The organism is uncultured Lacinutrix sp. (assembly GCF_947500605.1).
Lineage (GTDB): Bacteria > Bacteroidota > Bacteroidia > Flavobacteriales > Flavobacteriaceae > Lacinutrix.
In genome coordinates this window covers 57,672-170,094 of record NZ_CANMSJ010000009.1, presented here as the reverse complement: position 1 = coordinate 170,094, position 112,423 = coordinate 57,672, and the positions used below count along the sequence as shown (strand labels likewise).

At 31.4% G+C, this 112,423-nt stretch carries 95 protein-coding genes, 2 tRNA genes and 1 other RNA gene (1 of these 98 running past the window's edge); 63 read left to right on the top strand and 35 right to left on the bottom strand.

Annotation, left to right across the window (positions count from 1 at the left end):
• Positions 1-340: 340 nt before the first annotated feature.
• The 4 genes from Q0935_RS13095 to Q0935_RS13080 all read left to right on the top strand — a co-directional run bounded on the left by Q0935_RS13095 (position 341) and on the right by Q0935_RS13080 (position 9,479).
• The gene (locus tag Q0935_RS13095; protein ID WP_299386958.1) at positions 341-3,400 is read left to right on the top strand and encodes a hypothetical protein; all 3,060 of its coding nucleotides are present in this window, start codon (positions 341-343) and stop codon (positions 3,398-3,400) included.
• Positions 3,401-3,404: 4 nt separating this feature from the next.
• Positions 3,405-5,033, top strand: coding sequence for an SWIM zinc finger family protein (locus Q0935_RS13090; RefSeq protein ID WP_299386956.1), 1,629 nt, complete (start codon positions 3,405-3,407; stop codon positions 5,031-5,033).
• Between the two features lie 261 nt (positions 5,034-5,294).
• Positions 5,295-6,797, top strand: a complete 1,503-nt coding sequence (locus Q0935_RS13085) for a reverse transcriptase family protein (RefSeq protein ID WP_299386951.1) — start codon at positions 5,295-5,297, stop codon at positions 6,795-6,797.
• Positions 6,798-7,040: 243 nt separating this feature from the next.
• Positions 7,041-9,479, top strand: a complete 2,439-nt coding sequence (locus tag Q0935_RS13080) for a helix-turn-helix domain-containing protein (RefSeq protein ID WP_299386947.1) — start codon at positions 7,041-7,043, stop codon at positions 9,477-9,479.
• Between the two features lie 55 nt (positions 9,480-9,534).
• Here the strand turns inward: Q0935_RS13080 and Q0935_RS13075 are convergent, their stop codons facing one another.
• The gene (locus Q0935_RS13075) at positions 9,535-10,677 is read right to left on the bottom strand and encodes an acyl-CoA dehydrogenase (protein WP_299386942.1); all 1,143 of its coding nucleotides are present in this window, start codon (positions 10,675-10,677) and stop codon (positions 9,535-9,537) included.
• Positions 10,678-10,766: 89 nt separating this feature from the next.
• On the opposite strand from Q0935_RS13075, the gene Q0935_RS13070 reads away from it, so the two are divergent.
• From Q0935_RS13070 to Q0935_RS13020, 11 genes are all read left to right on the top strand, one after another.
• Positions 10,767-11,831: an anhydro-N-acetylmuramic acid kinase gene (locus Q0935_RS13070; RefSeq protein WP_299253092.1), complete on the top strand. Its 1,065-nt coding sequence runs from the start codon at positions 10,767-10,769 to the stop codon at positions 11,829-11,831.
• 149 nt (positions 11,832-11,980) lie between these two features.
• Positions 11,981-13,207: a Glu/Leu/Phe/Val dehydrogenase dimerization domain-containing protein gene (locus Q0935_RS13065; RefSeq protein ID WP_299253089.1), complete on the top strand. Its 1,227-nt coding sequence runs from the start codon at positions 11,981-11,983 to the stop codon at positions 13,205-13,207.
• Positions 13,208-13,223: 16 nt separating this feature from the next.
• Complete coding sequence (nhaD, locus tag Q0935_RS13060; RefSeq protein ID WP_299386937.1) at positions 13,224-14,627, top strand: sodium:proton antiporter NhaD; 1,404 nt, start codon at positions 13,224-13,226, stop codon at positions 14,625-14,627.
• 60 nt (positions 14,628-14,687) lie between these two features.
• Positions 14,688-15,389: a MotA/TolQ/ExbB proton channel family protein gene (locus tag Q0935_RS13055; RefSeq protein ID WP_299253083.1), complete on the top strand. Its 702-nt coding sequence runs from the start codon at positions 14,688-14,690 to the stop codon at positions 15,387-15,389.
• Positions 15,390-15,399: 10 nt separating this feature from the next.
• The gene (locus Q0935_RS13050) at positions 15,400-15,792 is read left to right on the top strand and encodes a biopolymer transporter ExbD (RefSeq protein ID WP_055435280.1); all 393 of its coding nucleotides are present in this window, start codon (positions 15,400-15,402) and stop codon (positions 15,790-15,792) included.
• Position 15,793: 1 nt separating this feature from the next.
• Entirely contained in the window at positions 15,794-16,978 is a 1,185-nt protein-coding gene (locus tag Q0935_RS13045) for an energy transducer TonB (protein ID WP_299386932.1), read from the top strand.
• A 7-nt stretch (positions 16,979-16,985) separates the two neighbouring features.
• On the top strand, positions 16,986-17,882 hold the full coding sequence (locus tag Q0935_RS13040; RefSeq protein WP_299386929.1) for an energy transducer TonB: 897 nt from the start codon (positions 16,986-16,988) through the stop codon (positions 17,880-17,882).
• Between the two features lie 3 nt (positions 17,883-17,885).
• Positions 17,886-19,103, top strand: a complete 1,218-nt coding sequence (locus Q0935_RS13035) for a folylpolyglutamate synthase/dihydrofolate synthase family protein (RefSeq protein WP_299386925.1) — start codon at positions 17,886-17,888, stop codon at positions 19,101-19,103.
• Between the two features lie 64 nt (positions 19,104-19,167).
• Positions 19,168-19,242, top strand: a tRNA-Val gene (locus Q0935_RS13030).
• Between the two features lie 102 nt (positions 19,243-19,344).
• Positions 19,345-19,419: transfer RNA gene (locus tag Q0935_RS13025), tRNA-Val, on the top strand.
• Between the two features lie 105 nt (positions 19,420-19,524).
• Positions 19,525-20,328, top strand: a complete 804-nt coding sequence (locus tag Q0935_RS13020) for an alpha/beta hydrolase (RefSeq protein ID WP_299253072.1) — start codon at positions 19,525-19,527, stop codon at positions 20,326-20,328.
• An 8-nt stretch (positions 20,329-20,336) separates the two neighbouring features.
• Here the strand turns inward: Q0935_RS13020 and murF are convergent, their stop codons facing one another.
• Together murF and gldJ are read right to left on the bottom strand one after the other, a co-directional pair.
• A complete protein-coding gene (gene murF, locus Q0935_RS13015; RefSeq protein ID WP_299386921.1) occupies positions 20,337-21,620 on the bottom strand; it encodes a UDP-N-acetylmuramoyl-tripeptide--D-alanyl-D-alanine ligase in 1,284 nt (427 codons plus the stop codon).
• A gap of 65 nt (positions 21,621-21,685) precedes the next feature.
• A complete protein-coding gene (gldJ, locus tag Q0935_RS13010; RefSeq protein WP_299253066.1) occupies positions 21,686-23,356 on the bottom strand; it encodes a gliding motility lipoprotein GldJ in 1,671 nt (556 codons plus the stop codon).
• Positions 23,357-23,628: 272 nt separating this feature from the next.
• Here gldJ and porU point away from each other — a divergent pair, with 272 nt between their 5' ends.
• From porU to Q0935_RS12965, 9 genes are all read left to right on the top strand, one after another.
• Positions 23,629-27,501 carry a type IX secretion system sortase PorU gene (porU, locus tag Q0935_RS13005; protein WP_299386918.1) on the top strand — a complete coding sequence of 1,291 codons (3,873 nt, stop codon included), beginning with the start codon at positions 23,629-23,631 and terminating at the stop codon, positions 27,499-27,501.
• Between the two features lie 33 nt (positions 27,502-27,534).
• A complete protein-coding gene (porV, locus tag Q0935_RS13000; protein WP_299253060.1) occupies positions 27,535-28,779 on the top strand; it encodes a type IX secretion system outer membrane channel protein PorV in 1,245 nt (414 codons plus the stop codon).
• An 88-nt stretch (positions 28,780-28,867) separates the two neighbouring features.
• The gene (gene cdd / locus Q0935_RS12995) at positions 28,868-29,350 is read left to right on the top strand and encodes a cytidine deaminase (RefSeq protein WP_299253057.1); all 483 of its coding nucleotides are present in this window, start codon (positions 28,868-28,870) and stop codon (positions 29,348-29,350) included.
• A gap of 167 nt (positions 29,351-29,517) precedes the next feature.
• Positions 29,518-30,519, top strand: coding sequence for a pyruvate dehydrogenase (acetyl-transferring) E1 component subunit alpha (gene pdhA, locus Q0935_RS12990; RefSeq protein ID WP_055435269.1), 1,002 nt, complete (start codon positions 29,518-29,520; stop codon positions 30,517-30,519).
• A gap of 3 nt (positions 30,520-30,522) precedes the next feature.
• A complete protein-coding gene (locus Q0935_RS12985; protein WP_299386914.1) occupies positions 30,523-32,151 on the top strand; it encodes a pyruvate dehydrogenase complex dihydrolipoamide acetyltransferase in 1,629 nt (542 codons plus the stop codon).
• A gap of 47 nt (positions 32,152-32,198) precedes the next feature.
• Positions 32,199-32,939 carry a hypothetical protein gene (locus Q0935_RS12980; RefSeq protein ID WP_299386910.1) on the top strand — a complete coding sequence of 247 codons (741 nt, stop codon included), beginning with the start codon at positions 32,199-32,201 and terminating at the stop codon, positions 32,937-32,939.
• Between the two features lie 91 nt (positions 32,940-33,030).
• Complete coding sequence (locus Q0935_RS12975) at positions 33,031-34,026, top strand: M28 family peptidase (RefSeq protein WP_299386908.1); 996 nt, start codon at positions 33,031-33,033, stop codon at positions 34,024-34,026.
• Positions 34,019-34,702 (top strand): SDR family oxidoreductase, encoded by a 684-nt coding sequence (locus Q0935_RS12970; RefSeq protein ID WP_299253043.1) that lies wholly within the window; start codon positions 34,019-34,021, stop codon positions 34,700-34,702. Before Q0935_RS12975 ends, Q0935_RS12970 begins: the two co-directional genes overlap by 8 nt.
• A 198-nt stretch (positions 34,703-34,900) precedes the next feature.
• Complete coding sequence (locus Q0935_RS12965) at positions 34,901-35,647, top strand: T9SS type A sorting domain-containing protein (RefSeq protein ID WP_299386905.1); 747 nt, start codon at positions 34,901-34,903, stop codon at positions 35,645-35,647.
• 276 nt (positions 35,648-35,923) lie between these two features.
• On the opposite strand, the gene Q0935_RS12960 is transcribed toward Q0935_RS12965, so the two are convergent.
• Positions 35,924-36,559, bottom strand: coding sequence for a transglutaminase family protein (locus tag Q0935_RS12960; RefSeq protein WP_299253037.1), 636 nt, complete (start codon positions 36,557-36,559; stop codon positions 35,924-35,926).
• A gap of 192 nt (positions 36,560-36,751) precedes the next feature.
• Complete coding sequence (locus tag Q0935_RS12955) at positions 36,752-37,438, bottom strand: GNAT family N-acetyltransferase (RefSeq protein ID WP_299386901.1); 687 nt, start codon at positions 37,436-37,438, stop codon at positions 36,752-36,754.
• A gap of 217 nt (positions 37,439-37,655) precedes the next feature.
• Between Q0935_RS12955 and Q0935_RS12950 the strand changes: the two genes are divergently transcribed.
• The 4 genes from Q0935_RS12950 to Q0935_RS12935 all read left to right on the top strand — a co-directional run bounded on the left by Q0935_RS12950 (position 37,656) and on the right by Q0935_RS12935 (position 42,666).
• On the top strand, positions 37,656-38,975 hold the full coding sequence (locus Q0935_RS12950) for a DEAD/DEAH box helicase (protein WP_299386899.1): 1,320 nt from the start codon (positions 37,656-37,658) through the stop codon (positions 38,973-38,975).
• Position 38,976: 1 nt separating this feature from the next.
• Positions 38,977-39,186, top strand: coding sequence for a DUF6500 family protein (locus Q0935_RS12945; protein WP_299386896.1), 210 nt, complete (start codon positions 38,977-38,979; stop codon positions 39,184-39,186).
• An 80-nt stretch (positions 39,187-39,266) separates the two neighbouring features.
• A complete protein-coding gene (locus tag Q0935_RS12940) occupies positions 39,267-39,494 on the top strand; it encodes a VF530 family DNA-binding protein (protein WP_055435260.1) in 228 nt (75 codons plus the stop codon).
• A 166-nt stretch (positions 39,495-39,660) separates the two neighbouring features.
• The gene (locus Q0935_RS12935) at positions 39,661-42,666 is read left to right on the top strand and encodes a T9SS type A sorting domain-containing protein (protein ID WP_299386892.1); all 3,006 of its coding nucleotides are present in this window, start codon (positions 39,661-39,663) and stop codon (positions 42,664-42,666) included.
• Between the two features lie 93 nt (positions 42,667-42,759).
• Here the strand turns inward: Q0935_RS12935 and Q0935_RS12930 are convergent, their stop codons facing one another.
• The 11 genes from Q0935_RS12930 to Q0935_RS12875 form a co-directional block, all read right to left on the bottom strand.
• Positions 42,760-43,062: an EF-hand domain-containing protein gene (locus Q0935_RS12930; protein ID WP_299253020.1), complete on the bottom strand. Its 303-nt coding sequence runs from the start codon at positions 43,060-43,062 to the stop codon at positions 42,760-42,762.
• Between the two features lie 86 nt (positions 43,063-43,148).
• The gene (locus tag Q0935_RS12925) at positions 43,149-43,814 is read right to left on the bottom strand and encodes a hypothetical protein (protein WP_299386888.1); all 666 of its coding nucleotides are present in this window, start codon (positions 43,812-43,814) and stop codon (positions 43,149-43,151) included.
• 106 nt (positions 43,815-43,920) lie between these two features.
• Positions 43,921-44,382: a tRNA (cytidine(34)-2'-O)-methyltransferase gene (locus tag Q0935_RS12920; RefSeq protein ID WP_299386884.1), complete on the bottom strand. Its 462-nt coding sequence runs from the start codon at positions 44,380-44,382 to the stop codon at positions 43,921-43,923.
• A 219-nt stretch (positions 44,383-44,601) separates the two neighbouring features.
• Positions 44,602-45,066: a GNAT family N-acetyltransferase gene (locus tag Q0935_RS12910; RefSeq protein WP_299386876.1), complete on the bottom strand. Its 465-nt coding sequence runs from the start codon at positions 45,064-45,066 to the stop codon at positions 44,602-44,604.
• 8 nt (positions 45,067-45,074) lie between these two features.
• Positions 45,075-45,839, bottom strand: a complete 765-nt coding sequence (gene trpA / locus Q0935_RS12905; RefSeq protein WP_299386872.1) for a tryptophan synthase subunit alpha — start codon at positions 45,837-45,839, stop codon at positions 45,075-45,077.
• A 140-nt stretch (positions 45,840-45,979) separates the two neighbouring features.
• On the bottom strand, positions 45,980-47,161 hold the full coding sequence (trpB, locus tag Q0935_RS12900; protein WP_299253002.1) for a tryptophan synthase subunit beta: 1,182 nt from the start codon (positions 47,159-47,161) through the stop codon (positions 45,980-45,982).
• A 70-nt stretch (positions 47,162-47,231) separates the two neighbouring features.
• Positions 47,232-47,876 carry a phosphoribosylanthranilate isomerase gene (locus Q0935_RS12895; RefSeq protein WP_299252999.1) on the bottom strand — a complete coding sequence of 215 codons (645 nt, stop codon included), beginning with the start codon at positions 47,874-47,876 and terminating at the stop codon, positions 47,232-47,234.
• On the bottom strand, positions 47,873-48,658 hold the full coding sequence (gene trpC, locus Q0935_RS12890) for an indole-3-glycerol phosphate synthase TrpC (RefSeq protein ID WP_299386868.1): 786 nt from the start codon (positions 48,656-48,658) through the stop codon (positions 47,873-47,875). The genes Q0935_RS12895 and trpC overlap by 4 nt, the downstream gene beginning before the upstream one ends.
• Positions 48,659-48,772: 114 nt before the next feature.
• Positions 48,773-49,765, bottom strand: coding sequence for an anthranilate phosphoribosyltransferase (trpD, locus tag Q0935_RS12885; protein WP_299253119.1), 993 nt, complete (start codon positions 49,763-49,765; stop codon positions 48,773-48,775).
• Positions 49,766-49,837: 72 nt separating this feature from the next.
• The gene (locus tag Q0935_RS12880; RefSeq protein WP_299386864.1) at positions 49,838-50,404 is read right to left on the bottom strand and encodes an aminodeoxychorismate/anthranilate synthase component II; all 567 of its coding nucleotides are present in this window, start codon (positions 50,402-50,404) and stop codon (positions 49,838-49,840) included.
• Between the two features lies 1 nt (position 50,405).
• Positions 50,406-51,803, bottom strand: a complete 1,398-nt coding sequence (locus Q0935_RS12875; protein WP_299386860.1) for an anthranilate synthase component I family protein — start codon at positions 51,801-51,803, stop codon at positions 50,406-50,408.
• A 313-nt stretch (positions 51,804-52,116) separates the two neighbouring features.
• Between Q0935_RS12875 and Q0935_RS12870 the strand changes: the two genes are divergently transcribed.
• From Q0935_RS12870 to Q0935_RS12855, 4 genes are all read left to right on the top strand, one after another.
• Entirely contained in the window at positions 52,117-52,650 is a 534-nt protein-coding gene (locus tag Q0935_RS12870) for a TlpA disulfide reductase family protein (protein WP_299386857.1), read from the top strand.
• A gap of 6 nt (positions 52,651-52,656) precedes the next feature.
• Positions 52,657-53,277, top strand: coding sequence for a thioredoxin family protein (locus Q0935_RS12865; RefSeq protein ID WP_299386852.1), 621 nt, complete (start codon positions 52,657-52,659; stop codon positions 53,275-53,277).
• Positions 53,278-53,390: 113 nt separating this feature from the next.
• A complete protein-coding gene (locus tag Q0935_RS12860) occupies positions 53,391-53,702 on the top strand; it encodes a rhodanese-like domain-containing protein (protein ID WP_299386848.1) in 312 nt (103 codons plus the stop codon).
• A gap of 54 nt (positions 53,703-53,756) precedes the next feature.
• Entirely contained in the window at positions 53,757-54,149 is a 393-nt protein-coding gene (locus Q0935_RS12855) for a rhodanese-like domain-containing protein (RefSeq protein ID WP_299386845.1), read from the top strand.
• A gap of 72 nt (positions 54,150-54,221) precedes the next feature.
• On the opposite strand, the gene Q0935_RS12850 is transcribed toward Q0935_RS12855, so the two are convergent.
• From Q0935_RS12850 to Q0935_RS12835, 4 genes are all read right to left on the bottom strand, one after another.
• Complete coding sequence (locus Q0935_RS12850; protein ID WP_299386841.1) at positions 54,222-56,627, bottom strand: glycoside hydrolase family 31 protein; 2,406 nt, start codon at positions 56,625-56,627, stop codon at positions 54,222-54,224.
• 118 nt (positions 56,628-56,745) lie between these two features.
• On the bottom strand, positions 56,746-58,653 hold the full coding sequence (gene glgB, locus Q0935_RS12845; protein WP_299386838.1) for a 1,4-alpha-glucan branching protein GlgB: 1,908 nt from the start codon (positions 58,651-58,653) through the stop codon (positions 56,746-56,748).
• Between the two features lie 3 nt (positions 58,654-58,656).
• Entirely contained in the window at positions 58,657-59,922 is a 1,266-nt protein-coding gene (locus Q0935_RS12840) for a glucose-1-phosphate adenylyltransferase (RefSeq protein ID WP_299386834.1), read from the bottom strand.
• A gap of 3 nt (positions 59,923-59,925) precedes the next feature.
• Positions 59,926-61,332 (bottom strand): glycogen synthase, encoded by a 1,407-nt coding sequence (locus Q0935_RS12835; protein ID WP_299386831.1) that lies wholly within the window; start codon positions 61,330-61,332, stop codon positions 59,926-59,928.
• 591 nt (positions 61,333-61,923) lie between these two features.
• Here Q0935_RS12835 and Q0935_RS12830 point away from each other — a divergent pair.
• The 17 genes from Q0935_RS12830 (at position 61,924) to Q0935_RS12750 (ending at position 87,504) form a co-directional block, all read left to right on the top strand.
• Positions 61,924-64,230 (top strand): chondroitinase-B domain-containing protein, encoded by a 2,307-nt coding sequence (locus Q0935_RS12830; RefSeq protein WP_299386828.1) that lies wholly within the window; start codon positions 61,924-61,926, stop codon positions 64,228-64,230.
• Positions 64,231-64,301: 71 nt separating this feature from the next.
• Positions 64,302-66,563, top strand: coding sequence for an alginate lyase family protein (locus Q0935_RS12825; RefSeq protein WP_299386823.1), 2,262 nt, complete (start codon positions 64,302-64,304; stop codon positions 66,561-66,563).
• 20 nt (positions 66,564-66,583) lie between these two features.
• Positions 66,584-66,958, top strand: coding sequence for a cupin domain-containing protein (locus Q0935_RS12820; RefSeq protein WP_299252953.1), 375 nt, complete (start codon positions 66,584-66,586; stop codon positions 66,956-66,958).
• Between the two features lie 376 nt (positions 66,959-67,334).
• Complete coding sequence (locus Q0935_RS12815) at positions 67,335-70,550, top strand: SusC/RagA family TonB-linked outer membrane protein (RefSeq protein WP_299386819.1); 3,216 nt, start codon at positions 67,335-67,337, stop codon at positions 70,548-70,550.
• Between the two features lie 6 nt (positions 70,551-70,556).
• Positions 70,557-72,149 (top strand): RagB/SusD family nutrient uptake outer membrane protein, encoded by a 1,593-nt coding sequence (locus Q0935_RS12810; RefSeq protein WP_299386815.1) that lies wholly within the window; start codon positions 70,557-70,559, stop codon positions 72,147-72,149.
• A 12-nt stretch (positions 72,150-72,161) separates the two neighbouring features.
• A complete protein-coding gene (locus Q0935_RS12805) occupies positions 72,162-73,364 on the top strand; it encodes a hypothetical protein (RefSeq protein ID WP_299386811.1) in 1,203 nt (400 codons plus the stop codon).
• Between the two features lie 21 nt (positions 73,365-73,385).
• Entirely contained in the window at positions 73,386-74,915 is a 1,530-nt protein-coding gene (locus Q0935_RS12800; RefSeq protein ID WP_299386807.1) for a PKD domain-containing protein, read from the top strand.
• A gap of 51 nt (positions 74,916-74,966) precedes the next feature.
• Positions 74,967-75,884, top strand: a complete 918-nt coding sequence (locus Q0935_RS12795) for a polysaccharide lyase family 7 protein (RefSeq protein WP_299386962.1) — start codon at positions 74,967-74,969, stop codon at positions 75,882-75,884.
• Between the two features lie 401 nt (positions 75,885-76,285).
• On the top strand, positions 76,286-79,339 hold the full coding sequence (locus tag Q0935_RS12790) for a TonB-dependent receptor (RefSeq protein WP_299386803.1): 3,054 nt from the start codon (positions 76,286-76,288) through the stop codon (positions 79,337-79,339).
• A gap of 24 nt (positions 79,340-79,363) precedes the next feature.
• Positions 79,364-80,923 (top strand): RagB/SusD family nutrient uptake outer membrane protein, encoded by a 1,560-nt coding sequence (locus Q0935_RS12785; RefSeq protein WP_299252938.1) that lies wholly within the window; start codon positions 79,364-79,366, stop codon positions 80,921-80,923.
• Positions 80,924-81,267: 344 nt separating this feature from the next.
• Positions 81,268-81,969 (top strand): FadR/GntR family transcriptional regulator, encoded by a 702-nt coding sequence (locus tag Q0935_RS12780; protein ID WP_299252936.1) that lies wholly within the window; start codon positions 81,268-81,270, stop codon positions 81,967-81,969.
• A 213-nt stretch (positions 81,970-82,182) separates the two neighbouring features.
• Entirely contained in the window at positions 82,183-83,484 is a 1,302-nt protein-coding gene (locus Q0935_RS12775) for an MFS transporter (protein WP_299252934.1), read from the top strand.
• 82 nt (positions 83,485-83,566) lie between these two features.
• A complete protein-coding gene (locus tag Q0935_RS12770) occupies positions 83,567-84,331 on the top strand; it encodes an SDR family NAD(P)-dependent oxidoreductase (protein WP_299252932.1) in 765 nt (254 codons plus the stop codon).
• An 87-nt stretch (positions 84,332-84,418) separates the two neighbouring features.
• The gene (locus tag Q0935_RS12765; protein ID WP_299252929.1) at positions 84,419-85,441 is read left to right on the top strand and encodes a sugar kinase; all 1,023 of its coding nucleotides are present in this window, start codon (positions 84,419-84,421) and stop codon (positions 85,439-85,441) included.
• An 11-nt stretch (positions 85,442-85,452) separates the two neighbouring features.
• Complete coding sequence (locus tag Q0935_RS12760) at positions 85,453-86,121, top strand: bifunctional 4-hydroxy-2-oxoglutarate aldolase/2-dehydro-3-deoxy-phosphogluconate aldolase (RefSeq protein WP_299252926.1); 669 nt, start codon at positions 85,453-85,455, stop codon at positions 86,119-86,121.
• Complete coding sequence (locus Q0935_RS12755; protein WP_299252923.1) at positions 86,118-86,636, top strand: LacI family DNA-binding transcriptional regulator; 519 nt, start codon at positions 86,118-86,120, stop codon at positions 86,634-86,636. The genes Q0935_RS12760 and Q0935_RS12755 overlap by 4 nt, the downstream gene beginning before the upstream one ends.
• A gap of 28 nt (positions 86,637-86,664) precedes the next feature.
• Entirely contained in the window at positions 86,665-87,504 is an 840-nt protein-coding gene (locus Q0935_RS12750) for a DMT family transporter (protein ID WP_299386797.1), read from the top strand.
• Between the two features lie 40 nt (positions 87,505-87,544).
• Here Q0935_RS12750 and Q0935_RS12745 read toward each other — a convergent pair whose 3' ends face one another.
• Together Q0935_RS12745 and Q0935_RS12740 are read right to left on the bottom strand one after the other, a co-directional pair.
• Positions 87,545-87,871 carry a phosphotyrosine protein phosphatase gene (locus tag Q0935_RS12745; protein ID WP_299386795.1) on the bottom strand — a complete coding sequence of 109 codons (327 nt, stop codon included), beginning with the start codon at positions 87,869-87,871 and terminating at the stop codon, positions 87,545-87,547.
• A 2-nt stretch (positions 87,872-87,873) separates the two neighbouring features.
• The gene (locus Q0935_RS12740; RefSeq protein WP_299386792.1) at positions 87,874-88,560 is read right to left on the bottom strand and encodes a hypothetical protein; all 687 of its coding nucleotides are present in this window, start codon (positions 88,558-88,560) and stop codon (positions 87,874-87,876) included.
• 341 nt (positions 88,561-88,901) lie between these two features.
• Here Q0935_RS12740 and Q0935_RS12735 point away from each other — a divergent pair, with 341 nt between their 5' ends.
• From Q0935_RS12735 to Q0935_RS12695, 9 genes are all read left to right on the top strand, one after another.
• Positions 88,902-89,072, top strand: coding sequence for a hypothetical protein (locus Q0935_RS12735; protein ID WP_299252911.1), 171 nt, complete (start codon positions 88,902-88,904; stop codon positions 89,070-89,072).
• Between the two features lie 53 nt (positions 89,073-89,125).
• Positions 89,126-91,009 carry a tetratricopeptide repeat protein gene (locus tag Q0935_RS12730; protein ID WP_299386788.1) on the top strand — a complete coding sequence of 628 codons (1,884 nt, stop codon included), beginning with the start codon at positions 89,126-89,128 and terminating at the stop codon, positions 91,007-91,009.
• 2 nt (positions 91,010-91,011) lie between these two features.
• Entirely contained in the window at positions 91,012-91,677 is a 666-nt protein-coding gene (locus Q0935_RS12725; RefSeq protein WP_299252905.1) for a response regulator, read from the top strand.
• A 216-nt stretch (positions 91,678-91,893) separates the two neighbouring features.
• On the top strand, positions 91,894-92,613 hold the full coding sequence (locus tag Q0935_RS12720; protein ID WP_299252901.1) for a hypothetical protein: 720 nt from the start codon (positions 91,894-91,896) through the stop codon (positions 92,611-92,613).
• Positions 92,614-92,755: 142 nt separating this feature from the next.
• Positions 92,756-93,151, top strand: coding sequence for a hypothetical protein (locus Q0935_RS12715; protein ID WP_367181460.1), 396 nt, complete (start codon positions 92,756-92,758; stop codon positions 93,149-93,151).
• A 3-nt stretch (positions 93,152-93,154) separates the two neighbouring features.
• Entirely contained in the window at positions 93,155-94,417 is a 1,263-nt protein-coding gene (locus tag Q0935_RS12710) for an ABC transporter permease (RefSeq protein WP_299252898.1), read from the top strand.
• A gap of 4 nt (positions 94,418-94,421) precedes the next feature.
• Positions 94,422-95,336, top strand: a complete 915-nt coding sequence (locus Q0935_RS12705) for a hypothetical protein (protein WP_299386784.1) — start codon at positions 94,422-94,424, stop codon at positions 95,334-95,336.
• A 16-nt stretch (positions 95,337-95,352) separates the two neighbouring features.
• The gene (locus Q0935_RS12700) at positions 95,353-95,883 is read left to right on the top strand and encodes a thermonuclease family protein (RefSeq protein ID WP_299386780.1); all 531 of its coding nucleotides are present in this window, start codon (positions 95,353-95,355) and stop codon (positions 95,881-95,883) included.
• Between the two features lie 15 nt (positions 95,884-95,898).
• Complete coding sequence (locus Q0935_RS12695; protein ID WP_299386777.1) at positions 95,899-96,252, top strand: hypothetical protein; 354 nt, start codon at positions 95,899-95,901, stop codon at positions 96,250-96,252.
• 477 nt (positions 96,253-96,729) lie between these two features.
• On the opposite strand, the gene ssrA is transcribed toward Q0935_RS12695, so the two are convergent.
• Positions 96,730-97,124, bottom strand: a transfer-messenger RNA (tmRNA) gene (ssrA, locus tag Q0935_RS12690).
• Positions 97,125-97,349: 225 nt separating this feature from the next.
• Here ssrA and Q0935_RS12685 point away from each other — a divergent pair.
• The 3 genes from Q0935_RS12685 to Q0935_RS12675 all read left to right on the top strand — a co-directional run bounded on the left by Q0935_RS12685 (position 97,350) and on the right by Q0935_RS12675 (position 101,583).
• Positions 97,350-98,558 (top strand): NAD(P)-dependent oxidoreductase, encoded by a 1,209-nt coding sequence (locus Q0935_RS12685; protein WP_299386773.1) that lies wholly within the window; start codon positions 97,350-97,352, stop codon positions 98,556-98,558.
• A 19-nt stretch (positions 98,559-98,577) separates the two neighbouring features.
• Complete coding sequence (locus Q0935_RS12680; protein WP_299252884.1) at positions 98,578-99,414, top strand: SDR family oxidoreductase; 837 nt, start codon at positions 98,578-98,580, stop codon at positions 99,412-99,414.
• A gap of 93 nt (positions 99,415-99,507) precedes the next feature.
• Entirely contained in the window at positions 99,508-101,583 is a 2,076-nt protein-coding gene (locus Q0935_RS12675) for a hypothetical protein (RefSeq protein WP_299386769.1), read from the top strand.
• Between the two features lie 70 nt (positions 101,584-101,653).
• On the opposite strand, the gene Q0935_RS12670 is transcribed toward Q0935_RS12675, so the two are convergent.
• The 10 genes from Q0935_RS12670 to Q0935_RS12625 all read right to left on the bottom strand — a co-directional run bounded on the left by Q0935_RS12670 (position 101,654) and on the right by Q0935_RS12625 (position 109,065).
• On the bottom strand, positions 101,654-103,549 hold the full coding sequence (locus Q0935_RS12670; RefSeq protein WP_299386766.1) for a TlpA disulfide reductase family protein: 1,896 nt from the start codon (positions 103,547-103,549) through the stop codon (positions 101,654-101,656).
• Between the two features lie 143 nt (positions 103,550-103,692).
• Complete coding sequence (locus Q0935_RS12665; protein WP_299386762.1) at positions 103,693-104,394, bottom strand: DUF1361 domain-containing protein; 702 nt, start codon at positions 104,392-104,394, stop codon at positions 103,693-103,695.
• The gene (locus tag Q0935_RS12660; protein WP_299386759.1) at positions 104,384-104,776 is read right to left on the bottom strand and encodes a DUF2809 domain-containing protein; all 393 of its coding nucleotides are present in this window, start codon (positions 104,774-104,776) and stop codon (positions 104,384-104,386) included. The genes Q0935_RS12665 and Q0935_RS12660 overlap by 11 nt, the downstream gene beginning before the upstream one ends.
• 39 nt (positions 104,777-104,815) lie before the next feature.
• The gene (locus Q0935_RS12655; protein WP_299386755.1) at positions 104,816-105,469 is read right to left on the bottom strand and encodes an ElyC/SanA/YdcF family protein; all 654 of its coding nucleotides are present in this window, start codon (positions 105,467-105,469) and stop codon (positions 104,816-104,818) included.
• The gene (locus Q0935_RS12650; protein ID WP_299386751.1) at positions 105,456-105,962 is read right to left on the bottom strand and encodes a Coq4 family protein; all 507 of its coding nucleotides are present in this window, start codon (positions 105,960-105,962) and stop codon (positions 105,456-105,458) included. The genes Q0935_RS12655 and Q0935_RS12650 overlap by 14 nt, the downstream gene beginning before the upstream one ends.
• Positions 105,959-106,333: a hypothetical protein gene (locus Q0935_RS12645; RefSeq protein WP_299386747.1), complete on the bottom strand. Its 375-nt coding sequence runs from the start codon at positions 106,331-106,333 to the stop codon at positions 105,959-105,961. The genes Q0935_RS12650 and Q0935_RS12645 overlap by 4 nt, the downstream gene beginning before the upstream one ends.
• Positions 106,333-107,736: a DUF4173 domain-containing protein gene (locus Q0935_RS12640; protein WP_299386743.1), complete on the bottom strand. Its 1,404-nt coding sequence runs from the start codon at positions 107,734-107,736 to the stop codon at positions 106,333-106,335. Before Q0935_RS12640 ends, Q0935_RS12645 begins: the two co-directional genes overlap by 1 nt.
• A gap of 61 nt (positions 107,737-107,797) precedes the next feature.
• On the bottom strand, positions 107,798-108,091 hold the full coding sequence (locus tag Q0935_RS12635; RefSeq protein WP_299386739.1) for a transcriptional regulator: 294 nt from the start codon (positions 108,089-108,091) through the stop codon (positions 107,798-107,800).
• 39 nt (positions 108,092-108,130) lie between these two features.
• A complete protein-coding gene (locus tag Q0935_RS12630) occupies positions 108,131-108,460 on the bottom strand; it encodes a hypothetical protein (RefSeq protein WP_299386736.1) in 330 nt (109 codons plus the stop codon).
• A complete protein-coding gene (locus tag Q0935_RS12625) occupies positions 108,457-109,065 on the bottom strand; it encodes a hypothetical protein (protein WP_299386733.1) in 609 nt (202 codons plus the stop codon). Before Q0935_RS12625 ends, Q0935_RS12630 begins: the two co-directional genes overlap by 4 nt.
• Before the next feature lie 166 nt (positions 109,066-109,231).
• Here Q0935_RS12625 and Q0935_RS12620 point away from each other — a divergent pair, with 166 nt between their 5' ends.
• On the top strand, positions 109,232-109,600 hold the full coding sequence (locus Q0935_RS12620) for a DUF1801 domain-containing protein (RefSeq protein WP_299386728.1): 369 nt from the start codon (positions 109,232-109,234) through the stop codon (positions 109,598-109,600).
• A 36-nt stretch (positions 109,601-109,636) separates the two neighbouring features.
• Here Q0935_RS12620 and Q0935_RS12615 read toward each other — a convergent pair whose 3' ends face one another.
• Together Q0935_RS12615 and kdsA are read right to left on the bottom strand one after the other, a co-directional pair.
• Positions 109,637-109,840 carry a hypothetical protein gene (locus Q0935_RS12615; RefSeq protein ID WP_299386723.1) on the bottom strand — a complete coding sequence of 68 codons (204 nt, stop codon included), beginning with the start codon at positions 109,838-109,840 and terminating at the stop codon, positions 109,637-109,639.
• 27 nt (positions 109,841-109,867) lie between these two features.
• On the bottom strand, positions 109,868-110,686 hold the full coding sequence (gene kdsA, locus Q0935_RS12610; RefSeq protein WP_299386718.1) for a 3-deoxy-8-phosphooctulonate synthase: 819 nt from the start codon (positions 110,684-110,686) through the stop codon (positions 109,868-109,870).
• Positions 110,687-111,231: 545 nt separating this feature from the next.
• Between kdsA and typA the strand changes: the two genes are divergently transcribed.
• Positions 111,232-112,423: the 5' portion of a translational GTPase TypA gene (gene typA, locus Q0935_RS12605; RefSeq protein WP_299386714.1), read on the top strand. 608 nt of this gene lie beyond the right edge of the window; only the first 1,192 of its 1,800 coding nucleotides appear in the window; the start codon lies at positions 111,232-111,234; its stop codon lies off the right edge, out of view.

Below are 112,423 nucleotides of genomic sequence, written 5' to 3'. Positions count from 1 at the left end.
ATTCGTGGGAGAGTAGGTCGTCGCCTTTTTTAGAGAATCCTCAACATTTATTTGTTGAGGATTTTTTTTGTTTAAACCTTTTTGAACAAAGTTTGAACCATATAAAAAAATAATGTATAAGAGTACAGACTTAAGCTGGTATGCCTTGCGCGAGTGATAGCAGCGGCATCCTTTTTTTTGTTGCACTTATGCAAAAAAAAGATATAGTGGATAGCATGGTTTTTATTTTTATAAAAACGCGCCATTAATAATTACATGAAGTTTTATGGGTATTTAAATTCTGGTTATTATTTAATTACACTTTAGTTTTTGTTTATATTTACTTATAAAATCTTTATAGTTGAAAATAATTAAGCAAAAAACATTATACTTTTCAGAAGGTAAATCGGATAAAGTTTATGAAGTGGACCTTTGTGAATCGGGTTCAGATTTATTTATAGTCAATTTTAGATACGGTAGAAGAGGCGCTAGTTTGAGAGAAGGTACTAAAACGATATTCCCAATAGCTTATGATGAAGCACTTTTAATATTTAATAGTTTGGTTTCTTCTAAAGAGAAGAAAGGTTATAGTGAGGAATTATCTTTGATTGCTAACGAAACTCCTGAGATTAATATTGAATTAAATTTAGGAAGAGAGGATACCATAATAAAATATTTAAAGGATGCTGTTATAGGAGTATATGTTAGAGATTGGAAGGTTTCTAGAATTATAATTAGAGCTTCTTTTTTTAATATAGTTAAAGCTATACCATATATAAACCACTTTATTGATTCTAAAGATACTTTTGAACAATATGCTTCTATTTACTCATTATCCAAATTCAACGATGTTTCTAGCGTAAATAAGATTTTTGATGTATTTGAATCTAAAGGTTTTATTGATAAAGTTGGTCGTGTTAGTGCTTCTTATATTTTAAAACTGGGTGATGAGAGTTCTAAATCTAAAGTTAGAGATCAAGCTTTAGTTAATTTGCCAGAAGAACTTAAAGTTCATATTGGAAACACCGATGCTTTTTTTAATGCATTAGCAGTTTACTTTTTAAAAGATAAGGATATTGATGGATCGGTATTATATTACTGTTATTTGTTTTCTATTAATGATATTTCATTTAAAAAAAAATTATATACTTTTATAGATAAAGCTCCTTTAAAGGTGAACTTTTTTAAATCTATAAGATATATTTATAGGGCTTCACATATTTTAAACGATGTTATTTTTTTTGCGTTAACATCTAAAAGAATAGCTATTAGTAAACCAGGTTATACTTCTAATTATTTGTATGTAAATAATGAATGGACTAATGCAGATACAGAGAAACAAAAAACAAATCCTTCTATTGCGTTTTCTAAAAAGACAAAGCATTATTTTAATAAGACTACTTATCAGTTTATATACGATATAAGTAAAACTAATAAAACGTTATATGTTGAGTATGCTAAATCTCTTTTAGTGTCACTTGATGATGCATTAGATAATGCTAAAGAAGATGTTCAGTATCATTATAGTTACAATAATGAAACGAGGAAATATAATACAGAGAAACGCGTTTTTCCAAAATATCATGAGTTTTTAGCATTGATGTATATTGTTTACGGAAGTTCTACTCGATTACAACACCAGAGTAATAAATGGTTTTATTTAGAAAGTGATACAAATAATTTACCAAGAGAAGAAGCTCTTACTAAGCTATGGGATTCTAAACCGGATGAAGTTGTTTATATATTAGCAAATGCTAATAGTGAAATAGCTGTTGAATTTGCTTTAAGAATTATTAAAGACAATAGTCATTTTTTAGAAAATATTGATGATGAGTTATTAGAGCAGTTAGTATCTCATTATCATCCAAGAGTATTAGATGTCATTTTAGATATTGTAGAACAAAAATTTCGATTAATTAAACCAGAAAGTTCTTTATTAATAGGATTAATTAAAGCCAATAATGACAGAGCAAATACTTTAGGGTTTAATTGGTTGAAAAAATATGAGTCTGATTTTTTTGTTGAAACTAGTTTTATAGAACGACTATTACTAATAGGTAAAGAAAATGTTGTAGATTATTTAAAGGAAGTATTTGATAAATCTATTAAATACAATGAACCTTTAAATATAGAAAACTTAAATAGTTTATTTAATTCGCCTTCAATATTTACATTAGAATATCTTATTGAAGTAAATAACTTAATAGGAAACACCAACTTTGGGAAATTACTAAGCTCTGTTTCTGAAGAAAAGATAAAAGTATTAGCAAACTCAAACATAGATATAAATAAATTATACGCTGCAAATTTAGCTAAGCAAAATGTTTTACCAACTTATCAATTGTTTAAAGATACTGTTGATGGTTATATAAATTCGGAAAGTCCACAATTACGACAAGTAGGAATCGAATTATTATCTCATTTCCCAGATGAATTTCTTTTAGAAAACCATTATAGAATAAGTTCTTTTTGTTTTTCAGAATATGATGAAGTTAGAGAGGCTATTCAACCGACAGTTGAAAAACTAATTAGGTTAGATGAAAAATTTAAAAACAATCTTTTTAAATCTTTAATTCGAGCGGTTGAAACTGCTGAAAGTTATGAAGGATTACATAAAAACTGTTACACTCTTTTAACAACTAATTACAAACAGTATTTAAGTAGTATACCTCAAGAGAATATATTTGGATTGCTATTATCTAATTACGATTATGCCCAGAAGTTGGGAGAGCCTTTATTTAATGAGCATGTTGATATAGAAACGCTATCTGTAAACTCCATTGTACAATTAGCAAATAGTGACATTTTTACAATTAGAACTATTGTAAAGGATTATTTTAAAAATCATGTACCTAAAATTAATTACGAATTAGAAGCTGCATTGCTAATTTTTAATTCCGATTGGGAAGACATAATTACTTGGGCTTGTACTTATTTTAAAGAACACATAAAATCGGAAAACTGGACAATTAACATGCTACTTTATGCATGCGATCATACAAAAATGGAAGTTCAGTATTTTGGTCGTAAAATGATAACACAACATTTTAGTGATAAAAAAGGTTTGCCTTTATTATTGAAACTCCAAGAACATCCTACAAAAGCAATGCAGTTTTTTGTAACTAATTATTTAGATAATTATGCAAAAGATAATGAAGAAGTCATCCTAAAATTAGAAACCTATTTTAAAACAACCTTGTTTAATATTAATGAAAACAGAGTTGCAAAAACAAGAATTTATACATTTTTGGAACAAGAGTCTATAAAAAGTAAATCTGTTGCAATTATGACAACTCGATTAATAGAAGCTGTTTTAGGTACTAATACAATAACAGATACCAGTAATAATATAGACATACTGTTAACTATTGCCGAAGCACATCCAGATATAGAAATTCCATTATTAATAAAACGGAATTAATTGTATGCAGTTTAATTATAAATATGGAGGATCGAGTAGTGTAAACAATGGTGTGTCTGCAACAGATGTCAGTTTTGCACCAGACACTTTAAGAGAGCCAACATTTTTTGTTGGAACTTTAGATAAAAAAATCCCATTTAGGGAAGCTATTTCTGCATTACATCATGTTGTTGTTGCCGATTTTAATTTTCAGCCAAAAGATAATACAGAATATTTGGCTTGGTTAAAAAGCCAAGAAGAGATTTGGTTAGCCGAGGCGAGTTCAGATTTATCAAAATTACAAACAGAAATTCATAATGTGCGTTCGCAATTAGAAGGACTTCGTAAAGAACGCGATGTTATTATGAAACCTTACTATAAAGCACAACGTAACTATTTTAATTATTTATACAAACGCGATATGGATGCTTGGATGGTTTTGGACCCAGTAATTACAGTACATCCAGACCAAGTGTTTTTTGAATGTTTTAGTAAAGATGAATCCGTCTACGGAAAGTTATCTTGCGGTTACGATGTCTTTAATAATATAAGTGACTTTAAATGCGGTACAACCAATATTGATTATTCGAAGAAATTATATGAAGAGTTTCAGAAAATAAGAACCTATAAGGAAACAGATTTTAAAATTGATCCTAAAGGTTTTGATGTAAAAACAACAGGAGAAGAAAATTACAGAGAAGTAAAAATAGATTTACCCGATAGTTGGGTTCGTGGTTTTCTTCAAGTAAGTACAGCAATGACCTCTAAAAAAGTTTCTTTTGAGTTAGAAGCTATTGATATTGCTAATTTTATTTCAGTATTAAAAAGAAACAAAGAACGAAAAGGACCACGTTCTATAAAATATATATTAAATCCTGGCGAACCTATAGTTGCTGTTTTCGAACCTTGGAATATAGAAGTTGTTTGTAAGCAATCAATATATAAAGGAGACTCGGCTCAAGAAATTAGAGTTTGGGGAAGACGACGTATTTTACTTTTAGAACGTTTATTACCAATAACAGACAGGTTTACAGTACATCTTTTAGGTAATGGAATGCCTTCGTTTTATACAGCACATTTAACTTCAGAAATGTATTTTACTTTAGGGCTTTCTGGATGGACAGCTAATGATTGGACGCAATCTAGCCAATTAGATTTATTATCTCCAAGAGGTCAAGTACCTGCAACAACAATGCAAAGCGTGTATTTAGAATTACGAAAACATTGGTTTGCAAGCGAAGCTGAAATTGCAAAAACTATGAACTTAGATGTATCGGTTGTAAATAAATCTTTAGAAACATTTACTCAAGCAGGTAAAGTTATTTTCGATTTAAAGAATAAAGTATACCGTATTCGCGAACTTAAAAGAGAAGGAATAGATATAGAATCTTTACGTTTTTCTAGTGAAACTGATAAAGAAGCTTATAAATTAATGGAACAAAATGCGGTGTCCGATTTAAAAGTTGAAAATAGAAACGATAAAATAACGCTAAAAAGTATTGTAAGTAATAAATACAAAGTTATTGCAACAATAGACAACGATTTAAAAATTGTAGATGGTAGTTGCACATGCAGTTACTATTATGAGAATAAAATGACAAAAGGACCTTGTGAGCATATATTAGCAACAAGAATCACTTTTGATAAAAAATAATATTATATTTAAACCCATGGTAGTGATAAGATAAAAACCTTGCAATTTGATTGGTGTATCGCCAATCTTGCTTAAAGACACCGAACGCATCACTGACTCGAACTTAACTTGTGAAATAGGTACCATAGTACTATTTCCGGTTAGACTTCTGCGAAGTGAAATAATACTATGGTACCTATTTCACTGGAGTTGTTCAATTCAGTCTTGAGAATAGTACGAAGGGAATACAACATACATCTTATCGCTACCTTTTTTTATTATATGAAAAATTCTACAGAAAGAAGACAGGAAATTTATGATAAAATAAAAGAGTCTTCTAAACAAGAATACATACTTTCTGAAATGAAACGTTTGGGTTTTTGGAATCAAGAAGAGCTTGATTTTAAAAGTTTAAACGCATTTTTTAAAGAAGAATCTCAACTGTCTAAAGAATTACAAAAGCTTTTAAAGGAAAAACGAATTATTGAAGATCCTGAAGCTTTTTTAGCTAAAAAGCATCAAGAACGTAAATTTGCTTCTAAACAATCTCAAAAGGAAACTAAAGAAAAACGAGAAAAAGAACGTTTAGAAAAAGCTGCACAATGGAAAGCCTCTAAAGAAAAAGAGATTCTTTACATAGGTTCTGGTTATTCTAATAACCTAAATAAAAACGAATCTGATGTTGCACGTTTAAAAACACAAAACTTACCAGTTTTAAATACTGCTCAAGATTTAGCATTAGCTATTGGGATTACGGTTGGAGAACTTCGGTTTCTGTCTTTTACTAGAAAGAACTCAAAGATTAGTCATTACAAACGATTTCAAATGCCTAAAAAGTCGGGTGGTTATCGTTTAATTTCGGCACCAATGCCAAAGCTTAAAAATGCGCAGCATTGGATTTTAGAGCATATTTTAAACAATGTAAAAGTACACGATAATGCACATGGTTGTGTTATAGGTAAATCTATAAAAACCAATGCAGTGCCACATATTGGTAAAGCGGTTGTTGTGAATCAAGATTTTCAAAACTTTTTCCCATCGGTAACTTATAATAGAATAAAAGGTGTGTTTATGTCTTTAGGCTACTCTAATCAAGTAGCTACTATTTTAGCATTAATATGTTCCGAACCTAAAATATTAGATGTCTCTTTATTGGGCGAAGATTATTATGCGCAACGTGGAGAGCGTTTTTTACCACAAGGTTCGCCTTGCAGTCCAGCAATTACAAATATTTTATGCCGAAAATTAGATTTCAGATTATCTGGTTTGGCGAAGAAATATAATTTCGATTATACAAGATATGTAGACGATATTACATTTTCTGGTGCTAAGGAATGCTTACCTAAAATTACAGCACTGCTTAAATATTCTGGTAAAATTGTTAGAGATGAAAATTTTAAGTTACATCCTGAAAAATCACGTGTAATGAAACGCAATGCCAAGCAAGAAGTTACTGGTGTTGTAGTTAATGAGAAAGCTAATATTAGTAAAACGTCTTTAAAGCGATTTAGAGCTTTATTACATCAAATAGAAAAAGAAGGAATAGAAGGTAAGTACTGGAATAAAGGCGGAAATGTTTTGGCTCAAATAGATGGTTATGCTAATTTTATTTTTCAGATTGATGAAGTAAAAGGAGCTATTTACAAAGAACGTGTTAATGCTATTCTTGTAAAATATAATTATAAGGAAGCGCATAAAAAACAATATGCACCCAATGCTAAAAAAGGAGGTTCTGGTTTATTTAGTGGTTTTATTAAAAAGGTATCTTCATTTTTTAAGAAGTAAAGATCTTAGTTTTAATATTGACCATAGTAAGTAGGAGCGCGAACGATAGAAACGGCATCCTTTTTTTATTATTCCCAAAAAAAATAAATATATAATAAAGCGTTTGCTTGAAAGCATTGACGCTTAAAGAAGTCTAGACTAAAAAAAGATATAGTGGATAGCGTGGTTTTTATTTTTCTTAAAAACGCGCCATAAAAACTATTCATTTTATTTATCTTGAGATTCTGTATTGAAATACTAAAAATGACTACAAATAAGGAATTAGATTTAGCTTGGGATTTTATTAATAACACAAATAGAAATGTGTTTTTAACAGGAAAAGCGGGAACTGGAAAAACTACTTTTTTACATAAGCTAAAGATGAACTCTTTAAAGCGAATGGTAGTGGTGGCACCAACTGGTGTTGCGGCTATTAATGCTAAAGGTGTGACTATACATTCGTTTTTTCAGATGCCTTTTGGGCCTATTTTACCTAACGAAGATTTAAAAGGTTCGGGAGGTTTTAATAGAAAATTTGGGAAGACGAAGATCAATATTATTAAATCTATGGATTTATTGGTTATTGATGAAATTAGTATGGTTCGAGCAGATTTGCTTGACGGTATCGATAAAACGTTAAGAAGATTTAGAGATAGAACTAAAGTTTTTGGAGGTGTACAGTTATTAATGATTGGTGATTTACAGCAATTATCGCCTGTTGTTAAGGATAATGAATGGCAATTATTAAAGCCTTTTTATGATAATGCTTTCTTTTTTAGTAGCATTGCTTATAAGGAGTCGCTTGCTATTACTGTTGAGTTAAAACATATTTACAGACAGGATAATCCTAAGTTTATAGATATTTTAAATGAAATAAGAACGAATACTTTATCGCAGGAATCTGCCGATGAATTAAATAAAAGTTATGACCCTAATTTTCAAGCTACAGAAGAGGAAGGTTATATTTCGTTAACGACCCACAATTTTAAGGCAGAACAAACTAATAAGTCCGAATTAGAGAAACTAAAAGGAAAATCTGTTAATTATAAAGCTTCGGTAGAAGGCAAGTTTCCAGAATTTTCATATCCAACAAAAGAGGTTTTAAACCTAAAAGTTGGTTCTCAGGTTATGTTTATTAAAAACGATAGCTCTGTAGAGAAACGTTATTTTAATGGTAAAATTGGTAAAGTTATTTTACTAGATAAGGACGAAGTTGTTGTAAAATGTCCGGACGATGAGTTTAATATTATTACAAAACCAGAGGTTTGGGATAATATAAATTACGATGTAGATAAGGATACTAAGGCCATTACAGAAAACAAGATTGGCTCTTACACGCAGATGCCTTTACGTTTGGCTTGGTCTATTACAATTCATAAAAGTCAAGGTTTAACTTTCGATAAAGCGATTATAGATGCAGAAGGTGCTTTTGCTCATGGGCAAACGTATGTTGCGTTAAGTCGTTGTAAAAGTTTGGAAGGTTTAGTGTTAAAAAGTAAGATTAGTTCTAATCAGATAATTAGCGATATTAATGTTATTTCGTTTAATAAAAGAGCAGAAGAAAATCAACCAGACGATGCTGTTTTGGCAAAATCGAAGTCCGTTTTTCAATTAGATTTAATATCAGAGATTTTCAATTTTTATAAATTTTTATATCCTGTTAATCGCGTTTTAGATATCTATTATAAAAACAGAGGAAGTATAGAAGGTAATGTTGAAGCACCTTTAATTACAATTAAAGATTGTGCTGCTAGTTTACTTAAAGTAGCCAATGGTTTTAAAGCACAATTGAATGAGCTTTCTGAAATAACGCTAACACCAGAATCAAGTAAAGAAATACAAGCTCGTTTTATAAAAGCTTTAAATTATTATAAAAAAGAGGTAGAAGCAAAAATTCTTGAACCTTATAAAACATTTAGTTTTACAACAGATAATAAGACGGTAGAAAAAGATATTGCAAAAGCTTTAGATTTATTTGAAGAGTTGCTAGCAACAAAACAACTTTATTTTAAAGGCTTGGCAGATGGTTTTAAAGTGAAACATTTTTTAGAATTACGAGCAAAGTCTGTTTTCTTAGCAAAAGAAGCGCCAAAGAAACCTAGAAAAACCATTATCGATGGTACTACAAATGTTGAGTTATTCGAGTTACTTCGTGAGTTAAGAAATACAATTGCTAAGGAACATGATTTAGTGCATTTTCAAATTTTTACACAAAAATCGTTATATGAAATGTGTGAAACGCTGCCTACTAATTCTGCCGAATTACTAAATGTAAGTGGTTTCGGAAAAACCAGAGTAGAGAAATACGGTAAAGATATTTTAAAGGTAATACGAGAGTATTGCGATGAAAATGATATTGAAACAGCTAAGAAATCTGAAATTTTTGAAACAGTAAAGCCCAAACGAAAAGTAGGAGAAACTAAAAGAACGTCTTTAGATTTATTTAAATCTGGAAAAGCAATAGAACAAATAGCTATGGAGCGCGATTTAAATGTAGCTACTATTAGCGGACATTTATCAAGTTTTATAGACACTGGAGAGATTAAGATATTAGACTTAATTTCCGAAAGACATTATAAAGAATTAAAAGCGATTATCCCAAAGCATAAGTTCGAAAACCTCTCAGACTTAAAACACCAAATAGACAATAAGTACACTTTTGGAGAAATAAGATTAGTGTTAGAGGATTTAGCAAGGCAATAAAAAAAGCGTAACCAAATAAATGGTTACGCTTTTTTTATATAAATTGAAGATGTTATTATCCTTTAATAACGCCTCTTGAAATTACAATTTTCTGTATTTCAGAAGTCCCTTCATAAATTTGTGTAATCTTAGCATCACGCATTAAACGCTCTACGTGGTATTCTTTTACAAAACCATTCCCACCATGTATTTGTACAGCTTCTACAGTATGCGTCATAGCAACTTGAGAGGCATATAATTTTGCCATAGCACTAGACATATCGTAGTTGTTACCTTGGTCCTTATCCCAAGCAGCTTTCATTACTAGCATACGGGCAGCTTCAATTTCAGTATACATATCTGCTAATTTAAAAGCAATAGCCTGGTGGTTGCAAATTTCTGTTCCAAATGCTTTACGCTCTTTAGAGTATTTTAAGGCCAATTCATAAGCTCCAGCAGCAATACCTAAAGCTTGTGCAGCAATACCTATTCTTCCTCCAGATAAAGTTTTCATAGCAAATTTAAAACCAAAACCATCTTCACCAATTCTGTTTTCTTTTGGTACCTTAACATCGTTAAATTGTAACGTATGCGTATCACTACCACGTATTCCTAATTTATCTTCTTTAGGTCCAACATCAAAACCAGGAGTTCCTTTTTCAACTATAAAAGCATTAATACCTTTATGTCCTTTGTCTTTATCTGTTTGTGCAATTACTAAATAAACATCAGCTCTTCCTCCACTAGTAATCCAGTTTTTTGTTCCGTTAATTACATAGTGGTCTCCTTTATCTATAGCCGTTGTTTTTTGAGATGTAGCATCACTTCCTGCTTCTGGTTCACTTAAACAAAAAGCACCAACAAACTCACCAGTAGCAAGCTTAGTTAAGTATTTTTGTTTTTGCTCTTCGTTTGCATAAGCTTCTAATCCATAACAAACTAAAGAGTTGTTTACAGAAACAATTACAGAAGCCGAAGCATCTATTTTAGATAGCTCTTCCATTATTAAAACGTAAGAAATAGCGTCCATTCCGCTTCCTCCATATTTAGGATTTACCATAATACCCATAAAACCTAAATCACCCATTTTCTTAACTAATTCTTGTGGGAATTCCTGTTTATTATCACGTTCTATAACGCCTGGTAATAATTCGGTTTGTGCAAAATCGCGAGCTGCGTCGCGTATCATTAAATGCTCTTCGGTTAAGCTAAAATCCATCTTTTTATAATATTAATTTGATAAAATAAGAGTGCAAATATAGCTCTTTATTAGTTTTCTTTCAATAGATATTTCTATTTTTACAGAATATGATAAAAACGGAATATAATGTTATTGGAGTTATGTCTGGGACCTCTTTAGATGGAATAGATTTAGCATTCATTAATTTCTCTTTTAAAGAGCAATGGTCTTTTAAAATTATTAAAGCCGATACTATCGCTTACGCGGAAGAATGGCTTGGTAAATTGAAAACTTTAATAAAGTATTCAAAAGAAGAATTAGCCGAATTAGATCTGGATTATACATTATATTTATCTGAAGTTATTCAAAAATTTATAACAGAAAATAATATTTCGTCAATATATGCTATCTGTTCTCATGGACACACAGCATTACATAAACCCGAATACGGATTAACTTACCAAATAGGAAACCTTTCCGTTTTAGCAAAAAAACTAAACCAAACAATAGTTTGCGATTTTAGAGTTCAAGATGTCCAATTAGGAGGTCAAGGTGCGCCTTTAGTTCCAATTGGAGATCAATTGTTGTTTTCAGATTATAATTATTGTATAAATCTTGGTGGTTTTGCTAATGTTTCAACAGAAATTAAAGGAAAAAGAATCGCTTTCGATATCTGCCCGGTAAATATCGTCCTTAATAAGTATGTCTCAATATTAGGTTTTGCATATGATGATAAAGGAGCTTTAGCAAAAGAAGGAGTACTAAATACAGATTTATTAAAGGAGTTAAATAACCTTCCGTTTTATAAGGAAACCTATCCAAAATCATTAGGATTAGAATGGGTTAATGAAATTGTATTTCCAATAATTGATAGTTATAATCTTTCAGTAAAAGATATTTTAAGAACTGTTGTAGAGCACGTTGCTATTCAGATTTCTAATGTTTTAAATGTTCAACAAAATGCATCAATATTAGTAACTGGTGGAGGTGTTTTTAATTCGTTTTTAATGTCTAGAATAGAGGACTTATGTAATAATACAATTCAAATACCTTCAAAAGAAATTATAGAATTTAAAGAAGCTTTAATTTTTGGCTTTTTAGGAGTTTTAAAACTTCGAGCAGAAAACAACTGTCTGTCTAGTGTTACAGGTGCAAAAAAGGATCATTCTTCAGGTGTAATATTTCAATCGTAAAAAAAAATATTTTTTTACTTTATGCACCTTTAGTTTTTTATATTTGTTAAACCAATAAATCATTATTTAAATGAATCAACTTTAGCTACGTTTCAATTATATTTTCAGAAAAAAAATAAAATAAATTGATAACGTTACAATAGACTAAAATGAAAGAATTACTTAAAATATACGAAAATAAAGAACCAGAAATTGTTTTTAACTGGAAAGACGCAGAAACAGAAGCCGAAGGTTGGACAGTAATAAATTCTCTTAGAGGAGGTGCTGCAGGTGGGGGAACAAGAATGCGTAAAGGTTTAGATATGAACGAAGTTCTATCTCTAGCAAAAACAATGGAGGTTAAATTTACCGTTTCAGGACCAGCGATTGGTGGTGCAAAATCGGGTATTAATTTCGATCCTAAAGATCCAAGAAAAAAAGGCGTTTTAGAACGTTGGTATAAAGCAGTCTCTCCATTACTTAAAAGTTATTATGGAACTGGAGGAGATTTAAATGTCGATGAAATCCATGAGGTAATCCCAATTACAGAGCAATCTGGAGTTTGGCATCCACAAGAAGGTGTATTTAACGGACACTTTAAACCAACTGAAGCAGATAAAATTAATCGCATTGGCCAATTACGTCAAGGTGTTATTAAAGTTATCGAAAACCCAGGATTCTCACCAGATGTGGCAAGAAAATATACTGTAGCAGATATGATTACAGGTTATGGCGTTGCCGAAGCTGTAAAACATTATTACGAAATTTACGGAGGAAGTGTTGTTGGAAAACGCGCTGTAGTTCAAGGTTTTGGAAATGTAGGATCTGCAGCAGCTTATTATTTAGCACAAATGGGAGCTAAAGTGGTTGGTATTATAGATATTTCTGGAGGTGTTATTAAAGAAGAAGGTTTTTCTTTCGATGAAATAACAAACTTCTTTTTAACTAAAAACGGAAATACATTAGCGACAGAAAACATGATTCCGTTTGCAGAAATGAACGAACGTATTTGGTCTCTTGAAACTGAGATTTTTGCACCATGTGCAGCATCTCGTTTAATAACTCAAGATCAAATTAGTCAGATGATTAATACTGGACTAGAAGTTATTTCATGTGGAGCAAATGTACCTTTCGCAGATAAAGAAATTTTCTTTGGAAGCATTATGGAATCTACAGACGAGAAAGTAAGTCTTATTCCAGATTTTATTTCAAACTGTGGTATGGCAAGAGTATTCGCATACTTTATGGAACGTAAAGTACAAATGACGGATGAAGCCATCTTCAACGATACGTCTAGCATTATTAAAAAAGCTATTCAAAATACATACGATAAAAACCCTAGCAAAACCGAAATTAGCAAAACAGCTTTCGAAATTGCACTAACTCAACTTGTTTAATCCCTTTATATAAACTATGGAAACAGCAATTATTCTAGTATTTGTAATTGGTTATTTAGCCATTACATTAGAACACAGTATTAAAATAGATAAATTAATTCCTGCTTTGGTCATGATGGCTATAAGTTGGGCATTAATTTCATTAGGTATAGATTCGTTTCCAAATTGGTTCGATTCTGCAAATCATGCATTAGTAGAAAATTTTCCAGCTTTAGGTCATGAAGCCAAAATGCATTTAATGGAAGAAACATTATTGCATCATTTAGGTAAAACTGCCGAAATTTTAGTGTTCTTATTAGGAGCAATGACAATTGTTGAGATTATAGATTATTTCGACGGTTTTTCAACTATAAAAAACTTTATTAAAACAAAGAAGAAGTCTAAAATCCTTTGGATCTTCTGTGGTTTAGCATTCGTGCTTTCTGCAATTATAGATAACTTAACAGCCACTATTGTATTAATATCAATACTTCAAAAAATTGTAAAAGATAGAAGTGTACGTATTTGGTATGCAGGTTTAATAATTATTGCAGCAAATGCAGGTGGTGCTTTTTCTCCAATTGGAGATGTAACAACTACAATGCTTTGGATTGGTAAAAAAGTATCAACAGGTCACTTATTTGGTTACCTATTATTACCATCTTTAGTATGTATGTTAGTGCCTACATTTATAGCTTCATTTTTACCAGCGTTTAAAGGAAACTTAGATGTTGAAGAAAACACAGACGATAAACCAAAAAGTCGTTTTAGTGGTACAATGTTATATTTAGGTTTAGGAGCAATTGTTTTTGTACCTATCTTTAAAATGGTAACACATTTACCGCCTTATGTTGGGATGATGTTGTCTTTAGGAGTTGTAGCTATTTTTGCTGAAATCTATAGTTCTTCAAAATTCAGTTTAACGGAGTATGATGGAGTAGAAAGTGATGCTAATGCACACCACAGTCCAGTACACCACTCATTATCTAAAATCGAACTGCCAAGTATTTTGTTTTTCTTAGGTATTTTAATGGCTGTAGCAGCTTTAGAATCTTTAGGAACATTATTTAACTTCGCAGATTCTTTACAAACTTCTGTTCCAATGTTAGGAACTGAAATTCATCCAGGTGGTCACGCAGGTGTTTCAGATTTAGTAGTTATTCTTTTGGGTATTGGTTCTGCAGTAATAGACAATGTACCTTTAGTAGCAGCTAGTTTAGGTATGTTCCATGAGCCTATGGATAACGAACTTTGGCACTTTATTGCTTATGCAGCAGGAACAGGTGGAAGTATGTTAATTATCGGTTCGGCAGCAGGAGTGGTTGCAATGGGAATGGAAAAAATAGATTTTTTCTGGTATTTCAAAAAAATATCTTGGTTAGCATTAGTAGGGTTTTTAGCAGGAACATTAGTCTTCTTCTGGACTAGAACACTGTTTTAAATAAACTCATTAATACGAGATTAAAAAAAATAACGTTATACATTTATCTAAACAAACAATATGTTAAACACTTTATTACAAGACGCATCACAAGAAGCAGATTTATTAGTTGATGGTGAAACAACCGAAAAAACATTATCAATAATTGAGCTGATTACCACAGGAGGTACAGCTGGAATAATAATAATTGGTTTACTATTCGTTTTATTTGTTGCAGCACTTTATATTTATTTTGAAAGAATAATGGCTATAAAGGAAGCTTCAAAGGTAGATGCTAATTTTATGAATCAAATTAAAGACTACGTAAGTAGTGGTAAAATAGATTCTGCTCAAAATTTATGTTCACAAACTAATTCACCGGTATCTAGATTAATTAGTAAAGGAATTTCTAGAATAGGAAAACCGTTAGACGATATTAATACAGCTATAGAAAATGCAGGGCGTTTAGAGATTTATAGTCTTGAAAAAAACGTAAGTGTTTTAGCTACAATTTCTGGTGCAGCTCCAATGATTGGATTTTTAGGAACAGTTATTGGAATGATTCTTTCAATATTCGAAATAGCAAATTCAGGTGGTTCTATCGATATTAAAACATTAGCAGATGGTTTATATACTGCAATGACCACAACAGTTGGAGGTTTAATTGTTGGAATTGTTGCTTACATAGCATATAACCATGTCGTTGTTAAAACAGACAAAGTGGTATATCAAATGGAAGCAAATTCATTAGAATTCTTAGACCTTTTAAATGAACCAATCTAATAACTAATTTATGAATTTACGCGGAAGAAATAAAGTAACACCAGAATTCAATATGTCTTCAATGACGGATATTGTGTTCCTACTACTTATCTTTTTTATGATTGCTTCTACACTAGTTTCAGCCGAAGCCATAGATTTGTTATTACCAAGTTCAACAAGTAAAACAACACAAACAAAAAGTGTATCTGTAAGTGTAGATAAAAATAATAGTTATTACATAGACTTAAAAAAAGTTTCTAAAGAAACGTTAGAATCTGAGTTGTTAGCAAAAATTGGAGGAGCAGAATCTCCTACAATTACAATTCGTTCAGATCAAGATGTAGAAATGAAACATGTAGTCTATATAATGGACATTGCGAATAGAAATAAGATAAAATCAACATTAGCAGTAAAATCTCAATAATTTGAAATACCTACAAACAAAACACGAGCAGAATTCAGCTAAAATCACAACTTTAATCGTTGTAATTGTTGTGTTATTATGTTTTGTAGTAGGCCAAGATTATCAAGATTTACCTGAAGAATATGGAGTTGCAATTAACTTTGGAGATGTAAGTACTATTAATGATAATACACAACCAACTACATCTGCTAAAGTTCAAGATTCAGAATTAGAAGAGTCCGAGGAGGTTGTAGAAGATGAAGTTGTTGAAGATGAAGTTGCTGAAGAAGTTTTAGAAGAGGAAAGTCTTGAAGATGAAATGGAAGCAGCAGCATTAGAAGCTAAACAGGAAGAGGAAGCAGCCGAAAAACAACTTCAAGAAGAATTAGCAGAGAAAGAAGAGGCAGAAAAAGCTGAAGCTGAAGAAGCTGCCAAAGCCGCTGAAACTGAAAAAGCTGAAAAGGCAGCCGAAGCAGAAAAATTATTAGCGCAACAAGAAGAAGAAGCTTTAAGGGTAAAAAACGAGAAAGAGGCAAAAGAAGCAAAAGATAAATTAGCAAAAGAAACTAAAGCAAAGGCAGATAAAGCTGAAGCTGAAAAAAAGGCTGCAAAAGCAAAAGCAAAAGCAAAAGCAAAAGCAGTAGCTAAGGCAAGTGCGGAAAAAGCAGCTAAAGACAAAGCGATTGCTGCAGAAAAAGCAAAGGCTCAAAAAGCCGCGGCAGATAAAGCCGCAAAAGCAAAGTCAGCGGCCGAAGCGAAAGCAAAAGCAGCAAAAGCAGCTGCGGCAAAAGCAGCTAGTGATAAAGCCTCCGCAGCAGCAGCAGCAGCAAAAAAGAAAAGTGAAGGAAGTAAAAGTGTATCTTTTAAATCTGTTGAGAACTCTCCAATTTATCCAGGTTGCCAATCAGGTAATAATAGTGCAAGAATAAAATGTATGAATGATAAAATTAATCAATTCATTGCTAAGAATTTTAATACAATACTTATATCAGATTTAGGGTTATCAGGAAAACAACAAATTTTTATTCGTTTTACTATTAGTCAATCTGGAAATATTACCGGAATTAAAGTAAAAGGACCACATGATCAATTGGAAGAAGAAGCAAAACGAGTTATAAATTTATTACCCAATATTAAACCTGGAATCCAAAATGGTAGGCCAGTTCCAGTGTCTTATGATTTACCAATTAGTGTAAATGGTAATTAATATCTAAATGAAATATTTAAAAACAAAACACGAACAAAATTCAGCTAAGATAACAGCGTTAATAGTAGTTATCTTAATCTTGTTGTGCTTTGTAGTTGGGCAGGATTATCAAGATCCACCAGAGGAATATGGAGTTGCGGTAAATTTTGGTAATTCAGCTGTTGGAAGCGGTAACGTGCAACCCGATAAACCTGTAAAATCAGAAGATTTAAATATAAATAAACAACATCATGAAGCGCAATCGGAGCCGAATAAAGCTGAGGAGCAAACAGATCATACTAATGAAGCATCAGCTTCAGAAGAAATGAAAGAAGATGTTTTAACTCAAGATACAGAAGAAGCAATAGCTATAAAAAAAGCTGAAGCAGCAAAAAAGGCTAAGGCAGAAGCAGATGCTAAGGCTAAAGAAGCAGCTGCAAAAAAAGCTAAAGCTAAAGCAGATGCTGAAGCAAAAAAGAAAGCTGAAGAGGCTAAGAAAAAAGCAGAAATAGATGCTATGATGGGAGGAATGAATAATTCCGAAGGAGAATCAAGTGGTAGTGAGGGTAACGATGATACAGCAGGAGATAAAGGACAACTAGATGGTAATCCTTATGCGCCAAGTTACTTTGGTGGAGGTAAAGGTAATGGAGGAGTAGGGTCAGGTCTTAAAGGACGTGGTTCGGGAGATTTCACCAAAGTCTTACAAGATTGTAATGAAGAAGGGTTAGTTGTTGTTGAAATAGAAGTTGATAGAAGTGGTCGTGTAGTTAAAGTAAGACCAGCTAAAGGAACAGAAAATTCTGCACCTTGTCTTTATAAAGCAGCTAAAAAAATTGCAGAATCTGGTAAATGGCCGGCAGATTCAAAAGCACCTACAAGACAAATAGGTTTTGTGAGTATAGACTTTAAATTAGGACAATAAAAAATGACATATCAAGATACTATTAACTGGATGTTTTCTCAACTTCCAATGTATCAAAATCAAGGAAAAAGCGCTTATAAAGTAGATTTAAGCAATACTATTTTATTAGCAAAACATCTTAATAATCCAGAAAATCAATTCAAATCGATACATGTAGCGGGAACCAATGGTAAAGGTTCTACAAGTCACATGTTAGCTTCTATTCTTCAAGAAGTAGGATACAAAGTAGGTTTATATACCTCTCCACATTTAAAAGATTATAGAGAACGTATCAAGATTAATGGTAAAGAAATTAGTGAGGAGTATGTAATTCAGTTCATAAAGGAAAACAAATCCTTTTTCGAAAAGAATTCTTTATCGTTTTTCGAGATGACAGTTGGTTTAGCTTTCGAATATTTTGCTAATCAGAAAGTTGATATAGCTATAATTGAAGTAGGTTTAGGTGGTAGGTTAGATTCTACAAACATTATAACACCAGAAGTTTCTGTAATCACAAACATAGGATTAGATCATACACATTTCCTTGGTAACACTCTTAAATCCATTGCGAAGGAAAAAGGAGGAATTATTAAGCATAACATTCCTGTTGTTATTGGGGAGACGCAAGTTGAAACTAAGGATATTTTTACTGAAATAGCAGATAACATTGATGCTAAAATTATTTTTGCTGATAAAACCCAAACAATAAATTATAAAAGTGATTTAAAAGGGGACTATCAGGATAAAAATATTAAAGCTGTTGTTAGTACAATTAATGAAATACAATTAAAAGGCTTTAATATTTTACCTCAAGACATCGAAAAGGGGCTATTAAATGTCGTACATAATACAGGATTACTTGGTAGATGGCAAGTATTAAAACATAATCCAAAAGTTATTTGCGATACAGCTCATAATAGAGAAGGTTTAAAAATTGTAATGAATCAACTCCAAAATGAAGAATATAATAACTTACATATTGTCTTTGGAGTAGTAAATGATAAAGATTTAGATTCAATTATTGACCTTTTACCCAATAATGCAAAATATTATTTATCTAAACCAAATATTTCTAGAGGGCTAGACGTTAATATTCTTAAGCAGTACTTTAATGATAATAGTTTAGTTTCAGAATCGTATAATTCTGTAAATGAAGCATATAAAATGGCTTTAAAAAATGCAAATCCTGAAGATGTAATTTACATTGGAGGAAGTACTTTTGTTGTGGCAGAAATTATTTAAAAGTTTTTTTTAAAAATGCTTTGTAGTTCTAAAATCTCTTGTATATTTGCGCACCGAATATATCGGGCGACTAGCTCAGTTGGTTCAGAGCACTTGGTTTACACCCAAGGGGTCAGGGGTTCGAATCCCTTGTCGCCCACTTAAATTTAAAATTCCTGATGAAAACTTCATCAGGAATTTTTTTTTGTTTTTTTCTTTGGTAGTTTTAAAATCTCTTGTATATTTGCGCACCGAATAAATCGGGCGACTAGCTCAGTTGGTTCAGAGCACTTGGTTTACACCCAAGGGGTCAGGGGTTCGAATCCCTTGTCGCCCACTTAAATTTAAAAAATCTCAATGATAAATCATTGAGATTTTTTTTTGTTTCTAACCAATTCTGTTTTTAGAAACTATTTTTATACCTTTATTTTAAAATTTAACAATGAAAAAGTTTATTACATTATTAGCTCTTATATTTATAATCTCATCTTGTAAAAGCGATAAGAATAAGATTGTAAATAATACCTCTGCTAAACAAGATAATATAGATTTGATTAACAATAAGAATACAAAAGAAATGACAAAGGAAACTGTAACATTTCCATCTTTAGATGGTTTAACTATTACTGCAGATGTTTATAAAGTAGATAAAAACCCAATTACTATTTTACTATGCCATCAAGCAGGTTTTAGTCGTGGAGAATATAAAGACACTGCTTTACTTTTAAATAGCTATGGTTATTCTGTTATGGCAATAGATCAACGTTCTGGAGACGGAGTAAATGATGTTATTAATGAAACTGCTAAGTTGGCTAAGTCAAAAAACTTAGAGACAGAATATATTAATGGTAAGCAAGATATTATTGCTGCTATAGATTATGTGTATAATGCAAATGATAATACTCAATTGTTAATTGTTGGGAGTTCTTATTCTGCTACATTAGCTATGTTAATAGGGGAAAATAACGACAAGGTTAAAGCAATTGCAGCTTTTAGCCCAGGAGAATATTATAAAGAAATGAATATTCAAACTGAAATTAAAGATTTAGATAAGCCTACTTTCGTTACTGCATCATTAGATGAAACAAAAGACTTAAGTTCTTTAGTGAGTAAAATGAAAACAGAAAAGCTTACGCATTACAAACCCACCAAAGAAGGTATTCATGGTTCTCGTGTATTATGGGAATCTACAAAAGGTTTTGAAGGTTATAGAAGTGCATTTAAAGCATTTTTAGATAGTATTTAAGTTCTCCTTTATACTAAGTCTAATATTCTTTCTAAAGCCATTCCTCTTGAGCCTTTAATTAATAGTGTTGTGTTTTTTATTTCTAAGGTGTTTAGTTTTTCTTTTAAAGTTTCAAAAGAGATAAATTGTATTGCTTTATCAGATTTGTTTTCAGATTTAAAAAAGTTTTCTCCAACTAAATAGACAGCTTCGATATTTAAGCTCGTAGATAAGTCTAAAATTGCCTGATGTTCTTGTATTGCATCTGTTCCTAACTCAAACATGTCTCCTAAAAAAGCTATTTTAGTATCATCTTTTAAAGCACTAAAATTTTCTAATGCTGCTTTCATGCTTGTTGGATTTGCATTATAGGCGTCTAGAATAATTTTATTTGTTCCTTTTTGTATTATTTGTGATCTATTGTTGGTAGGAGTGTAGCCTTCTAATGCTTCTTTAATTTCATTTAATTCTACATTAAAATATTTTCCAATTATTGATGCAGCACATAGGTTTGTGAAATTATATTTTCCAATAAGTTGAGAGTTAATTGTAAAGTCTTCTATTTTAAAAGAAACAAATGGATTCGCTTCAATAAATTCTATTTTAAAATAGTTAGAATCTGTTTCAGAAAAACCAAACTTTTTAAAATAAGTGTTTAGTTTTTCTTTTTGAATGGGATCGTCTGCATTTAAAAAGATGTGCTTAGTATTCTTAGTTAAATAGTCGTAGAGTTCACTTTTGCCATTAATTACACCTTGTGCACTTCCAAAACCTTCTAAATGGGCTTTCCCAAAGTTAGTAATGTATCCATAATCTGGTTTTGCTATGTTGCAAAGGAAATCAATTTCTTTTAAGTGATTTGCTCCCATTTCAACAATACCAATCTCTGTTTCATTGGTCATTGAAAGTAATGTTAAAGGTACTCCAATATGGTTATTTAGGTTCCCTATTGTTGCTGTTGTTTTATACTTTTTAGAGAGTACTACGTTTATTAATTCTTTGGTGGTTGTTTTACCATTACTTCCTGTTAAAGCAATTATAGGTATGTTTAGAAAATTTCTATGGTAAGAAGCTAGTGCTTGTAATGCTTCTAGTACATTGTCAACTAAAATAGTTTTATCAGATGTTTTATGCTCAATTTCATCTATTATAACATAATTAGCTCCTAAATCTATTGCTTTTAGAGCGAAGGTATTACCATTAAAATTATCACCTTTTAGGGCAAAAAACATATTGTTTTTAGATACTTTTCTCGTGTCTGTTGAGATACCTGTACAATCTAAAAATAGGGCGTGTAGTTGTTCTGTTTTCATAAAATAAAAGTATAAAAAAAGTCCTAACTAAACGTTAGGACTTTTAATATTATTTAAAACTAATATTAGTTTTTAGTTTTGTTTTTAGATTTAGATTTAGAACCTACTCTAGACATTGCACATCTAAACCCAATATAGTCTGTAGCCATATTTTGTGGGAAGTAGCGTCTTTGTGCTGGATCTAACCAGTATTCTCTATCTTTCCAAGATCCTCCTTTAAATACACGAGCTTCGTCGTTAATTAAAGATGTCCTTTTACTACTCTTATCCCATTCTCTAATCATGTTTCCAGAAGAATCAACCTCTGTAGAGTGTTTAGGTGAGTTGTACATTTTACTTGTTAGAGCATCCTTTTCTCCTTCTCCTTCTGCTTCATCAAAATCAGCATATCCACGAGAAGAACGTCTGTCACCATCTCTAAAGTTACGGTTATCACTTCTATCGAAGTTTGTTCTTAAATAAGTTTCATCTTCATCAACAGGAACTTGAGCAATTTCACCTGGTAAATCTCTTGCGATTACTTTTCCGTTTGGAAGTGTATCAAAAACAATCTCATCTGTAGTTACAATTTTTACTGTTCCTTCTTCAGTAATAGCGTTTTTAGTATAAACGTTTCCTCTATAGTAGTTGAAATCGTTAAACTCATCATCAACAATAGGTCTGTAAACATCAGCAACCCATTCTGCAACGTTTCCTGCCATGTCGTATAAACCGAAATCGTTAGGAGCATAAGATTTTACTTGTGCAGTAATATCTGCACCATCGTCAGACCATCCTGCAATTCCACCATAATCACCTTTACCTTGCTTAAAGTTTGCTAATTGATCTCCTTTAATTTTACGTGTCCCTGAACGAGTGTATTGTCCATCCCAAGGATATTTTTTACGACCTCTATAAACATTATAACTTCTAATTTCAGATAAACCTAAAGCAGCATATTCCCATTCAGTTTCTGTAGGAAGTCTGTACTTAGGAGAAATAATACCTGTTTGTCTTGAAGCATAAACGTTAATTTCTTCACCGTTAGCATCTAATTGAGGTTTTAATTTTCCTCCTCTTAAAATATCTTCATTACCACCAAAGGTTTGAGTTGGTGCATTAATGTAAGTATCTGTACTAAAGTTAGCATCTGCAGTAGCTTCGTATTGGCTATCTTGTTTTAAGTAACCTTCTTGTTGTAAAGCTTTTTCCTGAACTCTATCCGATCTCCAGTTTGCATATTCAACTGCTTGAATCCAACTTACACCAACTACTGGATATTGTCCATATCCTGGGTGACGTAAATAGTTCTCAGTCATTACTTCGTTATAACCCAAACGGTTTCTCCATACTAAAGTGTCTGGAACAACACCTTCGTATATTTTTCTAAAATTTTCATCTTCTGGTGGATAAACTTCCTTGATCCAATCTAAGTACATTAAGTAGTTTTGATTAGTTACTTCTGTTTCATCCATGTAGAAAGACTGAATGTGTTGCTGGTTTGGAGTGTTGTTCCAATCATGCATTACATCATCCTGAACACGTCCCATTGTAAAAGTACCTCCTTCTACAAAAACGGTTCCTGGAGGTGTCTCCTGTTCTTTAAAATTTGTGTTGTATTGAAATCCGCCTTCTTTAGCGTTAATTTCCCAGCCAGTGGCGCTATCTACGTTTGATCCGCCAGATCTACCACAGCCAACCAAGGTAATCGAAACTGCTAATAGCATTAAAATCCTTGATACAATTACTTTTTTCATACTGATACGTTTATGAGCTAATTAAGTTTTTTTTGGAGACGCAATATAATAATTCTACCTAACTCTACAAGCTATTTTGTAAAATTAACTTAAAAATAAATACGCTTTATCCCATTTATTTACTATACATCGATTTGGTCTTTTGTTTTTAGGCGATGTTTTGAGACATTATAACGTCTTATTTTTTAATTTATTATTGTAATTTTGAATTGTTGTTATAAAAATGTTAAAAATGAAATAATAACATTGAAATAATCACGTTATTTAAAGCAATGAAAAAGATATTATTTGGTATTACAGTACTACTTTGTACTATAGCCTATTCCCAACAGAAGAATTTTAATTTAACATGGAACGCTGCTAAAACCATGAGTACAGATGGTTATAGTATTCAAGTGCCTAGTTTTACTCCTATAGAGCATTATAGCTTTAGTCTAAACAATGGAGTTAATTTTGTAACGCAATGGGATGCTAATTCTAGTATAAAGGAGAGCAGTGTAACTTTAACTAATGTTAAATATGCTTCTATTTCTAAAACAGAATTAAAAGATTTAGATTTAAAAACTATTCCTTCATCTATTAAATATAGTTTAAAAAATGCCCAAGCAAGGGAAGATAAATATGCTTTTTTAACAGTTTCAGCAATAGTGAAAACGGGTAGAAATTCTTATCAAAAAGTAACGTCTTTTACTGTTAATTATCAGAATTCTAATTTATCTTATAGAAATGGTAATAATCCGCCAATATCAAATTCGGTTTTAAGTTCTGGTACTTGGTATAAGTTTGGAGTAAATAAAACAGGCGTCTTTAAAATAACTAAAGGTTTTATGGATAACTTAGGGATTAATACAAATTCCATAGACCCAAGAGCTATAAGAATCTATGGAAAAGGAGGGCAAATGATTCCTTATTTAAATGATGACAATTATCCTATAGATCCTATTGAAAACGCAATTAAAGTTGTTGGAGAAGAAGATGGAGTATTTAATAATAGTGATTATGTTTTGTTTTATGGAGTAGGTCCAGAAGGTATTGTAGACGATCCGTTGGTTAATACTAATATCAATCCATATCAAGATATAACTTACTATTATATAAATATAGGATTTGGTAGTGGGAAAAGAATTCAAAATATGGCCGAGCCAACAGGTAATGCTACAACTACTATAACAACATTCCAAGATTATCAATTTCACGAAATAGATGAGTTTAGCTTAGCTTATGTAGGAAGAAGATGGTTTGGAGATAAGTTAGATATTGAAACAACTAAAACTTTCGATTTTAATTTTCCAAACCTTGTAACTACAGAGCCTGTTAAGTTTGTGTTTAATGGTGCATCTACATCTGGTAATGCCGCTAATTGGAGTGTTAGTGTAAATAATAATGAGGTCGCAGCAATTACAACTCCCGGAGTAGATGGACATAATTATGGTGTTAGTGCAAATTATGCGAATGATATAAATGTAGATTCAGATAATCTTACAGTAAAAGTGGAATATGATAAGTTAGGCGTGCCAAGTGCAGTTGGTTATATTGATTATATTTCTATTGAAGCAACAAGAGATCTTAGTTTTAGTGGAGAACAATTTGAGTTTTTTAATCGTGACGCTGCTCAAAATTCTGGAATTGGATTATATACGATGTCTAATGCTTCAAATGTTTCAGAAGTATGGGATATTACTGATGAAAATAATATTACCAATAAGTTAAACTCAGATGCTACTTTAAGTTTTAAATCAGCTTTAGGGAGTTTAAAAAAGTATATTGCTGTTACAAATTCAAATTTATACGAACCAATAAATTTAGGAAACTCTTCAGTTGGAAACCAAAATATTAAAGGAACAATTTTTAATGACAGTCAAGGTAATTTTCAAGACGTCGATTATATTATTGTTACGCCAAGTACTCTTTTAAGTCAAGCTAACCGTTTGGCTCAGTTAAATAGAGATAAAAACAATCTAAATGTAAAAGTTGTTACTTTAAGTTCAATTTATAATGAGTTTAATACTGGGAATAGAGATATCTCAGCAATAAGAAACTTAGTTAGATATGTTTACGATAATGCAAGTTCGCCAGAAAACAGAATAAAATATTTATGTCTTTTTGGAGATACTTCATTCGATTATAAAGCAAGAGTGTCATCAAACACATATAATACACCTTCATGGCATGCTTTCGATAGTTATAATTTAACAAATTCATTTGTCTCAGATGATTTCTATGGTATGATGGATTTAAATGAAGGTACTATGGTCACTTCAGATAGATTAGATATTGCAGTAGGTAGAATAATTGCAGATTCACCAGAGCGTGCAAAAGAGATGGTAGATAAAGTCGAGGTCTATTACTCTAAAGCCGCTTTTGGTAGTTGGAGGAATAATTTTATTGCAATTTCAGACGATGTAGATGAAGTTTATGAAAGAACTCTACAGGAAACTACAGATCAAATTGCCAATGAAATTACTACAGAAAAACCATTTCTAAATGCAATAAAAATTCATGCAGATTCATATCAGCAAGAAGCATCTGCAGGTGGAGACCGCTATCCTGAGGTTTCTACAGCGATTTCAAATGCTATTGAAAATGGAGCATTAGTAGTTAATTACTTTGGGCACGGAGGAGAAGATGGTTGGGCAACCGAGAGGTTTTTTCAAAAGCCAGAAGCTCAGGATTTAAGAAACGACTGTAAATTAAGTTGTTTTGTAACCGTAACCTGTGAGTATACACGATTCGATAATCCGCTTAGAATTACAGCAGGTGAATTAGTATATTGGAATAAAGACGGAGGAGCAATATCCTTAATATCTACAACACGTCAAATTTTTGTGTCTGTGGGAGTTGAATTTAATATTAAACTAGAAGAATATTTGTTTTCATATAGTGATACCGATACTTATTTAGACCATGAATATCCTTCAATGGCCGAAGCGCTTAGGTTAACAAAAAATAGTAATAGTATTGCTGGAGTTGGTCAGAAATATTTGGTATTTTATATCGGTGATCCAGCATTAAAGTTAGCATTTCCACAGCCTAATGTTAGATTAACAAAAATTAATGACGTGCCTGTAGCTGGTAATTCAGAAGTTTTAGAGGCTTTAAGTTATACCAAGTTAGCAGGAGAGGTAACAGATGTTTCAGGGAATTTACTAACTAATTATAATGGTAAAGTTGTTACAACTATTTACGATAAATTAATAGAAAGAGAAACTTTAGCAAACGATAATACTTCTGAAGCAGGATCACCAATTAAACTACAATATGAAACCTTAGGAGAAGTTATTTTTAGAGGGCAATCTACTGTAACAAATGGAGAATTTGAATTCGATTTTATTGTGCCTAGGGATATTGGAATACCTGTAGGTTATGGAAAAATAAGTTTTTATGCCTCAAGAGAAAACTCAGTAAGTGATGAGTCTGGAGGAGATATAAACGTATTGCAAATAGGTGGTATAAATGAAAATGCAGCTGAAGATAATCTTGGGCCTAACATAAACTTATACATGAATGACGAAAACTTCGTTTCAGGAGGTATAACAAACGAGTCTCCAACCTTATTAGTGAAATTACAAGATGAAAATGGAATTAATACAGCAAGTGGTATCGGGCATGATATAGTTGCTATATTAGATGGAGACGAAGTAAATCCATACGTGCTTAATAATTATTATGTAACCGAGTTAGACGATTATACAAGAGGGAGTTTAAGTTATCCTTTTAGAGATTTAGAACCTGGATTACATACTTTAACAGTTAAAGCATGGGATGTTTACAATAATTCTTCTACTGCAGAGTTACAGTTTAGAGTTTTTAATGAAGACGAAAGTCTTGTAATTGAAAATGTACTTAATTATCCAAATCCATTTGTAAATTATACAGAGTTTTGGTTTAGTCATAACAGTTCAGAGGTTTTAGATGTATCTGTACAAATATTTACAGTGTCTGGTAAAATAGTTAGAACATTAAATGGTCAAACAACAGGAGTTGGTACAAAATCTACAAGTTCAACATCGCGAGATATAATTTGGGATGGAAGAGACGATTTTGGAGATAAAATAGGAAAAGGAACCTATATTTATAAATTAAAAGTACATTCTAGTGCCACAAATAAAACAGTAGAAAAAATAGAGAAGCTTGTAATCCTATAATAAAAAATTATATTTGCCAAATAAAATTGATTTATGAAAAAGAATATTTTAATAATAATTGTGTTAATTTTTGCTTTAAATAGTAATGCACAAAATCCAACAACAATAATAGCTGATTCAGATACAAGAGTAATAACAACAGGAGTACCTTTTCTTTTAATAGCTCCAGATGCAAGAGCTGCAGCAATGGGAGATATGGGAGTCGCAACATCTCCAGATGCATTTTCGCAGCAGTGGAATCCTGCTAAATACGTTTTCTCTACAGCAAAGTCAGGTGTTGGAGTTAGTTATACACCATACTTAAGTAAATTGGTTAATGATATTTTTTTAGGAAACGTTACTTATTTTAATAGGTTAAACGAGCAAAGTGCTTTTGCAGCTAGTTTTAAATATTTTTCGCTTGGAGATATTGAATTTGTTGAAGATGAAAATTCAACGCCACTTTTACAATCTCCTAATGAGTTAACAATAGATTTGTCTTATAGTCTAAGATTAAGTGATCAGTTTGGTATGGCGGTAGCTATGCGTTATTTAAGATCAGATTTAAAATTAAATTTTGGAGATAATGATGCTACAGCCGCAAGTACATTTGGTGTAGATATTACAGGTTACTACCAAAGTGAAGAAGAAGCTTATAATGATTTTAATGGTCGCTGGAGAGGTGGTTTTGCAATTCAAAACTTAGGACCTAAATTTAAATACGACGAAGGCGGACAAGAAAACTTTCAACCAACAACATTGCGTTTAGGTGGTGGTTTCGATTTTATTTTCGATCAATATAATAAACTGGGAGCAACATTGGAATTTTCTAAATTGCTTGTTCCAACTCCTCCAGTTACAGGAGTAGAAAGAGAGTTTACGGATACAAATGGTAATGGTGTTTACGAACCAGATGAAGGAGAAACATTAGGATTGGTAGTTGATGATCGTGTTATTATAGAAGGTCAAGATAATAATGTAGATTTCGTTTCAGGTATTTTTCAATCTTTTGGTGATGCGCCAGGAGGAGGAAAGGAAGAGTTGCAAGAGTTTACTTATGCAGTCGGTTTAGAATACTTATATCAAGATTCTTTTGCTTTTAGAGCTGGTTATTTTAACGAGCACGAAACAAAAGGAGCACGTAAGTTCTTTGCTTTAGGAGCGGGTTTTAAATACAATGTTCTTAATATAGACTTATCTTATTTATTTTCAGCATCACAAGTGCAAAGTCCATTAGAAAGTACGTTACGTTTTTCTTTAACGTTTAATCTTGGAGAAGGAGAATATACAGAATATTAGAATATAGAATATTTCAAAAAACAAAAACTATTGCGCAAAGCAATAGTTTTTTTGTCTAAATTAATTTGTAGTTTTTTAATTAAAATTTATGAAAGAAGTAATAATAGAATCTAAACTTTATGTTTTCGATACTTTAGAAGATACGCCTAAAGACATTCAAAGTTTAATGCAAAATGCAATAGAAGCAAGAGATAATGCTTATGCTCCTTATTCAAGGTTTCATGTAGGCACGGCAATATTACTAGATAATGGCGAAATTATTTCTGGTAGTAATCAAGAAAATGCTTCTTATCCTTCTGGGTTATGCGCAGAGCGTACAGCAATTTTTTATGCAGGAGCTAAGTATCCTAAAGCAAAAATTGTAAAAATGGCTATTACTGCAGCGTCTCAAAACCAGAAAACAAGTGCGCCAATTCCACCTTGTGGAGCTTGTAGACAGTCTATTGCAGAGTACGAAACTAAACAAGAAAGTGCTATCGAAATCTATTTTATGGGAGAGATTGGCAAGGTTATGAGGTCTAACTCATTATCTAATTTGTTACCTTTCGGTTTCGATTCATCAAATCTATAACGTTTTCGTAAAAAAAATCTCGAAATCATATAACATTAGTTAATTTTCACTTTTGGTAAACCAATTCAAAGTGTTACTTTTGTTAGTGAAACAATTTTTTAAAATTGATTAATTGAACGAATATCAATTTTAAGTGGTTTTTAATTTACAGAAAAGAAACACCAAAAATGCAGAAAATAACTAAAGAAGTATACCTTAAATGGTATGAAGACATGTATTTCTGGAGAAAGTTTGAAGACAAACTTGCTGCAGTTTATATCCAACAAAAAGTTAGAGGATTCCTTCATTTGTATAATGGCCAAGAAGCAGTATTAGCAGGCGCTTTACATGCAATGGACTTAACAAAAGATAAAATGATTACTGCATATCGTAATCACGTTCAGCCTATAGGTATGGGAGTAGATCCTAAACGTGTAATGGCAGAATTATTTGGAAAAGCAACAGGAACTTCTCAAGGTTTAGGTGGTTCAATGCATATATTTTCTAAAGAACACCGTTTTTATGGTGGACATGGTATTGTTGGAGGTCAAATTCCACTAGGAGCAGGAATGGCTTTTGGAGACAAATACCACGACCAAAACGCAGTAACTATTTGCTGTTTTGGTGATGGAGCTGCAAGACAAGGTTCTTTACATGAAACTTTTAACTTAGCAATGCTTTGGAACTTGCCAGTAGTATTTGTTTGTGAAAACAACGGATATGCTATGGGAACAAGTGTAGAGCGTACAGCAAACCATACAGATATTTGGAAATTAGGGCGTGGATACGAAATGCCTTCTGGACCAGTAGATGGAATGAATCCTATTAAAGTTGCAGAAGCTTTTGATGAAGCAATTACACGTGCAAGATCAGGTGGAGGTCCAACTTTCTTAGAAGTAAAAACATACCGTTATAGAGGTCACTCAATGTCAGATGCTCAGCATTATAGAACAAAAGATGAGGTTGAAGAATACAAGAAAATCGATCCTATTAAGCAGGTTAAAGATATTATTCTTAAAGAAAACTATGCTAGCGAAGACGATTTAAAAGTAATCGATAAACGTGTTAAAGCATTAGTAGCTGAATGTGAGAAATTCGCAGACGAATCTCCGTATCCAGAAAAAAGCTTAATGTACGATGTGGTATACGAGCAAGAAGATTATCCTTTTATAGATCACAAAATAAAATAAGCTATGGCTGAAGTAATAAATATGCCGCGTTTAAGCGACACAATGGAAGAAGGAACTGTAGCAAGTTGGCTTAAAAAAGTAGGCGATAAAATTGAAGAAGGTGATATTTTAGCTGAAATTGAAACAGATAAAGCTACAATGGAATTTGAGTCCTTTAATGAAGGAGTCTTATTACATATTGGTATTCAAGAAGGAGAAACAGCAAAAGTAGATACACTTTTAGCTATTATAGGAGATGAAGGTGAAGATATTTCTGGATTATTAAACGGAAGTACTACTGAAGCTAAAGCTGAAACTCCAACGGAAGATAAAACTGCAGCAAATACGGAGAGCGAAAGCGAAACTCCTAAAGCCGAAGAAGCATTGCCAGAAGGTGTTATAGTAGTAACTATGCCACGTTTAAGTGACACAATGGAAGAAGGAACTGTGGCAACATGGTTAAAAAAAATAGGTGATACTGTAGAAGAAGGTGATATTCTTGCCGAGATTGAAACAGATAAAGCTACAATGGAATTCGAATCTTTTCAATCTGGAACATTACTGTTTGTAGGTTTAGAAGAAGGAGCTTCAGCAAAAGTAGACTCTCTATTAGCTATTATTGGTCCTGCAGGAACAGACGTTTCATCTATTGCAAAAAACTTTGCAGTTGAAGGTTCTTCAGCTAAAAAAGAAGAAGCTCCAAAGCAGGAAGCTGCAAAACAAGAAACTCCAAAAGCAGAAGTAAAGAAAGAAGCGCCTAAGCAACAAGCTAAAGCAGCTGTTTCTAATACAGATTCAGGTAGAGTATTTATTTCTCCTTTAGCCAAAAAAATGGCAGAAGAAAAAGGTATTCAACTTAATCAAGTTAAAGGTTCTGGAGAAAATGGACGTATTGTAAAACGTGATATCGAAAACTTTACACCATCTGCATCAGGATCTGCTTCAACAGCTAAATTTGTAGCCACTGGTCAAGAAGATTTCGATGAGATACCAAACTCAAACATGCGTAAAGCAATTGCCAAAAACTTAGCGAAGTCTAAATTTACGGCACCACATTATTATTTAAATGTGGAGTTTGATATGGAAAATGCAATAGCATTTAGAAAACAATACAATTCTGTACCAGATATTAAGATTTCTTATAACGATATGATTGTTAAAGCATGTGCTTTAGCATTAAAAGAACATCCACAAGTTAACTCTCAGTGGTTCGACGATAGAATGAAACTAAACAATCACGTTCATATTGGTGTAGCAGTTGCTGTACCAGACGGATTATTAGTGCCCGTAGTTAAATTTGCAAACGAGCAAAGTTTACCTCAAATTGGTGCAGCTGTTAGAGAATATGCTGGTAAAGCAAGAAGCAAAAAGTTAGCTTTAGACGAAATGGAAGGTAGTACATTTACTATTTCTAATTTAGGAATGTTTGGTATCGATAGTTTTACATCTATCATTAATCAACCTAATTCTGCTATTTTATCTGTTGGTAATATTGTTGAAAAACCAGTTGTTAAAAACGGACAAATTGTAGTTGGTAATACTATGAAATTATGTTTAGCATGTGATCATAGAACGGTCGATGGAGCAACAGGAGCTCAGTTTTTACAAACATTAAAAGGGTTTATTGAAAATCCAGTAACAATGTTAGTTTAAGCTAATTTTGATTAAATTGACTAATCTATTATAAAAAACAAATTAAAATGAAGAACATTAAGGCTATAGTACTAATGACGTTTCTTTCGTTATCAATGTTAATTGGTAATGCTCAAAAAAAGAAAGTTGCAGTAATTACTTTTTATGCAGATAAAACTATTGATTTATCCGCATTAAGTGCCTCGGCAGATTTAATTGCTAAGAATACTAAGCTAAGTGATGATCCAGATTTTAATTTAACCGAGCCACTAAAAAAGCTGCATAATGCTTTTTTTAGTGAATATACTAAGAACTTCGATTTTGAAATTATAGATGAAAAAGAAGTATTATCTAATGATGCTTACAAAGAATTTGTTCCAACTTATCAAGAAGGGTCAACTTTATTAACAAATGTTGAAACAACTACAGCTATAGAAGGTTACAATGTAATTCCTGCTTATAGAAAAAATGTTAAAGATTTAAAGGGTGTAGCAGAAGCTTTAGGAGTAGATGCTATTATGTTTGTTAATCTATCATTCGGGTTTGTTAAAACAGGAATAGGAAGCATGGGATATGTTAGTGTGCAAGCTAGATATGCTATGAATCTTTATACTAAAGATAATAATAGTATTTTTCAATTTAGAGAAATTGCAGGATCTAAAAAGAAAGCTGTAATGGTTGGAGGTATTCCTGTAATGAGTACTAGTAAAATACAACCAATGTGCGAAAGTGCTGTAGAAAAATTGATGAAAGATTTAAATAAAAAAGTACAGCGTTTAGCAAAAAAAGCAAATAAGAAAATGAAATAGGTATCAACCTTTTTTATGTACATATTAAAAAGCCTGAATCAAGAATTTGATTCAGGTTTTTTTTATCTTTAAACTCTAATAAAATAGACAAATGAAAATACTAACTACTTTAGGTGTAATGGCCTTATTTATAGGTTGCGATTCAGCAAAAAAGACAGCAACAGAAACAAGTGTAAGCACTACAATTGAAACTGTAGAAACTACAGTTAAAACAATAGATTTTGTTAATGCAGCAGAGCTTAAAGAAATAGTTTCTTTCTTAGCTTCCGATGAGTTAAATGGTAGAGATACAGGCAGCGAAGGTATAGAAGTAGCAGCAAGTTATATAGAAACTAAATTTAAGTCTTATGGTTTAAAACCATACTTCGAAACGTATAGAGATAATTTTGAAATAGGAGAACTAAGTGCTTATAATGTTATAGGTTATTTAGAAGGCACAGATCCAAAACTTAAAGACGAGTTTATAGTAATTGGAGCACATTACGACCATATTGGTACAGCAAAAGATGTAAATGGAGATACTATTGCAAATGGAGCAAATGATAATGCAGCAGGAACTAGTGGCGTATTATCTTTAGCTAAGTATTTTTCTAAAAATAAAACTAATAAAAGAAGTATCATTTTTACAACCTTTACAGCGGAAGAAAAAGGATTGTTAGGATCTAAACATTTAGCTAAAAGATTAAAAGAAAGTAATATCAATCTATATACAATGATTAATATTGAAATGATTGGTGTACCATTTGTAGGTAGAGATTATGAAGCTTTTATTACAGGTTACGAATTATCTAATTTAGCCGAAAAGATGAATGATTATGCTGGTGAAAATCTTATTGGAGCTTCAGACGTGGCTAAAAAATATGGGTTATTTAAACGTTCAGATAATTATGCGTTTTATGAAGAATTTAAAGTGCCAAGTCATACAGTGTCATCTTGCGATTTAACAAACTTCGATTTTTATCACCATGTAGACGATGAGGTAGATAAATTAGATTACAATTTTATGGCAGGTTTAATAAACAAATTAGCACCAGTTTTAGAGCAAATGGCTAATGCTCCAACACAAGATATTAAAATGAATGAGTAAGAATATAATTATTACAGGTACAAGTAGAGGTATAGGTTTCGAGTTAGTACATATTTTAGCTAACCAAGGACATAATGTATTAGCATTATCTAGAAACGCACAACCGGTTAGTAATTTGCATTTCGATAATATCGAGTCTTTTGCATTCGATTTAAGTAAGAAAGAAGATTACAAAAAAGTAGAAGCATATGTTGCCAAAGAATGGAAACATGTAGATATACTCATTAATAATGCAGGAGCACTTTTAAATAAACCTTTTGCAGAAACTACTATAGAAGATTTTGAACACGTATATAGAACTAACGTTTTTGGTGTTGCCGAAATGACGCGTTGTGTTTTACCTTTTATGAAGAAAGAAAGTCATGTTGTTACTATAAGTTCTATAGGAGGTGTACAAGGTAGTGTTAAGTTCCCTGGATTATCGGCTTACAGTTCGAGTAAAGGAGCTGTGGTGACACTTACAGAGCTTTTAGCTGAAGAATATAAAGAAACAGGACCAAGCTTTAATGTACTTGCTTTAGGAGCAGTACAGACCGAAATGTTAGAAGAAGCTTTTCCTGGTTATCAAGCACCAACATCAGCATTAGATATGGCGAAATATATAGCGGAATTTTCCTTAAATGGAAATAAGTATTATAATGGTAAAATGTTACAAGTAGCTAACTCTACTCCTTAAGTTTTCAATTTAAATAAACGTGACTTTTAGTTAGTTTAACTTGAATAACGAAGTTGTAATTTTTTAAATTTTATTTAAACGCATATTAACTATAGGCATGGTTAATATGCGTTTTTGTTTATTAAAAATATTGCTTATAAATTTAGGAGTGAAGATTTAATTATCATAATATTGTTCACTAACTAAACCATAAAATACATGAAAAAAATTACTTTATTTACTTTTGCATTATTCTTATTTGGACAAATTCATGCCCAAATTCCAATTCTCACGCCAACCATGACAGTTACTGAATATTTATCAGTTAATTCTCCAGGAGGAGAATCAATAAGTAATGTAATTGATGGAAATGTTAATACAAAATTTTTAGATTTTAATGAGGACGATGGTGCAGGTTTTATTGTAAACCTAGGTACAACAGCGTTAGCTAGATCTATAGATATTTCAACAGCCAATGATGCCGAATTAAGAGATCCAACTATGGTAGAGATTGCAGGATCTGTAGATGGAAATACGTTTACAAGTATTACAACTATTACTATTCCTTGTATAACAGATAGATTTTTTACTAGAACTTTTGATTTTACTAATGGTAACGCTTATGCGTACTATAGAATTAATTTTATTCAAGAATGTAACGATTCAGCAGGCATGATTCAAATTGCAGAAGTTCAATTATTTTCTGAAAATCAATTGGGGGTGAATGAGTTTGAGCTAGAGCAAACAGTTAGTATTACTCCTAATCCAAATAACGGAATCTTTAAAATAAATTCTCAAAAAAATGTTTTAATTGATAACGTATTAATTTACGATATTACTGGTAAAGTTGTGTTATCGGTTAAAGGTGATAAAGAAATCAATGCTTCACAATTATCTAGAGGTATGTATTTGGTAAAAATATCTACAAAAGCCGGAATTGTATCAAAGAAAATAATTATTGAGTAATTATTTTTATGCATGATATAGAATAGACGCCGACATTGTCGGCGTTTTTTTATATATAAATGTAGTAATATGTTAACTAAAATAAGAAAAGGTTTTCTTTGTCACGAATTACCAAAAAGAACATTAAATACTATGCAATAGATTGTAGATCTTTCTTTAAATGGAGATAGCTGCTAGAGGTTAAATATTACAAAATAATTTATTATAGATCTTCGTTTTTTGAAATTTCGTATTTAAACTAACGGTCTTATAAAGAATAGTTTTAGCATTCAAACACTATAATTTAAACTCTGTTATTTTACCATTTGTATTAAATATACTAGGATAGTGTTCTTTTAAATTTTTAATCATAAAATCAAGAGGTACATCATCAAAATATCCGTAATCGTCTATGTATTCCATAAATCGACTTCCTTCACTATTATGTTGTTGTAAAAATGAATTATTCTCTCCATCAAAATCTAATGGCTCTACATTCAATTTCTCACATAGAGATTTGTTAAATGCTGGAGACATTTTTAACCATTTATTATTAAGATAGACGTTAACCATTCCGTGTGGTGTCAATTCATTTGAACCAAATTTCTCTATTAATCTTTCTACTGCGATATGATTCTTAACTTTTCCTAAATGTAATCTTGCGGCTATTCCTAAGGCACGAAGACAAGCAATTAATATTATTGATTTTTCTACACAGTTTCCAGATTGTTTTTCAGCAAGATAGCTCGACTTATATTTTTCTTTTGAAAGACTTATGTTGTAAGCGTCATATCTCCAATTATCACGCACTTTGGTATAGATTCCGATTGCTTTCTCTTTATCAGATAGAGCGTCCGTTTTAAATTCAGATATTAAGTTTTGTACTGAATCATTTTCAAAATCAAAACAATATGTAGATTCTAAATATTTCATTCTCGATTAAATATTTTTTTAATTTATGGATAACAGTTAAACTAATATACAACCGTTTTAATGTTTTATATCTGTTGTTAGTTTAAAATAGAAGTTCTCCTATTTTTGGACAAAGTTAAGTATCGATAATACAAAGAGTACTAATAGCAAAAAGAAGTATAACAATAAGTCTTAATAGGGGATTAATAGTATTTATACTTTGCGATACAGCCACCAGTTCATATCTCTTGTTAATTTATATCCTAATTTCTCGTAAAGAGGGATTGCTAAGTTTCCTTTGTTGGTATGTAAAATTGGTGTTTTATTTTCTTTTAAAATCTCTTTGGTGTTATGAACAATTAATTGTCTAGCCAATCCTTTTCCTGTGTAGTCAGGATGAGTAACAACTGCACTTACTTCAATAAAAAGATTAGTCTGCATGCGCTGTCCTGCTATCGAAACTAGCCTTCCGTCTTTAAATATGCCATAGTAATTACCCATTTCGAAGGTTCTTTTTTTGTAATAACCAGGCATAACCAGCCAAACTAAATTATAAATTTCATCAATAAATGTTTCGTCTAATAACACGATATCTTCTGTTATTTTAATATCGACTAACTTATTTAAAACCATTTGGCAGCCATCAGTCTTTTTTTCTAAGACAACGTTTACGCCGTCTACTATTGGTGTTTGGTTTTCTGAAACGAAAAAAAAATCATCTGAAGATTTTACATATTCATTAGCGGCTTTTGCAGTTTTTGTTTCATCGCAAAAAGCAGCAAAAGTGCAAACATCGGGATTGTAAAATGATACTCTATTAAATTCAATCATAAATTTTTTATGAGTTTCTTTTAAGGAATGCCAAACTGGGTTTTTTAATTGATGTTCTAAATCTTTCATTAAAATAAATGAAATTAAGTTTAAATATTAATGAATGCTTGATATTTTCAAGTTTAATTATAATAATCGAAGTTCGCTCATTTTTTAGACAAAGCCAAGTGCATAAAACACAAACATTCCTTAATTAATCTGCTAAAGCATAAAATTGCAGTACCTTTGCAGCAAAATAAAGAAGTGACCTACAATTAAGATAGCGTTTGCTTCATAAACACTATTTATGTCATTCAAATTATTAGGACTATCTGAGCCAATACTAAAAGCAATTAGTAAAAAAGGATACGATACACCATCTCCAATTCAAGCAAAAGCAATACCACCTATTTTAGATGGGTACGATGTTTTAGCTTCTGCACAAACAGGAACAGGTAAAACAGCTGGTTTTACTTTACCAATGTTGCATATATTAAGCGAGAATCCTAAAGAAAAATTTAGACCAATTCGTGCTTTGGTATTAACGCCAACACGAGAATTAGCAGCGCAAGTATATGCTAATATTAAAGAATACAGTGAATTTTTAAATTTAAGAAGTACTGTTATTTTTGGTGGTGTAAACCAAAAACCACAAGTAGCAAATATTAGAAATGGAGTAGATGTTTTGGTAGCAACACCAGGACGTTTATTAGATTTATGTAATCAAGGTGCAATTTCTTTAAAGCGCGTAGAAATATTTGTTTTAGATGAAGCTGATAGAATGCTTGATATGGGTTTTTTACGTGATATAGAACGTGTTATGAAACTTATGCCAGACAAAAGACAAAATCTAATGTTCTCGGCAACGTTTTCTAAAGATATTAAAAAGCTTGCTTTTAGTATTCTTAACAATCCAGTACAAGTTGAAGCAACTCCAGAAAATACAGCTGTAGAAGCGATTACACAAAAAGTGTATCGTGTTGCAAAAGCGCATAAAACAGGATTGATAATTAAACTTATTTCCGATGGAAACTGGAAACAAGTATTAGTATTTACACGTACTAAGCATGGTGCCAATAACCTAACTAAAAAATTAATAGGAGCTGGTATTACAGCAGCTGCTATTCATGGAAATAAAAGTCAAGGCGCAAGAACAAAAGCTTTAAAAGGTTTTAAAGATGGAACTGTTCGTGTTATGGTTGCTACAGATATTGCAGCACGTGGGTTAGATATTCCGTTATTGCCACACGTTATAAACTTCGAAATACCAAATATATCTGAAGATTACGTTCATAGAATTGGTAGAACAGGTAGAGCAGGAGCAAAAGGAGAAGCAATATCTTTAGTAAGTGCAGACGAAACTACTTTTTTAAGAGACATACAAAAACTGATTGGTGAAAAATTACCAGTAGAAATAATGGAAGGTTTCGAGCCAGATCCTAATGCATCTACAGCACCAATTAAGCCAGGTCAAAACAGACAGCCTAGAAATAGCAAACCTAAAGCAAAAGGTTCTGGAGATAAATCTAAAGGAAATTCTAACTCTAACGGAGGTGGAAGAAACCGAACTAAAAACAAAAAAAGAAGCTCTAGTAACGATAGACGTTCTAGCAGTTCAAGAGGTTAAAATGACTCAAGAATTAAAAGCTAAAATAATAGAAGTTTGCGATGCTAAAATTGCTCAAAAAGGAGACAATGTTGGTCTTTCTTTTTATGCTTTTTTTAAAAACAAAAACGATAATCCTAAGTTATTAATGGAGGCAGCTACTTGGTGGATTGAAACACACCAATTAGATCATTTTGAAAAGGCTGTGAAAATTAAAAACATGATTCAATAAATTTTTTATCACATTGAGTATAGCTAAATTAATATCTAGTTTAACTATACTCAAACAGATAAAATAAAATTTCTCACGACATGGAAACTCAAAAAAACAATCCACTTCATGGTATTAAACTAGAGCAAATTGTAACCGATTTACAAGCGCATTATGGTTGGGAATATTTGGGCTACAATATAAAAATTAAGTGCTTTACAGATAATCCTTCAGTAAAATCGAGCTTGAAGTTTTTAAGAAGGATGCCTTGGGCAAGAACTAAGGTTGAAAATTTATATTTAGAATACTTAAAAAAGAATAAGAAGTAATAGTAAATTAAGCTTCTACCTACCCATTTTGTTAGTGTTTTTGGTTCTAAAGAACGCTTTTTATCTGTTAACTTTACCTTTTAGCGAATACCCTTGCTTTTTAAGATTTATTAGGGAGTATGTACTACGAATTCAATCTATTTTTGCACGCAAAATTAAAATAGATATGTTTTTCCCTAAATCACTATCGATAGTATTATTTTTTTTCTGTGTTATACTATCTATACCTTTTAATATTATAAATGCGCAAACCGGTCCAGGAGGAGTTGGTGCTAATGATGGAACGTCAGATTTAATTATCTGGTACCGTCCAGATAATGGTATTGTAACAAGCGGAACTAGTATTAATAGTTGGGCAAATTCAGCTGGAATTTCTGCTTTTAATTTAAGTGAATCTGGATCTGTGAGACCAACATTAGTTTCTAATGCTATTAACGGTTACGATGAGATTAGTTTCAATGGAGCTAATAGATTAAGAACAGGTTTTACACTAACGACATCAAACTTTATTACTAATCAAGCAACTTCTGTAGTTGTAGCTAAGGCAGATAATACTTCGCAAACTTCTAGTCTTTATACTACAGATCCTTTGGTGAGCTCTACTCGTTTTTCTACTCATATTCCTTGGAATGGAACGGTCTATTTCGACATTGGTACATGTTGTAATAGCACAGCAAGATTAGAAGTAGGAGGCTTATCGGGATTAAACGACTATTCAATATGGTCTTATAATGCAAATCCTACAACAGGAAAGCAGTTATACAGGAATTCAGATTTATTACAAGATAGAGCAGGCTCATCTAACTATACTTCTCATGCTTCTCAACGTTTTAATATTGGAGGTTATACTTCTGGTACAAATGGTTATGTTGGAGATTTAACAGAGCTTGTAGTATTTAAATCTACTATTAATACTGCTCAACGTATTATAATCGATAATTATTTAGCAGCAAAATATGATAGAGCTTTAAGCTCAAATGATATTTATACACATGATAACTCATCAAATGGTAATTTCGATCATGATGTTGCAGGTATTGGTCAAGCTTCAGACGGAACAAATCATACAGACTCACGTGGTACAGGTATTGTAAGAGTAAGTAATCCAAATAATTTAAGTGATAATGAATTTTTGTTTTGGGGAGAAGAAACAAGAGATCCTGTTTATAATTTTAGTGCAAATACAAGTACTCATACTGAGCAATTAAGTTCAAGATGGAGAGTAAGAAAGCAAGGTAATATTGGAAGAGTAGATATTTCTTTCGATATAAGTGGTTTAGACCTTACTGGGAAACAAAATTGCATTCCTTTGCAATTAGTTTTAGATAATAATTACGATTTTTCTTCACCAGAGGCAGATGATGTCTACGATTTAACAATAGTTGGTACAACAGCTATAGCAACAAATGTTCGATTAAAGCAAAACCGTTATTTCACATTGCGTTATACAGATCAAATAGTATGGGATGGAACTAGTTTTTCTAATGGTTCTGGAACAGCAAATGCACCAGATAATACTAATGCGTGTTTAAAACTTACAGTTAAATCTGGAAATGAAGCTGTTTTAACTGCTAATGCACATGTTAGAGAAGTGGAAGTAGAAAGCGGTGCGACATTAAAGGTTAGTGATGGTTTTTTATTAGAAGTAGAAAATGGTATTATTAATAACGGTACAATAGACCTTTTAGGTGAAGCACAACTTATTCAAAACCATACGGGAACGACATCAAATTCGGGTTCTGGTAGTTTAAAAATTAGACAACAAGGAACATCGAATTTGTATAATTATAATTATTGGAGTGCACCGGTAAATAGAGGAGGTGCATGGCAAATTGGGTATTTAGAAGATGCTAATGGAGTTGTTAATTTTACAGGAGGTTACAATGCAAATCCAGCTACTTCACCAATAACATTAAGTAATTATTGGTTATACGATTATAATGCAGTGTCTGGAGAATATTCAGGATGGAATTTTTTAACACCTTCAACAGGCTTAACTCCAGGAAGAGGTTATTCTATGAAAGGATCTGGAGCTTCTGGATCAGAACAAGAATACGTATTTAAAGGTGAAGCAAACGATGGAGATTACTCTTATCCTGTAGTAGCAGGAAACGATTTTTTATTAGGTAACCCTTATACTTCGGCTTTAAATGCAGACCAGTTTATTAATGATAATTTATCAATAATTGAAGGGACATTATATTTTTGGGAGCATTTTACAACTAATAGTAGTCATGTATATGCTAATTACGAAGGTGGTTATGCTACTTATAATTTAATGTTAGGTCTTCCTGCAGTTGCAGGTTTAGCTAGTAACAATGGAACTGCTTCTAAACCTAAACCAACAGCAGATATAGCTGTTGGACAAGCCTTTTTTGTTACCATGAAAAATGCAGGTATTTTAGTTTTTAATAATCAACAGCGTTCATTTGCAAAAGAGTCTTTAAATGAATCTGTATTTTATAAAACGTCTAATACAAATACAACTTCGACAATAGACGATAGAACTAAATTTTGGTTTTCGTATACTAGTCCTTCTCAATACAAAAGAGTTATAGGTTTAGGTTACGATTTAGATAATGCAACTTATAATTTTGATAACGGATATGATGCACAAGCTTACGACGATCAACCTAATGAGTTGTATTGGGTTCAAGAAGATTATAAATTAGCGATTCAAGCCTTATCTGAAGTTAACACTCAAGACGAGTTACCTCTTGGAGTAAAGGTTACAGATGTAGGTTTATTTACATTTAGTATTTCAGAAATGGTAAATGTTCCTTCTGGTCTTTCGGTTTACATAAAAGATAATATGCTTAATACTTATCACAATCTTATGGAAAGTGATTTTGTAATACATTTAGATGCTGGAGTAAACGAAGAACGCTTTAGTGTTGTTTTTCAAGATGGAAATACACTATCTGTAGAAGAGGAGGCGTTAAATGGAATATCAATAATTTATGATGGTGCTTCAAAATATATTAAAATTAGAAATACAGAAAACACTCAGTTAAAAGAACTATTTGTTTTTAATACTCTTGGTCAACAAGTTTTAACTCAAAAAAAAGAAGTACTAACTGAAACTAATATGAGTCCATTTTCAGATGGATTGTATATTGTTAAAATTATAACAGATAAAGGCACTAAAACTGTTAAGTTTATAAAACATTAATTTTAAGCTTAACTGTTTTTAAATAGTTCCTTTTTACAAATAAAAATGCCTTAGAGTTATCTAAGGCATTTTTTTATTTTAGTAGAAATACAATTATTTCTTCTCTTTATTCTTCTTTTTCGGTTTGTCTAAAGACGCTTTAAATTCTTCAAAATCTAAAGAGCCATCTGCATTAGTATCCATTTTTTCAAAACGTTTTGTAATTCTTTCTTCTTTACTAGCATCTTTCATACGCTTAGCTTTAAATTCTTCTAAAGAAATAGAAGCGCTAGAATCTGTATCCATTTTTTCAAATGCTTTTTCAGGATTTTTTTGTTTTTTCTCTTGAGCAGTTACTAAAGTTACAGAGCAAAGAGCAAGTGTGAAAAGACCTAATTTTATTGTTTTTGATATCATTTTAGTTAAATTTAAAAGTTACTTAAAACTTAGACTTTTAAAATTTAATTTGGTTTAATTGTTATTGAATTATTTATTAAAGTAAATTAATCTTCATCGTCTTCTTCAAACTCAACTACATTCACATCAAATTCTGCATTTGTAAACTCATCACGACTCATCCAATATTCTGAAGTTGTTAGTGTGTATGAAGTTTCTCCTGTAGATTTTAAATCCCAAATAATACTTTCGGCTTCATTAAAAGCTTCTTTACCATCTAAAGCATCATGAAACAAACGCTTTATAACATTACTATTGGCTAGCGTAGCATTTAAAGCTTTTAGTACAACTTCTTTAGCGATGTCTTTGTTAGGCGTAATTTCGAATTCTACAATAGTAGCTTTAGCACTTGGGAAAGTGCCGTTAAAGGCTTTGTAAAGTAGTTGGTTGATGTTAAATAGCTGATGATGTAGAGAGATGTCTGCATATTCTTCAGAAATTTTATCTAAAAGCATTTCATGCGAAATCTGTTCTATTTGATTTTCGTTTAATTTATCAGATAATTTGTAGTCTAAAATAATAGTTGCGGCTTCTTCAGGTTCGAAATCTGAAATGGCCATAAAGAGTAATTCTATTAATTCTTTTTCTGAAGTATTCTCTCCAGAATCTTCGAAACCAAATTTATCTAATAACGCAACATAATCTGCTTTAGACCATGCGTCTTTAAGCGTGTCAATAGTTTTTACACTGTTTATTATAATGTGGTATTTCATTGTATTTTATTTATAAAAATATAATACAAATTGAGCGTTTTACCACAAGATTTTGGTTAAATAAAACATAAATGATTTATTCGAGTTTGTGTTTTATTTACAGATACTATTTTATACTATTTAGCTGTCTTAAACCTTCGTATGCAACAATACTTACTGCATTAGCTAAATTTAAACTCCTAACGTGTTCGCTATACAATGGAATTTTAAATAATTTATCAGGATTGTTTTCTGTTATAGATTTTGGTAGCCCTTTAGATTCTTTTCCGAAGACTAAAAATAAATCATCTTCAAATTCAATATCCCAATGTTGTTTTGTGCCATGGCTAGAAAGAAATACCATTTTTTTATCTTCATTTTTATTAAAGAAATCTGCAACGTTATCATAATAATGCAAATTGAGATGTTGCCAATAATCTAGTCCAGCACGCTTTAATCGTGCATCTGTAATTTCGAATCCAAATGGTTTTACTAGATGTAAATTAGAGCCTGAGGCTAAAGCTAATCTGCCAATGTTTCCAGTGTTATTTGGTATTTCTGGTTCTATTAATACAATGTTAAGCGCCATTTTTATTTGAAGATTTTTATAAATATTATACGAATTAAAAGTACCCATGGGAAACCATGAAGTACTATATCGAACCAGTCTTTTATTTGCATGCCATTTGCACCACCAAAAAGCCATTTTAATTTTCCCCAAAGATGAGGTTCTGGAAAAAATGGAGCTAGACCTAAAGTGAGGCAGAGTATAATAATGAGACGAAAATTGTTAAGAATTTTCATCGGGTTATTTTAAATTCATTTTCATTTCAACCATATGCTCTTTAAAACCATTGTTTAGGTAAGCTTTTAATGCTGAAGCGTTCTCGCTATAAACTTCTAAGCGTACCTCGAAAATGTTTTTGGAAATAGACCACTTTTTAAGTAGTGCTATTGTTTCTTGAATAATACCTTGTCCTCTAAACTCCGGATTAACATACATAAATCCCATATAAGAGTATTCCGGATTTTTGTGATATGGTTTTGCTTCAATAATTTTCGCATAACCACAGGTTATAATGCGATTATCGAGATGACCAACAATAAGCTGAGCTTTACTAGATGTTATTAGGTAGTCTAAATCATAATAAGTGCAGCTGTCTTTTAAATTAGAGTCGAAAGGACGCTCGTAAGCAATTAGTTCTTGCTCGAAACCTAAAAGTGTTGGAATGTCTTTTAGTGTTGCTGCTCTGTATATAATATTATCCTTCATAATTTTATCTATTTTAAAATAGTATCTACAAAAGAATCTATGTTATCTGTTCCGTTTTTAGATAAGTGTTTAATAAAAGCACTACCAATAATAGCACCTTTTGCATATTCTGTAGCTTGTGAGAATGTTTTATTATCTGAAATACCAAAACCTACTATTTGCGGATTTTTTAATTTCATGTCTGCAATACGTTTAAAGTATGCTGTTTGTTCTTCTCCAAAACCAGAATTACTTCCTGTTACACTTGCGCTACTTACCATGTAAATAAATCCGTTAGAAATAGAATCGATAAAGTTTATACGCTCTACACTTGTTTGTGGTGTAATTAAAAACACGTTTATTAATCCGTATTTTTCGAAAGTAGCTTTGTATTGGTCGTTATAAACATCTACTGGTAAATCTGGAATAATTAAACCATCGATACCAATGTCTTGACACTTTTTACAAAAGGCTTCTACGCCATATTGAAGCATTGGATTAAAATAACCCATGATAATTAATGGTATAGATACGGTTTTACGAATGTCTTTTAACTGATTAAAAAGAACATCGGTTGTCATTCCGTTTTTTAGAGCTTGTGTAGAACTGGCTTGTATTGTTGGACCATCTGCTAAAGGATCGCTAAATGGTAGACCAATTTCTATTAGGTCTGTTCCATTTTTTTCAAGGTTTTCTATTATTGAAACGGTATCGTTTAAATTAGGATAACCTGCCGAAAAGTAGATGCTTAATAGCTTTTTGTTTTCTTTTAGTTTTTGGTTTATTCTGTTCATTTTAAAATGAATTTATTTTGTTTAAGACTTTGTATGTTTTTGTAATTGAGTTAGCGCGTTAAGGATTGAAAGGTTTGTTTGAGCTCCTCTCAGAGAGCGAGCCTTGAAAGCCTGATCCTTGTGGTAACGCACAAATAAATTTACAGCTTGAAATAGTCTATATAGTTTTGTAAATCTTTATCACCACGACCAGATAAATTGATCACTACTACATCGTCTTTTTTGAAATTTTTCTCTTTTAAAATAGCAAAGGCGTGAGATGATTCTATCGCTGGAATAATACCTTCTAATTTACTTAGTTCCAATCCCGCATTCATGGCTTGGTCGTCTGTAATGGATATAAATTCTGCACGCCCTGTTTTGTATAAGTGTGCATGCATTGGTCCAACTCCTGGGTAATCTAGTCCTGCCGAAATAGAATACGGTTCTGTAATTTGTCCGTCGTCGGTTTGCATTAGTAGTGTTTTACTACCGTGTATAATTCCTTCTTTACCAAGTGCAGATGTTGCCGCGCTTTCACCTGTATGTATGCCTTTTCCGGCAGCTTCTACTGCTATTAATTTTACGTCTGTATTTTCTAAATAATGATAAAAAGCACCAGCAGCATTACTACCTCCGCCAACGCAAGCTATTACGTAATCTGGCGTGGTTTTGCCTTCTTTTTCTTGTAATTGCCATTGCATCTCTTCGGATACGACTGCTTGAAAACGAGCAACCATATCTGGATAGGGATGAGGTCCTACAACACTACCAATAATGTAATGGGTGTTTACAGGATTGTTAATCCAGTCTCTTATGGCTTCGTTAGTGGCATCTTTTAACGTACGACTTCCTGATAATGCAGGAACTACGGTTGCACCTAACATTTTCATTCTTGCAACGTTTGGAGCTTGACGTGCAATATCAATTTCGCCCATGTAAACAATACATTCTAAGCCCATAAGTGCGCAAACAGTTGCTGTTGCAACACCGTGTTGTCCGGCTCCGGTTTCAGCAATAATTCGTTTTTTTCCTAAACGCTGTGCCATTAAAATTTGCCCAATAGTATTATTGATTTTATGTGCTCCAGTATGGTTTAAATCTTCTCGTTTTAAGTAGATTTTTGTATTGTATTTTTCGCTTAGCCTTTTTGCTAAATAGAGTGGAGAAGGACGTCCAACGTAATCTTTTAATAACTGATCGAATTCTTCTTTAAAAGAAGGTTCTGCCATTATTTTAAGATAGTTTTGGCGTAATTCTTCTACATTTGGATAGAGCATTTCTGGAATGTATGCGCCTCCAAATTCTCCGTAATATCCTTTATCGGTAATATTGTATGTCATGTGTTTTCTGTAAATAATGGATTCCGATATTTGTATTAATACGCTTAACGGAACGACATGAAATAATTATTTAATCTTCTTTTATGTAATTAGCTTCTACTAATTTTTTGCGAAAATCTTTTAGTTTTGTATAGTCTTTTAATCCTGCTGCTGTTTCGAATTTGCTGTTTAAATCTAACGTACAACAAAAATCGGATTCTGGTCTTTTTAAGAATAGAAGTAGTGCTTCCATTTCGTTTGGACCAATACCTCCACTTAAAAAATAAGGTTTTATAGATGGATATTTTTTAAAGATATTCCAGTTAAAAGTATAGCCATTTCCTCCAGGTTCTTTTCCTTTTGTATCGAATAAATAATAGTCGCAAACGTCCTCAAAAGGCTCTAAAACTTTAAAATCGAATTGATTTTTTACAGAAAACACTTTAATAACTGTTAAGTCTAATGCTTTAAGTCTTTCGCACAATTCTGGAGTTTCGTCGCCACCATGTAATTGCACACCTTGAAGATTGTGCTTTTCTACTTTGCCTCTTATAAAATCGAAAGTAGCATTTACAAAAACTCCAATTTTATTGATGTCTTCTGAAATTTCTGGAATAACGCTATCAAAATAACGTGATGATTTTTCGTAAAAAATGAAACCCATATAATCTGGTTTAATATCTGCAACATCAAGGATGTTGTTTTCATTTTTCATTCCGCATACTTTTAGTTTCATAGTCTTAAATCTTTTATAAATTGTTTTGCGCTTTCTCCAGCATTGTTTGTTTTCATAAAGTTTTCTCCTATTAAGAATCCTTTATAGCCAAAAGGTTGTAAAGTTTTAATGGCTTCTATATTACTAATTCCACTTTCTGATATTTTTACAAAATCGTCTGGAATTAACGCGCTTAGTTGTTTACTCGTTTCTAAGCTGACTTCAAATGTTTTTAAATTTCTATTGTTAACACCTAACATGTCTAAACTAGGCATTATAGATTTGTTTAATTCTTCTTCGTTATGGACTTCTAAAAGAACATCTAAATTTAAGCTTTTTGCAAGTTCCGAAAACTGTTTTATTTCGTTTTTTGTTAGTATTGCAGCTATTAATAAAATAACATCTGCACCATAAGCTTTGGCTTCTATTATTTGATAAGTATCTATAATAAATTCTTTTCGAAGTAATGGTAGGTTACAGCTTGCTCGTGCTGTTAGCAAATCGTCCAGAGAACCTCCAAAATATTTGGTATCTGTTAAAACAGACATACCGCAAACGCCTGCTTCTTCGTAACCTTTAGCTACATCGAAAACATTTAAATCGTGATTTATAACTTGTTTCGATGGTGAGCGTCGTTTATGTTCTGCAATAATTCCTGTAGTACTGTTTCTAAGTTTGTTGGCCAAAGAAACCGTTTCTCTTTCAAACAAAATAGATTGCTCTAATTGCTTTGTTGGAATAAGCTGCTTTCGAAGGTTTACTTCTATGCGCTTATCGTTTACTATTTTGGTTAAAATATCCATGTTTTAGTATTCTTGTCTTTTCGAGAGCTTTCTTTTTTTAGTAAAATTGTATTGAGAATGTTTTATGCTTTGCGATGCAATTTTTCGTTACTTAAAATTACTCGATGTGACATTTTATTTACTCATTTTTATTAATCGTTCAAGACTCGCTTTTGCTCTTCCGCTTTCTAAACTTTCTTTAGCAAGTTGAAAGCCGTCTTGGTGCGAAATATTATTAACTGTAGCAATTGCTAATCCTGCATTAGCACAAACAACATTGTTTTGGGCTTCGGTTCCTTTTCCTTTAATAATACTTTTAAAAATTTTTGTAGCTTCTTTTACAGATGAGCCTCCAAAAATTTCTGATTGTTCTATTTGTTGCACGTTTAAATCTGAAGGATCCAACATAGATTCAGAAGTGTTAGAAATTATTTTGGTTTTTCCTGTTAAAGAAATTTCATCATAACCATCTAGCGCATGAACGATACTATAGTTTTTATCTGTGTTTTGGTATAAATAGCCGTATAATCTCTGCAATTCTAGGTTAAAAACACCTACCATTTGGTTCTTTGGAAATGAAGGGTTTACCATAGGTCCCAACATATTAAAAAAGGTTTTAACACCTAGTTCTTTACGTATGGGAGCAACATGTTTCATTGCAGGATGAAATAAAGGTGCATGTAACACGCATATTCCAGCTTGATCTAAAGCGTATTTTAAATAATCTGATTTATTTGAAAAATGAATTCCTAAAGCTTCCATTACATTAGATGAACCTGAAGCAGATGATACACCATAATTTCCATGTTTAGCAACTTTTACACCTGCTCCCGCAGTTACAAAAGAAGATAAAGTAGAGATGTTAAAGGTGTCTTTTCCATCGCCTCCAGTGCCACATAAATCTATGGCATTAAAATCGGATAAATTTACTGGAATACATAACTCTAAAAGGGCATCGCGAAAGCCTTGAAGCTCTTCTAGTGTAATGCTACGCATCATAAAAACGGTTAGAAACGATGCTATTTGGCTTTGGTTATATTTACCTTCAGAAATATTAACCAATACATTTCTTGCTTCTTCACTAGAAATATTCTCATGGTTTATTAACCTACTTAATATCTCTTTCATGTTCACTTCTCGTGTAAGTGGTGCTTTATTAACGATATTTCTTTTCTCTCTAATCATTCCTGTTCTTAATAATTACTGATTAACCCAGTTTTTTAAAATCTGTTTCCCATTAGGTGTTAAAACACTTTCTGGATGGTATTGTACACCTTTTACATCGTAAAACCGATGTCTTAACGACATTATTTGTCCGTTGTCATCAAAAGAAGTGGCTTCTAATTCTTCTGGTAAATTAGCGTTTACAACCCAAGAATGGTATCTACCAACCTCAATACTTTTACCCATGTCTTTAAATAAAGGCTCATTATCTACTGTAATTTCAACTTTAGTTGTCACACCATGAAAAACAGAATCTAAATTTACTAAACTTCCTCCAAAAACTTCTGCTATTGCTTGTTGCCCTAAACAAACTCCAAGAATACTTTTAGTTGGTGCATATTGTTTAATAATAGCTTTTAGTAAACCTGCTTCTTCTGGAATTCCTGGTCCTGGTGATAGTACTATTTTATCGAATGCATCAACTTCTTCTAGTGTTAATTTATCGTTACGTTTTACGGTTACTTCGCAATCTAAGTCTTCTAAATAGTGGACTAGGTTGTAGGTAAAACTATCGTAGTTGTCTATTACTAATACTTTTTTCATATTAAATTTCTTTTGCTAACTCAATAGCATTTGTCAACGCTCCTAATTTATTATACACTTCTTGTAATTCGCTTTCTGGATTAGATCTAGAAACTAAACCGGCTCCTGCTTGCCAATGCAATTCGTGATTTTTACTTAAGAATGTTCGTATCATAATAGCGTGATTGTAGTTGCCATTAAAATCCATAAAACCAATAGCTCCACCATAAAAAGCACGACTGGTTTTTTCGTATTTTTCAATAAGCTGCATCGCATTATGTTTGGGTGCGCCACTTAATGTTCCTGCCGGAAAGGTGTCTGCGACTACTTGCATTGTAGGTGTATTGTCGTGTATTTTACCTGTAACCTTACTTACTAAGTGAATAACATGAGAGAAAAATTGTGCTTCTCTGTAGGTTTCTACTTTTACTTGACTTCCATGTCTACTTAAATCGTTTCTAGCCAAATCAACAAGCATTACATGTTCTGAGTTTTCTTTTTCGTCTGCTGCTAGTTGTTTTGCTAGCTCGGCATCTTTTTCATCGTTTCCAGTACGTTTAAACGTTCCTGCAATAGGATGAATTTCGGCTATACCTTCACTTACTACTAATTGTGCTTCTGGTGAACTTCCAAATATTTTAAAATCTCCATAATCGAAATAGAATAAATATGGAGAAGGATTAATGCTTCGTAAAGCACGGTAAACATTAAATTCATCTCCTTTAAATTTTTGAGAGAATTTTTTTGAAAGCACAAGCTGAAAAACATCACCTCTAGCACAGTGTTGTTTTGCTAATGCTACGTGTTCTTTGTATTCGTTATCTGTTAAGTTAGATTCAATTTCCGAATCTGTAGAAAATTCATAAGAAGCAAAATTGGTAGACTTTATTAAATGTAATATTTCGTCAATGTTACTAGCGTTATCATTAAAACAATGCGCAAAAATATAAGCTTCATTTTTAAAATGATTTATCGCAATAATATTTTGATAAACGGCATAATAAATATCTGGTATTTCTATAGAATCAGGTTTTTTTGAAATCTCGATATCTTCAAAATACTTAACAGCATCGTAAGAGGTGTAACCAAAAATTCCATTATTAATAAATTTAAAATCGTCATCGGAGTTTACCTTGAAACGTTGGGTGAACTTATGAATCATTTTGGGAACATCTTTAGTACGGTTTCTTAATACGCTACCATCTGGAAACTTTTGCTCAATAGTATCTCCCGACACTTTTATAGATGCAATAGGATTAAAACAGATGTAAGAAAAACTATTATCATTAGCATGATAGTCGCTACTTTCTAATAAGATGCTATTCGGAAATTTATCGCGAATTTTTAAATAAATGCTTACAGGTGTAATAGTATCTGCAAGAATTTTTTTGTAATTGGTGTAAAGGCTAAAAGTCTTCATTTATGCTGAATTTGTTTCAGTATCTCAATTAATGAGATGTTATTTTTTTGTTTAACATTCTGAAAAATTTCAGAATAAAAAAAAGGCTTGTCGTGAGACAAGCCTTTTTGTATAGTTATATAAATAATACGTACAGGATTAGTTCACGAAGTTAAAGTTTCGAGAAGTCCACCACCAAGTATGATTTAATTTTGTTTTCATGTTTTATTTAAAAGACAAATATATAACTTGCTTGATAATAATCAAATTAATTTTAACGTAAATATTTGTTAAAAGAGGTTTATATCTACTTTTCTGTTATTATTTTTATAAAATGAAGTTATATCTAGTATTATTAATCGTCTGTTTTTCTGCTTGTAAGCAAAAGGACGTTGCAAAAGTTAAAGCAGAACCAATTACTAAAACCGAAGAAAGCAAGATAGAGGCAATAGATCTAACTGTTTATAATTTTAATGAGCTAGAACCGCTTTTAAATATAAAGGACGATAAAATATATGTTATTAATTTTTGGGCAACTTGGTGTGCGCCTTGTATTAAAGAGTTACCGTATTTTGAAACTTTAAATAAAGAGTATAAGTCTAAAAATGTAGAAGTGATATTGGTGAGTTTAGATTTCCCAAAACAGTATGACACTAAATTGAAGCCTTTTATTGTTAAGCATAAATTAGAGTCAAAAATTGTGGTATTAGACGATGTCGATTCTAATACATGGATTCCAAAAGTAGATAAGGATTGGTCTGGCGCTATACCAACAACAATTATTTATAACAAAAATAAAAGGGCTTTTTATGAAAAGTCGTTTGACTTAGAGGAATTAAAAATAGAATTAAATAAATTTTTAAATTAAGATAAAATGAAAAAAGTTGTAAAATTAATGCTGCTAGTAGCAGTAGTCTTTGGTGCTTGGTCTTTTACTACTACAGACAAGTTAATGGATAACGGTTATAAAATAGGTGATGTTGTTGCAGATTTTAAATTAGAAAACATAGATGGTAAAATGGTATCTATGGCAGATTTTAAAGAAGCCAAAGGATTTATAATTACGTTTACATGCAATACGTGTCCTTATGCTGTTGCTTATGAAGATAGAGTAGAAGCGTTAAACAAAATGTATGCATCAAAAGGTTATCCTGTAATTGCTATAATGCCTAATAATGTTGAGGTAAAGCCTGGAGATAATATGGAAGCTATGCAAGAACGTGCTAAAGAAAAAGGATTTACTTTTCCTTATTTAATGGATAAAGGTCAGCTTGTGTATCCTAAGTTTGGAGCAACAAAAACACCACACATGTATGTAGTTGAAAAAACAAAAAAAGGAAATGTTGTTAAATACATTGGTGCAATAGACGATAATTACCAAGATGCTGATGCTGTAAAAAATAAATATGTTGAAGCAGCAGTAAATGCTTTGTTGAAAGGTCAAGAGGTTGAGGTCAAGGAAACTAAAGCAATTGGCTGCTCGATTAAAGTATAATTTATACTTATATTATATAAAATATAACCTGGAGCTGTAACACTTCAGGTTTTTTTACGTCTATATCTTAAAGAAAAGTTAATTTCATTAACTTTGCACTTTAAAAAATAACAATGGCAGATTTATCACAAGAGCAATGGGCTCAACAATTAAAAGCAGACGATAATGCTTTTTTATTAGATGTAAGAACAGAAGAAGAGGTTGCAGAAGGTTATATACCAAATGCAAAAAATCTTAATATATTTAAAGGTCAAGCCTTTGTCTATGAATTAGAAGCACTAGATAAAAATAAAAATTATTATGTGTATTGTAGATCTGGAGGAAGAAGCGGACAGGCTTGTGCGCTAATGAATCAAATGGGATTTGAAAACGCCTATAATTTAGTTGGCGGAATCTCAGAATGGACTGGCGATATTAAAAAATAGAACGGTAATTAAAATATAATTTTCCGTCTACGCGGAAATATAAAACCATAAGCAATGAAAAAGTCTACTATAATAATCGTGTTAGCTTTAATGATAAGTGTATTTAGTTGTTCTACTAAAGATAAAAGTAGTATTACTACAGTTTCGGTTGAGGAAATGCAAACGTTAATGGCTCTTGAAAATGTGCAATTAGTTGATGTTAGAACACCAATAGAACACAAAGTAGGACATATTGCGAATTCTCAAAATATAGACTATAACTCACCTACTTTTGATGACGATATTACAAAACTAGATAAAGATAAGCCAGTGATTTTATATTGCCAAAAAGGTGGTAGAAGTGCTAAATGTGCTGATAAGTTATTAGAAGCAGGTTTTAAGAAGATATTCGATTTAAAAGGTGGTTTTTCAGAATGGGAACACGTAGATTTAAAACTTAATCTTTAAAAGAATAAAGTTAAAAGAAAAGCCTCAAAAGATATTTTTTTTTGAGGCTTTTCTTTTTAATAAAAGATGATCTTATTTTCCGAATAAGTGTATTTCTGTAAATGTTTTATCAATAGAGAATGATTGATTGCCATTAGTCTTTACATGATTTAAATCAATTTCTACATTATCTACTTGTAAAGATGTAATTGTAAAAGGTAAATTATGAAACACAAGATTAAATTTGGTGTAACCTGCATTAAAGTCTCCTTGTTTATGTTGTTGTAAAATTAGTTCTTCTTTTTTACCAGTGAGTTTAAAAGTACGCAAACTGAATCTTCCTTTTTTATAATCATAACCATCATGAGCATCATCATACAGTTTTGAAGATTCTTTACCTTCTTTGTAGTAGATGTCTAATGTAATTTCGTCAAACTCTTTTTCGCCAACATATTGCTGTACTGGGTATTTAGGTATCACGGCTCCTTCTTTAATAAACATTGGCATACTATCTAAATCTGCATCTACCCAATATTCTTTTCCACCTTCAATAACTTCATCTGTCCAGAAATTATACCATTTCCCTTTAGGAATATACATTCTTCTTCCTTTAGCATTTGGTTCTAAAATTGGGCAAACTAAAATCTGTTCTCCATAAACAAACTCATCACTTCTATAATGTGTAGCTGTATCTTCTTGGTCGTATAGCACTAATGATTTTAGAATTGGTGTTCCGTCTGTAAGATACTGCCAAAAAGCAGTGTATAAATAGGGGAGTAATTGGTATCTAATTTCTACAAATTTTCTAACAATATCTGTTATTTCATCACCAAAAACCCATGGTTCTTGATCACCATGATCTCCAGAAGAGTGTACTCTACAGAAGGCATGAAAAACACCTAGTTGAATCCATCGAGCAAATAGCTCTCCTTGCGGTTGCTCTGCAAAACCTCCAATATCACTTCCTGCAAAAGAAAAGCCAGACATGGCCATTCTTTGGGCTTGATTATTGGCAATAGCTAAATGTTCCCAGGTTGCAACGTTATCTCCCATCCAAGTAGAAGTATAGCGTTGTGCGCCAGAATATGCAGATCTTGTTATAACAAAAGGCCTTTTTGGATAGGCGTATTTTTTTAAACCATGATAGGTTGCACGTGCCATTTGTGTGCCATAAATATTGTGTGCTTTTCTGTGCGAACAAGGATTACCATCGTAATCATGTCGAACATCGTTTGGAAACGATTTGTTAGGAACATCCATTACTGCAGGTTCGTTCATGTCGTTCCACACACCTTTTACACCAATATCTTCAATTAATTCTTTAAATAAGCCAGACCACCATTCTCTAACTTCTGGTTTAGTATAATCTGGGAAATAACATTCTCCAGGCCATACTTTACCTTTCATGTAAGGTCCATCTGCTCGTTTACAGAAATAATCTTTATCTAATCCTTCTTTAAAAACAGAATAATCTAAATCTATTTTAATACCTGGATCTATAATTACTACGGTTTTAAAACCATCGTCTTCTAGTTCCTTGACCATTCTTTTTGGGTCTGGAAATAGTTTTTTGTCCCAAGTAAAACAACGAAAGCCATCCATGTAATCGATATCTAAATAGATAGCGTCGCAAGGAATTTTTAAATCTCTAAAAGTTTTAGTAACTTCTTTTACGTTAGCTTCTGGATAATAACTCCATTTACATTGGTGAAAACCTAAAGCCCATAAAGGCGGCAGTGTATGTGGCTTACCGGTTAAATCGGTATAGTTTTTAACAACATCTTCCATTTTTGGTCCGTAGATAAAATAATAATTCATTTCACCTCCTTGAGCCCAAAAACTAGTTACATTTCTTCTTTCGTGTGCAAAGTCGAAATATGTTTTAAAGGTATTGTCAAAAAATATACCGTAAGATTTGTTGTTTTGTATCGCTGTATAAAATGGAATAGCTTTGTATATAGGATCTGTGTTTTTTCCAAAAGCGTAAGAGTCTGTAGCCCAATTTTCAAAACGTTTACCTTTTAAATTGACATCTACAGGTTTATCGCCTAAGCCGTAAAAACTTTCCGCTTTTTGACAAGCCTTACTCATTTTTACAATATCTCCACCATACTCATAACTTTCTTCCCAGTGAAAACCAATTTCATCTTCATTAATTAGTTTATTGTCGATAGCATCAAATAAACTGACTTGCAAACTTAGTTTTTCAACCTTGCAAATTAATTTTGAAGTAGTAATAGTATAGTGTGTTTCATCTTCGGTTATGTTTAAAAAACTATAACCTCTACTTGCGTGTATGGTAACTCCGTAAGAAAAATCGTTTTCAAATTTACCAGTTGTACTGTATCTAAATCTAATTACACTATCTCTTACAACGGTTACTTGTAATACAACTCCATTTTTTGTGGAAAAATGTAATGTATCTACATCTTTCTCGTAGTTTATAATTTCTGAAGGAAATAAGTTTCCTTTTTGTTCTAACTCTATATTAACTATCATGAAATTGATGTTTAGGTATACAAAAAAACGTAAAAGTTATCACAATAAAAACAATATTAATGACGACTTACTAACGCAAACGTTGTAATTGTATTATTCTTAAAATAAGGCTTTTATATTATGAATATTTTAGTGTAATCATTGCTAATGGAGGCAATGTAACTTCTGTTGAATGTGTTCTAGAGTGCCATTTTTTTGCTTCGGAAGTTATAGTTGTATTATTAAAATCTCCTGAGCCAAAATACTGTTTATCATCACTATTAAATATTTGCTTTAATGTTCCTTTTTTAGGTAAACCAATTCGATAGTTTTCTCTAGGCTGAGGTGTCATATTACAAACAATAATAAGATTGTCTTTTGGTTTGTTTCCTTTTCTAATGTATACAAGAACAGAGTTTTCGGCATCGTTATAATCTATCCACTCGAAACCATCCTTCGAAAATTGCTTTTGCGAAAGTGCGGGCTCCGTTTTGTATAATAGATTTAAGTCTCTAATTAGGTTTTTAATACCTATGTGTGGTTTGTATTCTAGTAAATGCCAATCTAAGCTCTCTTGGAAATTCCATTCTTCACCTTGTGCAAATTCATTGCCTTGAAATAATAATTTAGTTCCTGGATGTGTAAACATATAACTATACATTGTACGTAAATTGGCGAATTTTTGCCATTCGTCACCAGGCATTTTATTGAGAATAGACTTTTTACCATAAACGACTTCGTCATGACTTAACGGAAGCATAAAGTTTTCGGTAAAAGCATAGGTCATACTAAAAGTTAAATCATTTTGATGGTGTTTTCTATAGACCGGTTCTTTAGCAAAATAATCTAATGTATCGTGCATCCAGCCCATCATCCATTTCATACCAAAGCCTAAACCACCTAAAAATACAGGTTTAGAAACACCTGGAAAAGAAGTGGATTCTTCGGCAATGGTTTGTACATCTGGAAACTCGCCGTAAACAGCTTCGTTTAGTTCTTTCATAAATGCAATGGCATCTAAGTTTTCACGTCCGCCATAAATATTTGGTTCCCATTCGCCTTCATTTCTAGAATAGTCTAAAAATAACATTGAGGCTACGGCATCTACTCTTATAGCATCTGCATGGTATTGATCGAACCAATAAAAAGCATTACTAATTAAAAAAGATTTGACTTCGTTACGGCCATAATTAAAAATTAAACTTTTCCAATCAGGGTGGTAGCCTTTGCGTTTATCTGGGTGTTCATATAAACAAGTACCGTCAAAAAAACCAAGTCCGTGAGCGTCTTCTGGAAAATGAGAAGGTACCCAATCTAAAATAATTCCAATATCGTTTTCATGAAAAGTATCTACAAGCAGTTTAAATTCTTCGGGATAACCAAATCTTGAAGTAGGAGCAAAGTAGCCTGTAATTTGGTAACCCCAACTAGGATTATAAGGAAATTCCATTATTGGCATAAACTCTACATGAGTAAAATTCATTTCCTTAACATAATCTACCAATTGGTCTGCAAGTTCTACGTAGCTTAAAAAACGATTTTCTTCAAGATGTTTTTTCCAAGAACCTAAATGAACTTCGTATACAGAATAAGGCGCATCTAAAGCATTGTGTTTTTTACGTTTTTTTAACCATTTTGAGTCTTTCCATTTGTAATTGTCTTCCCAAACAATAGATGCTGTTTTTGGAGGATGCTCGTTACGTTTAGCGTAAGGATCTGCCTTTTCTGTAATTACATTATTATGGTTACTTTCTATTTTGTATTTGTAGGTTGTTCCTTTTCCTACATTAGGTATGAAACCTTCCCAAATACCACTTTCATCCCAACGTACGTTAAGTTTGTGTTCGTTTTCTTTCCAAAAATTAAAATCTCCAATTACAGAAACTGATTTAGCGCTTGGAGCCCAAACAGCAAAGTAAGTGCCTTCTTCTCCATCTATGGTTGTAATATGCGATCCAAACTTTTCGTAGAGTTTGTAGTGTTTTCCGGATTTAAATAAATTAATATCAAAATCGGTAAAAAGACTGTGTGGTATAACTTTAGTCATATTTTATATTACAAATCCTTTAGGGATTGTAGCTCCTTTTTTTATAACAACAATGCCTTCTTTTACAACGTAGTTCTCTGTTTCAATATCTTCTAAATGAGATCCTCCATTTATTCTAACATCGTCACCAATACGAACATTTTTATCGATAATGGTATTTTTAATAAAGCATCTTTCGCCAATACCAATTAATATTTCGGTTTTGTCTTTATTAATTTCTTCTAGTGTTTCGTATTTATCATTACCCATCATGTAAGTGTTTATTACAGTGGATTCTTTACCAATTCGAGAACGAATACCAATTACCGATTTTTCAATCTTAGCTGCGTTAATCATACAACCTTCGGCAATTACGGCTTTGTCTAAAGCTGTACCATTAATTTTAGATGTTGGTAAAATACGTGCTCTAGTGTATATTCTTTTATGTTTGTCGTATAAATTAAACTTAGGAATATCATCTGTTAAACCTAAATTGGCTTCAAAAAATGAGTCGATATTTCCAATGTCTGTCCAATAACCTTCAAATTGATAACTTAATGTTTTGTGCTTGTCTATAGATTGAGGGATTATTTCTTTTCCAAAATCTATAGTATCAGGATTATCCATTAGTTCGAATAATAGTTCCTTATTAAAAATATAGATTCCCATTGATGCCAAATGGTTTTTACCTTGATTTTGCATTTCTTCGCTTGTAGCGGAAGTCCAATCTGGTAATAAACTAGCGTCAGGTTTCTCTATAAAAGATGTAACAACGTTTTTATCGTCTGTTTTTAATATTCCAAAAGAAGTAGCGTCTTTCTCATTTACAGGAATTGTAGCAATAGATATTTCTGCTTTAGCATCTATATGAGCTTTAATCATATCATTAAAATCCATTTGGTATAATTGATCGCCAGATAGAATTAATGCGTATTCAAAATCATGTCTTTTAAAATGATGCATACTCTGTCTTACCGCATCTGCAGTCCCTTGAAACCAACCTTTATTATCAGGAGTTTGTTCTGCTGCTAAAACATCTACAAAAGCGGAACTAAAAAAACTAAAGTGAAAGGTGTTTTTAATATGTCTGTTTAGGGAAGCCGAATTAAATTGTGTTAAAACAAATATGCGTTTTATATCAGAATTTATACAATTAGAAATCGGGATGTCTACTAGTCTGTATTTTCCTGCAATTGGAACAGCTGGTTTAGATCTGCTCTCTGTTAATGGATATAGCCTAGAACCTTGGCCTCCTCCTAAAATGATACTTAAAACCTTGTCATTCACCATAGTTTAGTTGTTTAGAGATTTATATAATTCTATATATTTTTTTGCTGAATTGTCCCACGAGTGATCTATATTCATTATTTGTGTTTTTGTTTTTTTGAAGCTTGTTTCATCTTTATAAAAAGCAGATGCTCTTTTTATAGCTGTACAAATATCTTCTACAGTTGTGTTTTTGTGAGTAAAACCAAAACCATTGTCCTCAATGTCTATAATGGTATCTTTTAGACCCCCAATACTTCTAACTATAGGAATTGTTCCATAACGTAGCGAATACATTTGGTTTAAACCACAAGGTTCTACACGGGATGGCATTAAAAGGAAATCTGCTCCAGCGTAAACGTTATGAGATAGTTTTTCATCATAACCAATATGTGTATTGTAGTTTCCTATATGTTTTGTTTTTAAAGCTTCTAATTCGGCTTCCGTTTCTTTGTTTCCAGAACCTAATAGTAATATTGAAATGTCATTATCTTTTAATGCGATATCAAAAGCTTCAGGAAATAAATCGGATCCTTTCTCATGTACAAGTCTACCAATAAATGCGAATAAAGGTTTATTACTATCTAAATTAAAAGTATCGCAAAGCCATTTTTTATTCGCTTTTTTGCCGGCAACATTATTAGAAATAGAGTAGTGTTTAGTAATAAAAGGATCGGTTTCAGTGTTCCAAACATTGGTATCTATACCATTTAATATACCAACGCATTTTTTATGTTCGTCACTTAATAAAGATTCCAAACCATTTGCAGCACTTTTTAATTCTTCCATATAACTTGGAGAAACAGTGGTTACTTTCCAAGCGCATTTTATAGCAGCAGCTAATGGGTTTATAGAGTTGTCCCAATCTAATAATCCAACGTTTTCAAAATTAAATTCAGGAATTAAGTTTACTTTATCATGAGAAAACCAACCTTGATATTGTGCGTTGTGTATTGTGGTTACAGCAGGAATTTTATTTAAAGCTTCATATTTAAAACTTTCTTGAAGCATAAACGGAATGAGCCCGGTGTGATGATCATGACAATGTATGGTGTCTGGTTTTGTTTTTAAAGTTAATATCCAATCTAAAGCAGCGATTTGAAAAGCTAAAAAGCGATTAGAATCATCAAAAGAATAGATGTAATCTTTATATAGTAGCTCTGGTATGTCTATTAAGAATAAATCAAAGTCAAGTGATAAATCGATTGGTTTTAGTACTTTAAAAGTATAAATGTCTTCGCCTAAAACAATAGTGTTTTCATGTACGCTTTCAAATTCATGTTGTTGTGTAAAAGCAATATTGTAATAAGGCATAATAACACTAGATTCTTCACCTAACATGTTTTGATATTTAGGAAGGGCGCCCACAACATCTGCAAGACCACCAACTTTTGCTATTGGATAACATTCGGCACTAATGTGTATTATTTTCATGTAACTTTTTTTAACAGTTTCTAAAGTACTAATTAGTTTTCATTATTTTTAATTGTGCTAGTATTTTTATTGAAATGTTAACAATCAGTTAAATGACTATATTTTATGTATTAAAATTAGCAATAAAATGAATATGTGATAAGTTGTTTTTTTCTTGAATTAAGTTCAAATATATTTTTAGTAGTTGTGAATTATAATCTTGCTAGCTTTTAATAATTGTTATTAAAAGGCAATAATATATTTGTAATTTTGAGTTAGAATGATGTTATTTTAGCAAGGAGATTTATAGTTTTTATTGTTAATTATTGATTAACAACTCTTTCTTTTATTTATATGATTTTTTGTATCTTGTTGATATTCAGTAGTTGGTTGTCTTTTTTCTTCAACGAAACTTTTTGTTAAAAATTTGCACGCTACTTAAATATACTTATATTTGGTAAACCAATTTGGTAAACCAGTTTGTTTTATGCTTAATCATGTTATAATATAGCGCATTAAAATGCTTCTACAGCTCAGCTTTCTGCTTATGTAATTTATTATAATTTTTAAAGTTGGCATAAATTTTTTAAACCAATTATATAAGTTCTTTTTATGAAAAAAATAATTCTATTTTCTGTGTTAATCTTATTTATCGCTTGTGATAAAAAGCCGTTAGGGATCAATACTATTAAAGTCTCAGATGTTGAGGCACTAAACAATGCTATTAAAGATTCTAAACCTGGAGATAATATTATTTTAGCAAATGGTGTTTGGGAAGATGTTGAAATTAAATTTATTGGAGAAGGAACAGAAGACAGCCCAATAGTATTAAAAGCAGAAACAGAAGGAAGGGTTTTTATAGAAGGAGAGTCTAATTTAGAAATAAGTGGAAATTATTTAAAGGTTAATGGTTTGTTTTTTAGAAACGGACATTCTCCAACTCAAAACGTAATTGCTTTTAGAACAAGTGAAAGCAAAGTAGCTAACAATAGTAGTGTTTCAAACTGTGTGATTCTAGATTTTAATAATCTTGAACGTGATCAAGATAATCTTTGGGTGCAGTTTTATGGAAAGCACAATACATTAGAGCACTGTTATATTGCTGGTAAAACAAATGGAGGACCAACAGTTAGGGTGGACTTAAAAGGGAACCAAAGTATTAGAAATTACCATAAAATTGTAAATAATCATTTTGGACCTAGACCTAGAAAAGGTGGTGCAAGAGGAGAAACAATTCAATTAGGAAGTAGTTTTACTTCTATGTCACCAAGTAATACAACTATTGCAAATAACTTATTTGAAGAGTGTAATGGAGAGGTGGAAATTATTTCAAGTAAAACAAACTTTAATATTATTAAAAACAATGTGTTTTTTAAGAGTGAAGGTTCGGTAGTTACAAGGCATGGTAATTATTGCTCTATAGATGGAAACTATTTTATTGGTGATGGTGTTAACGAGCAATATGGAGGAATTAGAATTGTCAATACTGGACATTGGGTTACAAACAACTTGTTTTATAAATTAAAAGGAAAGAATTTTAGAAGCCCATTAGCAATAATGAACGGGATTCCTAAATCGCCATTAAACCGTTATAATCAAGTTACAGATGTTGTAGTTGCTTATAATACTTATGTAGATTCTAGTTCGCCTTGGCAATTTGGTGTAGGAACAAACATTGCGCAAGCTGATGTTTTGCCAAAATCTGAAATTCGTTCTGCAAGACCTTTAAGAACAGAGGTTGTAAATAATGTGATTTATAATTCTGTTGGAGATGCAAATCCTATTATTGAGCATGATAAGGCAGATGGTGTTACTTTTAAAAGTAATGTTATTTATAATAGCGGTGTAGAAATAACAAATGCGCATGGATTAATTTCTAAAGAATTAAGCTTAACAGAAATAGGTAAAGAGCTTTCTGTGCCAACTACAGGTTTCGATGATGTAGAGATCTATAAAGGATTCGATTTCGAAACAATTACTAATGATTTATTAGGAAACTCTAGAGAACAGTCTAATAAAATTGGAGCAATATTGAGTTCGGAGAATGTTAGTTTAGATCTTTTAAACAAAGATAAATATGGAGCAACTTGGTTTTCTAACGAAGTTGAAGAGAAAGAAGAAACAACTCACACAGTTACAAACACGGAAGAATTAGTAGTAAAACTAAAGACTGCAGAAAGTGGAGATGTTCTTAAGTTAAAAGAAGGTTCTTACGCTATTGCTCAACCGTTAATTATTAATAAAACTATAACTATTGAATCTGAAGGAGATGTTGAAATTCTATATAATGGAGAGAAAGAGACGCCTGCTTTTCAATTACATCCTTACGGAAAGTTAATACTAAATAAGATAAAGTTAAAAGGGACAGATACTCAATATGCCTTTGCTAGTTTAAAAAATAACATGTCTAATCATTTTGGGTTAGAAGTTTTAAATTCTGAAATAAGTAATTTCAACTACGCATTAAAAGTGTACAAGCAATCTTTTTCTGAAGAGATTACTTTTAAAAACACTTCAATATTAAATTGCGAAAACGGAATAGAATTATCTGAAGAAACAAACGATAGAGGAGATTATAATACAGAGTATTTAACCATCGATAATTGTACGTTTAATAACGTAAAGCAAAACGTGGTAGATTATTATAGAGGTGGGTACGATGAGTCTACAATTGGTGGAAATCTTCTAGTAACTAATAGTACATTTATTAATTGTGGTGCTAACGAGAAAAACAAAATCTTATTAAACCATAGAGGTATTGTAAATGTAAATATTTCTAAAAACACATTTAAAAATAATAAGGTTCAGTTTGTTTCTATTTTGTGGGGAGCAAAAAATAATATCGAGTCAGGAAATAGTTTAATGAGTTCAGGTAAAATAAAAACAGAAGAAAATTTAGTCATGAAACTAATGTACTAATTGTTTTTTAGACAAATAAGATAGAAGCAAAATTGAGTGCAGTCGAAAATGTACATAATAAATAAAATAGTATGAAATTTAAATTAGCAATAGTTATTCTTTTAGTGTTTAGTTTTTCTTGCAAAGAGAAAGAGACTGCTGTTGCAGACAATAAAAAGGAAATCTCTACATCTCAAGAGCATCCTAAGTTAATTCTTACTGCTCAAGGTGTTAAAGATATTAGAGCACAGTTGGGTAATGTTCCTATTTTCGATAAAACACTAGAAAAGGTTAAAGAAGAAATTGATGCTGAAATAGCTTTAGGGATAGAAACGCCAATACCATTAGATTATTCTGGAGGATACACACATGTGCGCCACAAACGTAATATGATTGTTTTGCAGAAAGCAGGTGTTTTGTATCAGATTTTAGATGACGAAAAGTATGCGAAATATGTAAAAGACATGTTAATGCAATACGAGGAAATGTACAAAACATTACCATTACACCCAAAAACAAGATCTTATGCTAGAGGTAAATTATTTTGGCAATGTTTAAACGATTCTAACTGGTTAGTGTATGTAAGTCAAGCTTACGATTGTGTTTATAATTATTTATCTGAAGAGGAACGCACGAAGCTAGAAGAAAATTTATTTAAACCATTCGCAGATCATATTTCAGTAGATAGCCCACAATTTTATCAAAGAGTACATAACCATAGTACTTGGGGAAATGCAGCTGTTGGTATGATTGGTTTAGTAATGGATGACCAAGAATTAATAGATCGTGCTTTGTACGGAATTAAAGATTTGAAATTAGATACTAAGGCGAAAGACGACGACGGAGGTTTTTTAAATAAAGATGGAAAAGCAGGTTTCTTAGCAAATATAGAAGAGCCTTTTTCTCCAGATGGTTATTATAACGAAGGGCCATATTACCAACGTTACGCTATGTATCCTTTTTTAATTTTTGCTGAAGGATTGCATAATGTAAAACCAGAACTAAAAATATTTGAATATAAAGATGGTGTTTTACTAAAATCAATAAATGCATTATTGAATTTATCTGATGCCGATGGAGATTTCTTTCCGCTTAACGATGGACAAAAAGGAATGTCTTATTACACAAGTGCATTAGTTACTGCAGTAGATATTTCTTATCATTTTGGAGGTCAAGATCCTGGTTTATTATCTATAGCATCAGCACAAGATCGAGTTTTATTAGACGATTCTGGTTTGGCAGTAGCGCTTGGTGTTAAAGATGGTAAAGCAGAACAGTTTAATAAAAAATCAATTAATCTTTCGGATGGACCAGAAGGAACACAAGGAGGTGTTGCTATATTAAGAAATAAAGATGTTGAGTTGGTTTTTAAATATGCAGCGCAAGGTTCTAGTCATGGTCATTACGATAAATTATCTTATTCGTTATACGAAAAAGGTGATGAGGTTATACAAGATTACGGTTTAGCAAGATTTGTAAACATAGAGCAAAAAGGTGGTGGAAATTACCTTAAGGAAAATAAAACTTGGGCAAAACAAACTATAGCACATAATACAGTAACACAAAATGAAACTTCTCATTTTACAGGAAAGTATGAAATAGGAAGTAAGCACCATTCAGTTTTAAATTATTTTTCTTCAGAGAATGAAGCTGTGCAAGTAGCGAGTGCAAAAGAGGATAATGCATATCCGGGTACAGAGATGTTACGTACAATGGCAATTATAAAAGATGAAGATTTTGAAAAACCATATGTGTTAGATATAATGAAGGTGACTTCAAATAAAGCAAATAAATATGATTTTCCTTATTACTTCTTAGGGCAAGTTGTGGAAACAAATTTTGATTATAAAGTACCTAAATCATTAACGACACTAGGAGACAAAAACGGATATCAACATTTATTTGTTGAAGGAACTGCCAAAGCTTCTAGCGATAATAGTAAATTATCATGGTTAAATAAAGGTAGGTTTTACACTTTAACATCTGTAACTAGTACTAATGATGAATTATTATTTACTAGAATTGGAGCTAACGATCCAGAATTTAACTTAAGACGTGAAGCTGCTTTAATGTTAAGACGAAAAAATACTAAAAACACACTTTTTGTTTCTGCGATAGAAGCGCATGGAAGTTATAGTCCTGTTACAGAATCTGCAATAAATTCAAATAGCGCTATAAAAGAATTAAAAGTTGTTTTGGATGAAGAAAAGTACACTGCAATTGAAATAATAAATGTAAACGGAAACACAAAGTTGTTTATAACTGTAAATGCAGATGCTTCAAAAGAAACGAAACATAATGTAAAAATTAATGATAAGAATTACGAATGGTCGGGTTCTTACTATTTTAAATAAAAACAAATAGAATAAAAATTATGAAAAGATTTAGTGAAAAGTATGTTATCACAAAGGATATGGAATGGGAAGAACTTGGAGGAGGAGTGTCAAGAAAATTCTTAGGTTACGATAACCAAATCATGATGGTAAGCGTAAAGTTTGATAAAGGAGCATTAGGTGCACCACATCAGCATTTTCATACACAAGCTACTTACTGTGTCTCAGGTAAATTTGAATTTGAAATTGATGGAGAAAAGAAAATTGTAGAAGCAGGTGATGGTGTTTACATCGAACCTAATTTATTGCACAGTGCAGTTTGTTTAGAAGCAGGTCAGTTAATTGATACGTTTAGTCCTGTAAGAGAAGATTTCTTAAGTGGAGATGCAGTGTCTTATTTTGGAGATAAGTCTTAATTAAAATTGATTAAAAACTTCTGATAATTAAAGCTTATTTGTTTAATTGTTGAGCTTTAGTATGGAGGTAGATTTTTAAATAAATATCTTTAATGCTATGTGTTAGGGGTTTATAGTAAAGTTGAAAAGCATTGTCTTTAAAGAGAAACATTGTTATTTTAACTTAATTATATGCTATTTTCACATTTATCATTTACGAAAACGTTGTATTTAACAAAATTTTATATATATTTGGTTGACCAGATTGGTAAACCAATATTATAAAACTGTTTTACAATAAAAAAAGAACAGCATTTATAGCTGTTCTTTTTTTTTGAAATACTATTTAATGGTAAATATTAACTAACTATCTAACCTTAATAATTAATAACTAATTATGAATTTAAAAGCTAAATCGGCAATTTTTGCGATACTCTTTATGTGTATATCTGCTTTTGCCCAAGAAAACTTAATCGTAAAAGGTCAAGTAATTTCGGCAATAGACAATATGCCACTTCCAGGTGTAAATGTAACTGTAGCCGGATCAAGTAATGGAACAAGTACAGATTTTGATGGAAATTATCAAATTAAAGTAAAAAAAGGAGAAGTACTTCATTTTTCTTTTATTGGTTTTGAAACTAAACTAATGCCAGTTATAACTGATGCAATTTTAAATGTTTCACTAGCAGAAGATGCTAATCAATTAGATGAAGTTGTTGTTGTTGCATATGGAGATCAAAAACAAAAAAATATAACAAGTGCTTTAACTAAAGTTTCTGCCAAGGATCTTAAAGATGTTGCAGTTTCTCGTGTGGAAGATGCACTTAAAGGAAAAGTAGCGGGTTTAAGAATACAAACAGTAGGTTCAGAAGCTGGTGGAGATTCTAAAATTACACTAAGAGGTCCTGGTTCTATTACCGGTTCTTCGTCACCTTTAATTGTTGTTGATGGTGTTGTTTTAGGAACAGATTCAGATATATTAGGTTCTATAGATAATAATAATATTGATTCTATTAGTGTTTTAAAGGATGCTTCTTCTGTAGCAATTTATGGGTCTCGTGGCGCAAACGGAGTAATTTTAGTAACACTTAAAAAAGGTGTTGCAGGTAAAACACAATTCTCATACAATGCATTTACAGGTGTTAGGTATTCTAATAAAAACGAAAATTTTAATACTTCTATTGCTCAAGAAAGAAGTAGATTAAATAGTTTGCAAAGTACAGTTAATGGTATCTCACCGGACAGTGAAAATTATAATAGAATTATTAACGATTACAATACAGCCTATGCAGAGTTAGAAGCTATGGACTTTATTGCATCATTAGGAGGTGGTGAAACTAATTGGCAAGATGAAGTTTTTGAAGGAGGTATTGTAAGAAGTCATTCTTTATCAGCAAGAGGAGGATCAGAACTAACAAGTTATACTGCATCTTTAGGTTACCTTGAAGACGAAGGTATTGCCATAACAGATAATTTTAAGAAATATAACGCTAGAATAAAAGTTGATAGCAAAACAAAAAACAAAAAGATAAAATTTGGAGGGAATTTACGTGTTAATTATAACGACCAAGATAAATTACCTGCAAGATTTACAGATCCATTAAGGCAATTAGGTCATATTCCATTATACTTAAACGAAGAACATTTAAAATATATTACTCAGTCAGATCCAGGAGATGCTGGATCTCAATTTGAAAACATTGGTGTAGGAAGCTATGGTTTTTCAAGAGCTTTTGATCATGTTTTTACAGTGGATCCTAATAATCCTAGAGCAATAGCTAGAGATCCTTCAACAGGACTTCCATTGGTTAGCCCTTTAACATCTGGTGGTTTAACTTTATCTACCACAAAAAATGTACATCCTTTGGTACATTTTCTTGAAAGATCTAGAGTAAAGCAAAAGCTAAGTTTAAATGCTTCTACTTATATGGATTTTAAATTAGCAAAAGGTCTTAGTTTTAGACAATCTTTTTCTGGAGTTATTAGACATAATAAAACTACCGAAAACGATTATTTATTGGGTCAAGAAAATAGAGAACAAGAATCGTATAGATTAGAAAGAAGAGATGAGTTAAATCAATATGCATTTGAATCTCTACTTAAATATGATAAAGACTTTGGAAAGCATAGTTTTAATTCAATCCTTGGATTTGAATATACACGCAGAGATTTTTCTGTTCAAGAATCAGAAGCTGTAGGTTTCACAGACGATTTTAATAATAATATTGCTATTGCAGACGGAGGAACTACATTTACAAATAATGGAACAGATAAATTGGTTTCATATTTTGGAAGAGTAAATTATAACTATAACGAAAAATACCTTTTACAACTATCTGCACGTACCGATGGTAGTACTCGATTTGGTTCAAATAGCAGATTTGGTTTCTTTCCAGCTGCTTCAGTTGGGTGGCTAATGTCTAGCGAGGAGTTCTTGTCATCTAGTGATTTTGTAACATTTTTAAAATTAAGAGCTAGTTATGGTATTTCAGGTTCTAACGAAATATCAAACAACATATTTGAATCTCTATATAGATTTGAAGAAACATTTAGTACTATTGGATACAATGGACAGACTGGTGTTAAGGGTGTAACTCTAGCAAATCAAGATTTAGGATGGGAAAAATTAGTAGAGTTTAATCCTGGAATAGATGTAACTTTTGGTAGAGGTCTTTTAGGTTTATCTCTAGATTACTACACAAGAACAAGTGAAGATTTAATTCTTTTTGCTCCGGTTCCAGCTAGTTATGGGACAGATAATTGGCTGCAAAATATAGGAGAAGTTAAAAATGAAGGTGTAGAGTTAGAATTGAATAGTAGAATATTCGCTAACGAAAAATCAAGATTAAACGTATCAGGGCAATTTTCTTTAAACAGAAATACTGTTCAGGATTTAGGTAATAATCAGCAAATTATTTCTAGAATTGATCAAGATACTAGGCCAACAGAGTTTATTGCAACTGTGGGACAACCAATAACTTCTTTTTATGGATGGGTTTATGAAAAAGAAATTCCATTAGAGTGGGTAGATAATCCTTTTAATAGATTTAATAACCAGTATGCAGATGTTTATGTTAAAGATTTAAATAATGATGGTGTTATTGATGATGAAGATAGAACAGAGTTAGGTAGTCCTTATCCAGATTTTACTTGGGGATTTAGTGCCGATTACGGAATTAAAGATTTTGACTTTTCTTTTCAATGGGAAGGATCTCATGGTGCTGAGGTAAGAGTTGCAGATTTAGATCAATTGTATTATGCTAGTGAATCAGCAGTTAACGAAGTAGCTAATTTTCCAGATGCAGATAAAACAGTTCACAGAAGGTTTACAGATGCTCATATACAAGACGCTTCTTATATTGCCTTAAGAAATTTGACTTTTGGTTATACACTGCCAGAATCATTTATAACTAGAAATAATCTTAATAAACTAAGATTTTATATAACAGGTGAAAATTTATTATTCTTTACAGCCAAAGGTTATGAAGGATTTAATCCTGAAGCTGCTGGGCAAACATCTAATAATGCTAACACTGCCTTAACATCAGGTTATCAAAGAGGAGATGGTCCTATAGTGAGAACAATTTCAGCAGGAGTTAACTTTCAATTTTAATTAATTATGAAAAATACATTTAAAAATATAATAGTTTGTTTTTCTGTTATGGCTTTATTAACAAGTTGTACAGAAGAACTAGATCTTAGTAACCCTACTGCGCTTTCAATAGAAGAGTTACTTCAAACAGAAAATGGATTTGAATTATTAGCAAATGGAGTTTTAGATGCTTATCAAAAGATTCCGGCTAACGAATTTTTACTAACTGAGTTAAGATCAGATAATGTAAGGGCTAATACAGAAAACGGAAATTTTGCTGCAATTAATGCCTACAATGTAGATCCTAATAATGGAGATGTAGCAACGTATTACTCTAATAATATGGCTTCTATTAAACATGCAAATACAATTATAGATAATCGTTTTTTAGCTCCAGAAAACCAGCAATATACAGTTGGTGAAGCTTATTTTATGAGAGGTTTATGTCATTTTAATTTGGTAAGAGCATATAAAAATGTGCCTTTTATAGATAAAGTTTTAGATATAACTAGTAATGAAGCTTTAAATTATCCTCAATTACCGGAAGCAGAAGTTTACGAGAAAATTATAGCCGATTTTAAAACATCAATAGCTTATTTAAATGGCGTAGAACAAAATAGATATCGCCCATCGGAAGGAGCAGCTATTTGTTTAGCGGCAAAAGCATATTTAAGTCAACCTAATCCTGATTTTACAGAAGCAGAATTATTGTTAGCTTCAGTTGTAGAAGGTAATACTTATAATTATAACTTATTATTTACTGAAAGAAGTCAAGCAGATCAGTTTGAGTTTAATGCTAATCCTTTAAATCCTTCTGAAGATCTTCTAACGGATGCCGAATACAATGCAAACCTAGTTATAGATTATGGTAATGTTTTTGGTAATGAAATATCTAGCGGTTATACAGACGGAGTACTTGATGGTTCTTGGTCAAATAATCCAGGACTTGAAATTAACGATGAGGTTATTTTTTCAATCGCATACGATTTGGTTAGTAGCGATAATTATACAACTAGTGATAGTGGTTTAGACGATCAAGTAGAAACGGACTCAGAGTCTCATAGTTTTGCGATGACCTTGCAAGGGCCATCTAATGGAGTAAATATTGCTTCACTTGACTTTTTAGATTTTATGAACCCAGAGTTACAACCAGTAAGGTTTTATGCTAGTATTGATGCATTATCTTACAATCCATCTGATATTACAAATGATACTTTTAATGCCAAATTTCCTACAGATGGTGAGATAGGGGATAACGACTGGATTGTATTAAGGTATGCAGATGTATTGTTGTTATATGCAGAGGCAATTTTGGGAGATAATGCTAGTACTACAGATTCAAGAGCTATTGATGCTTTTAATAAAGTTAGAGAGAGAGCAGGTCTTGAAGCTGTCGCTAATTTAACAAAACCACTATTATTGGCAGAAAGAAGAGTGGAGTTTGTATACGAAAACCAACGTTTATATGATTTAATAAGATTTGATCAGGTTGATGCTGTTTTAACAGAATTCTCTAATCAAAACAGTCTGTTTTATACAATAGAAAAGAAATATCTTCCTTTTCCGCAAAGAGAAATAGATAATTTACCTAATTTTTATACACAGAATCCTGGATACTAAAACCTAATAATTATGAAAAAATATTTATTTAAAATAAAATATATCGTTTTAGGTACGTTTGTGTCTTTAACAGCTTGCGTAAGTGATGACTTGGCCAATGTAGGAGATCTTGAAGATATTACAGGTCCTACGCCTTTTTATAACGTAACCGATGTTACTCGTTCGGAGTTTGATTGTAATGACGTTGAACTATGGGCTGACTATGATTTTAATTTTCTTGCAGGTTCAAATTTGGCAGTAAATGGTACAGATTACCAATGGTCAATTACACCATCTGATGGAGTAGATTTAATCAACAAAAACTTACCTATTTTAGAACAATTAATAGAGGCAGAGTTGGCAACTGTTGTTGCAATTGAAAAAGAAATAGCTAAATTAGAATTTAAAATACCTTGCGAGACAGATCCTGCTAGAGTTATAGTATTACAAGCTCAAATTGTTGATTTAGAAAATCAATTAGTTATTGCTGAAGAAGCACTTACAGATGAAACATTGGAAAATGTTTCTAATTTAGAAAATCAAATATCTGTTTTAGAGCCGGCAACCTTACAAGATAGAGAGATAATCTTTTCTTTTCCTAATCCAGGCGAGTATACAGTTGGTTTAACGGTAACAGATAATCTTGGAAAATTAAATTATACAGAAAAAATAATTACAGTTAATCAAGCTGTACCAACAATTCCAGTACCAGAAATATCTGAGCCTAGTTTTGAAGATAATAGCTTATTCGATGGAACAGGAGATGGTAGAGATTCATGGAAAACTCCTAGTAACGATGCATGGAGCCCGTTTGGTGCAGGTACCACTGTAATCCAGATTAATACAGATAGCAACCCAATTGATGCACCTAATTTACCAGATGGTACGCAGGCAGCAAAATTTCCAGGAGGTGGAGAAAGAGTTGCTTACCAAGAAATTGAAGTTACTCCAGGAGCAGAATATGTTTTGACTTATTTTACTGCCTTTGAAGAGGATAATTTTGGAGAGATGAAGGTGTCAATATTAAAGCCAAGTACATCAACTTATGCAGAAGCACAATTAGAAGAAAATATTGTAGCTTCTAGAACAGATAGTAACGTTGGGAGAGTTGATAATGTTTTCAAAAAACATGCTATCACCTTTGAGGCTGGTGATAATGAATCAGTAATTATTTTTGCTTCAAATTCAGGAGTTGAGACTAGGCTAGATGCATTCGATATAGTAGTAAAAGAATAAAAAATTCTAAAATTTAATATTATGATTTTTAAATTAATTAAAAAATTCAGTAAAAGTATTTTCGCTATTTCTTTAGTGTTTTTTGGACTTTTCTCATGTTATGACACAGGTTACGAGGAATTTGTTCCACCTACAGGAAATGTAAACGATATACAGCCAAATACACTATTTACAACGAGTACTAATCCAGACGATAGTTTAGGGATAGTGTTTAGAAGCTATTCTACAGATGCTGTTTCTTATTTGTGGGATTTTGGAGATGGTAATACTTCAACCGAAGAAAACCCTAATCATACCTATACCACAGGAGGATTATATAATGTAACATTAACTACAACAAGTTCTGATGGTTTAGTTGCTGAAGCATCAGAAGATGTTTCTCCAATTTTTGTTAGTTTTAATCACACCTCTGTTGATACTCAAGTAACTTTTGAAAACTTAAGTACTGGAGTGAGAGATTTAGTTTGGGATTTTGGTAATGGAGAAACTTTAGAGTGGAATTTTGAGGATACAATTCAAGATCCTAATTTTAGTCCTGTTCATGTTTATTTAACAGAAGATACTTATGTTGCAACACTTACTGCAATTAATTTTTTAGGTGTTGAGATTTCTGTTAGCGAAAATATTGAAGGATTAGTTTTGTCCACAATACCTAACTTTACTTTTACTACTTCTAACTTGATGGTTAACTTTACAGATGCTTCTATTTTAGCGGTATCATATAGTTGGGACTTTGGAGATGGTAATACTTCTACAGATATCAATCCTACACATACTTATGCAGTCGATGGAACATACGATGTTACATTAACAACTACAAATGCGGCAGGTGTTTCTAATAGTATCACACAGCAAGTGCCTGTAGGAGGAATTCAAGCAACATTTAATGCTGTCTTGCAAAATGCAGATATGGAATCTTATCCTACTTCAGAAAATAATAATAATGACCTAGTTGATGCTTGGACAGTCGATCCAGATAATACTTTTAATAATGGTACAGATACACCATTTAATTTTTGGAGAAACGATGATTTAGAGGCTTGGGTTTCATCACCTGCCAATAATGGAGGTAGTGGAACAACAGATAAGCCTAGTTCTTCTGGTACAGATGCAATGTCTGCTGGTGGTACTTCGGGTAGATCTCTTAAGTTTGATAGTTCGGGAGAAAGAGCTTATCAAGCGTTTGAAGTTGAAACAGGAGTTGAATATTCAATTTCAGCATTTCTAAAAAGCGAATTAACTCCTGTAGGAGATGTAGAGGGAACATTTTATATTTTATCAGGTGAGCCATCTAGTGATAATGATTTACCTTCATTAACATTATCTAGTCAACAAGTGATTTCAAATGCTGTAGATGGTTGGCAACAATCAACATTTAATTTTACGGCAGATGCTACTTTTAGCTTCCCTACAAGTAGAGTAGATGAGAATACAAATGATATTCTAGTATCAACAGATCAAAAATTTGTTATCTTCTATTTTATACCTACTAATACAGTTGATAGTAGTAATGAGGTGTTCTTAACTGATATAGTTATAACGACTCTATAATATAATTTCTATACTATTAATAAAAGCATAACGAACTAAATTATAATGATGTTGAAACACTTGAATAAGCAAATATTAAGTATTGTGTTAATGGTATTTATTGCACTAAATGCATCTTGCCAAACGCAAAAAGGAAGTGTCTCTGAATCGGAAGTTAAAGTAGAGTCTAAAAAAAAGAAGAAAAGAAAAAAGAAATTTAAGCTTCCTGAAATAGATTTAACACATTGGTCTCTTACTATTCCTGAAGGAGAAAATGGTAAAGCAAAAAGTTTTAAAGGAAAAGAAGTTGTTACTAATTATGCGACAAATGAAGAGATTAAACCATACATGTATAACGATTCTACAAAGGGTGCATTAGTGTTTTATTCTTATCCTAGTAAAGCAACGACTGCTAATACCAAATACTCGAGATCCGAGTTAAGAGAGCAAATGGTGCCTGGAGATAATAATGTTAATTGGACTTTTAAAGAAGGTGCATATATGAAAGGTAAGTTAGCCATGGAAGATGTTACTAAAGATGCCGATGGTAAATACCATAGAGTAATTGTAATGCAAATTCATGGAAGACTTTCAGATGAGCAGAGAGATTTAATAGGTCAAAAAGATAATAATGCACCTCCAATATTAAAAATATATTGGGATAAAGGTAAAATTAGAGTAAAAACAAAAGTGCTAAAAAATTTAAATGCAACTCCTGAAGAAATGCTACATAAAGATGCTTGGGGAGACGATGAAGGTTTTAATTTTGAGCAAGAAGTTGGTTTTAAAAAGTTTATACTAGAAGTTAAAGTTTCTGATGGTAAAATGGTAATCGCTTTAAATAAAAATGAATTTAAAGTATATGAGAACATTCATATGAGAAAATGGGGGATTTTTGAAAATTACTTTAAAGCAGGTAACTATTTTCAATCAAGAGATGAGGGTGCTTATGCTAAAGTGAGATACTATGATTTAGAAGTTAAACATTAGTATGTAGAGATTCTTATACTAATATATTTTTTTTGTACTTAATAATTACTAATAAGATAAAGCCCTATAAAATAGGGCTTTATCTATTTATGAACTTTTGTTTTATTTTTCTAATAAATAATTAACAATATTTAACTTTTTATTACGAAAACGTTGTATAAGATAAAAATTTGTTTATATTTGGTAAACCAATCTGGTAAACCAATTATTTTTTACACATTGATTTGGACAAAAAAAAGGACAGGTGCACACCTATCCTTTTTAGAAAAATACTTCTTTGGAGGGAAGTAATTATGTTTAAAAACATAACACGGCAAAAGTAATAAACTATTTACAACTTCTGTATGATTATGTTTTTAAGTAAATAATAATATTAACTAACTTAAAATTAAAAATTAATTATGAATTTAAAAGCTAAGTCGGCATTATTTGCAGTACTTTTTATGTGTATTTCTGCTTTTGCGCAAGAAAATTTAACCATAAAAGGAAAAGTGGTTTCATCATTAGACAACATGGGACTTCCAGGTGTTAATGTATTAGTATCAGGTACAAGTAATGGTACAAGTACAGATTTTGATGGTAACTATCAAATAAGTGCAAAAGAAGGAGATTTACTTCAATTTTCTTTTGTAGGATTTGTAACTAAATCTATTAAAGTAACTAATAAAACGACAATTGATACTTCTTTAGAAGAAGATACTAACAAACTAGAAGAGGTTGTAGTTGTTGGTTATGGTAGTCGTAAGAAAAGTGATATTACAGGAGCTGTTTCTTCGGTTACTGCCGATGAATTAAATGCTTTTCCTGTTTTAGATGCAGCACAAGCGCTTCAAGGTAGAGCAGCTGGTGTAGTTGTGCAATCTAACAATGGTGGTGAGCCAGGAGCTCCTATAAATATTAAGATTAGAGGTAATACTTCTATTAGTGCTAATAGTTCTCCGCTAATTGTAGTGGATGGTTTTGTTGGAGCAAGCATGCCTCAAGCAAACGATATTAAATCTTTAGAGGTGTTAAAAGATGCTTCTGCAACTGCAATATACGGTTCTAGAGGTTCTAACGGTGTTGTTTTAGTAACAACAAAAAAAGGAAAGAGTGGTAAGCTAAGTATAGAATTAAATACTACTTACGCTATTCAAAATACTGCAAATAGATTAGATTTATTAAACGCAGACGAGTTTGCAGCTTACCAACAAGATGTTAATAATAACATTGCTATTACATCTGGTGAGACACCAGCTATTTATACTCAAGGTAATGCTAATACAGATTGGCAAGACTTAATCTATACTTCAGGTAGTACTGTAAATCATCAATTATCATTTTCTGGAGGTTCAGAGAAAATAAATTTTTATGCTTCTGGTAACTACTTTAAGCAAGATGGTATTTTAATTAATTCAGGTTTTGAGAGAACAACATTTCTATCTAATATAGATGCACAAGTATCAGATAAATTAAAATTAGGACTTAACCTTTTTGGAAGCAGAGGTTCTAAAGATGGTGTTGCTACACAGTCTGATGGGTCGGTTACTGTTGGTGGAGATGATGTTATTTCTCTAGCTATGCGTTTTGCTCCAGATAAAGGTGTTTATAATGCAGATGGATCATTTACAACAAATGATGCTGTTGGTGATGAGGTAGATAACCCTTATGCTGTTGCATCTCAAAGAGTAGATGAGACAGTTACAGATAATTTTAGAGCAAACTTTTATGCTAATTATGAGCTTTTAGAAGGTCTTGCGTTTAAAACAACATTTGGTTTAAGTACAGAGAATGATACAAGAGGAGTTTACCAACCTTCAACTCTGCAAATTACTGCAGGAGGTGTAGGTGGTAGAGCTAGAGTTACAAACTCACAAAGAACAAATATTTTAAGTGAAAATTACTTAACCTACAACAAGGAAATAGGAAAAGGTGATTTAACATTATTAGCAGGTTACTCTTATCAAAAAACAAAAACAGATGTATTTGCTGCAGCTGGAACAGGTTTTATTTCAGATGCTTTTTCATACCATGCTTTAGGTACAGCTTCTGGTCTTTTACAGCCTGATTCTTATTTAAATGTTACAGAGATTCAATCTCAGTTTGGTAGAGTAAATTACGATTATGATGATAAATACTTAATTACTGCTACAGTAAGAAGAGATGGAGCATCAAATTTTGCAGCTAATAATAAATATGCAATTTTCCCTTCTGGAGCTATAGGGTGGAAAATGTCTAACGAAGACTTTTTAGCAGATAGCGAAACAATATCTAATTTAAAATTAAGAGCAAGTTATGGTGTTACTGGTAACCCATCTATTAGCCCATACCAATCTTTAGCTAGATTTTCAAGTATATATGCTTCTAGTAATGGCGAAACTACGTTTGCTATTTCTCCAGAGCAGCCTGCTAACCCAGATTTAAAATGGGAATCCTCTTACCAAGCGAATTTTGGAGTTGATTTAGGATTGTTAGATAATAGAATCACACTTTCTCTAGATTACTATAATATTGATACTAAAGATTTAATTTTAGGTAATAACGGAATACCAGAATACTTTGGTTTCTTAAACGATGCTATCTTAACTAATTTAGGTGAGATTAATAACAGAGGTTTCGAAGTGTCTTTAAATACTAGAAATATTACTAATGATAACTTTAGCTGGACTACAGATTTTAACTTTTCTAAAAATAAAAATGAAGTAGTAAGTTTAATAAACGATGCCGATTTATTTGGTGATGCTGCGCCGAGTTATTTTAGTGTTGATGATAACTATATTCTAAGAGTTGGTGAAGAAGTTGGTCTTTTCTGGGGATATGAATACGCAGGTGTTTATCAAGGAGGAGCTGTACCAGCAGGTACTGCAACTTTAGCAAATGGTGTAGCAGGAGATCCATTATTTAGAGATATAGATGATAATGGTAGTATTACAGATGATGATAGAAAAGCGATTGGTAACCCGAATCCAGATTATACTTTTGGAATTACAAACAACTTTAGTTATAAAAATTTCGATTTAAGTATCTTTTTTCAAGGTTCTCAAGGTGGAGATATCTTTAACTTAACAGATGTGCAGTTAAACAATGGCGATGCAAATACAACTAGAGATTATTACAACTCTGCTTGGACACCTACAAATACGAATACTAATTCTCCTCGTGTAGGAAACAATAGTAATAGAGAAATTTCATCTCGTTTTGTTGAAGATGGAAGTTATATAAGATTAAAAAATATTGCTATAGGATATAATCTTCCAAGTGATGTTGTAGAAAAAATAGGGCTAGATAATTTAAGGATTACTTTAAGTGCACAGAACTTATTAACGATTACAGATTATTCAGGTTTAGATCCAGAAGTAAATTACTTCGGAGCTAGTGGAAGTAATAATACATCGGCAAATACGGTTCAAGGCTTCGATTTTGGAAATTATCCAACAGTAAAGTCAGTGAACTTAAGTCTTAATGTGAAATTTTAATAAAACAATTAAAAAATAGAAATTATGAAAGCATATAAATATTTATTCTTACTATTTGTAAGTCTAGGAATAGTAAGTTGTTCAGATTTAGAAGAAGATCCAGTAGGATTATTAGCATCTCCTGATGACTTTTTTCAAACAACAGACAATATCCAAACAGCAGTAAACGGTTCTCTTACACATGCAATTAATGAGAAGTTTTGGGGAAGAAAACTATCGGTAGCATTAATGCTACGTTCAGATATGGTTGATCTTGCATCTAACGAGACAAGAAGAGTTGAAAACAATGAGTTAACAACTCTTGCTAACAATGGAATGATTAGTGAGTTTTGGTTAAAAACATATCAAGGAATTGCAGCAGCAAATCAGGCTATTAAAGGAGCAGAATCTGTAAATGTACCTGCTGAAGCTAAAAATCCAGTTACTGCACAAGCTTATTTTGCAAGAGCATTTTACTATTTCCATTTAGTAAGACAATTTGGAGATATACCATATATTAGTGAAGCGTTAACACCAGATAATACTGCTCAAATGGGTACTATTGGTAAAACATCTGCAGAACAAGTATATGAGAATATTATTGCAGATTTACAGTTTGCTAAAACTTGGTTGCCAAATACACAAGCATCTAGAGCAATACCTTCTAAAGCAGCAGCGAGTTCTTATTTAGCTTTAGTGTACTTAACAATGGCTGGAACAAATGATACAGCAAATTTTCAAAAAGCTTTTGACGAAGCACAAGATGTTATTCTTAATAAAGGAGTTTATAATTTAGATTTAGATCCAGATTTTCAAAATTTATTTAATGCTGATGTTATAGATAGTTCAATAGAACCAATTTTTGCATTAGATTATAATAATTTTGAAGCTCCTGATAATGCTTATGATCAAATAGCACCAATGACGGGTATTAGAGGTGACGATAGAAATTCAGGTGGAGGTTGGTCTGTAGCAGTTCCTTCTTTAGAAGTATATACTACTTGGAATGCACAAGATTACAGAAGAGCAGTTAGTTTAGACGACGGAGCATCTATTAATGGTAATTTAGAACTTTACACTAACTTCACAGTAAGTGGTCACCAATTTGCTAAAAACAGACCTTATATTGCAAAGTATACACGTTTCCCTGGAGCTTTTGCTCGTGGAAATGCCAGAGCAACAAGTCATAATTATTCTATGATGCGTTACGCAGAGGTGTTATTAATTGCAGCAGAAGCTGCAGTAGAAATAAACGAACCAGAATTTGCAAGAACTTACTTAAACGAAGTGAGGTCTAGAGCAAGAATGGGAGGTACTACATTAAGTTCAGGAGTAGAAGTAACAGTTACTGGTAGTGCAGAACCTGCAGACCATACAGGTACAGTTACAGCTAATGATGTACTTGAAGAGCGTAGATTAGAGTTGGCTTTTGAAGGGAAAAGATGGTACGATATTGTTAGAAGACAATTAGGAGCAACTGCATTTGGAGCTTCAGGATTAGAAGGTGTTAAGCCAGATTTTTCTCCAAACGATTATTTAATGCCTTTACCAGCAGATGAGTTAGCAAGAAACCCTAATTTATTGCCTAACAATCCTGGTTACTAATATTAATAAATGAATTACTATTTGAATTAGTCTTATTGAGGTTTTGTCCGACCTAATATATTATAGGTCGGCAAATCTTAATAGTTGAGTTTAATTCTAGATAGTTTTCAATGTTTATAAAATAAAGAAGAAGATTCTTCAAGTTTATTCTAAAAGAAATGTTGTTGATTAATAGTAACACGTTAACTGTAATTTGATTAGTCTTGATAATGTGTGCAAAACTGAGTTTTACTGGTCTAGCATTAGATCAGTAAATTTTAGTAAAAAATATAATATAGTACAATGTTTTTTAACAGATATACCCTAATTTAGCATTAGGAACTGGTTAACCAATTATTGAGTTTATGAAATTAGACATACTAACTAAAACTGAAAATTTTGATGTGCAAAAACACATTATCGCTAGCATAAGAGATTTAATTAATTTAAAGAATCTTGAGCCTGGAGATAAACTACCTTCTGAACGTATGCTATCCGAAAGATTTAGTGTTTCAAGAGGTAATGTTAGAGAGGCAATTCAAAAATTAGAGTTTTATGGTTTACTTGAGTCTATTCCGCAGAGTGGAACTTTTGTTGCTAATATAGGCGTAATTGCCATGAATGGTATGATCGAAGATATTCTTCGTTTAGAAGCTCCAGATTTTAAATCTTTAGTTGAAACAAGAATTCTTCTTGAACTAAAAACAGTAAGATTAGCTGCATTAAGAAGAACAGAAGATGATCTTGTAGAAATGAAAGTGGCCTTAGAAGCTTTTTCTAAAAAAGTGAGAAATGGTGAGGATGCAGTACAAGAAGATTTATTATTTCACCTTGCTATTGCAAAAGCAAGTGGTAATAGTAGTATGAATACATTCATGTTAATTATTACTCCAGAGATTATAACAAATTTTGCAAAGTACCATGTTTGCGATACAAGTAATGCTGAAGTAGGTATAGAAGAGCATAATGCTATTTTTAAAGCAATTGAAGATAAAAATCCACAGTTAGCAAAGAAAAAAATGAAAGAACATTTTAAAGAATTATACAAGTATTGTTACAATGTTTAAAATGTAAACTTCAATTAATAAAGTGCACAATTTATTAAGTGAATGTTTTTAAAATAAAGAATCAGGAGGGATAGTAATTATGTTAAAAAGGAGTCGAATACGATTTTCTTTGCAACTTACTTGAAATAAATAATCAGTTACCTTAAAATTGATGTCAAGAAAAATAGTTTTTATATATTTTTCTTAAAATAATAACATAACAAACTACTATAAATGAAATTAAAAGGATTAAGATGGTGGGTAGTAGGGCTAGTTGCTTTAGCAGCAGTTGTAAACTATATCGATAGACAAGCATTTGGAGCTCTTTGGCCAGACATTGCTAATGATTTATTTCCAGAGATGGATAAGGATGGTCATAAAGAGATATACGGTATCATATCAACCGTATTTATAATTTCTTACGCTGGAGGTCAAGCTCTTTTTGGTAAAATTTTCGATTGGATAGGAACTAGAATGGGTTTTGCTTTATCTATAGGAGTATGGTCTGTTGCAACAATATTTCATGCTTTCGCTCAAGGAATATTAAGTTTTTCAATCTTTAGATCAATATTAGGTATTGCAGAAGCTGGAAATTGGCCTGGCGCGGCTAAAGCAAATGCAGAATGGTTTCCAACAAAAGAAAGAGCACTTGCTCAAGGTGTCTTTAATTCGGGAGCTGCAATTGGAGGAATAGTAGCATATCCTGTAATTGGATTATTGTCAGCTTATCTAGAATGGAAGTCTATATTTATAGTTGTTGGAGCAATGGGTTTATTATGGTTAGTACCATGGTTGTACATTGTAAAATCAGGACCTAAAACACATCCTTGGCTGTCCGAAGATGAGAGGAAATATATTCTTTCTGGTCAAAAAAATCAAGATTTAGATGAAGATGGTGAATATGATGAAGGTTATGTGCCTGATACAAAAACGCTTCTTAAACATAAAGAAAGTTGGGGAGTAATAATTGCTTCGGCAGCATTAGATCCTATTTGGTGGCTGTTTATAGTTTGGATCCCACTCTATTTATCTGAAGTTTTTGGAATGGATGTTAAACAAATAGCATTCTCTGCATGGGTACCTTATGTTGGAGCAATGATTGGAGCTATATTTGGAGGTTTACTTGCTAAGAATAGACTTACCGCAGGATGGTCTGTAGATAAAACAAGAAAAATGACTATTACTTTAGGTTGTTTAATTATGATTCCATGTTTTTTCCTTTTAAAAGCACCAGCATCGGCTACAAGTGCCGTGATTATTATGGCTGTTTTACTTTTTGGGTTTCAAGTAGCAATTGGTAATATTCAAACTATGCCAAGTGATTTATTTAGTGGTAAAATTGTGGGTACGCTTTCTGGTTTTGCTGGAATGGCAGCTAAACTTGGTGCAGCAGGACTTACAGTAGTAGTAACAATTGTTACAACAGGAGGTAATTATACACCTGCATTTATAATTGGAGGAGTATTAGCAATAATAGCATTACTAGCTGTTTGGGTTTTATGTCCAAAAATAGAACCTTTAAAGCCAAAAGCTTAATAGAGTAAATTAAGTTTAAAGTAAGAATTAAGAAAATTAGAATATAAAATATTACAATAAATTAAAATCTAATATTAGAAAGATGAGTAAAAATAGTGGAAAAGTTGCAATAGTAACTGGAGCAACGGGAGGAATTGGTTTTGAAGTAGCAAAACGATTAGGAAAAGATGGATACACGGTAATTTTAAACGGTATTGATAATGAGGCTGGAGCCGAAAAACTAAAAATGCTTACAGATGAAGGAATCACTGCAGAGTACTATGGTTTTGACGTTACAAGTGAAGAAGCAGTAACTTCTAATATCCAAGCAATTGGAAACAAATATGGTAGAATTGATGTATTAGTAAATAATGCAGGTGGATTAGGTGGAAGATCTAGATTCGAAGAAATGACTACTGAGTTTTACAGAAATGTAATGGCATTAAATTTAGATTCTGTATTTTTTGCTTCTAGAGCAGCAATACCTTTTCTAAAAAATGGAGAGCATCCTTCAATCATTAACTATACATCTAATGCAGGATGGACAGCAGGTGGACCAGGAGCAGGAATATACGGAACGTCTAAAGCTGGAGTTCACGCTATTACAAGAGCGTTTGCAAAAGATTTAGCAGAATACGGAATTAGAGTAAATGCAGTATCACCAGGTACGATAGATACTCCTTTTCACGCTCAAATTAAAGCAACAAAACCTGAGGTTTTCGCTTCATGGGCAAACAATATTATGTTAGGAAGATTAGGTCAGCCAGAAGATGTTGCTGGAGTTGTTTCTTTCTTAGCAAGTAAAGATGCATCATTTATCACAGCCGAAACTATTCAAATTGGTGGAGGTCAGGCATTAGGTATCTAAGACCTAAGTTTTAGTTGAAAGCCAAATAGTTTTATTACAAATCTATTTGGCTTTATTTATAAAAAGTAAATAAATTAAATTCAAGAAATGAGTAAAGTTGTCACATTTGGTGAAATTATGTTAAGACTCTCTACAGAGCGTCATTTAAGATTTTCTCAAGCAAAAACATTTGCTGCTTCTTATGGCGGTGGTGAATTTAATGTAGCAGTATCCCTTGCAAATTATGGTGTTCCGGCAGAATTTGTTACCAGATTACCTAAAAACGAGATAGGTGCTTGTGCATTAAAAGAGATGCGCAGACATAACGTTGAATCTAAAAATGTTGTGTATGGCGGAGATCGATTAGGTATATATTATCTAGAAACTGGTGCGGGTACAAGAGGTAGTAATGTGGTTTACGATAGAGCTAATAGCTCTATGGCAACTATTGCAAAAGGCGCTATAGATTGGGAATCTGTTTTAAAAGACGCAACTTGGTTTCATTGGAGTGGTATTACTCCAGCAATCTCAGAGTCTGCTGCAGAAGAATGTTTAGAGGCTTTAAAAGTTGCACATAAATTAGGAATTACTATTTCTTCAGATTTAAATTATAGATCTAAATTATGGCAATATGGTAAAGAACCTAAAGAGGTAATGCCAGAACTTTTAAAGTACAGTAATATAATTTTAGGAGATATTGACACTGCTTTTTTTATGTTAGGAAAAGATAAAGTAAACCCTAATTATCAAGACGAAAAGTCTTTACCTTTTTTATACGATCAACTTTTTAAATTATGTCCTAATTTAGAAACTGTTGCTACAACATTAAGATATTCAGTTAGTGCATCGCATCAACGTATTGGAGGTGTTTTGTATGATGGTAAAAGTATATACAATGCAGATGTTAAAGAAGTAACTCCTGTTGTAGATAGAGTTGGTAGTGGAGATGCCTTTATGGGCGGATTAATTTATGGACTAATAAATCATTCAACCGATAAGCAGAAGGCTTTAAATATAGCCGTAGCTGCTTGTTGTTTAAAACATACCATTTCAGGTGATTGTAATTTAATTACACTTGATGATATAGAAAAATTATTAAGTGGAGATTCTTCAGGAAAAGTTTCAAGATAAATAAAAGTAAGATGGCAAAATATTCAAGAATAGAAGTAGCAAATGTAATGCAACAAACGGGTTTAGTTCCTTTGTTTTACGATAGTGATATAGATAACTGTAAACAGGTTTTAAAAGCATGTTATGCAGGTGGAGCAAGATTAATGGAATTTACTGCTCGAGGAGATTTTGCACATGAAATATTTGGTGCCCTTAATAAGTATGCTTTAAAAGAATTACCAGGAATGATTCTTGGTGTTGGTTCTGTAACAGATGCAGCTTCTGCTTCGTTATATATGGCTTTAGGTGCAAACTTTATTGTTACACCAGTGTTTAGAGAAGATATTGCAATAGCTTGTAATAGAAGAAAAGTATTATGGTCTCCAGGATGTGGATCGCTTACAGAAATTGCTAGAGCCGAAGAATTAGGTTGCGAAATTGTAAAGTTATTTCCAGGAGGTATTTATGGACCAGATTTTATAAAAGCGATAAAAGGACCTCAACCTTGGACAAGTATTATGCCTACAGGAGGTGTTTCGCCAACTAAAGAAAATTTAGAAGGTTGGTTTTCTGCAGGAGTAACTTGCGTTGGTATTGGTTCAAAATTAATTAAAAAGAATGCTAACGGAGAATTTGATTTTAACGGTATCGAATCACTTACAAACCAGGCTATCGAAATAATCAAAGAGCTTAGATCATGAAAGATTTAGTTTCTATAATGACATTAAAACAGTTATCCCATATATCGGGTTTTTCGGTTTCTACTGTTTCTAAAGCATTAAATAATAAACTTGATATTAGTAGTAGTACAAGGAAATTAATTAAGGATATTGCTAAAGAATATAATTATAGACCTAATACTTATGCCATAGGTTTAAGGAAGAAAAAAACACAAGCAGTAGCTGTTATAATACCACAGGTTAATAATAGCCTTTACAGCTGGTTTTTATTTAATATAGAAAAACTAGCTTATAGTAATGGTTACAAAATTGTGCTTTTTCAATCTTTAGAATCTCCTTCTAAAGAAAAAGAATGTATAGAAAATAGTAACGATGGTAGTGTAGATGGCGTTATTTTGTTGTCTAAAACAAAGCCTCTAATAGAAAACTACAACCATCCTATTGAGTTTATTAAAATAACAGAAAACCAATCTCAAGAGCAATTAGAGAAATATTGTATTAATAGTTTTAATGCATTGTTAAAAAATATCGCTTAATTTGCTTAATAAACTAATACCTACTTAAATGCTTAAAAAGGCAATTTTGTTTATGGTTATAAGCGCAGTTGCATTTACTTTTCTAAATGTACTTGTAAAATCATTACATAATTTTAGTGTTTACCAAATTGTATTCTTTAGATCTATAGGGTCTTTATTTTTTACACTTCCATTTTTATTAAAAAACAAAATTTCATTAAAAGGAAATCAAAAAGGATTACTGGTATTGCGTAGTGTTTTCGGACTAGCATCCATGATGTTGTTTTTCTTTTCTTTAAAATATATAGCTATGGGAACGGCTGTTTCTCTTAGGTATATTGCACCTGTTTTTGCAGCATTATTTGCTGTGTTCTTCCTCAAAGAAAAAATTAAATTAATACAATGGCTCTTTTTTGCTCTGGCCTTCTCAGGTGTTTTAGTTTTAAAAGGACTTGATAACGAGTTACAAATTGAAGGTGTTGTTTTTGCTTTAATTTCTGCCGTATTTGCAGGCTTGGTTTATATAACCATTAGAAAAATAGGCAACCAAGACCATCCTGTTGTAGTTGTCAATTATTTTATGATTATCTCTGCATTAATTGGAGGTGTGTTATCTATTAATAATTGGATTAACCCAACCGGAATACAATGGTTAACTTTTTTAAGTTTGGGTGCTTTTGGATATTTTGCGCAATTATATATGACTAAAGCAATGCAGCTTGGTGAAACAAATCAAATTGCTCCATTAAAGTATTTAGAAGTGATTTTTACAATGGTAATAGGTTCTTTATGGTTTAGTGAAGACTATACATTATGGAGCGTTCTAGGCATTGGTTTAATTGTTTCTGGGTTGGTGCTTAATATTGTTACTAAACAATCAAAAAAATAAAGAACAACTCGTTTTAATAACTCATTATTAGATTAATGTTTTAGAATACGAGCTTTCCAACTAAAATAGATATTAGCTCAGCATCATAATATTTGTATATATCAGGAATATTTAAAACTGTTATTTTATTATAGTATTTAGAACCTGTATGTTTTTTAACTTGCTCTAAATGTCTTTGTTCCATCACATATACTTTATCTGCCCAGATTAATAAATCTTCGGTTAATTCTGTGGTGCCTTCTTTTCTACAAATTTTAGAGTTTGTTCCTGCGCTTAAAAATGTAAAATCAGGATAATTTAACGCAAAATAATCTTCAGCAGTTTTAGAACGCTGTTTATTGGCAGAACAAACAAATAATATATTCACAATTAGTTTTTATTAAAGTCCTCACAAATATACTTTTTAATCATATACTCAGTTATTGGTTTTAATGTTTTACCTGTCTCAGGATGTAAGCCTAAGGCCGAAAAGAATTCTAATACCTTTTGGTTGTTTTTACCATACCATAGTTTTTCATTTCCATTACGTGTAAAATAAGTTGTACTACAGCTAGGTTTAACCTTTTTAAAGTAGTTAATTCTATCTTCATTATAAATCTTTAAATCGTTTAAGCTATGTTTTTCAATATTAAAAGATACTTCTTCATAATGATTGGTTTTCCAAACCATCCATTTTTGATTTTCAATAGTAAAAGAGGTTATTAAAAGTGTTCCCAAAATTAAAGCGATAACTAATAGAAATTTTATTTTATGCTTTATAAAGAAATTGACTTTACTATTTACAAGAGTTACAGATTCACTTGTATCATAATCACTAAATGCTGTGTAGCCTAAATAATTACATAAACTCTTCGCTGCAAAATTTTTCAATTCAACCTTTTCATTTGTATTGGCTATTGCATTATTATAATGAATCCTTAAAATTTTTTCACCATAAGGTTCTCCTGAATCTTCAACAATATAATCAGACAGAAAAAGAGTAACGTGTGTTTTCTTTTTCAAACCTTCTTCTTTCTCGGCCTTTTTATAGGCATCTATAAGTAATTTTCTATGCATTAAACCTTCTTATTTTTAAGTGTTTATTGTTTTGGAAATTCTTTTCCATGAACCTTCCAGGGTCTTTCCAAACTTTTTTTATTAATCTTCATTTATTTGACACAGAATTAAAAATGCCTTTTCGTAATAAGGCTTACGGAATTTTTAATTCTACCATGGAGTACTATTCTAAATTGAAATTGCCATTTGGAAAGTAACAATTTTTATTAAGAAACATACTCCACACTTTCCAAAAAACAGTAGAGGATTCTCCTCAAATTTTAGCGTGTTGCTATTCAAATTAATAGTCCGATAAACCTATCGGACGGCAACACTAATGTCAAATTTTAAATTTTAGTAAAATGAAGAAATTTTTTATAATAATATTTACGGTTTTCCTCAATGGAGCGTTTTTTTCTTGTACACCAACTAGTTTGCACGAGGTTGCTAATACAGAACAAGGTACAACAGGTGAAGATGAAGAGATTTTGCCGGAAGAACCTGAGGATGATGGAGATAATGATGACGATTAAATAAAGTTAACCAAAGGACTAAAAAATAAATTTTTAGTTAATAAATTAGAGGAATGAAATGTATAAAAAACACATTCCTCTTTTTTGTTTTATTACTTTTTACAGTAAGTAATAGTTATGCTCAAGAAGTAATTGACAGTGCTAAGGTTTATTATGCAATGTCTAAAGAGAAATCTAAATCCTTGGAGTTTAAAGTGAATGCGATCTCAAAATCTATTTCGTTATTAGGAAACGATACTATTAATCATTTTTACTTAAAGACATTAAATAGAAAAAGTTATTTGCTAAATCAAACAAAAAATTACGATAGCGCATTGGTGTTTTCTAAAAAGTTGCTAAAAAGAAGTTTAGAGCAGAAAAGCTTAAAAATGGAAAAATTAGCTCTAGAAAAATTAGCAGACTATAATAGATTAAACCAAGATTTAATTAGTGCTTATAAATATTACGAAGCTTATAAAGAGTTTAATTTAAAGTATAAAGACACGTTGGCTGTAATAAAAGCACTACAGTATATTGCAAGTTCTCAAAACAAAATAGGTTTGCCTTTTGAGAGTGAAGTTACAGCAGTAGAATGCTTAATGCTTTTGGATAAAATTAAAGAAACGCCCAAAGTAGTTGGTTCTAAACTAGGCCTTTATAATCACTTGGGGATTTTGTATAAAGATTTAAAAAATTACGATCGTGCTTTAATGCTTTATGAAAAAGCTTTGCTTTTAACAAAAAACATCAAGAATAGAAATAAAGTTCTTAATAATAAAGCTGTGGTTTTTATAGAACAAGATAAATTAAAAGAAGCAGAACATACATTCGAATTAGTGTATAAAAACACTTTAAGTCAAAATCTATCTAGCCAAAAAGCACAAGCTTTAGATAATTTAGGTTTTGTACAATCTAAATTAAACAAACCAGAAGGGCTTAAGAATTTAAAAAAAGCATTACAACTTAAGGAAAAAGAGAATAATAGTTCTAGTTTATTTACTAGTCATATTCATTTGGCTAAATATTATTTGGATAAAAATAACTTTGACAAAGCCAAAACACATTCAGAACAAGCCTATAAATTGGCGAATATATCAAAAAGTGTATCCGATAGAATAGAAGCACTTGCGGTTTTAGGAAAGTCTACAAGCCATTCTAAAATTACAGAATATATATACTTAAAAGACAGTTTACAAGAGGTGAGGTTATTAAATACGGCAAAATATACCTCTATTAAGTATGATTATGCAAAGCAAACACTATTAGCTAAAGAAAGCGAATTAGAGAAAGAAAAGGAAAAACGACTTAAGTTTATTTACATGGCATTAGGAAGTTTTATCTTTTTAGCTTCTGTTTTTATGTACTTTATATTAAAAGCAAAAAATAAAAAAACAAATCTGCAAAATATTTTTACTACCGAAGCGCGTATTTCTAAAAAGGTTCACGACGAGGTTGCAAACGATGTTTACCATGTAATGGCAAAGCTACAAGGCAACAAAACTAGTAATGAAGTTGTGCTAGACGATCTAGAGGCTATCTACATTAAAACAAGAGATATTTCTAGAGAAAATAACGCTGTAGGTGTTACCGAAAATTTTGATGATGTGTTGGCAGACCTTTTACAGAGCTATATAAGCAATACTACAAATGTTATTACCAGAAACTTATCTAAAATAGAATGGCAGGCAATTTCTGAATTAAAAAAGATGACCATTTACAGAGTTTTACAAGAGTTAATGGTAAATATGAAAAAACACAGTGAAGCCTCTTTTGTGGTTGTTAACTTCGAAATGGTTAATACTAAATTAGTAATTATTTACAAAGATAATGGTGTTGGTACAACGTTAAATAAAGCCAATGGATTGCAAAATGTGGAAAACCGTATAAATGGAATAAAAGGAACTATTACTTTTGATACCGAAGTTAATAATGGCTTTAAAGCCGAAATTAAAGTTTAGTTATGTTTAAAAAAGTTCTTGTTGCAGACGATTTATTAAGTATTAACCAAGGTGTGGTATCTGTGTTAGATACATTAAAAATAACAGACGTACAAGAAGTACAGTATTGTGACGATGCTTATTTAAAAGTAAAAAAAGCGGCACAAGATAACGAGCCAATAGAGCTGCTTATTACAGATTTGTCTTATAAAAAAGACCATAGAAACGAAACCTACACTTCTGGTGAAGAATTAGTAAAAGTTTTAAAAAAGGAGCATCCAGAATTAAAAGTGATAGTCTATTCGGTAGAAGATCGTTTACAAAGAGTACGAACCTTAATGAACAAGCATAACTGCAATGCTTATGTTTGTAAGGGCAGAAGAGGGCTTATAGAACTTAATACAGCAATTAATACGGTGTACAATAACGATACATATCTATCGCCTCAAGTAGCAGCAGCTACAAGTCCTAAAACAAATATAGAAATAGACGATTTCGATATTATATTACTAAAGCAATTGTCTCTAGGTTTATCTCAAGAAGGTATATCACAACACTTACAGAAAAAGAATTTATCACCTTACAGTTTAAGTTCTATAGAAAAGAAAATCAATAAATTAAAAACCCAATTTGGAGCTAATAATACTATTCATTTAGTTTCAATAGCTAAAGATTTAGGGTTGATTTAAATTTTTTGTTTTTCGTTTTACGGAAAGCCGTAATTAACTACACTAGCTTTATTTTAAATTTAGCATTTTAATTTATAATAGTTTGCTCGTAAATAGTAGAGTTTACAGAATCCTTTTTGTTACTGTAGATTTTTATAAACTTGTATAGTTAATAACCTACCTAACTAGTGAAATTTTTACATTAAAATATTAATCAATTTAAAATTATATTAAAACATGAAAAAATCAATTTTATTCCTATTTGTTCTGGTTTATTTTATGCCTAAACAAGTCTCTGGACAAAACGAAGGAACAGTCGCTGCAATTGGTGGACTTTTAGCAATTGGAGCAGGAATAGCTGCTGTAGATCAAATGAAAGAGCAAGCAGAACTTACAGCTACACAATGGGTGTTAACCAATCACCCAACACTTACTAGTTTTTCCTTAAAAACATTAGATTTCGATGGTAAAAAGGTAAAGGATATGTCGTCGACTTCTGTAATCTCATTTAAAATTCAAGAATTTACAGCAGGAGATAAGCCAGAGCTAGATGGCAGAAAACAAGTGTTATTTGGTTTTACTAGTCGTGGATGGATTAGTGAATATGGTATAGATTTTGAAAAAGTAAAATGGTATTTAATAGACGATGCAGAATGGTTAAATATGATGTTAGCTTATGTGAAAGTAGCATCAAATGAAACGAATAATACTACTATTATGTCTACACTAAAAGAAGGTAAAGTAGTAAACAGAGGTGTTAAAGTAAAAAGCAAATTAATAATTCCATTTTTTAAATTAGAAGGTGATATGTATGTAGTAACAGATTATTCGTCGGATATGAAACTATTATATAACGAACGTTCTTTAGGGATATTCTTAAAAGAAACTAATGATCTTGTACAAATAGGTAGAGGAGATATTATTAAAATACACGATTTCTTTTTCGATGAAGATTAGAAAATAGATATAACTAAATTAAGATTCATTTTACAAGCCTTACGGATTCCCGTAAGGTTTTGTTTTTATAAGGGTTTAAGTTTGAGGAATTAAAAGTCGTATAGTTTAAACTATATGATATAACAAACTAAAAAATTAATTTATGATAATATCTACAGAATTGAAAAGCCATTTTTTAAGACTATATCAAATAGCTTTTTCAGATGATAACTTTGATGTGCTTGAGATGCAAATGCTCTATCGGTTTGCAGAGGATAGAGGGTTAACAAAGGAACAACTAAATGAAATTTTACTAAACCCTTCCCATGATTCATCGATACCAGAATCATTAGAGTTAAGAGTTGAATATCTATACGATTTATCTATGATGATTTGGGCAGATGGAAAAGTTACTGATGATGAATATATTACTCTAAAGAAGTATTGTAAAAAATTTGAGTTTTTAGAGGAGAATATAACAGAGTTGGCAGATTTTTTATTGGATTCTGCACAAAAAGGTATTACTAAAGAAGATATTATAAGAGATATAAATTCATAAAATATGGGAGCTATTAATAAACTATTTAAACTAAAAAGTAATGAAGCTACTAAGCCATTATTTGATAGTACAGAAGAAGCAAGGGAACAAGTTCGTGTCACTTATTATGAAAGTGGGTATGTAGCATCAACAAAGGCGTCAGGCAATGCGGTAACTTTTGGTGTTGGATTAAAGAATTTATATAACAGTTTTGAAGATTTATGTAGAAAACAATTAAACGAACAAGAAAGACTGAAACAACCTTATAAAGAACAACAAGAAAAAGAAAGAACAGAGCTTAAAAAAAGAGAAACAGCATTATTGATACATGAAGAACAAAAAAATATTTTAATAAAAAACATTGATGATTGTAAATTTGAAATGATAAACGTCAAACAGAATCCAGAAGTTTATGGAATAGATGTAGATAAAAGACCTAAGGCTCAATTCTATATTGGATTATTGTTATTATTACCAATAACAATTTACTTATTCGTATTTTATATTTCTGCATCATATTCTGCTTTTTTTAAAGATTTTGAAACAGGAAGTTTAACTGCAGCTATTTTTGATGCTAATGCATTAAATAAAGCAATTGCAGATGGATGGCTTGAGGCTATTTTTATAGGAACAATTCCTTTTGTCTTTATGGGATTAGGTTATCTAATACATATGTTTCAAAAAACAAAAAAAGTTGTCTCTTACATAAAATTATTAGCCCTTTTTGTTTTAACATTTATGTTTGATGTGATATTGGCATATTTAATAGAAAAAAAAATATTTGATTTTGATATGGTTTTAGGACAAAGTTTTTCGCCTTCAATGGCTCTTAAAAGTGTTAATTTTTGGGGGATTATTTTTGCTGGATTTGTAGTGTATTTAATTTGGGGATTGGTGTTCGATTTTGTAATGAAAGAACATGAAAACGTAGATAAAATAAAAGCATTTATAAGAAATAAAAAAGAGGAAATAAAAAATACAGAAAAGAAAAAAGCAGGTTTACTTCTAAAAGTTGATGATTTAAGGAGTGAAGTTGCTTCTATTAATGGTAAGATATCAGAACTTCAATCCAAAATTGATGGATTTGTTTTTCCTGTAAAAGAATATCTTCATTACCATTATCAATATAAAGAAGGATGGTATCAATTTATAAATGTGGTGTTAGCTTTACCTTCTAAATCAAAAGATGAATTGAGAAATAGTTGTGAGGAAGTCTCTCAAAACCATTTAAAAGAATTGAATTTAGAAGACATGGATTTTCAACACTTAATATTTGCTAAAAATTAATACAATGAAAAAAAGTATAAATAAAATTTTATTAGGCTTGGTACTTATTGTTTTTACGTCTTGTGTAAATGATACCGAAAAAAAAGTGAGTAAACCTAAAATTATGTCAAAACAAGCTAGTCTAAGTGCTTCAAACAAAAACTTAAACATTAGTTTTTTATTAGATTTGTCTGATAGAATAGATCCTATAAAGTATCCAAATGAATCTATGGAATACTATTTAAGAGACGTGGCTTATATTAAATCTGTTTCAGATGCTTTTGATACACATTTAAGAAGGAAAAAAATAAGAGGTATGAATGATAAAATTCAATTGTATTTTGATCCAGAACCTAGAAATCAAAATATAAATACAATCTCTAAAGGTTTAAAATATAATATAAATAGAAGTAATGTAACATTAGAACTTCTAGATAAGTTAAAAGAAAGCTATGCATTAAAACCAAAAGAAATATATGATTTAGCAATTATAGATAATAATTATGTAGGGTCTGATACTTGGAGATTTTTTAAAACAAAAGTTAATGATTATTGTGTTGAAGAAAATTATAGAAATATTTTAGTAGTGCTAACGGACGGCTATATATATCATGAAAACACAAAAATAAAAGAAGGAAATCTTACTACTTACTTAACACCTAAGGTTATTAGAGGCTTTAAGTTAAATAATAAAGATTGGAAAAATAAATTAGTAGAAGAACAATTTGGTTTTATACCAGCAACAGATGATTTATCTAATCTAGAAATTCTTGTTTTAGGGCTAAATCCAGATAATAAAAATCCTTACGAGCAAGAAGTTATTGTCAAATATTGGAAAGATTGGTTTGAAGCTATGAAAGTTAAAAGGTATGATGTTAAAACAGCAGAATTGCCATCAAACATGGATAAGATTATTAAAGATTTTATTTTAAACAATTAATTAAATTATATAAGCTATGTATAAACTTTGGCTATCATCATTATTGCTTGTAATTTCTCTACTTTCATTCAATACAAATAAAGAAGTTAAACCAACAATACTTTTGGGTAAAGTAGTTGGTATTATGGATGGAGACACTTTTAAATTATTAACTAAGGATTCAACAGTCGTAAAAGTAAGATTGGCAAATATAGATTGCCCAGAAAAAAAGCAATCATTTTCAACAAAAGCAAAGGATTTTGTTTCAGAGGCCATTTTTAATAAACATGTAACTGTTCAAGTCTTAAAAAAGGACAGATATAGACGATTAATAGCTAATGTGTTCTATGGAGATTCTATAAACCTTAATCATCAATTGGTGAAAAAAGGATTAGCATGGCATTATGTAAAATATTCTAAAGATACCATTTTACAAAGTTTAGAAGATAATGCTAAAAAAGACAAAGTAGGTTTATGGCAAGATTTGAATGCTATTTCTCCTTGGCAATGGAGAGATAATAAAAAAGAAGCCTATAGATTAAAGAAACTAAACAAAAACAAGGGTTAAAGAATATAATTATAAATGAAGTCCTTAAAAGTCTTATTATTAATCTTAACATTTGCTTTTGCAAATATTGTTGTGGCACAATCTGTTTACACCACAAAAACTGGAGAGAAATATCACAAGTCTAGTTGTAAATATTTAAAATATTCTAAAAAGGAATACACCTTAAAGAGAGCTTTAGAGCTTGGTTTTTCGGCATGTTCAGTTTGCAAGCCGGGTAAAGGTAAATCGACTTCAAATTCATTATCAAATAATAAACAAACTAGTATCGCCAAAAGTACATCTGCTTTGCAATGTATTGGAAAAACGAAAGCAGGAAAACGTTGTAAACGTAAAACTAAGAATACTAACCAAAGATGCTATCAGCACTAAATAGTTTAGGTTTTAGTTTGCAAAATAAAACACTTCAATAAACTAGGGTTGTTTCTTTTTAAGGTTTTTATTTCCGTTTTACGGAAACCCGTAATTAAGTATACTAGCTTTACTTTAAGTTTACCATCCCAAGTTAAATATGTATTAACCAAACAATAACTTCTTGGTAAATAGTAGAGTTTACATAGTAAATTATTGCTATAAATCAGTTTGTGTTTACTCCGCTTAAAAGCCTTGCTTAACCAGCGAGGCTTTTTTTATTAAAACATTAATTATTAGCAATGCCGCTAAAGAAATTATATCAATATAATAGGCAATACTAAAGAAGGTTTAAAAAAAAACATATTATTATCTCAGTTTAATTTTATTCCCAATAAATTTTATAATAAAAGAAGTAATGACATTTTGAAGAAAATTAACATCTATACAGCACCTCTAAAAAATAATGCCCTTTTAACTAGCTAGTTAAAAGGGCATTTGTGGAGCCGGAGAGAATCGAACTCTCGTCCAAACAAGTAACCAAAAGGGTTTCTACACGTTTATTCTTTTCTTAGGTTTTCGATTAAAAGCTGATTAAAGACAATCCACTTTTAACTTATCTTCTTTAGTTTCAAAAAGGCAACAAAGCACTACCTAATCTATATTGACATTTTCGATGTCTCATCTGGAACGCCGTCAATCAAGGCTTTCCGGAGACATAAAGCTCGTACACCTTGTGTACCGAGGCTTAATCTTACTATAATTCAGATTATGCAGCTAAAGCGTAGTTATTCTCGCCGATTAAAATTTGGTCTAGTCTTTAACGTGTTTCAATGCCATTACACGACGTGCTTACAATCTAATTAATCTCGCTGTCAAAACCAGTCGACCCCAAATATTAAATTATCTTGGCGTTACTCTACTTCGTAAAAACTACGTAGAGTCAGGCTTTCCGTTATATCTTTTGCAAAAAGCAAAAGGATGCCACTTCAATCCTTAACGCACTCACTCAAAACCTTAAAAGCATCAAGTAAAGAATGCAAAGTTATTAAGAAAGTTTGTATAAGCCTACTTTTACTACTATTTTAGTACAAAAATTATTCCAATCACAATTATATATGAAATTCGCCATAATAAAAGAACGTAAAAACCCACCAGACAGACGTGTGGTATTCTCACCAGAAAAACTAGCAGAAGCTAGGTCGCAATTCCCGCAAGCAGAGTTTGTTGTTGAGTCTAGCGACATTCGTGTGTTCCCAGACGAGGCATACCGAGCGCTAGGTTTTGAGGTAACAGACAACGTGTCCGATTGTGATGTTATGATAGGCGTAAAAGAAGTGCCAATAGAAAACCTAATACCAAATAAAAAATACTTTTACTTTTCGCATACCATAAAAAAGCAGCCTTACAATCGTAAGTTACTTTTGGCAATGCTAGAAAGAAACATAGAAATGTATGATCATGAAACCATTGTAAAACAAAATGGTGCACGATTAATTGGTTTTGGTCGCTATGCAGGATTAGTAGGTGCTTATAATGGTTTTAGAGCTTTAGGGCTAAGAGACGGTTTGTTTAATTTGCCAAAAGTAGAAACACTAGCAGATTTAGATGCTGTTAAAGCAGAATTAGATAAAATAACACTTCCAAATATTAAAATACTACTTACAGGAACAGGAAAAGTAGCATTAGGAGCAAAAGAGATTTTAGACCATTTAAAAATAAAAGAAGTTAGTGACGCGTTATATTTAACAACAGCATTTACAGAACCTGTTTATGTAATGGCAGATGTAATGGAATATGCAAAACGCGCAGACGGTAAAGTAGGAGATAAGTGGGAATTCTATAAAGACCCAACAGGATACATAAGTAACTTTATGCCTTATGCAAAAGAAACAGATTTCTTTATCGCAGGACATTTTTATGGAAACAATGCACCTTATCTTTTTACAAGAGAAGACGCTAAATCTCCAGATTTTAAAATTAATTTGGTAGCAGATATTTCTTGCGATGTAGATGGACCGGTAGCATCAACATTAAAAGCATCTACAATTGCAGATCCTTTTTATGGTTACCATGCGGAAACAGAAAAAGAAGTAGCCTTTAACGCAAAAGATGCTATTACAGTTATGGCAGTAGATAACTTACCTTGCGAGTTACCAAAAGATGCTAGTGAAGGTTTTGGAGAAATGTTTTTAAAACATGTAATACCATCGTTTTTTAATAACGATAAGAACGAAATTTTAAAACGAGCAAAAATAACGACAAGCGATAGTAAATTAACACCGCGATTTAAATATTTACAAGACTACGTAGACGGAGAAAAATAAATAGTACAAAAATAAATACATGCACCAAACAGCGGTAGTAACAGGAGCAGCATCAGGATTAGGATACGAGTTAATGCTGTTGTTAGCAAAAGATAACTACAATTTAGTTTTAATAGATATAGATGAGGTAAGACTAGAAGAAATTAAAAAACAAATACAAAAAACTACCAGCTGTAACGTAAAGGTTATGGCTGTAGATTTAAGCAAGAGTAATAGTGCCCAAATTGTTTTTAATACTATTAAAAACGTAGAAATAGATGTTTTAGTTAATTGTGCAGGTTTTGGTATTTATGGTTCTTTTGTAGATAATAATTGGGAGCAGGAATCTGCAATGTTAAATTTACATATTATAACTATTACACATTTAACCAAGCTTGTTTTGCAAGGCATGATAAAACGAGATTATGGTAAAATATTAAACGTCTCTTCTTTAGCAGCATTTCAGCCAGGGCCAATGATGGCTTTATATTATGCCTCGAAATCGTATTTACTTTCTTTTTCCGAAGCTATAGCAAACGAACTTAAAGGAACAGGTGTTTCAGTTACTGTTTTATGTCCAGGGCCAACCAAAACCTGTTTTCAAGAAGTGGTTTCTAGCGCTTCTTCAGAAAATAAAATAAGTTTTAATATGGCTTGCCCAAAAGCAGTTGCTGCATATGGTTATAAAGCAATGTTAAAAGGTAAAGTAGTTGCAGTTCCGGGAAATTTTAATAAGTTTTTAGCAAATTTACCACGTTTCTTAACAAGAAACAGAACAACCAAAATTGTTAGAAAAATTCAAGAAAAAAATAGAGAGAAATCTTCAACTGTTACAAATTTTGAAAATGATGTTGCATTAATTAAAAAAAGTGTTTAATACAGCATATTAAAGTGTTAACAACAAATAAAATTTTAGATTAGGAGTTATTAAAGACTAGTTGTTATATTTATATAAGATAAAAAATAGATTATGAAATTAATAAAGAATGTATTCATTTTAGCATTTTTGTTTGCGTTAACCGCTTGCCAGAATGATAATAATATACCTATAAACGAAAGTTCTGAAGCTGGAGAAACTAATCCGTTTTTACAGAATTTTGGAAGTGCCATTCAGGCTCGTTTTATTGGGACAGTTGTAAACGAGGAAGATAATCCAATAGCAGGAGCTACTATTAATATTGGTTCTACTTTTACTGTAACAGATGCTAACGGTGTATTTTCAATAGTTAGTGCAACAGTTTACAGTAAGTTTGCAGATATAAAAGTGAGTAAAAATGGTTTTATTAATAGTTCTCGAGCCTTAGTGCCAACAAGCGGTGTTAACCAAGTTAAAATAATGTTGTTAAGTTTAGATCCTGTAGCAACAATAATTGCAGGTCAACCATTAACTATAGCTTTACCAGATGGTGTAGAAGTAGATTTTCCAGGGCAGTTTACAAATCAATTTGGAGGAGCATATCAAGGAAATGTAGATATTATAATGAAATCGTTAAGTGTAGATAATGAATACTTTACGCAAATGATGCCTGGTAATTTAACTGCAGAAAATATAGACGGAGAACTTAGAGTTTTAGAATCTTATGGAATGATTGCTGTTGAGTTAAGAGGAGATGGCGGAGAAGAATTAAATATCGCTCCAGGAGAACCAGGGATTATAAGAGTTCCAGTTGCTAGTAGCATTACAAATCCTCCTGCTACAATTCCATTATGGTATTTTGATGAAGATAATGGGTATTGGAAAGAAGAAGGTTCTGCAACGTTAGTTAATGGAAGATACGAAGGAGAAGTTTCTCATTTTAGTTTCTGGAATTGTGACGCACCTTTTGAAACTATCGATTTTTGTGTTACAATAGTTGATCAAAATAACAATCCTATTCCTAATATTTTAGTGCAAATAGAAAGAGATGCCTCTGGTTGGAGTTCTACTACTTCTGGGTATACAGATAATAATGGACTGGTTTGTGGTTTAGTTCCTGCAAATGAAACTCTAACCTTAACTGTTTCAGATTTTGGATGTGTAAGTAACGAATTTTCTATGGCGTTAGGGCCTTATTCCGAAGATCAAAACATATCAGTAACCGCACAAAGTGGAGGCGCTTTAACAACAAATTTCACCGCTATTTTTAACGATTGCAATGGAGATGCTATTACTAATGGATACCTTCAATTAGTATATAATAACCAATCGCAAATAATTCCAATTACAGATGGAGAAATTGCTGTTGTAATAGATTATTGTGCTTCAGATACTTCGTATTCTGCACAAGTAATAGACGTTACTAATAGTCAGTCTACAGGTGTTTTTAATGGGAGTTTTACAGCGCCAACTACAGATTTAGGCACAGAAATGTCTTGTGTTGATTTAGTAGATACAGATGCTGATGGTATTTTTGATATTGATGAAGATGTAAACGGAAATAGTAACTTAGATGATGATGATACCGATAATGATGGGATTCCAAATTACCAAGATGAAGACGATGATGGAGATGGAATAAATACAGCAGATGAAGATGCTAATAATGATGGTAACCCAATGAACGATGATACAGATGGAGATCAAACACCAGATTATTTAGACGATATCGATAACAATTCTAATATGTTTGATGCCGAAATTTATGAAATAGGTTGTGCAATTGATGTTTATACCTACGATTTTTCATTGTATTATGAAGATGGTTCTTTTCCAAACTTTGTTTATAATTATTATGAAACTTTAATGGATGCGCAAAGTGAAGTTAATGCCTTGTCAATGCCTTATACATCAATAGTTATTGGAGTGCAACAACTTTATGTAAGAGTAGAAAGTGATAATACAGGACAAAATATAATTGGAGTTATTACTGCGTTAGGTTTCGAAGATAGCGATGGAGACGGTTTGTTTAATTGTGAGGAATTGTCTGGTAACGATTTTACAGAAACAACTTGTAATCCTAATGGAAATATTACAGATCCAAATGACCCAGACACCGATGGAGATGGCGTAGACGATTGTAGTGAAGCTACAAACGGTACAGATCCAAACGATCCTTTAGACTTTTAATATTAAATACTATTAAATATAAAAGCCACGATATATATCGTGGCTTTTTCTTTTTATAAAATCTATTTAATTAAGATTTTAATAAATCTATCATTAAGTCCATTTCTTGTTTTAACTTATCGTTACTGCCACTAAAACCAACAGCTCTAAAGTTTATTTTTCCAGTAGGGCCAATAATTATTTTAGTAGGTATTCCAGTAATACCATATTTTTTAGCAACTTCGTAATCGTTACTATCTTTTACTTTTCCATCAATTAACACATGGAAATCGTAGTTGTTATCTTTAATAAATTTAGCTACATTTTCTTCTCTGTTTTTACCATCTTCAAAAGTATCTACAAAAAGTAAAACAACACTTTCATCGTCTTTATACTTTTCTACTACTTGTTGCATTCCTGGAAAAGAAGCTTTACAAGGTCCGCACCATGTTGCCCAGAAATCTAAAATCACTGTTTTTCCTTTTAAATCTCCAAGTGAAACGTTTTCTCCATCTAAATTTTTAAGTACAAATTGTGGCGCTTCTTCGTCAAGCATAGACTTCTTTAATTCGGCTAATTCTCTTTCGTGGTTCGCTTTGTCTATTTTAGAAATAATAGAATCAAAATCTGTAGCATCAGGATTTATTGAGGTATAAGCTGTTTTGTAAAACTCTTTTATTTTACTAGTTCCATGACCTTCACTTAAAAATAAATTAGCTTCTTCTGCTGCTAATTTATATTGCTTATCTGCAACTAAAAATTCAATATAGCGTTCGTTAACATCACTGCTTTTTCCATCTCCAATAGCTTTAGCTTGGTATGTAATCGCTTCTTTTACGTTTCCTAATTTGTATTGTAGTAAAGCGTAAGTGTCTGCAAACATATTGTAAGCATCATCAACACTTTTTTTGTATTGATTTTCAGTATAGTAAGCAGGCTTGTTAGATACATCTTGTTTTGCTTCCATTAATAAATCTAAAGAAGCTTTAGACAGTTGAGAAGCCATTTCCATGTTTTTTCCTTCTTCGGCAGCAGGCCAAGCAACACTGTTGTATAATCCAGCTTTATCGTTTGGGTTAGTTATTTTACTTGCGTATAATTTAAAACCAGCTTCGTCTCCTTCTTTAAATTTTTGAGCAGCAATACTGTTTGCAGCGTAAGATAATGAAGGACTCATTCCGAATTTAGTTTCAAGTTCGTTAAAAATAGTTTCCTTTTCATCTAATGTTTTTGAACCATAAAAATCATTCATTAAAGCTTGTTGCTTCAATTCTCCATTAGGAAATTTTGCAATTGCAATCTTAGAAATAGAATCGACACCTTTTGCATCTCTTAAGTTTCTGTATATAGTGCTTATTTGTGTGTAGTCTTCTTCTGTTAAATCTTTTTTCGCAGCGAATTCAGTTAACATTGTATTAGCCAATGCTTTTCCTTTTTTGCTGTCACTTCTCATAACATTACTTAAATATCGAGTTCCCCAAAGTTCTTTAAGTTCTGGATTAGCTGTAATATCTGCTTCAAGTGTTTTTGCTAAAACATCTGCATCGCCTTCTATTCCGTAATTTTGACCATTACCAGATTTGTAAGCTTCCATACTAGAATTGCTTCCAATAATAGTTGCTCCATCTTTATCTAAAACAGGAAATAGATAGCCTTTTTTATCATTATCTAAATACTTTCCATCTACTTTTAAGTTTAAAGCAATTGCAGTAATAGAATCTGGAATTGAAATAGTTGCTTTCCCGTTTTCAAAATTTAAATCCTTTGGGTAGGATTTGTAACCATTAAGCATATAGTAAAAACCTTCCATATCTTGGTCTTCTCCATTATAAGTAATAGTAATTGGCTTGTTGTGTGTTACAACGTCTGCAGAAAGTTCAAAATCACCCATAGTATAAGTGTTTGTTTTTTCTACTTTTTCTGTTTCTTTCTTACATGAAAAAACAAGTAGTACCGCAAGTAGTAATCCAGCTGATAAATGTTTCATTTTTTTGTTTAAGTTTTGGTTAATCTTATAAAAATAATAAATTGAAAATTAGTATTGTATTAATTTCTTGTTATTGTTTTATAATAAGAGACTTATGGTTGTTAAATGAACTAGAATCATATTATGTTAAGGAATAAAAAAGATTATTTTTTTAAGCGTTTAAAAACGGAATAGCCAAGTTGTAAAAAGAAACCAAATAATAGTGTGAATAACCAAACTTCTTTATTTGTAATAGGATGAAGTATCATGTTTATAATGTCACTAAATAATTGCTGCGGATGACTTAAAATTTGCCAAGAATTATAGCGTAAAAATCGACCAATATAAACACCAAAAGCAGATAGAAATATGGTTGTAGTAATTAAAGCTTCCGAAACCTTTCTGCTTAAAAAAGATAAGAGTAAATTTTTCATTTGAAATAAAGAAAAATAAAACAAAAACATACCAGTGATTGCAAATGCACTAATTACTAAAGTATCTATCCAAATGATATTAAAGGTGCTTCTGCTTAAATGATATAAATCTGTAATTATATATGGAGCATTACGTAAAAAGGCTAACCAAGCACCAAAAGCTAGTATAAAACTGATTTTGTTTAGTTTCTTTTTATCGGATAAATACATTGTAATAACATAAGGAATAATGGCTAAAAATATATTCCAAACTAAAAAAGTATAGTAAAGTGTTTTGGTAATTGCTATTCTAAAAAATAGAATGACAAAACTAAAAAACATAAGCATAAATAGAATACTTAAAGAATGCGCTTGTTTTGGAAATAGCGTTTTAAAGATATTAGCAATATTTCTTTTTTTTAGGTATTTGATTTCACGAATTTCAGTCTTCATTTTTAATGCTTTTTTTATTAATAGAAATGTCTGTAATCAAAATAAATATTGTGCCCAAAGTATAGGCGATGAGGTCTTGAATGCTAAAAGATGTGCCTAATATTGTTGCAATTAATCTATTGTCTCTTAAATTTAAAAACTCTAAAATGTTTGCTAGTTGTAAGAATTCAATAATAAAAGCAATAGCAAGTACTAGCACAGCTACTAATATGGGCTTGATGTTTAAAAAACTTTTAATAAAACAATAGATTAGAATTACGGATAAGAAATCGCCAAACGTGTGCCTTATAAATCCGCCTTTTAAGAATATAGCAATAGCAATTTCTATTAATAACAGAAGGTAAAAGGATGCGAAGTAATAAGGTTGAAATGTAGTTTTCATGTGTTGTTGTTTTAATTACATTTTTTTAGAAGGCTCGTTTTATATAATGTCTATTTTTTTACCAAGAAACTTAGGCTGCACTCTAAAGAGGATGTCTAAAACGGCTTTTGTTTTTGCTAAGTATTCTCTAAGGTTAGTTTTTAAACCGTACCGACCTGTTGTGTTTTTAGCATTGAAAGCGATAGCATTAATGTTGTTTTTCTGAGCTAAGTAAATGGCACGTTCGTTATGGAATTTTTGAGATATGATTGTGCATTCGGTTAAACTAAATATAGCTTTTGCTCTAACCATAGAGTCTAAAGTTCTAAATCCAGCATAGTCGAGAAAGATCTTATGTTCTGGAATGCCTTTGGCTATTAAATCGTTTTTAAAGGTGGAAGGTTCGTCGTAGTCTTTCCTACTATTATCTCCACTTATCAAAATGTATTCTATCTTTCCTGCATTGTAAAGTACTTCAGCAGCTTCCAATCTGTATTTGTAATATAAATTAATGCGATTGCCATTAGTAAATTTACTTGCGCCTAGAACGATTCCGACTTTGTTTTTAGGAATGTTTTTAATTTCTGAAAACGTTTTACCTTCAGCATTATAAATAATTATACCATTACATATTACTGCGAATATTACCGTTAGAGCTGTAATTATAGAAACCTTTTTCATGTATTTAAGTAATTTAGTTTTAAGTCTGCTCATAATGTAAATTGTTAATGGTTTGTATTTGCTGCTTCGAAAATATAGCTTGCCTTATAGTGTTTATATTCACTTTTAATAGTGATTTAAAATCTAGATTATGAAACACATTTGCTTCTTTACCTATTTTATAAGATTGTAAATAGTATGTGAAATAGTCTGGAAGAATAATAGTGCCTAAAATTACCACACCATACAAATACGGACTTCGTTTACCATTTGCTAAACTTAAATATTGTAAAGCAATTTCATCTTCTACTTTTGTACTGTAACCTGTTAAAACATGGTAACAATCATGACGTTCTACTTTTGGAATGAGCTCGAAATTATTTTTATCGAGAAATAAACCCAAACGGTAACCTAAACTGTTTTTAGAATAAGAGAGCAAATCTGATTTAGTAATTTGCCATGGTTTCTGGTTTTTATAAATACGAGTATAGAGTTTACTTGAAGCCTCGAATAGCCAATTAATAAGTTGTTTTCTTAGTGTTTTCATACCTTATTTTCTTTTGCAAACCATACCCATGATTGTGCTGTTGTAATAAATACTGTAATGAAGAAACTAATAGAATAAATATCAGCTCTTGATGCTATTACTCCCATAAGACACAAGCCAAACATTACTATTGCATAATATGGAAAGTACTTTTTTGCAATAGCGTAATTACTTATAGTGTCTTTTTTTAAAATCCAGAAGATTGGGCATATTGTAATAATTATTACAAGTGTTACGCAAATAAAAATTGGGATTGCCGATAACAATACAATTCCGGCTAAGTCCATACTTACATCTTTTGTAAAATTGATTATCCAGAAAATACACATGGCTAATAATGTAGATTTCCCTACGTTAGATGGAACATTCATTAATAGTTTTGTGTTTTGGTGTTATTACTTTGTTTTAAGTTCTCGTAGGTGTATTCCTGCCAGTTTCGGTCTTCTAATAATTCAATAAAATTGGTGTGTTTATTATTTATTCTTTTGTAGTTATTACTACTTAACGTGTTTTTATCGTTGTATGTTTTTAATAAGGAAGCATTGTTATTAGATAACTTTATTAGGTAGTTTAAATCTACAGATTGTGCATAGTTAATGTTGTAATACGTTATATGGTAATCCCAATTTACAGCGCTGCAAAGCATAAGTATTGCAAAAGCTATTTGTGTATTTACTCTAAATAGAAACAGTAAATTTTTAACTTTTAGTACTTTTAGAAAGGTTGTTACAAGTCCTATAAATGTTAATAGTAAGTATATGTAAACACCAACACGTTTATAGGTGAAGCCAAAGGATGAAACATAAATGTTGTTTTTAAGTGCAATTAGAATAACTAATACAGCATTTAAAATAATCCATATAAATGCTAAACTTTTTAATGTTTTATTGTCTTTATAGAAGTTAAGATTTCCTCTAAAAAAGTATAGAATAATAACAATTGCAATTACAATAGAGGCTATTAAAGCATTAATGCCGCTATGCACCTGATTTGATAATGTTTCAGCATTTGAAGTAGCAGACGTGCTAATAGCAATAATATCTGTAACTAAATAAAATACGATTAATACATTAAGCAATAGCATAAGCGTTGTGCCCAGTTGTTTTTCTTTTTTTAAATCTTCTTCAGAAAAATTCTTGCCTTTAAATAGTGAGTTTCCTGTCTCTAAATCCAATTTTGTTGCGTGTTCGACTTCCACAGGATTTATAATATTACTGAATAAGAAGTAACCTAAAACCGAAAATAAAATCCATTGCATGTTGATGAACTTTAGATTTATTTGAGAGATTAAATCGTTAAAAACTGAGTTTCCGTTTTTGTAAAGCAGAATAAAAACAATAATAAATACTAATGGTATGCCTATTAGTTTTATCCAATGTATAAAGTCAATGTCTTTTTTTAGTATGGGCTTAGCTTCTTTTTCGTTAAAATGAAAACTCCTATGAAAGAAGCCTGCAACAGTTGTGTAAAAACCATTTAACCAATTTACAAATATTGAAGATCTAGCTTCAGTAATACTACCAATTAAAGTAAAAAAGACAACACAGTTTGTTATTATAGATAATGTAGTGTGTTGAAAGAACACTATTGCTGCAGTTACTAAATAGAGTAGAGCATAGATAATTGTTGCTTTATTCTTAAACTTATTGGTATTGCTAATAATTAATACGATTAAAGTAAGGATGCTGAAAATGGATAGATTTAATCCAATATTCTGACTGTAGAATAAAGTACTAAATACAAGAGACGAGAGAATGATGATGGCTTGTTTCATAAGTTTTATTTATTATTTAAAAGTACTTTGAAATTCAAAGTAAGTGTATAAAAAAAAGGAACTAAGATTTGTGTATTAATTTTTCCAAAGCGTTAATGTGTTTTTTAAACTCAGCTTTTCCTAATGGAGTAGTGCTGTATCTTGTATTGGGTTTCTTGCCAATAAATTGTTTTTCAATTTTAATATATTCTGCTTTTTCTAAGGCCTTTGTATGGCTTGCTAAGTTGCCATCTGTGGCTCCCAGGAGTTCTTTAAGCATATTAAAATCGGCATACTCGTTCACCATTAAAATAGACATGATGCCTAGTCTAATTCTGTGGTCGAATAGTTTATTTATGTTAGTTATTATGCTCATACATTTCCTGCGCAGGCAAGAATCTATTTAGTTATTAATTTATTGTCGTTTTCGATAATCGATTTCATTATCGTTAATATATTTAATTTTTCGAAAAAGATAAGATGCACCACCTGTAAATAAACCAAAGATTAATGATACTGGAATTAACATAATAAAGGCTTGCTTTGTGGTCTTTCGTTTGGCCATTTGCTTAACAGTTGCAACAGAGTTTTTTGTTATTTCTTCATTATCAATTAATCCGTTTTTATCAATATCGTAAAAAGCAACACGCTCCTCAAACTTAATATTATCGTAATAAGTATATAGTAAACCACAGGCGTAAACTATAATGGCTGCAATTATTCCTACTTTTAATGTTTTACTCATTTTGTATCGTATTTAAAATGCATAATAGATCCGTATATAATATGCATAACACCAAATCCTATTATCCAAAGATAAAAACCATAACCAGGATAAAGCGTAGCAATAAGGCCTAAAATTATTTCTATAAAGCCTAAATATTTAATGTCACCAATACTGTATTTCGATGCGCTAACTAAAGCTAACCCATAAAATATTAGCATTAAACCACCTGTTTGGCCATATTTTCCTTGTGCTAAAATAATTAGAATGTATAAGCCACCAGCAACTAATGGAATTAAAAAATTAAAGATTAATCGTCTTGAAGAAGTGTCCCAAATTTTTTCACCATTTTTTTTAGCTTTTCTAGTTGTAAGAAAAATGCCTGTGACAGCGCTAAAAAAAGCAACCAAAAACAATACGAACATTACAGTTCTAAATATCCAACCGTCAAGAGTTAATACGCCATAACTATAAGAGTTTACTAAGTAGTAAGTTACAGCAGCTCCAATAAGTGCATAAACTCCGGCGAGTATTCCAGACAATCCACTTAGTGATATAAAGCGTGAACTTTTATTCATTAAGTTTTTAATCTCACTAATGTCTTTTAAATAATCTTTATCGCTCATAACAAAAGTACTTTGAATTACAAAGTAAATTGAATTTATCGAATTAAACAAGTTAATTGTTTCCCAATTTTAATAAGAATTATTTAAGTTGAAAATTAGAAGCCAATTAAACGTTGTTTTGTAATAGCTTTTATTAATTTTAATTTCGAAACGAATATTCTATTGAATGAATCCTGCAGAGAACTATATTATAAACCAACCAGAGCCATACCGTTCTATATTGTTACACGTGCAAGTTATTATAGAGCACACTATCCCAGAAGCGGAGTTGAAATATAAATGGAATATACCTTGTTATTATGTTGGTAAACGTCCTATTTGCTATTTAAATGCGAGCCATAAAAACGAGTTTGTAGATATTGCATTTTGGCATTCAAGTTATATTACTAAATATACAGAGCGTTTAATAAGTGAAAACCGAAAAGTAGTAAAATCGTTGCGATATAAAACGTTAGAAAATGTAAACGATGTTGTTTTAATTTCTATTTTAAAACAGGTAAACAGTAATAAAGAACCAGGTTTTTATAAGAAGTAAGTTTTAGATTAAAATCTAAAAAAAAGCAGATTGCAATTAATCAGGAACAGGACCGTGCCTAAATACAGCATAAATAACTGCAATTAAAAATAAGGATAATAAGATAAAAAGAAACGAAGCACCAATTTTTAAAAACGGTTCGCTTCCTACATTTAGGTATGAACTATCGTAAACGTCTTCAAATATTTGTTGTCTTTCGTATGTATTGGGATACCTAAATTTTAATATTAAATATCCCAATCCACTAAGAATTAATTCAATCAAGTTTTATAAAGTGTTAACTAACTTTCTAATAGCAGTTAAATTAGTTAATAAGCCTTCTAAATTATCTAAATGTAGCATATTAGCGCCATCACTTTTTGCATTTGCAGGATCAAAATGTGTTTCTATAAATAAACCATCTACATTGTTTACAATTCCAGCACGTGCAATAGTTTCTATCATGTCTGGTCTACCACCTGTAACTCCAGCACTTTGGTTTGGCTGTTGTAAAGAATGTGTAACGTCTAATACTGTAGGTGCAAATTCTCGCATAGTTGGTATGCCTCTAAAATCTACAATCATATCTTGGTAACCAAACATAGTACCTCTGTCTGTAATCCAAGCTTTGTCGCTTCCTGCGTCTTTTACTTTTTGTACAGCATGCTTCATAGCTTCCGGACTCATAAACTGACCTTTTTTAAGGTTTACAACTTTTCCTGTTTTTGCAGCAGCAACAACTAAATCTGTTTGGCGTACTAAAAAAGCAGGTATTTGCAATACATCTACATATTGAGCTGCTTTTGCAGCGTCACTAACTTCGTGAATATCTGTAACTGTAGGAACATTAAATTTTTCTGAAACTTTTGCTAATATCTCTAAGGCTTTCTCATCTCCAATTCCTGTAAAACTATCTATTCTACTTCTGTTGGCTTTTTTAAAACTGCCTTTAAAAATGTAAGGAATTTCTAATTTATTAGTGATTTCTAGAACACGTTCTGCAATTCTAAAAGCCATGTCCTCGCTTTCTATGGCACAAGGTCCACATAAAAGAAAAAAGTTATTAGAATTTGTATGTTTTATTTTAGGTATGTCTTGAAGTAGCATATGTAGTAGTCTTAAGTTTGATTGCAAAGATAAATAAATGAAGTTGAAGCAGAACTTTAAATTGAAAAGATAACTGTGAAATTAATACGTCTTTTTTAGTTGTTCGCTTATTGTTTCGTTGATATAAAATCGTTTCAATGTTTTATATCAGAAGATAAGCGAATTTCGACTTTTTTTTTGACAAAGTCAAGTTGTTACTTTTAGATTAATTGTTCAAATTTTTTATTGTTTCTCTACAAGCTTAACAAGTTTGAGACCTCAAATTTCGGGTTAGTTTTTGTATTTAAAATTTTAATTTATGGTTATAATTAAACTTTAATTTAATAACCTAAAAATAACAAGTACTGCATTAGGGATTGAACGACATGTTTGAGCTCCTCGCAGAGAGCGAGTAGTGAAAGCCCGACGTTTTGTTGCTCAGTTACTTACCTTAATTTTGACCTAAAAATAGATTAGCAACACAACGTAATGCCCAAATAAAAATATAATAGGTGTATTTCAATAAAAAATAAGTACCTTTGCACGCTTAAAATAAGGCACACATTATGGATAAGATTATTAATATTGCAATTATTGCACACGTAGATCACGGGAAAACAACATTGGTAGATAAAATCATGTACCACTGTCAATTGTTTCGTGAAAACCAAAACACAGGAGATTTAATTCTTGATAATAACGATTTAGAACGTGAGCGTGGTATTACCATTACGTCTAAAAACGTATCTGTTGTTTATAAAGGTACAAAAATTAACATTATTGATACTCCTGGTCACGCCGATTTTGGTGGTGAAGTTGAGCGTGTTTTAAACATGGCCGATGGTGTTGTTTTATTAGTAGATGCTTTTGAAGGACCAATGCCTCAAACGCGTTTTGTATTACAGAAAGCGATTGACTTAGGTTTAAAGCCTTGTGTGGTTGTAAATAAAGTAGATAAAGAAAACTGTACTCCTGATATTGTACATGAAAAAGTTTTCGATCTTATGTTTGAACTTGGTGCAGAAGAGTGGCAGTTGGATTTCCCGACAGTTTACGGTAGTGCTAAGAACAACTGGATGAGTGATGATTGGAAAAATGAAACTGATAATGTTGAACCATTATTAGATATGGTACTTGAGCATGTTCCAACACCTGATTTTAAGGAAGGAACAACGCAAATGTTAATTACATCTTTAGATTTCTCTTCTTTTACTGGTCGTATTGCAATTGGTAGATTACAAAGAGGTGGTCTAGTAGAAGGACAAGCTGTATCTTTAGTAAAAAGAGATGGTACTGTTACGAAAACTAAAATAAAAGAGTTATTTATATTTGAAGGTTTAGGACGTAAACGAGTAGAGAGCGTTCAAACTGGAGATATTTGTGCTTTAGTAGGAATTGAAGGTTTCGAAATTGGTGATACTATTGCTGATATTGAAAATCCTGAAGGTTTAAAATCTATTGCGATAGATGAGCCTACAATGAGTATGTTATTTACAATTAACGATTCGCCTTTCTTTGGAAAAGATGGAAAGTTTGTAACATCTCGTCATATTAAAGACCGTTTAGAAAAAGAGCTAGAGAAAAACTTAGCACTTAAATTAGGTGAAACAGGAAGTGCAGATAAATTCATGGTATTTGGTCGTGGTGTATTACACTTATCTGTATTAATTGAAACTATGCGTCGTGAAGGTTACGAGCTTCAAATTGGACAGCCACAAGTAATTATCAAGGAAATTGATGGTGTTAAATGTGAGCCAA

Bases quoted from the DNA above. Each gene is read 5' to 3' on its own strand.
- Q0935_RS13090 (WP_299386956.1), top strand. From the start codon at position 3,405: ATGCAGTTTAATTATAAATATGGAGGATCGAGTAGTGTAAACAATGGT.
- Q0935_RS13085 (WP_299386951.1), top strand. From the start codon at position 5,295: ATGAAAAATTCTACAGAAAGAAGACAGGAAATTTATGATAAAATAAAA.
- Q0935_RS13080 (WP_299386947.1), top strand. From the start codon at position 7,041: ATGACTACAAATAAGGAATTAGATTTAGCTTGGGATTTTATTAATAAC.
- Q0935_RS13075 (WP_299386942.1), bottom strand. From the start codon at position 10,677: ATGGATTTTAGCTTAACCGAAGAGCATTTAATGATACGCGACGCAGCT.
- Q0935_RS13070 (WP_299253092.1), top strand. From the start codon at position 10,767: ATGATAAAAACGGAATATAATGTTATTGGAGTTATGTCTGGGACCTCT.
- Q0935_RS13065 (WP_299253089.1), top strand. From the start codon at position 11,981: ATGAAAGAATTACTTAAAATATACGAAAATAAAGAACCAGAAATTGTT.
- nhaD (WP_299386937.1), top strand. From the start codon at position 13,224: ATGGAAACAGCAATTATTCTAGTATTTGTAATTGGTTATTTAGCCATT.
- Q0935_RS13055 (WP_299253083.1), top strand. From the start codon at position 14,688: ATGTTAAACACTTTATTACAAGACGCATCACAAGAAGCAGATTTATTA.
- Q0935_RS13050 (WP_055435280.1), top strand. From the start codon at position 15,400: ATGAATTTACGCGGAAGAAATAAAGTAACACCAGAATTCAATATGTCT.
- Q0935_RS13040 (WP_299386929.1), top strand. From the start codon at position 16,986: ATGAAATATTTAAAAACAAAACACGAACAAAATTCAGCTAAGATAACA.
- Q0935_RS13035 (WP_299386925.1), top strand. From the start codon at position 17,886: ATGACATATCAAGATACTATTAACTGGATGTTTTCTCAACTTCCAATG.
- Q0935_RS13020 (WP_299253072.1), top strand. From the start codon at position 19,525: ATGAAAAAGTTTATTACATTATTAGCTCTTATATTTATAATCTCATCT.
- murF (WP_299386921.1), bottom strand. From the start codon at position 21,620: ATGAAAACAGAACAACTACACGCCCTATTTTTAGATTGTACAGGTATC.
- gldJ (WP_299253066.1), bottom strand. From the start codon at position 23,356: ATGAAAAAAGTAATTGTATCAAGGATTTTAATGCTATTAGCAGTTTCG.
- porU (WP_299386918.1), top strand. From the start codon at position 23,629: ATGAAAAAGATATTATTTGGTATTACAGTACTACTTTGTACTATAGCC.
- porV (WP_299253060.1), top strand. From the start codon at position 27,535: ATGAAAAAGAATATTTTAATAATAATTGTGTTAATTTTTGCTTTAAAT.
- cdd (WP_299253057.1), top strand. From the start codon at position 28,868: ATGAAAGAAGTAATAATAGAATCTAAACTTTATGTTTTCGATACTTTA.
- pdhA (WP_055435269.1), top strand. From the start codon at position 29,518: ATGCAGAAAATAACTAAAGAAGTATACCTTAAATGGTATGAAGACATG.
- Q0935_RS12985 (WP_299386914.1), top strand. From the start codon at position 30,523: ATGGCTGAAGTAATAAATATGCCGCGTTTAAGCGACACAATGGAAGAA.
- Q0935_RS12980 (WP_299386910.1), top strand. From the start codon at position 32,199: ATGAAGAACATTAAGGCTATAGTACTAATGACGTTTCTTTCGTTATCA.
- Q0935_RS12975 (WP_299386908.1), top strand. From the start codon at position 33,031: ATGAAAATACTAACTACTTTAGGTGTAATGGCCTTATTTATAGGTTGC.
- Q0935_RS12970 (WP_299253043.1), top strand. From the start codon at position 34,019: ATGAGTAAGAATATAATTATTACAGGTACAAGTAGAGGTATAGGTTTC.
- Q0935_RS12965 (WP_299386905.1), top strand. From the start codon at position 34,901: ATGAAAAAAATTACTTTATTTACTTTTGCATTATTCTTATTTGGACAA.
- Q0935_RS12960 (WP_299253037.1), bottom strand. From the start codon at position 36,559: ATGAAATATTTAGAATCTACATATTGTTTTGATTTTGAAAATGATTCA.
- Q0935_RS12955 (WP_299386901.1), bottom strand. From the start codon at position 37,438: ATGAAAGATTTAGAACATCAATTAAAAAACCCAGTTTGGCATTCCTTA.
- Q0935_RS12950 (WP_299386899.1), top strand. From the start codon at position 37,656: ATGTCATTCAAATTATTAGGACTATCTGAGCCAATACTAAAAGCAATT.
- Q0935_RS12945 (WP_299386896.1), top strand. From the start codon at position 38,977: ATGACTCAAGAATTAAAAGCTAAAATAATAGAAGTTTGCGATGCTAAA.
- Q0935_RS12940 (WP_055435260.1), top strand. From the start codon at position 39,267: ATGGAAACTCAAAAAAACAATCCACTTCATGGTATTAAACTAGAGCAA.
- Q0935_RS12935 (WP_299386892.1), top strand. From the start codon at position 39,661: ATGTTTTTCCCTAAATCACTATCGATAGTATTATTTTTTTTCTGTGTT.
- Q0935_RS12930 (WP_299253020.1), bottom strand. From the start codon at position 43,062: ATGATATCAAAAACAATAAAATTAGGTCTTTTCACACTTGCTCTTTGC.
- Q0935_RS12925 (WP_299386888.1), bottom strand. From the start codon at position 43,814: ATGAAATACCACATTATAATAAACAGTGTAAAAACTATTGACACGCTT.
- Q0935_RS12920 (WP_299386884.1), bottom strand. From the start codon at position 44,382: ATGGCGCTTAACATTGTATTAATAGAACCAGAAATACCAAATAACACT.
- Q0935_RS12910 (WP_299386876.1), bottom strand. From the start codon at position 45,066: ATGAAGGATAATATTATATACAGAGCAGCAACACTAAAAGACATTCCA.
- trpA (WP_299386872.1), bottom strand. From the start codon at position 45,839: ATGAACAGAATAAACCAAAAACTAAAAGAAAACAAAAAGCTATTAAGC.
- trpB (WP_299253002.1), bottom strand. From the start codon at position 47,161: ATGACATACAATATTACCGATAAAGGATATTACGGAGAATTTGGAGGC.
- Q0935_RS12895 (WP_299252999.1), bottom strand. From the start codon at position 47,876: ATGAAACTAAAAGTATGCGGAATGAAAAATGAAAACAACATCCTTGAT.
- trpC (WP_299386868.1), bottom strand. From the start codon at position 48,658: ATGGATATTTTAACCAAAATAGTAAACGATAAGCGCATAGAAGTAAAC.
- trpD (WP_299253119.1), bottom strand. From the start codon at position 49,765: ATGAAAGAGATATTAAGTAGGTTAATAAACCATGAGAATATTTCTAGT.
- Q0935_RS12880 (WP_299386864.1), bottom strand. From the start codon at position 50,404: ATGAAAAAAGTATTAGTAATAGACAACTACGATAGTTTTACCTACAAC.
- Q0935_RS12875 (WP_299386860.1), bottom strand. From the start codon at position 51,803: ATGAAGACTTTTAGCCTTTACACCAATTACAAAAAAATTCTTGCAGAT.
- Q0935_RS12870 (WP_299386857.1), top strand. From the start codon at position 52,117: ATGAAGTTATATCTAGTATTATTAATCGTCTGTTTTTCTGCTTGTAAG.
- Q0935_RS12865 (WP_299386852.1), top strand. From the start codon at position 52,657: ATGAAAAAAGTTGTAAAATTAATGCTGCTAGTAGCAGTAGTCTTTGGT.
- Q0935_RS12860 (WP_299386848.1), top strand. From the start codon at position 53,391: ATGGCAGATTTATCACAAGAGCAATGGGCTCAACAATTAAAAGCAGAC.
- Q0935_RS12855 (WP_299386845.1), top strand. From the start codon at position 53,757: ATGAAAAAGTCTACTATAATAATCGTGTTAGCTTTAATGATAAGTGTA.
- Q0935_RS12850 (WP_299386841.1), bottom strand. From the start codon at position 56,627: ATGATAGTTAATATAGAGTTAGAACAAAAAGGAAACTTATTTCCTTCA.
- glgB (WP_299386838.1), bottom strand. From the start codon at position 58,653: ATGACTAAAGTTATACCACACAGTCTTTTTACCGATTTTGATATTAAT.
- Q0935_RS12840 (WP_299386834.1), bottom strand. From the start codon at position 59,922: ATGGTGAATGACAAGGTTTTAAGTATCATTTTAGGAGGAGGCCAAGGT.
- Q0935_RS12835 (WP_299386831.1), bottom strand. From the start codon at position 61,332: ATGAAAATAATACACATTAGTGCCGAATGTTATCCAATAGCAAAAGTT.
- Q0935_RS12830 (WP_299386828.1), top strand. From the start codon at position 61,924: ATGAAAAAAATAATTCTATTTTCTGTGTTAATCTTATTTATCGCTTGT.
- Q0935_RS12825 (WP_299386823.1), top strand. From the start codon at position 64,302: ATGAAATTTAAATTAGCAATAGTTATTCTTTTAGTGTTTAGTTTTTCT.
- Q0935_RS12820 (WP_299252953.1), top strand. From the start codon at position 66,584: ATGAAAAGATTTAGTGAAAAGTATGTTATCACAAAGGATATGGAATGG.
- Q0935_RS12815 (WP_299386819.1), top strand. From the start codon at position 67,335: ATGAATTTAAAAGCTAAATCGGCAATTTTTGCGATACTCTTTATGTGT.
- Q0935_RS12810 (WP_299386815.1), top strand. From the start codon at position 70,557: ATGAAAAATACATTTAAAAATATAATAGTTTGTTTTTCTGTTATGGCT.
- Q0935_RS12805 (WP_299386811.1), top strand. From the start codon at position 72,162: ATGAAAAAATATTTATTTAAAATAAAATATATCGTTTTAGGTACGTTT.
- Q0935_RS12800 (WP_299386807.1), top strand. From the start codon at position 73,386: ATGATTTTTAAATTAATTAAAAAATTCAGTAAAAGTATTTTCGCTATT.
- Q0935_RS12790 (WP_299386803.1), top strand. From the start codon at position 76,286: ATGAATTTAAAAGCTAAGTCGGCATTATTTGCAGTACTTTTTATGTGT.
- Q0935_RS12785 (WP_299252938.1), top strand. From the start codon at position 79,364: ATGAAAGCATATAAATATTTATTCTTACTATTTGTAAGTCTAGGAATA.
- Q0935_RS12780 (WP_299252936.1), top strand. From the start codon at position 81,268: ATGAAATTAGACATACTAACTAAAACTGAAAATTTTGATGTGCAAAAA.
- Q0935_RS12775 (WP_299252934.1), top strand. From the start codon at position 82,183: ATGAAATTAAAAGGATTAAGATGGTGGGTAGTAGGGCTAGTTGCTTTA.
- Q0935_RS12770 (WP_299252932.1), top strand. From the start codon at position 83,567: ATGAGTAAAAATAGTGGAAAAGTTGCAATAGTAACTGGAGCAACGGGA.
- Q0935_RS12765 (WP_299252929.1), top strand. From the start codon at position 84,419: ATGAGTAAAGTTGTCACATTTGGTGAAATTATGTTAAGACTCTCTACA.
- Q0935_RS12760 (WP_299252926.1), top strand. From the start codon at position 85,453: ATGGCAAAATATTCAAGAATAGAAGTAGCAAATGTAATGCAACAAACG.
- Q0935_RS12755 (WP_299252923.1), top strand. From the start codon at position 86,118: ATGAAAGATTTAGTTTCTATAATGACATTAAAACAGTTATCCCATATA.
- Q0935_RS12750 (WP_299386797.1), top strand. From the start codon at position 86,665: ATGCTTAAAAAGGCAATTTTGTTTATGGTTATAAGCGCAGTTGCATTT.
- Q0935_RS12740 (WP_299386792.1), bottom strand. From the start codon at position 88,560: ATGCATAGAAAATTACTTATAGATGCCTATAAAAAGGCCGAGAAAGAA.
- Q0935_RS12735 (WP_299252911.1), top strand. From the start codon at position 88,902: ATGAAGAAATTTTTTATAATAATATTTACGGTTTTCCTCAATGGAGCG.
- Q0935_RS12730 (WP_299386788.1), top strand. From the start codon at position 89,126: ATGAAATGTATAAAAAACACATTCCTCTTTTTTGTTTTATTACTTTTT.
- Q0935_RS12725 (WP_299252905.1), top strand. From the start codon at position 91,012: ATGTTTAAAAAAGTTCTTGTTGCAGACGATTTATTAAGTATTAACCAA.
- Q0935_RS12720 (WP_299252901.1), top strand. From the start codon at position 91,894: ATGAAAAAATCAATTTTATTCCTATTTGTTCTGGTTTATTTTATGCCT.
- Q0935_RS12715 (WP_367181460.1), top strand. From the start codon at position 92,756: ATGATAATATCTACAGAATTGAAAAGCCATTTTTTAAGACTATATCAA.
- Q0935_RS12710 (WP_299252898.1), top strand. From the start codon at position 93,155: ATGGGAGCTATTAATAAACTATTTAAACTAAAAAGTAATGAAGCTACT.
- Q0935_RS12705 (WP_299386784.1), top strand. From the start codon at position 94,422: ATGAAAAAAAGTATAAATAAAATTTTATTAGGCTTGGTACTTATTGTT.
- Q0935_RS12700 (WP_299386780.1), top strand. From the start codon at position 95,353: ATGTATAAACTTTGGCTATCATCATTATTGCTTGTAATTTCTCTACTT.
- Q0935_RS12695 (WP_299386777.1), top strand. From the start codon at position 95,899: ATGAAGTCCTTAAAAGTCTTATTATTAATCTTAACATTTGCTTTTGCA.
- Q0935_RS12685 (WP_299386773.1), top strand. From the start codon at position 97,350: ATGAAATTCGCCATAATAAAAGAACGTAAAAACCCACCAGACAGACGT.
- Q0935_RS12680 (WP_299252884.1), top strand. From the start codon at position 98,578: ATGCACCAAACAGCGGTAGTAACAGGAGCAGCATCAGGATTAGGATAC.
- Q0935_RS12675 (WP_299386769.1), top strand. From the start codon at position 99,508: ATGAAATTAATAAAGAATGTATTCATTTTAGCATTTTTGTTTGCGTTA.
- Q0935_RS12670 (WP_299386766.1), bottom strand. From the start codon at position 103,549: ATGAAACATTTATCAGCTGGATTACTACTTGCGGTACTACTTGTTTTT.
- Q0935_RS12665 (WP_299386762.1), bottom strand. From the start codon at position 104,394: ATGAAGACTGAAATTCGTGAAATCAAATACCTAAAAAAAAGAAATATT.
- Q0935_RS12660 (WP_299386759.1), bottom strand. From the start codon at position 104,776: ATGAAAACTACATTTCAACCTTATTACTTCGCATCCTTTTACCTTCTG.
- Q0935_RS12655 (WP_299386755.1), bottom strand. From the start codon at position 105,469: ATGAGCAGACTTAAAACTAAATTACTTAAATACATGAAAAAGGTTTCT.
- Q0935_RS12650 (WP_299386751.1), bottom strand. From the start codon at position 105,962: ATGAAAACACTAAGAAAACAACTTATTAATTGGCTATTCGAGGCTTCA.
- Q0935_RS12645 (WP_299386747.1), bottom strand. From the start codon at position 106,333: ATGAATGTTCCATCTAACGTAGGGAAATCTACATTATTAGCCATGTGT.
- Q0935_RS12640 (WP_299386743.1), bottom strand. From the start codon at position 107,736: ATGAAACAAGCCATCATCATTCTCTCGTCTCTTGTATTTAGTACTTTA.
- Q0935_RS12635 (WP_299386739.1), bottom strand. From the start codon at position 108,091: ATGAGCATAATAACTAACATAAATAAACTATTCGACCACAGAATTAGA.
- Q0935_RS12630 (WP_299386736.1), bottom strand. From the start codon at position 108,460: ATGAGTAAAACATTAAAAGTAGGAATAATTGCAGCCATTATAGTTTAC.
- Q0935_RS12625 (WP_299386733.1), bottom strand. From the start codon at position 109,065: ATGAGCGATAAAGATTATTTAAAAGACATTAGTGAGATTAAAAACTTA.
- Q0935_RS12620 (WP_299386728.1), top strand. From the start codon at position 109,232: ATGAATCCTGCAGAGAACTATATTATAAACCAACCAGAGCCATACCGT.
- kdsA (WP_299386718.1), bottom strand. From the start codon at position 110,686: ATGCTACTTCAAGACATACCTAAAATAAAACATACAAATTCTAATAAC.